This is a genomic window from Acinetobacter sp. GQ146, assembly GCF_059758585.1.
Genome location: NZ_JCAXDV010000006.1, coordinates 1 through 115,343, shown reverse-complemented (window position 1 = coordinate 115,343; position 115,343 = coordinate 1). Strand labels below are relative to the sequence as shown.

Sequence of the window (115,343 nt, the reverse complement as noted above, 5' to 3'; positions counted from 1 at the left end):
CTGCATCAGCACTCGCGCCGGCCGATACTGAATTTCTTGTTCCGAGCTTCGGGTGTGCTGCCATTCGACAATCGCCAAAATATCGGCATACTTGACCGTCACGCCATCTTCAAATCTTAATAAATTTTCTAATAAGACTTTTAATGACTTGGGGAGTCGGGATAGATCGCCCAATTGCTGCTGGGCGCGTGCAAGACTAAAAATTTGATAGGTATTTGAACCGACTGAAAAAGGCTGCAATGCATTAAAACTATTTATCTGACTATACTTTGCCATAGGTGCTTCCTCCGGCTTGCATGGCTATTTTTTATTCCATTCTACTTTTAATAATGTAGGTGAAAATGCAGCATTTAATGTTGTGGATTAGTAATTTTAGCCAGTCTGATTTTTAATGTGTCAACCTTAAACACTGCTGAGTATTCAGCCACAGCTGATCTGCCAACCGCTGTTCTTCTATCTGTAAACTTTGTGCCAAACCTTGTAATACATAAGGCAAGTTGGCTGGGGTATTGCGCGTGCGCGCTTGGCTAGAGACTTGGCAACAGAGCGGTGTCATATCGGGACAGTCGGTTTCTAACACCAGATGCTCGGCACCAATGGCTTTAACCACCCGATGCAGTTTTTTGGCATTCGGATTGGTGATTTGCCCTGTGACTCCAATTTTAAAACCGAGTTTAATGAAGGCCTTGGCTTCTTCTACCCCGCCACTAAAGGCATGAGCAATGCCTCCCAACTGGAATTTTTGTTTTTTTAAAATCGTCAGGCTTTCAGCATGGGCTTTACGAATATGCAGCAAAACCGGTTTCTGATACTGGCTGGCAAGTTGCAGTTGTGCTTGAAAATAATCCTGCTGTTTGGCAAAAATTTCAGGCTGTTTATGCTCAGCTAAAAAGGTATCTAAACCAATTTCCCCCACTGCCACACACGTCTGCTGTTGTAGCAACTGTTCAAGCTGGTCTAAGTGCTCAGCTTGATGTTGTTCAATATAATAAGGATGCAAACCAGGAGCCAAATAAGCCCGTGGTGCCTGAGACAACTGATTCAGCCATTGCTGGGTATGTACTAACTCGGGAAAGCGGGATGCAACAAAACCAATCAGCACCAAGGCCTCAACCCCTGCCGCTTTTGCCTGATGCGCCAACTGCTCCCGATCGGCATCGAAATCCGGCACATCAAAATGGGTATGTGTATCAAACAAAGGGAGCAGCATATCAAGTCCTGTTAGCGGCTTGCTTCACTTGCCGCACTGGCATGAACTTCAGTCGCAGCCGCAGGTAAATACGCTTGCTTCAGAACGCCTTGAAGCTGGTCATAAGGAATGGTGAGACGTGGCAAACCGACCACATAAGGACCGATCTCATATTCACCATACTGCAAAATCAAACCTTGCGGACTTAAATAATAATTATCGGTCAATTTAAACTTCCAAGCTTGCTCATACTCTGCAACATCATTGGCCAGTTTAGATTCGATTACCCAAGCCTTAAAGGCTTCATGTGCCTGTTTTTCTAAAGCTGCCCGCTGATTTGCAACCAGAATTTCATCCAGCTTGACCAGTTTTTTCTGTTCTAAATCAAAATTGTAATATTGCTGTGCCGAGGCACCATGTGCACCGCCTAAATAGCTACTGCTATTTAATACCACCGTCACCAATGGCCCTTTGGCATTCAAAATGGTGGGCTTAACCATGACACTAATTTTATGGTTTGAACTTAGCGCCTTGATTTCCTGATCGAGCTTGAGCAAGGCCAAGCTATAGGGTTGTAATTGTTGCTCAAGCTGTTGTTTCACGGTCAAGCCTGCTTGAACACTGGCTTGCGATGCCGCAGCGGTGTTTGCCATGGAAGCCGCCTGCTCGGCAGGTAATTCTGGCGAAACGGCAAGAATCTGCTCCACCTGTTTTAAAATTTCGGCATCCATATAAGCATCAATAAACGGTTGATTACTGCTTAAACGTTCAATGATCAGTTCAGGGCAATTTTTACCATCACACTCAGGCAAGTTGAGTTGTAATTTTTCTGAATCCCCAATTAGCTGAAGCGCCTGTTCTTGTGCTACTGCCGCAGATGCAGCCGTTTCCACATTTTCCGACTCCGCTTTCTTGGGTTGACACGCCGTAAGCATCACCGCTGTTGCCAATAGACTCAGTGTCCAGAGTGTTTTATTTTTTGTCATCTGATTCAAACCTATCCTCTTTTCAATTGAGCTTGCATGCGCCTTACATAGCAGCATTTTGCCTAAAACATCGCTTGATAGATATCGGCTTTTAACACCTGTTGTGTTTGTGCTTTGTTCAGGTAAATATCCAATTGTTTCGCATCTTGTGCAATTTGCTGACTACGGTAATGCAAACCAATGCCCTCACTGTCAAAAAACCAATCTGCCTGCCCCCAATACAGTTTTTTCGGGGCTTGCTGTCGCACTTCGGCAGTTTGTTGTTGCCACCATTGCTGATAGGCTTTTTGAACCAAATCATTCATATAAAGTTGCTGCTTTGGCTCGACAATGTCAAGTAGGCTAAGCCCTTGCTGTTTTTTACGGTCAGCCACGGCAAAGTAGTAACGCTCATTTACTTTAACTTCTTCTTGCTTACTGTCTACGCCCAGTTGTAACAGCACATATTGGTTGCGTTGATAGGCAATGCGAGTATAAAGCGCCAATTGATAAGCGGGATTTTTCGAATACTTGGCCTGCCATGCATCTGACTGTTTCACATAAGCATTGACTGCCTGTTGCAGGCTCATGTCCTGCTTTAAGCCAATCTGATCTTGAATCACCATCGCTTGATTTTTGGCGATCCACGCATTTAACCACTCATCCTGAGTTTTCAGGGTTTGAATGTCGATATCAATACAATTCTTGGTTTCGCAGAAAGGTAATGCGATTTTGGCTGGTTGCTGCTGAATATGTAAATACGGCAAAACTTCAGCTTGATCGCTGTTAAAAATGGAGGCAGGCGAGTTCTGCTCCTCATCTTGCGACTTTGAAGAAGTGTCACAGCCAGACAAGCTCATACCGATGCAGAGTAAAACTGAAAGATGAATAATGTTGTTGTTTTTCATTGCCGCCACACATTGGGTTGCCTCAATGCAACCTTGCTCTGAAAATAGATCATTCCCAAGTAAAAACAGCCTCCGAAAGAGACTGTTTTTACACTTCACTTAGTGTTCACGCGTATTACGGAACACGATGTCTGGATAGCGCTCTTGCATAAGCTGTAAGTTCACACGGCTCGGTGCAAGATAGGTTAAATGCCCACCACCATCGACCGACAACTGGTCATGTGCCTTTTTCTTAAATTCATTGAATTTCTTGTCATCATCACAAGAAACCCAACGTACGGTATGGATGCTCACTGGCTCATAAATACAGTCGACTTTGTATTCTTCTTTCAAACGGTACGCCACCACTTCAAACTGAAGCACACCGACCGCACCGACAATCAAGTCATTGCTGTTTTGCGGCATGAAGACTTGGGTTGCGCCTTCTTCAGACAACTCTTTCAGACCTTTTTGTAGCTGCTTAGATTTAAGCGGATCTTTCAAACGTACACGGCGGAACATTTCCGGTGCGAAGTGCGGAATTCCTGTGAATTGCAGCTTTTCACCTGAAGTAAAGGTATCGCCAATTTGAATGGTGCCGTGGTTATGTAAACCAATAATATCGCCCGGCCATGCTTCTTCAAGATGCTGACGATCCCCTGCAAGGAAGGTTAAGGCATCACTAATCCGGATATCTTTGTCAATCCGGACGTGTTTCATTTTCAAGCCTTTTTCATACTTACCAGAACAGATACGCATGAAGGCAATACGGTCACGGTGTTTCGGATCCATATTGGCCTGAATCTTAAACACAAAGCCTGTGAAGCCTTCTTCTGTCGCTTCGACTTTACGGTCTTGAGTCGGATGTGCCTTCGGTTCAGGGGCATAATTGCTAAAGGCATCTAGCACATGATCGACACCAAAGTTACCAAGAGCCGTACCAAACAGCACTGGCGTTTGGCGACCCGCCAAAAACTCTTCGCGGTCTAAAGGCTCATTGGCCATTTGTACCAGTTCTAAAGACTCTTCAAATGCCGCCCAAGCCAACTCACCGACTTTTTCGCGCAGATCGGCATGATCATAACCCTCTCGGATTTCAATCTCGGTAATGGTTGAGCCAAAACCGGCTTTATACACATAGAATTTTTCTTCGATCAGGTTAAACACCCCAGCGAAGTCACGACCTGAACCCAGCGGCCAGGTAATGGGTACACATTTAATTTTTAGAACGTTTTCAATTTCATCCAAAAGCTCGAGCGGCTCACGGATTTCACGGTCCATTTTGTTCACGAAAGAAATAATCGGTGTGTCACGCATACGACAGACTTCCATCAATTTGATGGTTCGGTCCTCGACCCCTTTTGCACCGTCAATCACCATGAGTGCAGAGTCAACCGCGGTTAAGGTCCGATAGGTATCTTCCGAGAAATCTTCGTGTCCTGGGGTATCCAGGAGGTTGATCATCTTGTCTTTATATGGAAACTGCATCACAGAGGTGGTAATGGAAATACCACGTTCTTTTTCCATTTCCATCCAGTCCGAGGTCGCCGCACGGTCTGATTTACGGCTTTTTACCATCCCCGCAACCTGAATGGCTTTACCCCATAACAGCAGTTTTTCTGTCATGGTGGTTTTACCCGCATCGGGGTGGGAAATAATCGCAAAAGTTCGGCGAGCCGCGACTTCTTTCAATAATTGATCTTTGAACATTGGGGAAATCTGCAATTTGTACACAGCGGCTTTCACGCAATTTGCGCGTGGCAGGTCACTGTCAGGTGAGACAAAAATAGGCTCAATTGTAGCGTAAGAATCGTTTTTCTTCTATTGCTTTCATGCTGAATGGTTTGGCCTGCAATTAGACCAAACCCAAACCCGTATTTAAGGTGCTTCTGTATTGGCTGCAGGATTGCATAACACAATCGAGTTTTCTTTCAGTTTTTCCAGCACAATAGAAGTGGTGATGTCATTAATCTGAAATTGATGTGAGGAAATTTTACTGATCAATTGCGACATCTCATCTAAGTTTTTGACCGCCACTTTGAGTAAAAAATCTGAGGTGCCTGTGAGCTTATAGGCATCGCGAATGCGCGGTTCATCCAAAATAAACTCGAGGAACTTATCAAAACCCGCATCGTAATGATTACGAATACTGACTTCGATCATGCCTGTAATCGGAGATGGATCGGCTTTTAAGGCAATTTGCGCATAATAACCAGTGATAATTTTTTTCTGTTCCAGTGTGGCACGACGACGTGAACATTGCGATGCTGAAAGACCGATCAGCTCTGCCAGCTCCTGATTGGTTAAACGACCATTTTGCTGTAATTGCTGAATAATTTTACGATCGTAATCGTCCAGTTCTTCGCTCATCATCTATCCCAGAATATTGTTATCAAACTGCTGAAAAAACGCGTTTTTCGCTGCAAACTACTTTATAGAAACAGGGAGAGAAAAACAAATCCAATCTGTTTGGCGCTACTCTCCCTAAAACAGTGCTTAAGAAGCCACGTAACGATCTTTACGATGATTCATAGCAATAATCATGTTCAAGACCACGGCCCCCATAATCGAAATCAGTAACAGGTGAAGATCGACGAAGAATGCTGAGGCAATCAAAATACTGATATCGACAAACATCTGGAATTTCCCCACAGAAATACCGTATTTCTCGTTCAAGAACATCGCCAATAAATTAATCCCGCCCATACTCGATTTATGCCGAAATAAAATTAGGAAGCTCACACCCAGAATAATATTGGCAATCAACGAGGCATACACGGGATGGATATTTTTCAGGCTAAAAAATTCCGGGTTGAATTCGGCAAAAACCGAGACCAAGCCAATCGCAGCCATGGTTTTCAACACCACTTGCAACCCCATTTTCTTATACGCCAAATAAAAAAATGGAATATTGATACCAAAGAACAGGGTGCCAAAGGACAGATGAAACACGTAATGCAGTAACAACGCTAAACCTGCGGTACCACCGGTCATAATACCGCCCTGTTGGATGATATTGATTGCAAAAGACAGCAAAAAGGTGCCAATAAATAAAGCCACGACATCTTCGACTTTAGAATGGGACATAGGCGCTGGGAGAGATGCCAAAACGGCAGAATTTGATAAAGGTTGGTTGTCCATAAATAAATCCAAGACATACAATACGCAAATATAATGCAAATTTTATACCATAATGAAATATTTAAGCATTTATCAGTCATTTCGGCATTAATATTTCATTCAATCCCGTGATTTACGCACCTTTCAGCGGTCTTTAAACCTAGAAGCAACCGTTGTTAGCCACGATCTTTCTATACCGCAATTAAGCACAAAACATGCATTAAATTAATTTTATTGCACATAATGGTGCATTAATTATTTTTATGCACAATTTTGTTGCAAATTTTAATAATTATGGATTATACAATGCGAATAAAGCTTGTTAATTTAATTGTTAGACCGACATGGATCATGCGGCATAAATTCGAGTCATTTCATGATGTTTAGCTGATAACTAAATATGAGTATTTGAAATTATTGAAGATTTTATTGCTGAGTACTGAGAATACCTGAATATCGCCATCTGCATTTCCCACCATATGGGCAGGAATTCACAGCACAAACGGGCTTAGAGATGGCTTAAAATTACATAATTCATAATTAAATTATGTATTGCATAATGAAATTGAATTTAGTAAGCTGTTCTCAAGCCAAAGTATGCTGAAATGCACCATTATGGAGCAAAATCAGCATACATAAACAGATGAAGGCATCAGGGAAGCCAACAATAATCAACGGACATTACTGTAATCACATACATTACAGACCATACATTGATTCATGACGACTCCCTCATGTCTACGCAGTAATCACGGATGTGGAACAGGACGTTTTTTGAATTTGCCGAGCATTGGATTGCACGGCGTGAATTGAATCCGCATGAAGCATGTTTTGAAATGCGCTCATGCCGTCCTTGACATCAAAAACACCCTGAACATTGGACTCGTCATTTCACGACAAGAGGGAAATAAGATGGATATTTTAGAAAACCCATTAGAATTATGCGGATTTGCATTTATTGAGTTTGTATCAAAGGAAAATGATCTTGATCCAATTTTTGAAACCATTGGATTCAGCAAAGTCGCAAAACATAAATCCAAAAATGCATACTTATGGCGTCAAGGAAATATCAATATTATTTTGAATTATCAACCTGAATCCTACGCCTCTTTCTTTTACAAAGAGCATGGTCCTTCGGCTTGTGCAATGGGCTTTAAAACCCGTGATGCTGCCAAAGCATTTAAAAAAGCCCTTGAATTGGGCGCAGAACCGATTTATAGCCAAGTCGGGCCAATGGAATTGAACATTCCTGCGATTAAAGGCATTGGCGGTATGCCAATTTTCCTTGTGGATCGTGACATTTATGAAAATGACTTTGAGTTTATTGAAGGGGTTGAAACTCACCCGAAAGGCACAGGTTTAAATGAAATTGATCACCTGACCCATAATGTCTACAAAGGACGTATGGAGTACTGGGCAAATTTCTATGAGAAAATCTTCAACTTCCAAGAAATTCGCTACTTCGATATTAAGGGTGAATACACGGGTTTAACCTCGAAGGCACTCACTGCACCAGATGGCAAAATCCGTATTCCATTAAATGAAGACTCGGACAAAGGCAACGGTCAAATTGCCGAATTCCTTGCCGACTTTAATGGTGAAGGCATTCAGCATATTGCCTTTATTACCGATGATTTAATTGGCACGTGGGACAAACTCAAAGCCCTTGGCATGAAATTCATGACCCCACCACCAAATACCTACTACGAAATGCTGCCAGAACGTTTACCAAATCATGGGGAACCGACTGAAGAATTACAGCGCCGTGGTATTTTACTGGATGGCTCAACCCAAAATGGTGAGAAGAAACTGCTGTTGCAAATTTTCTCGGAAAATATGCTGGGGCCCGTCTTCTTCGAGTTTATTCAACGTAAAGCAGATGATGGTTTTGGCGAAGGTAACTTTAAAGCCCTATTTGAATCGATTGAGCGCGATCAAATCCGTCGTGGTGTGTTACAAGTTTAATTGCCAGACCGCACGTCTAACGCCTGAAGGTGAACCCATTTAAGCCTTCAGCGCGGCAAGAAAAAAGGCGACTAGAAATAGTCGCCTTTTTTCACTTCAGCTGCATATTCTTATGGACACCAACTTTCACAAAAAAATGAATAGAGAGTCCTATCTAATTTGGGCACTTCAAATGGGCTCTAACAACTCAATTTCGTAGAGTCGCCATTATGTTAAATGGGGGATATCTATTATTATCTTAAGAATAGATCAAATCTGTTCTGCTAATTTAGCCGTCTGTAATATATCAATTAGTTCTTTAAGCCCAGGAGGCATTTGCTTTCTTCCTGAATAGTAAATATAGAATGGTTCACCGTAAAAAATCCATTCAGGGAGAACGATTTGTAGACTCCCATCCTCGATAAATTTTTTAATTCTATCCTCCAAACAATACATAATACCTCGCCCACTAAGGGCAAATTCGATGCCTAAAGTGGTTTCATTCACACAGACTTGTCCCGGAACATTGACGGAGTACACCTGATTATTTTTTTCGAACTCCCAGTGATAAATAGTACCTGCTCCAGTTCGTAATTGAATACAGTTATGCTGTTTGAGATCTTCAGGATGTTCTAATTTCTTATAACGTTTTAGATACTTTGGAGATGCAAATGCAACCCATCTTAAATGATTACTCACTCGAACTGCGATAAGATCTTTTGGAATCGTCCCACCATAGCGAAAACCAGCATCAAAACCAGCTTCAACAATATCAATTAGACGATCATCAACAGCGATTTCTACTTGCATCTCTGGATATTTTTCTAAAAAGAGTGGTAAATATTGAGCAATTAAAAGTCTTGCACCATCACTGAGTACATTTAAACGTAGTCTGCCGCTTGGTCTCTCCCTATGTTGATCTAATTCAGTTAATGCAGCCTCTATTTCCTCAAAACCGATCGTAAGCCGCTTAATCAACGTATTACCTGCATCTGTAATCGAAACAGTACGTGTAGTTCTATTAAGTAATCGAACACCTAAACGATTTTCTAAATTACGGATGGAATGGCTTATTGCTGATGTTGTAAGCCCAAGTTCCATTGCAGCTTTAGAAAAACTTTTATGATTTGCGACTGATAAAAAAACATTAAGGTCATTTAAATCAGTTCTAGATAATTTTGTAGTGGGTGAAATTCTCATAAGACATCTCTTTTTATTGAATTCAATTCAATAAAAGATGGAAATACATTAAATAATTGACAGTATTATTTAATGTATATTTTAAAAAATCAATTGTGCAACTATCTAGGACTGTGATCTTAATGTTTCATATTGCTATGGGAATTGCCTATTGCTATTTATTACATCGCTTCATTTGGAGAGCACCAATCAAGCGTTTGCTTAAGATTGGTTTGACATTACTTTTACTTTTTATTTCACAATACCATCTATTGCTTAAGATGCTATTCGGAAATATGTTTTCTCCAGAAATGCCAAGATGGGCAATCCTTTTAGCTGCTGGTTCATTTTGTTATTTCATCATTTTATTTCTATTCGTAGTTTTGTTAGATCTCAATTTACTCATCCAAGCAATTATAAAGAATCAGTTTTTTTCTAGAATTGATCACAGAATTCGTTATTCAGTTTTACCGATGTGTGTTTTCGTATTAACGGTAATAGGTGTGTATCAAGCAGTTCAAATTCCTCAAGTTAAACAGCTAGAGTTGCCTCTTTCTGGCCTTTCTAAACAATATGATGGACTGCGAGTCGTTCAATTGACGGATTTACATCTTGGTATCTTATTCGATGATCACTGGGCATCTGCTGTGACCAATGCAACGAATGCATTACATCCAGATATCATTTTGATTAGTGGCGATTTAATTGATGGTACGGTAGTAAATAGAATAAAAGACATCGCTCCATTAAAAAAGCTAAAGGCTCCTTTAGGTGTCTATACCAGTCTGGGTAATCATGAATATTATTTTGATGCTCAAGCTTGGGAAAAACACTTTACTCAGCTCGGTATGACGGTCTTATCAAATGAATCTAGAATTATTGGAAACAGGATCTTTAATCTTGCAGCAGTCACAGATGAAGTTGCTCCTGAGTATGGACTGTCGGGTCCCCATATAGATTCAGCTTTGGAACACATAGATAAACAATTACCCGTCGTTCTATTAAAACACCAACCCATCAATGCAGCATATTCGGCTCAACAAGGTGTGCAACTGCAACTCTCTGGTCATACACATGGCGGAATGATCAAAGGTCTGGACTATCTCCTTGGTTTTTTTAATCAGGGCTTTATTTCAGGATTATTCCAAGTTGAGTCAATGAATCTTTATGTCAGTAATGGAACTGGTCTGTGGAATGGATTTCCGATTCGCTTAGGAGTACCCGCTGAGATCACTTTATTCACACTAAGGTCAGTACCCTAAAGCTGAGTAAAAGATGAGAAATAGTATATGAATTATCCAGAAATTCATGGAAATCTTGTCGCAATCTAGCTGGCATTCTGCTTCTCGAGAGGCATTTAAAAAATCTATTCCACAATCGCTAAATCATGACTCAATATAGATACAGATAATTTTTATGAATATGAATGATGTCCAAAATACCGTGATCAATCCTGATGACAAAATGGTAAAAGCACCTTTTGGCGTGCTCGCTGCCATTATTACACTTGGTCTTGGTGGTCTATTTATTGGAACAGGTGAGTTTGTATCGATGAGTTTATTACCCGATCTTGCAGATTCAAACCATATTACGATTCCTAAAGCAGGCAGTTTTATCACTGCATATGCATTAGGGGTCGTAATAGGTGCTCCTTTGATTGCTATTTTGACAGCTAAGTGGCCTAAAAAGCAGTTATTAATCGCATTAATTTGTTTATTTGTCTTCGGATATTTTGCGAGTGCTTTTGCGTGGAACTACACCTCATTATTAATTGCACGATTTATTGGTGGCCTTCCTCATGGAGCTTACTATGGCGTTGCATGTTTATTCGCAGCATCTATGGTTCCAGTGAATAAAAAGGCTCAGGCAGCGGGATATGTCATGGTTGGTTTAGCTGCTGCAAATGTTATTGGTGTCCCTATTGCCACATGGGTCGGCCAGCACTTTGGTTGGCGATTTACCTTCGGATTTTTAGCTTTAGGCGGAATCATCACTATGGGTTTGTTTTATCTGTTGTTGCCTCAAATTGCTAAAGACAGTCAAGCCAGTGTGAGTAATGAATTAAGTGGGCTAAAAAAACCTCTGGTTTGGCTGACATTACTCACAGCCGCGATTGGTTTTGGAGGGATGTTCGCAGTGTATAGTTATATCACGCCAACACTGACTGAAGTTACGGGCTTTACTACTCAGCAAGTTCCAATGATTCTCGCTTTATGGGGCATGGGTATGGTGATCGGAAACCTACTTGGCGGTTGGCTTGCAGACAGGAGTTTAAACAAAGCTATTTTTATGATTATGATCTGGAATGTCATTTTCTTAGCACTTTTTGCTGTTTTAGCTGAATACAAAGTTGCAACTTTACTCGTTTTATTTCTCATTGGAGGCGGGTTTGCACTAGTCCCAGCACTACAAGTCAAACTTATGCATGTTGCAGGTAAGGCACAAACATTAGCTGCTGCGCTTAATCACAGCGCATTTAATATATCAAATGCTATTGGTGCGAGTTTAGGAGGTCTATCGATTGCCGCTGGATTCGGCTGGGCTTCCACTGGTTGGGTTGCCAGTATTCTTGCTCTAATCGGGATTTTATTGATGTTATTTTGTTTATATGTTGAAAGAAAGCGGTTCAACTAATAAATATTTTGAGAGGGATTATCTCTGCCAGAAATCGAAATAAATATAAAGTTAAAATATGGTTTAATCTTAAGCTTTCCTAAAATTAACATAATGCACGCTATACGTAATGCTTTAAGTTTTTCTTTAAGCATCAATACCTTAGTCAAATCCGCTCTAGGGTTCAGCACACTAGAACGGCTTTTTCATGATTCTTCACGTTCCACGCCTATTCTTTAATCAAAGTTCCACGGTTATATGTAGTCTCATTTAACTCTAAAACAGAAAGAAAATGTCCAAATGAAATAAGAATAGACGCCCAAGGAGTTATTGATTTTACACTTCAGCCTCAAATACACGCGGTAAACTTAGATAAAAGTCCGCGTGTTATTTAGCGAGCTTGAATATATTGATTGATTAATGCCACTTCTTGCTGCAACTGTTTGACTTTCTCGCTGCCTTCATTCAACGGCAAGAAGGTTTCGCTATCAATCGCCACCACTGAAAATTCGATCTGCCCTTGTGTGTTAAATACAGGCAAACCTACAGCATTAATTCCAACCAACAAATCGCCTTTCGCTAACGCCATGCCAACATGACGAATCTGCTGTTTTAACTTTACAAACTCCTCCCAATGCGCAGGTTTTAACGCCAAGCCCAATGTCGCAGCTTTATCCCATTCCTGCTGCATTAGCGGGCGAATAATCGTTTCGGGTAAATACGAGGCAAATACACGGCCAGAAGCCGAGTTCACCAAAGGCATAATCGAGCCGACTTTGGTCACAATCGCAATAGGATGATTGGATTCTATCGACTGCACCACCAAAGGTCCGCGGGGTGACCATTTACTGATTTGAATGCTGCAACCAATCTTGGCCTGCAAGGCATAAATCATCGACTGCACCAATTGCAGAGCATCGGTATGCTGAATGCAGTTTAAACCCAAACGCCAAGCCTGATCGCCCAGTGCATATTGTCCGTCATCTAACTGCTTGGCGTAATTCATCCGAATCAGACTGACCAGATAGCGATGCACTTTAGCAGGATGCATCGCCAGTTTATGCGAGAGATCCTTCAGAATAATCGGTTGATTATGTTCGACCAGTGCATTTAACACTGCCAAACCGACTTCAAGCGATTGCACGCCACCCGATAACTTTTCTTCAACCATTGATGTGCTCTTTAAAGGTCATTTTTTCAATCATTTGTTTAATTTTGTCGAACCACACAGGGACAAATTGGTCGGTGACATCATGCCTGAGATTTAGGAAAAACTGAAATCATCTTTTAATTTAATCCAGCAAAGTTTCATTCTTGGGTTTTACCGCATTCGAAGCGAAAAAAAAACTGCACTCGGTCAAAATGCAGTTAAGGGTAAAACCTAAAATGACATGCTTAAATGACATGCATCAATCACGCGCCTAATTCTTCCTCATGTAAAAAGTGGGTATGATGCGGTGCACGTTTGGTTTTGCTCCATTCATCCAGCATTTCCAGTTTCATTTCTTCGGTAATACGTGCGATTTTTTCATCGGCATGGGCATCGTTATAGGTCAGTTCCAAACGGTGACCATTGGGATCAAAGAAATAAATCGAATGGAAAATACCGTGATTGGTCACGCCCAGAACTTTCACACCATGCGCTTCTAAATGGGCTTTCGCGGCCATTAATGCATTTAAATCTTCTACTTCAAACGCAATATGCTGCACCCATGCTGGGGTGTTTTCATCGCGTCCCATCTCGGGCTGAGTCGGTAATTCAAAAAATGCCAACACATTGCCCTGACCTGCATCTAAAAATAAGTGCATATAAGGATCAAAGGCTTTGGTCGATGGCACATGATCTTCCGCAAATGCCAAAATAAAATCCATGTTCAACATGGTTTTGTACCATTGCACCGTTTCTTTGGCATCTTTACAACGGTACGCCACGTGATGAATTTTTTTAATTGCAAAACTCATAATCAAACTCCTTTTCTGTTTTATTCCCAATCAGCTTGTTGTTCTGGTGCAGCCTGCTGGAAGGCATCGAGCTGCATACAATGCATATAAATCGATTGGATTTTTGGATATTCCGTTAAATCAATCTGGAAACGCTTGGCGTTATATACTTGAGGAATCAGGCAGCAATCGGCAAAGCTCGGTGAATTACCGAAACAGTACTGCCCATTGGAATGCTGTAATTGCTGCTCCAGACTGTGAAAACCAAGCTTAATCCAGTGCTGATACCATGCAGTTCGTTCCGTATTTCCCACGGCCAGCGAGTGTTCCAAATACTGCAACACTCTTAAATTATTCAGAGGATGAATCTCGCAAGCAATTTGCAGAGCAAAAGCACGCACCCGCGCGCGTTGCAGCACATCTTTCGGTAATAAGGCCGTTTCAGGATAGGCTTCTTCGAGATATTCCAAAATACTGAGTGATTGGGTCAGCACATGCTCTTGATCAAGCAGTGTCGGCACCAACTCACTCGGATTTAACGCAGCATAATCTGCGGAATGTTGTTCACCGCCCTGCTTGAGCAAATGCACCGCCTGAGTCTCGAATGGTAAGCCCTTTAAATGCAGTGCAATGCGCACCCGAAAGGCTGCCGAACTACGGAAATAGCTATACAGTTTCATGCTGTGCCTGCGCTGTTTCGGCAAAGTCAAAACTCAAGGCAGGTAAAATGGTATTGCGTACTTCACCAAATCCAACCCGAATACCGTTTTTCTCGGCATGTCCTTTCATAATGACGGTATCACCATCTAGCAAGAATCCACGCTGCTCGCCATTAGCTAAAGTTAAGGGTGCAGTGGTGTTCCACGTCAGTTCTAACAAACTGCCGAAAGAATCTTTGCTCGAACCTGAAATGGTGCCCGAACCCATTAAATCACCGACATTGACATTACAGCCAGCAATGGTGTGATGCGTCAGCTGCTGGGCCATTGACCAGTACATATATTTAAAGTTGGTCTGACAAACCACATCGGCTGTCGCACTTTGTGCGGCTTGAATTTCCACCGAAAGCTGAATGTCATAGCTGCTTTCTGAACTTTCTTGTAAATAAGCCAATGGACGTGGCTCTTGTACTGGACCTTGCACTTTAAATGGCTGTAAAGCTTGCATGGTCACAACCCACGGCGAAATAGCGCTGGCAAAGGTTTTGGCATTAAACGGACCCAAAGGCACGTATTCCCATTGCTGAATATCACGCGCTGACCAGTCATTGAGGAGCACCATGCCAAAAATATGGGCTTCCGCATCATCAATATGAATAGGCTGACCTAAACGGCTCGGCTTACCCACAATAAAAGCGGTTTCCAGCTCAAAATCCAGTTTACGTGTCGCAGAAAAAATCGGACGACTTTGCTCAGGCAGTTTAATTTGCCCAGATGGTCGAACCACATCTGTGCCACTTACGACGACAGAGCTGGCACGCCCGTTATAGCCAACAGGTAATTCACTCCAGTTCGGCAATAAGGCATTTTTAGGATCACGGAACATGCAGCCGACATTGGTGGCGTGTTCTTTAGAAGAATAGAAATCGGTATAGCCAGAGATCTGAACCGGCAAATGCATGATGGCATCTTGCTGTTTATACAGCACCTGCTGCTGAAGGGGTTGATCCTGCTGTAATACAGGGTTTTCAATCGCCAACAGATGTTGCAATTGCTGACGCACTTTATGCCAGTTTGACTGACCGGACTCAATGAACTTATTCAAACTGGGTTGATTGAAATAGTGTTCATGCTCACTTAAACGCAACAGACCCGCTTGTTCTAATGCCGCGAGGTCTAAAATCCACTCTCCTATCGCCACGCCAACGCGACGTTCACCCTCTGGTGTACGACTAAAAATGCCGTAGGGTAAATTATGAATTGTGAAATCTGAATCTGCGGGAACGGGAATAAAACAGCTCAATTGTGCGTTCATCGTGATGCCATCCTTGTTATTTTCTCGACTTAATCAACAGAACTGTCGCCAAAAATATGAAAATATATATTTAAAATCAAAAATTTATTAAAAATATATCGTCAAATAAACCAACAACAGTTTGTCTCACTAGATTTCATCATACTGAATTTAAAAAATTACGCAATATATAATTTAATTACTTTATTCATAATTTATAAACTTATTCGTACAAAGAATATTCTGATCCAGCTAATCCAACTGCTGTTTTAAGCAGCAGTTTGAACTAGAAAAGCCTGTTCAACACGCTACAATATTTGCCCATCTTTGGTGCATTTCTGCGAAAAAAGGATGAAAACGTAGAAAACACCGCATGCAACACCACGGCTAAATTTTTAATTTTTAAAGAGAATTAAAAATAATTAGACGTTTCACTTGTATATTATTTTTTAATCAATTTATGATATTCGTAATTTATTAGGAAATAATTACGCGACAAGGATGAGAACAATCATATGTCACACAATGAACACGGCCAGCTTAAGCACGGTTTATCCAACCGTCACATCCAGCTGATTGCCCTAGGCGGTGCAATCGGTACTGGGTTATTCCTCGGTATTGCTCAATCCATTAAACTTGCAGGACCTTCAGTGATTCTGGGTTATGCGATTGCAGGTTTAATTGCCTTTTTTATGATGCGTCAACTCGGTGAAATGGTGGTACAAGAGCCGGTGAGCGGTTCTTTTAGTTATTTTGCCAATAAATATTGGGGCCGCTTTGCTGGCTTCATGTCTGGTTGGAATTATTGGGTACTGAATGTTTTGGTCTGTATGGCCGAACTCAGTGCAGTCGGTTTATACGTCCAATACTGGTGGCCTGAAATTCCGACCTGGATGTCGGCACTCGGCTTCTTTATTCTGATTAATGTCATTAACTTACTCCACGTGAAACTCTTTGGTGAAATGGAGTTTTGGTTTTCAATTATCAAAATTGCCGCCATTGTTGCCATGATTGGCTTTGGTTCGTATTTATTGGCGACAGGCAGTGCAGGTTCTCAAGCAGCAATTAGCAACCTGTGGGCCTTGGGTGGATTTTTTCCAAATGGTGTCAGTGGCTTAGTCATGGCAATGGCTGCAATTGTATTTGCCTTTGGTGGGATTGAACTGTTCGGCATTACCGCGGCAGAAGCACGTGATCCGCAACAAACTTTACCGAAAGCGGTTAACCAGATTATCTACCGTATTCTGATTTTCTATATCTTAACCTTGGCGGTGTTGTTAGCCCTGTTCCCATGGAATCAAATGGCACAAGGCGGTAGCCCGTTTGTAATGGTCTTTGCCTCGCTAGACAGCCATGGTGTTGCCACTGCTTTAAACTTTGTGATTTTGACTGCCGCAGTATCGGTTTATAACGGGACCAGCTATTGTAGTAGCCGTATGTTGCTAGGCTTGGCTGAACAAGGCAATGCCCCACAATTCTTAAAGAAAATTAATAAACGCGGTATTCCCGTCAATGCTGTTCTAATTTCAGCTTTGGTGACGGCACTGTGTGTGCTATTGAACTACGTGTTCCCTGAGAAAGCCTTTGGTTTACTGATGATGTTGGTGGTGGCTGCAATTGTGATTAACTGGGTGGTCATTTCCATCACGCATTTAAAATACCGTCAAAGCATGCAACAGCAACAAAAAACCAGCTTATTCCCAAGTTTGGCCTATCCATTTACCAACTATCTGTGCATTGCATTCATGTTGGGTATTTTGGTAATTATGAGCCTGACCCCAGATATGCGTGTTGCCGTGTATATGATTCCTGCTTGGATTGGCTGCCTGAGTTTGGCGTATTTCATCAAGCAACGTAAACATAAAACTGAAGATGCCGCGTTCATCCTCAATCCTGATAGTTCTTTTAAATAAGACTATTGAATAATCCGTAAATTCCCCCATCTAAGACCAGACTCGCCTAGCATGAATCTGGTCTTGCAAATCTCATGCAAATCGGCTTAAGTTATCACCATTGATGACTGGTCGAAGTGAAGCGCGAACAGTTTGACCCTAGCTGCAACAAACAAGGATTTTTTAATGTTTCAACATATCCCTCCTTATGCAGGCGACCCAATTTTGTCGCTTATGGAACAGTTCAATACCGATCCACGTGAAGGTAAAGTAAATTTAAGTATTGGTCTTTACTACAACGAAGACAGTATTGTGCCTCAGCTTGAAACAATCATGGAAGCGCAAAAGCGTCTTGAGCCACAACAAAGCAAAACCAAATTGTATTTGCCAATGGAAGGTTTCAAACCTTACCGCGATGCGATTCAAGCCTTGTTGTTCGGTGAAAATAGCCCAGCAGTGCAAAGCGGTCGTGCTGTGACCATCCAAACTTTAGGTGGTTCTGGTGCACTGAAAGTCGGTGCAGACTTCTTAAAAAATTACTTCCCGAATTCTGAAGTTTGGGTGAGCCAACCAACTTGGGACAACCACGTTGCGATCTTTAATGGCGCGGGCTTAAAAACGCATTTCTACCCTTACTTCGACGCGGAAACACGCGGTGTAGACTTTGATGGCATGTTGTCTTGCTTACAACAATTGCCTGAGCAAAGCGTTGTATTGTTACACCCTTGCTGCCACAACCCAACGGGTGCCGATTTAACACCTGCACAATGGGATCAAGTGATTGAAGTATTAAAAGCACGTAATCTTATTCCTTTCTTAGACATCGCTTACCAAGGTTTTGGCGAAGGCATGGAACAAGATGCTTATGCGATTCGTGCTTTAGATCAAGCGGGTCTGAACTTCATTGTCAGCAACTCATTCTCTAAGATTTTCTCACTTTATGGTGAGCGCGTTGGCGGTTTGACTTTTGTATGTGACGATGCAGCTTCTGCACAATGTACCTTCGGTCAGCTTAAAGCGACTGTACGTCGTATCTACTCAAGCCCACCAACAACAGGTGCATGGTTGGTTGACCAAGTTTTAAATGACGCTGCGTTAAATCAACAATGGCAAAATGAAGTTAAAGAAATGCGTGAACGTATTATTAAAATGCGCCGTATTTTGAAAGATGAACTCAGCAAAGCACTTCCAGACTATGACTTCAACTACTTGGTTGAACAAAAAGGCATGTTTAGCTACACCGGCTTAACTGGCGAACAAGTGGATACTTTACGTGAAGACTATGCAATTTACTTAGTGCGTAGCGGTCGTATCTGTGTTGCGGGCTTAAACATGAACAATGTTTATGTGGTTGCCAAAGCTATGGCTGAAGTTTTAGCGAAAGCACCTGCTCAAGCTTAATCTTGAGTACAAAAAACCAAGATTGTTTAGATAAACAGTCTTGGTTTTTTTATATTTTACTTACCAATTGCATTCATTCTGCCGTTTTGAAGAAGATCAAATTTGAAAAAAATAGAATATTGAGTCGCTTTGACCAAATGAATGAGGTCTGAGGGTCATTGTACAGCCCTTTTTATAAATTCATGATATTCATAATATGGGCTATAAAACTAAGAAAAAAATACCTTCTCTTTTTAAAATGACCAGAATAAAGGCTGATTTTAAGGTGGATGATGGCTCTATAATATTTTCAAAAAACAGGTTCAATTGAGTCAACAACGTTCGCTGCTCTCAAAGCAAGATAGAGCTAACTATTAAATCGTATTAATAAATCAATAACCTCTAAAAATCAGACCAATACGCTGAGTTTCCCCCCCGACACCCCTTTGAACCATTCAATTGCTCTAAATTAGGTAACTCAATAACCTGAATGATTTCTTGTGAATAGCGTCCATCATCACAATGCTGTGCCAAATATGCTGCCTGATCAACCAAGCGCTCTGCTGCCGCAAAAATCTCACGTGAATGACGCCAGCCCAATTGACAGTATTCAGCAGCAGCCCAGACCAATTTTACTTCCGCCTGAGCCAGCTCTTTATACGTACAATGAAAGCCTGAATGCTGCTTAAGACTTCCTATTCGGCTCCACAAATCAGGTCGCATAACTTGGGAAAATGGCAGAATCGCTGTGCTCAATGATAGCTGTGCGCGATGATGACTATTGATGATATTCAATGCCTGTTGATACACCATTTGCAATTTTTTTGGTTTACTCTTTTCACTGTATAGCTGATCCGAGTAAGCCAGCCATGTTTGTGCTTTTTCAAGCTGATATTTTTCTTGTAGATCCGTACTTTCTGCGAGTGCTTCACGTATTTTCGACTGGGTTTGTTGATGTGAAGAGATATATGCTGATTGATTCATCTCTGCTTCAGCATATAGGACTGGGCTAATCAGCCCAGCCAGCAGCAACACTTTTAGTCCCGAAAATCTCATGATTTAGGCTCCAAAGCTTTATTCACGCTTGCCTTATTCTTATTAAAAAGATTCTCATCAAATTTGAAGCGGAATCGGAAATAAGCCCCGTCCATGGTGGTATCACCATCCGTTAAATCTTTATCTTCATAGCCTACAAAGTTATATCCGCCAGAAACCCATAAATTCGCCGCCAATAAATAACCGACCTCAACGCCTGCCATCAATTTAGTCCCATCAGAAACACTGTTCCACATTACACCAGCGTTCACACCAGCATCCCAACGTTCATTAATGTCATACATAAAACGTGTATTCAGCATTTGTGTCATTCCACTGCTTTGCAACAGGTCGTAAGTTTCATCTAAATACTTCACTGCATACTGCCCCGATACATGCACTGAGCGTGTCGGATGATAATTGAGATGATGCGACATAATGTAAGCATTCCGCTCATAAGGATCACTTAACGTGGTCTCATTATTCTCATAGCGGTATTCAATTTTACTCAGTGAATCAAATTTATTGGTGTCTAAATCACGATAAGCGGCACCGATTTGGAAACGGTTAATTATACGATCACCCGAATCAGCCGATTTATTATCAGTTAAATTTAAAACGTTTTTAGCAAGGAATGTAACTTCATCTGAATACTTATAAGCCGTGCCCAAAGTATTTAAATAACTGTCGCTTTGATTTGACCAACGACCTTCAATACGTGCCACATTTTTCCAACGGGGATTAGACAAATGCTCAAAGCCCAAAGTTGCCGCAGTTGATTCCAGTGAATCTTTATTTTCACCTTCAAAGACTTTCACTTTCTCGAAGCTGGTATTGAAGAATACACCTTCTTTCAACTGCCAACGATTACGTACACCCATTGCAGCTTCAGCTTCACGTGCACTCAATCCATCCCGTATACGATATTCACTAAAAACAGAACCATCACGCATATATTTGCTGTCTAAACCAAACACCGTGGTATTTCGTTTTTGTGTATCGTTCAGCTCATATAAACCGCCAATACTAGAAATAAACTCATGTCGTGCATAAGCATGAACATTTTTATACACCTGTGCATCGCCACCGAGTGCAAAAACACGGCGATCACTATCGGCAACATCTTGTTCATATTCAATAAAAGCACTTGAACCATCAAATGGTAATGCTGTTTTTAATTTGGCGCGAACAGTCGTTCCATCATAAGGCGTTTCAATATTTTGCGTGGACTGACTTGCTGCTTGCAGTGACTCATTATAATAACGCACACCTAGTTCTAAACTAAGAATACGGTTAATCGCTTTTTCAATCGAAGCACTTATACCATTGCGTACACCGGCATTAGCGATATCTTCCGTACGAACCGCTTCTATACGTAAGATACCAAACTGATCCAAACGTGCATTTAATTTCACAGCACTTTCTTTACGTCCAGAGCTAATTGAAGATGCGGCATTACGGAAACCTACATCCGCTTGTTGATGATAGGCGCGTATATCAAGATTGTCTTTTTTATAATCTAGTTCAATACGTGCAGCTGAACCATCCCCTGATGTATTTGTAGCATTCGAGGCATTCACATCCGTCAATTGATCTAAAGTCATTAAATCATGATCTGAATAAGCATATTCTGCGATCAGTTTAGTTTGCTCATTCCAGCGAATAACGGTATTCGCACTGGCTATTTTTTCCTGATCTATCGGATCATCATTTTGAATATAAGAACCACCGACTGTGACTTTTTCATTCAGTGTGTAACGACCATTAACCCCAGCAACCGTATATTCTTTACCACCTTGATCTGTTTCAAGTGTAATTCGTAAATACACAGGGTTTAGATTTTCATCAATGCTGCTTAATGGCGAGGTTAAATAAATGCTATTGGTGTAAGTATCAACTTCATAATCACTAAAACGTGTCAAAGTCTGTTGTGAAATTATCAAACCCGGATTATTTCGATCTCGAACAATAACTTCAACTTTTTCACTATTTTCAACAATGTCATTGCTGTCCATACCCAATGCATACGGACCAGAAACGCCCATCGCACGTAGCTCATTGACCACTTGCGTGGTGTTGGTACGAGCTACAAAACTAGCAACCTGAAAACGATCACCTTCAAGTACCGACTTCAAGCCTGTTAAAGATCGACTATATTGCCCTAATGACAGCCCTTCATCATTTTCAGTGCGAGTGACATAATCGCCATACATCGCATAAGAACGCCCTTTGTCTACACGAACATAGAGCTTACTGGTCGATTGTGCATCAAAACCTTTGGCCGATGCATCTCCATAGACTGGGTAATATTCATCTGGTCGAATATCACGAAATAAACGCTGATTGTGTTCTTTGCTAGAGTCATATGCCATGGTTAATAAATAATCACCACGGACTTTACCTTTTAAAAATAATGCAGCACGACCACGAATTGCTGTTTCACCATCACCAGAGCTCGATAAATCATTTAGCTCTTCCTCAAAACCATCTTGTGTAGAAGTTTGAGACAAGTTTTTAGGATCAAACTTATTCAGTGCAAATGAACCTTCGAGAATACCTGCCACCAACATAGGGCGAAGTTCTGCCAAAAAGCGAATTGGCAATGTTTGCTCGTAAATTCCACTACGAATCTTTAATAAACCTGAGCCAGCTTCTAACGGTGCTAGAATTGGAACAACCAATGCCCCACCTTCTGCGAAAACCTGAACACCAGGTTTATCTGGATCTAAATCTTTTAATTGAATGCTACCAATCGAAGATTCAAGGGTAATCGGTGTTCGTGTTGCCACTGGCGTTCCATACTGATCTTGTATTTTCAGTACCACCTGATAAATATCTTTGCCATTGGCATAAACAGTTTGCTCTACAGGTTGTGCAAGTAATTGACTCATGGCATCGGGTGCAATCACTGTGACATACTGTTGGTCACGTAAATTACCAAAATTATCGTACTGACGTACTTCAATTTTATTTTGACCAGAATGTAACGGCACACCAATAAAATCTAAACCGGCAGCACCAAAATCTGGATAAGCTGCTTTTTTACCAATTCGCTTTTCAGAGATTTGCTCATTATTCACATACAAACGAATATCCGTACCTAAAGCGCCTTTGACTTGAATGGTTGCCTGTGGCGTAGGTAAAACTTGCTGTTCTTTTAAATTTAATATGGCCAGCTGATTGGATTCAGAGCGTTGTAATTCCTGCTCCAAATCAAGAATCACAGGAGTTTTTACGGGTTCTATCTGAACCGTTTTTACATCTTTAATCTGCTCTTTTTTATATTCAATATTACAATTGGCAGAAGCTCCGGCTGCACTAATGCAACCACTCGCAGGCTGTCCCTGTACATCAGTTACGCTATTACTTAAAGGGTCAACCGTTAAATCTTGACGTAACGTTTGCTCTAAAGCATCAAGTTGTGCATCAATTTTACTGCGTCGTTCTTCAATTTGAGTCGCCAAGGCCTGACTACATGCTCCTACATTATCTGTAATCGCAAAATCGGCACGATGTAACTCACCCCGTTTTAGATCAACAAAACGACTGGCTGGATCGCCTGCCTGACGGTTATTAATCACCACCAATTCAGCATTATTCGGTAAGGTCGTATCGTCTACTTTTAGTACATGGGTAATTGGTTTAATACCATAAAAATTGTATTTCCCTTCCCGATCAGTCACCACAAAACTGCCGTCTTCCATGTAAATACGAACACCAGGAACACCCAGCTCTCCAGCATCTTGTACGCCATTGCGATTGCAGTCACTAAACACTTTACCGACAATGAAACCATCTGGACTAAAGACACCCGGGGTAACATTAACCGCTGCCTGTGCTTCATTGGAGACCGTATTTTTATTGTCCTGTGCATAAACACGGTTAATTCCATCACCACTTAATGCATTCGGACCAATATAAACGCGGTATTGAATAGTCGCCTGCTGTTTAGGCGTTAAGCTGCCCAAACCTAAAGTCAGGTAAGGGCCTTTGCCCCCCTGTGGGTCAACCGTTTTTTGACCATTGACTCGGGTAGTCCCTGAAACATAAATAAAACCACGCGGCAAAGTGTCTTTCATATTAACGTCATACAGGGTTGAATCACCCAGATTCGCCACTGTTACTTGATAATCTTTAAAGTCCCCAATTTCTGCAGTCTTGCTACCTATCACTTCTTTTTTGACCACCAATTTTTCGGTGCTTGGGGTAACAATTTCTACGGGGTCAACCGGAATATCAATATTTAACGCAGCTTCACCCGTTTTTAAGGTAAAGGTTCCACCATATGACCATGAAGTATCGACCAAACGACTCTGAAAATTGTGATAAATGGTCTTATCGCTGGTAAATTTATATTGCGTTCCACCCGGAATGGTTGAAGTATCAACATGAATACTATATGTACCATTTTCCACATAGGGATAAACAAACTCACCCGCACTATTGGTAATCTGTTGCGCTGGAATCGCTACTTTCTCGCCTGTTGTTATATCGATTTTATAGGCAACATTCTCAGCCGGATTTCCATTTGCATCCAATAAAACAACTCTGGCACCAGCAACGGGTAAATTGGTTTTAGCATCAAATACGACACCATAAGGGTCCATTAATACGGGGGTTTCAACATCACGAATACTGTTTGTAGAGTTACCGTTTTCATCTAAACAGTCGGTTAAACTTACTACAATCTGATCACGCTTAATGGTTTGTAAAATTTGATCATTTTGTTTTGCGGTTGCAGACTCCTGTGTCGGCAATGAAAAACGGAATATTCCTGTATTGATGCCGGTTTCAACTCCCTGCACATATTCCATGTCACCTGTTTGGCTAGATTGAACTTTAATCTTAACCTTATCCACGCCACTCCGTGTGGCATTACACATGGCACTATTTGCAGAAATATACAGTGGCTGATTCAAACTACCTGTTGCCAAAATCTTCGAGTAATCTTGGCTGTTCGTACTGATCGATGAACGACCGCCTACTGTAGTAATGGCTTCATTCGAAACCGTTTTTTTAAGATTAGACAATAAGCCTTGATCAACACTAAAAACGTTGGTAATCGAAGTCTGACTGATATTTGAGTTCATAGTCACGACCAATTCCACAGTTTCACTAGAATTGGCTGCCAAAGCTTGTGGGTATGCCACCACCAAAGTATCAATCAATGACTTATCTGAAGGCATTTGCTGAGTAAATTTATCCTGACCCAATGGATATAAAACCATGGCTTTGGCATTACTCGGCTTTGCAGATTTAAAGGTGGTATTGGCTGGTAACTCATCCAATAAGATTACGGCATTAAGGGTTTCACCATCGACTTCAATCGACTTAGTTCCTGACTGGCGTATTGAGGTATTTTTAACATTTAAACGATAAGTTAAATCGTAGGACTGTCCCGCCTGCGGTTCAAAATTGCTTCGATCTACCGATTTAGTCGCAGTGAGTTGCGGTAAAAAGCTGATTAATGAATTTACAGCATCAGCAATTGCGGTTGGGTCTTGAACAACATAGGCACGAATAGGCAAATTGATTTGCTGACTATCCGTTAAGGTGATTGAAGTATCAGCAACAACCCATAAATCGACGTTCTGACCACTTTCTAATGTCAAATGATCAGTCACCAACAGATCAGAACTATCAAATTCTCCATTTTGGTTACTGTCGACATAAATTTTAATATTCGACAATTCAGGCACCGAGCTCCGATTAAGCGCAATGTCTGATTGTGTATTACTATGATTCGTTAGCGTATTCAACCAAATTACTTTTGAACCTGCATTCACCTCTTGACGTACAGGTGAAGTCAAGCTGATAACATATTTGGGAATAATGGTGACTTGAACTGTATTGGATACCGACTGACCAATTAAGCCATCGGTTTGCACAAAACTTGCATAAGCCGTATTGGTGATATGTTGCCCAGCAGCTGGTGCCACAGCATAAGCCTGATTCACCAAGGCCATAGCGGTAGCTAAGCTTGAAAAAATGAGCTTGATCTTATGATTCTGTAGCGGCTGAACTCGTTTAATCACGAAAATACCCCAATACCGAGCAAAAGCAGGTTAAAGGGATAGGCATAAATGTATGCCTATCCACATCTTTAGTTATTGATGTTATGTCTTAATTATTGACCATCGACCTTAACGCTAAACTTCATCATCACAGACTCTGACGGCGCCAAAGCAAATTTCGAAGACTTCAAGTTATTTGCCGTATTGGTCACAGTTCCTTTTGAAACTGGTTCTAAAGCAGCTGCTGGTGATGAACCTAAAGTGGTATAGCTTGGCACCGCATCGGTAATTTCAACATCTGTTACCGCTTGGTTACCTTCATTCACCGCTTTGATTTGGTAAATAATACAAGCACCAGGTTTGGCCTGAAGTGTCGTAGTACCAAAGCTACCGTCTGGCATACCATCACATGCCGCATCAAGTGCCTGTAATTTTTCCAAGCGCACCTGACCAATGTTCACTGTAGTTTTGTCTGTTACAGTGACTGCTGTTGGAGCCGCAGTACCATTGAGTTCACCTGTTGGTGTAACCGTAATGATCGACAAATCTGCTTGACCAGCAGTTGCATTACTTGGCGCTTCAACTTTCACCAAGATATTGATACTTTCTTTTGGAGAAAGACCATTTTCACCATTTGTCGCAGTTAACCATGCATTTAAGTTCGTATCTGTAACTAACTCACTCGCATCTGCAATACCATCATTGTTTTTGTCAACATATACAGAGGTTACAAAACCTGTATTCGATGGGTCATGAGTAATCGCAAATGGAAGTGTACTACCACCCGAAACACCTTCTACAACGTTACCGTTGTTGGTTAAAGTGTGTTTATAAACGATGGTACCACCTGGAGCCACCTGACCTTGTTGATCAGCCAAGAATGAAAGTCCACGCACAGCTTCTACTGTCAAATGATCTTTCATCTTGTCAGTTAAGCCTGTTGCAGGAGAATTAATCGTGAAGATAATATCTTGACTATCAGTAGGAGTAGCATCCGCTGAAGGCGTCACTTTGGCACAGAAATAAGCCGTTGCATTTGGCTGAATCGCACCTGTGTTGGTCACTTTAGTTGAAGAACACACACCAGTAGAGTCAGCAACAAAATATTCAACCGTCCAACCTGATGGTAATGGTTGATCTGTACCAAAGTTATAGTTGTCTGCAGTTGAACCACCATTGGTCACAGCTATCGGGAATGTTCCTGCAACACCAGGTTTGGTCGTCACATCTGTAACAATTGTAGTACTACTATATGGACCTTCACCTTCAGCAGTATTGACAGTATTTGCATCTGTATCTTTACCTGAGTGTAAATCCACTTTAGAAGCTGTAATATCGGTAATACGTAAAGTAATCTTATCGGATAGAGTGCCATGCACAGGTGTAATGGTTAAGATTGTATCCAATGCGATAAATGGCGTTGGTCCTGTATAACCATTTGGCAAAGTAATACGTGCAGAAATTTCAAGATGTGCTCCTGAAGCCAATGGACCACTATCCACACTTGCGTCACCATTAGTATCTGTTAATGGTGTATTACCATCTGACTTTAACAATTCAACGATAGAACCCGCTGGTAGCTTAGATTTATCGACTTTAATGTTATATGTCTCAGTCACATTACCTAAATTATGAATCCAGATATCTTCAGTTAAACTTGAAGCACCAAATAAGATAGGTGAACCTTGAACAGCAGTGGTAGAGATTAAGTCATCTTTAGAACCAGAGACTTCAGCATCTGAGTAAGGGTCTAATGCTAAATCATTGATCGTACCAATATAAGTCGACTGAACTGTGACATCATACGGGTTAGTAGGTTGAGGACTTTCTGTACCTGGACCATCTGGATCAAATGTTGCAATGTTGGTAATTTTACCCGCTGGTGCACTTGCGTTGACTGTTACTTGGAATGTCAATTTTCCTGTGCTGTTACGTGGTACTGATGCCAATACCAACTGCACTTTACCATTGGTAAATTCGTACTTCGCTGCTGTTTCGTCACCAGTAGCATCTGTCAATGCCGCTGTTTGACCACTCCAACGCGCAGATCCCGCAACGTATGTCACACCTGCTGGCAAGATATCTTCAATGGTTAAATTGGTTGCGTCAGCATTACCTGTGTTTTTATAGGTCAACTCATAAGTCACCGTATCACCACGAGTTACAGCTGTCACATTGGCAGACTTCGTGACTTGAATCACCGCGCCACTCACGATTTTCACTGTATCAGTGTTAACTTTGATATCACTTGAACCGATGAACGTACTTTCTGCTGATAAAGTCAATTTACCCAAGTCATTTGCCTGAGCTGTTGATGCCGTTGTACCCACAACCACTAAACCAGCAGACTCACCAGCATTTAAGGTAATAACCTGCCCCATTAAATTGGTGTTGTTATCAGGCACACCGTCTTTGTTCGCATCTAAATAAATCGCAATATTTGAGAAATCAAATGCATCACCAGCGATGTTTGCCAAACTTAATGTGAACTTATCTGTTCCATTACCAGTGTTGGTCAAGACGTGTGATAGAGTCACCACACCGTTCGGGTTTGCCGTCGCGCTACGATCCTGCTCAAGTGTAAAACTACCCACTTGTAAAACAGTTGTTTTGACTTCATTCGAGGTCACAGTACGTGTTGTAGATGTTCCATCTACATACGATGCCGTTGCAATGTTACTAATGTTTGTTCCAGCTGCTGGCGCGGCTGCGTGTGCGCCCGTAGAGAAAAAAGCAAAGCCCCCTAAAATGGTCGCAATCGACACATAAAGACTATTTCGCTTTGTTGATTTTAAATTGATAGACATGAAAGTCCCCCGACTCCATCGAAATGATGTATGTAAAATTTAGAATTAATCGTTTGAAGTATTTACTTTGGTTTGAGCACTTACTGTGACCGCTTTCTTCGCTGGTAATTCCGCAATTTGCCATTGCAATGCGCGATATTCTTTTAACGGTACGTTAACAAGCTTCCCATCGACTTTTTTCTTTAAAGGCATTGCTGAAAAATTAATCCCATCTGTGCTCGCAAGTGCACCAGAAGGAAGACTACTGCCTAAATATTGGGTATCTGCTGGAATCGGCAAGGTTGCTTTTAAGCTTTTGATACTATGTGTCGTGTTATTGGTATAGGTTGCACGATACTCAATAATATCCTGAGGCTTGATAGAGTCTGCAGCTTTAAATTGTGCAGTCCCTTTATTATCTACAACTTTTTTAAATGCTTTTAACTGAATTGAAACAGGTTCATTCGCTGTGGTTGACGCTGCACTCACATGAGCAGCTCCCCCAGCAAGCACTAAACTAATCATCAATTTTTTCAGCATCATTTTTTTGTTTAACATGATTTTATCCACTGCATACCAATGCGTATATTTGAGACACTAATCACACTTATTGAAATTAATGCTACAAAGCTCATGGCAATATTAAACAAAAAACAAACGACTCACCATACATTTTGATAAAAAAATGTTAACTAGTTCACTATTAAATTATTTTATAATTTAAATAAATTTACAATAGTACAAATAAGATATTGTTTATTATTAATTTTCATTAAATTGGTTAGTTTACACAAATATACATTCACGCAAATAATGTTGATTTTTCGGCTACCTATAAACATTGAAATTGCGACTACGCCGAAGTTACCAACAGCAAACTACTGAAATTAAGACTAAAATTTAAACCCTAAAAATAAAAAAGGGTCGAATCAATGACTTGATTCAACCCTTTTGACATTGGTTGTAGTCTAATTTGGAATTTGAACGCAGAAGCCAACTTTCCCGTTTTGCTTCGGAGCGAGTACACCCGGAATCGTCCAACGCATTTGCCCTGAGGTCTGTTGTGTCTGACATCCTGTCGCTGAACAGGACATGCTTTGGTAGCTTGTACCAATTGGCACGCTATCTTTCAGTACAATATCGACTAGGTTCTTATTTGAATTATTGGTATAGGTAATTTGATATTCCAAATAATCTCCTTTTGCGGCCTGATTACTGACCGTAAATGGCGTTGTATCGGTACTAGACGCAAGACAAGAAGATGTTCTACGTACCAGCTTGGACAAGTTCAACCCAGCCGTCCCAATGGTCGTAATGTCATTCACACTATTACTTTCTTTCACAGTAGCAGCACTATAAGTGCCTTTCCCGTTGACCTTAAAGCTCGCAATAAACCGATCACCACCTTGCGCTGTGGTTGGTGAAACCACTCGCTGAATCAAACAGACTTTTTCATTGGCTTTGATGGTGCGACTCGACAGTAAACTCTCACCTTGATCTAACTGTGCATTACAGTTGCTATCCACGTAAACCAAACTTTGCCAAGGCTGATTATTAGCAGGTTGCTGTTCTTTGCTTTCTGCTAGATTTTGCACACTCATGACACTTTTAGCCGTTAGCTCATGTGGATAATCCACTACCTCCCCTGCCACAATAGTTTTTTGACCATTTTGAGTTAACACCAACTGCAACTCAGCATCCCCAAAGAAGAAGTTTTCATAACTTGTAACATTAGCTACTCTTGAAATAGTAAATTTATCATTTCCATCGTTGTTTTCAGTAGGATTAATTACTATTCCCGCTTTCGCCTTACTTACAGAGTCATAACCACTTACGTTTCGCTGCACCAAACAAACATTGCTACGCCCAGAGAAGACATCCTGTAAAGTCTGTATTCTAAAATCACCATTAGCATTGGTTGTTGTGGATGCCAAAACTTCCTGAGTTGAACAGTCTTGGAGTTCAACTACACTGCCAGCAATACCTAGTTCACCAACATCTACGCTTCCGTTATATGCCTTTGAAATATCCGAAGATGTACCACTGTTATCATTAAACACTCGCCCAGAGAATACATAGCCTGCTTTTTTGCTGTTGGTCACGCGGCAAACAAATTTGGATGCAAATTTAACATTGGCTGCGGGAATAGTTTGAGTTAGTCCACTTAAACTTCCTAAATTACCCGAAGTATTACCTGAAACAGCGGCATTGCTATCAATACATTCCACACTCTTAAGTGAATATAATGTTGAAGCTGATTCAGCAAAACTAATGGCGGTGTTTGGTGTTGCATACGCCAATAATGAACCTTGCTCAACAGGCGAAGTGCTGGTCTTTAATCTTACTGATTGCGCAGTACCAATAACCGTTGTGACCACCTCACCACTGGTAATGATTTCAGCATTACTATTAGTCAAGTTTGAAAAAGAGTTGAAGTTGAAACTATCCGTGCCATTTTCAGATACTTTATTCATTTCAAAAGTCGGTTTTAAACATGCATTGACTTCATCTAAACCAATACCAATATCATCCCCAGGAATGCCATAGCTCTGGAACTGAGTACGTAAAGCCGAAATACTCGTCACAGTCGTTGGCAGTGTAAGAGTAAAATTAATACTGCTTGGGGCTGGAAAAATGAGAATTGAAGGGTAATCCGATTGGTCAACTTGCGCACCATTCAAGGCATTAAAAGAGGCTGTCGAATTAGAGCTTTTACCAGGTGTGGTTAATACTGCATACACAACACCATTCACCAATATTCGCATATTCGCTGCTGTCGTACTACTTCGCGGATTACCAAAGGACCAACTCAAACGCCCTTTCACCTGTAAAGCCCCATTTGATCCTGTACCATACACCACAGCATTCGGAAGAATTGTTGGACTACTTCCTGCCGTTTTCAGAGCATAATCAATGTTTACCACGTTATTATCATCATAATACCCATCATAATACGTATTAATAAGATTAACTGCTTGACTCGGTAAACACATATTTTGCGAACTACCCGTAGTTATAGGTGTATTCTGTGTAATTGTCATATTTGCAGTTGCGCTATTGTTTGCAGAATTTCGATCAAAGAGACTGGTAGAAATAGATGCCGTATTGGCTACAGAACCTGCTTTGTGCGCCATTCCTGTTATAGTGAACTCTAAATAATTTGTACCTTTCCCATTTGCAGGAAGAGTTAACCCTGTTGCTCTCAGATCATTTTTATTCTCTAAAGTAGCCATATTCGTATCGGTTGGACACACTGCCGTACCATGAACAGTACAAGTCCAACTTAAACCGGAAATAAGATTGGGTACTGTATCTGTCAAAATCGCATCTGTTACAGAAGCCTCCCCATTATTCCAAGCCTTAATTGTATACTTAACAACATCACCAGCTTTGTAAGTCGTCTTGTCCGATGTTTTCGAAACTTCTAGGTCGGCAGAGGCAAGCACAGTATCTTGGTCTGCTGTTGTACATACACCTGTAGTGGAGTTAAATGAACGAGTAATACCGTTTGCATTTAAGGTTGTACAACTAACACCAGTGGATGAACCAAGTGTTGGCAGTTCAACTGTCGCGGTATTGGTGACTGTACTGCCTGCGGCCGCATCCACACGTGCAGTGACTAAAATTTCATAGAATTGACCAGCAGCCAAAGCCCCAGTATCAATGGAACCCAAACTGCTTAGAGCTGGTGCGGTAGTGCATTTATTACTCGTAGCAGTGCTACAAGTCACCGATGTTGCTGTAAGGCCCGTCCCAACCACATCCTTTAACAATGTTCCCGTGTAAGTATCTGGACCATTATTGCTTACACGTACGGTATAAGTTGTCGTTCCACCTGAATACACTTGAGTCGTACTATTGGTTTTTGAAACAACTAAGTCTCCAACCATTGAATCAATACTTGCCGCACTAAATACAAAAGCATCACTTGTCCCATTAAGCCATTCTGTTTCATTACCTGTATAGTCTGTAGCCAAATAAACTTCGAAGCTAAGCGATGTAATAGCTTGCGTGGTATCAACTTGAATACTCCCACTTGCTCCACCATTAGGTCCCGTTAAATCATGTGAAGCGTTATTACTACCTCCTGTTGTAGGACCATACCTTGTCGCAGTATTCACAATCTCTGTAGCATTCCTAACTGCTAAATTTTGTCCTGATAGAACCCTAATTGATACTCCAGTAGGTGGATTCGACAACTTTAAATTAGTCGTTATTCCATAGTTTACTGATCTTGGAAACAAATATCCTATGGTATAGCTAGCCGACCCCCCTAATCCTGAAACATTAATCACAGGATTTTTTACTGGGCGACTAAAATCAACTTTCAAAATACCAAAATAATGCCCTAAACCACTTGTTTGTATATTCTTCGTATTCAGCTTATATGCATCAACCGCCAGCCTAGTTCCATAATTTTGATTAACATCTATACCAGTACCAATATTAAATCTACTTGACGAAAAATCACTATTTGTCGGTGCACCTTGCGCCACTAGTGGAATAAAAACTCGATTATTACCATTAGAAGTATCATTACTACCAAAAACCATTCCATTGTTATATTGTTGTGTCAAAAAACTGTACGTTACTGTTGTCTTAGGGAAATACGCATTAGTAAAAGTATTCGCTGTAGGATTATCAGGATTAAACTGGTACGTATTGGCTTGAGATGAGGTTGTTGGGCCTGTAGTACTGGTATTACCACTTGCTGCTGATATCTCTAAAGTTGGAATGGCTGCATTTGCTGTATTTAGCACCGAAAAAAAACCTAAACTGGCTAACAACACCATACGGTACTTCATAGACTTAGTTCCCCACATACTTCACTCCAAACTCCAAGCTATGACTTTCATTGCTTTTGATTGCTGCAACTGACCCTTTAATGGCACCTGTTTGCCCGAGTGCAGGCGCACTAAGCGAGCCAGACTCACAGCTTGTACACATTGGTGCTTTACTCATCACCATCGCTTCAGGCGTGTAATCATAAAAATTAAATCGACCAATGGCCGAAGCTCCCAAATTTTTCACGGTTAATTGATACAAAACGCATTGCCCCGAACCACCTGCATTACGTGTAATCGGCAATAGATTTGAGGTATACGCACTATCCGCTACGCCATCACAGTTATTATCTTTGGCTTGTAATTTAGTTAAACGTACAGGTGCGGTGGTAATGGTGGTGATATCGGTCGCTGTATCCAGCACAGTACCAGCACTATTTTTTAGGCTAATGATCGATGTATTCACTACACCGACAGTGTTATACGCGGTATTTTCAACTTTATTAAAGATACGAATCGGTGCTTTACTGCTGAGAATAGCAGCATTCACAACAGATAAATTCTGAATCATCGGGTCAGACGCATCTAACTGCCCATCATTATTGGCATCGTAATAAAGAGTCGTGGTAAAACCTGTACGATCATTGGCAACGCTTAAATTATCCGTTGCGGACAATACAGACATTCCCCACGGCTTTAAAATATGGCTATAAACAATACTACCGCCTGGTGCAATCTGCCCACGTAAATCAGGCTCTAAACTCACTCCACCCTGACTCGCATTAGAGTTAATCGTAATAGCATTTTGGATCACGTCATAACCATTATTTGGCGCTGAGCTAGGTAAACTAGAAGATGTCACTTTAAAATAAATTGGAATTGGTTGAGCTGTGGTTTTGGCATCCGCCCGAATTTCCACGACAGCACAATATAGCTGAGACTCACCATCATTGAGTAATCGGGTTGAAGTAATTTCCGCTCCAAGTGCTGAACAGTTTGTCGTCGATGTAGCAAAATAACGAACCGAACGAATATCTGTAGGTAATGCGACTGTTGCAAAATTATTATCAGCATCAGCACTAAAACTATAGGAAGTTGCTTGACCAGTATGACGAACTGCTAATGGAAACACCACCGTTTGATTGTTCACCCCAGCCAAAGTTTTCCACGGCAAATTACCATTTGACACATTGCCATTTCCCGCACCATTGGCTGTGGTTTCAGGACTATTCACCAAATCCACAATGCGAGCAGCAACACCCTGAACCAAAGAGGTTTTATCGAGCACAGTATCTGTTTTGCTGCTGTCAGAAATCGACTGAGCTTTAGGGACAATGCTATAGGTCGTATCGGCTGTATCGACATAATCTGTTGGGAACCTTACTTTAACGACTATAGGTAGATTTGCACCTGCTGCCAAAGTTCCTGTATCCACAATACCGTCATTATTCGTATCAAATAGTGGGGTCACCCCATCTGCACGATAAAACTCCAACACACTACCTACGGGTAAATTATGACTGTTAAAACTTAAATTAAACCGATCCGCTGCGGTTCCTGTATTCCAAACGTAGTTTTCAAAAAGAACCGTACCACCACTTACCCTTAATTTTTCTAGTAAATCACTACCACTTGCATTACTTGCATCAGCATTAATCACCACCCCATACATCGGCTTAATGGTTAATACTGCGGTGTTCGACTGCGTAATTCTGTTTGCTGTGGTAGAAAGACCATCATGGTCATAGTTCATATTGGCCAAGTTAGAAATCTCACCTGGCGCTGTACTTGCTACACGAACACGAAACTCAATATAACCCTGCGCATTGGCTGGAACATTGGTGATTTGTGCGCGAATCGTTTTACCATCCGCATCCAAATAATAGTTGATTCCTGTCGGATCATCATTATTTGATGCAGCATTGAGTGCCAACCCATTCCAGTTCTCACCACCAGCTACATACGTCAACTGTGTGGTATCTAGCAGGTCGCTGATATTCACCACACCACTGGTATTGCCATTATTGAAATAGGTTAAACGGACTGTTGCGATATCTCCATACACTACAGTTGTTTTATCAAACCGTTTGGTTAGGCTCAATACAGCTTGTGAAGTAATATATCCCGTATCTTTATTAGTACGCCACATAGAAGGTTGCTGAACAGAGGTTGCTTTCAACTCCAATTGACTCGAACTATTTAAGCTTGCATCAGATTGAATACTTGCCTTTACAATCAATGAAACAGACTCACCAGCATATAGAGCATATTGACCAATCGGCGAATCACTGTCTGGAATACCATTACGATCTGCATCAAGATAAACCCCGATATTCTCGTAATTAAAACCTCCACCAGTTATAGGGCTTACAGACAGGTTATAGCTATCTTTTTCATTGCCTATATTACTAAGGACATGATGATAGTAGACCGTCTGACCAGGACGAACATATTCAGTCCGATCACTGTTTAAAACAAATTCATATCGAGGAATCACTGTGGTTTGAACCAAATTGGAACGAGCCACTTGAACCACAGTTGAGCCTTCTTCTTTGTATTCACCCACCGCCATGTTACTGATGACCAGCGCATCAGCAAAAACCCAAGTCGATGCTGTTGCCCCCAATAAGCTCAGCATGGCAATACGCATATTTCGAATCATTTTCTTTTCTGCAAACATTTTCCGAGCCTATGCTTAAGGATTAACACGAATAACAAAGTAGAAATTGGCTTCTTGATTTGGATCTAAACTACTCACCAAAGCAGAAACTTTGTCACCAGAAGATAAATTTGTCCCCATCGGAACAATCATAGGCATGCCTACAAGGCTGGTATAGGCAGGAACAACATCATTAAACTGCACATTTTTCACCACCGAACTACCATCATTTTTAAGCGTCAGCTTATACACCACACATTGATTCGGCTTGACCGAAACCAATTGGGTGGAATAGCTCAAAGATGCTAAATTAGTGGTTGTACAGCTACTATTCGCTGCTTGTGTTTTAACTAACTGTAAATGCCCCGTTGCAACCGTAGTGACATCAGTGTTTTTTAAGTTATCTAAATGGATGCCATTAAAGTCAGACACTTCAACCACAATATCTGCCTGACTCATTACTCCTTCCGTTGCCGAAGGTGCCGCCTGAACTTTAAGTAACAGTTGAATGTCTGCCTGAGCCACTAAACCCGAACTGCCCAAAAGCTGATTTAAACTGGTGGTTGCACTAATAATTTGGTCTGCACTATCAATCTGACCATTTTTATTTGCATCATAATAAAGGGTATAGACAAAGCCATCATTTTTAAGGGGTACAACTTTCAAATTCACTTGAGAACCTGCATTTGCCCCTTCTGCCATATTGCCCAAATTCTGTAAAGTATGACTATAAACAATCGTGCCACCCACGCTTACCTGACCCTGCTGATCATTGGTCAAAGTGAGTAGGCGTGCCACATTACTTTCAACTTGGTTCTTAATCGAGTCTGCTTGCTGATTAACCGGTGATTGAATCGCAAACCAAATCGGTACTGTAAAATTCTGTTGGCTGGCGTCAACCTCAATCACTGCGCAATAAGCCTTGCTTGCCCCTGCGGCTAAAACTCCCGTATTGGTAATTTGCTTACCAAGCGTTTGACAACTGGCATCACCTTCATAAAATTTGACGCTAAAACCTGTTTTAGCAGTAAACGCAATATTGGTCACATCAATCGCACTAAAGGATGCATACAAATTATAGTTATTGGCCAGGGTAGAATTATTCTTTGCCACCAAAGGAAAAACCGCTTTACCCGAAGCCACTTTAACCGTGCGTAAAGGTTGACCGGCGTTATCCACGATCCCCACGCCTAAACCCGACTGATCTGCGTTATATAAATCGCTACTGCTCGATACTGCCGTTAAAGCTGTAATTTGGTTACGAATCGGGTCAGAGACTGTACTTGAAGCAATCGATGTTGCAACTACATCCAGATGGATATTACTAACGCTACTAGTGCACCCTGTCGAGGCGGATACTCCGACCTGAATATGTTTAACCGCTGCATTTGAAATCGAACCGGTGTCGACTTTGCCGTCACCATTGGTGTCCGTGAGTAAAGTTTTTCCGTCCTGCGTATAAAAATTAACTTTGGCACAGCTCGGTAGATTGCTTGAGCTATAACTTAAATTATAGGTATCTGTGGTATTTCCAACGTTCCAAACATAGTTATTAAAGAAAACTTCTTGTCCAGGTTTCAAACTGGCTTGAATCACCAAGTTATCGGGACTGCTATTCGGGTTCCCCACGTTCGTTGCGGAACTGGATGTATTATTTAAAACCACCCCATAGACAACGGCCAAGTTGTAGATCACAGTATTGGAAAAACTGCTTAGTTTTACCGTGGTGTTATCCGCGTCATATTGTACAAATCCTGCCGTGTTGGGAATTTTATTGACCGCACCTTGTTTCACTTTGGCTTTAAAGGTCAACGTGCCGGATGTAAGCGGTGCAACAGCGGCAATGCTGGCTTCTAGACTCTTTGCATCTGGTTTGAGTTGATAAGCAATTCCGGTATTGGCCGATGCTTCGGTATCATTTGCATCAGTTAATGCTGTGCTATTTTGATTCCAGATCGCTGAACCCGCAACATACTCTAAAGAATCATCTAAGACATCTTGCAATACCACTCGTCGTGTTGCTGTACCGGTATTTCGATAGGTTAAAGTATAGGTAATTTCATCACCGATATTACCTTCACTTGCACTTTGAGCTTTGATCAGAGAAATCACTGCATCATCGACGACGCGAATCGTATCTGTGACTTGTGCAGAAAGCGTAGTATTTTGCTGGCTCACAGCTTTGAGATCTAAACTACTGAGCTGATTAAAAGTTACATTGGTAGGAATGCTACCCACAATTACAACCGCTAAAGATTGTCCTGCATTCAGCTCAATTGAACCATTCAGTAGATCTTCAGTATTATCTGGTAAACCATTTTGATCGCGGTCGGCATAGACCTTGACATTGCTTAAGTCAAAGTTATCGCTACTGCTTTGCACTAACGTAAGTAAATATTGATCAGACGTATTACCTGTATTGGTCAGAACATGCGGAAGGTTCACCGCTCCACCAACCACCCCATATTGGTTTTGATTTTGAACTAAAGTCAGTGCATAGGTTTTTTGGACCTCCAATGCGACAGGATTGGAGTTGACCAATAAGAGATTACCCATCTCATCGGTATAATCCCCTGATGCAACGTTAGAAATATAGCTTCCAGGTTGAGGGTAAGCATGGCAAATACCAACCAATAATAGTGCCGCACTCCCCAACAGCGCTTGGTATATTTTTGTTGTCATCCCCTGCATATAGCAAATACTCACAAAATTTACAATTAATGATAATTAGGTCACACTATTATACATAAATGTATCATTTGTTGATTATTTTGCACACGCCTTTACACATTTTTTATCGCTATTCTTCTGCAAACGGCTATGTTACGCACCTAACCGTTAAATCCACGCCTTATGAGATCTTTTACATCAATGGCAAAAGAGGAACATCTGTGAAAAAGACAATGCTTATCCATGCAAAATAGACAATCGAAGCCCAAACAAAACTATATTTTGAATAGCCGCCTATGTCGCATCAACACAAGAGCACAAAGCCTCCGATCTATTAGAAAACCCTAAAAAAAATCAATAAAATCTAGATTTAACTCACTTAAATATGTTGCGTGAGATATTCTAAAATCTCAATCGGATTAATTAACCGAGAACAATGTTTGGGACATTTAAGACACTTAATATGATCCACATTAAATTTCTGTTGTTCCGCAACTAAATGACAAAATGCATCCACATACCAAATTTTATTTTCTTGGTAGACATGAAGGATATCAATATCGCGTATAGTCATTTTACCTTGTGCATTCTGATATAAAATTTCAACTGTTTTACATGGTGCACACAAACATTCAGACTCATTATTTACAGAAGGCTCAGTCTCTGTATAAACACTAGTTGACTGATCTATATCAAAATTAGACTTTAACTTTCGCCCCACCAAGATTAAAGCACCAAACGAAAGAACCATCAGCACTACAGCAGTTACTTCCACCTTCAAACTACGCCCCTCTATTGATTTAAGATTCTTTATCTATTTTGAATAATTAGCAAGAAGGCAGAGTATAACAAACCCTTATTTATTGATTGATTCAAAATTGATATTAATTTTTAGATAATATAAAAAATAGATTTATATATTTAATGCCTATCTACACACCACAGATGTAGTTTTTTAAAAATATGTTCAGTTAATTTTATAAATAAAAATTTATTAACAACTCTAAATCAGATAAAACATTAAATTAAATATACATTTAAAAATAATATTCTATTAATTTAAAATAACAGTGTAATTACTTATTAATTTTAAGGGAATTTATTATTATAAAATCTACATCCATTCATTTTTCAAAAAAATTAGCATTAGAATTTCAAATATTACACACCTTTTCATTTGGCTAATAAAAAAGCCCCCAAGTCTTAATATGCTTGAGGGCTTTTTAATATATGGTCCCGAGGGTCGGACTCGAACCGACACGTCATCTCTTTGACACATAAGCACTTTTTGTAGTGTAGCATAGGCTCAGGTACTCATCTAGGTACTTATTCTCAAAAATGAGTACCCAAAGTAATACCCTCAAACTACACAGTTAAGCTGCTTCTGCGAAGCCCTCAGCTAGCAATTCTGCTTGTTCAAGAACAGTCTCTGTAGCCAGCAATGCCATATCAGGCGGATAGCCATACTTTTTCAAAAGTCGCTTCACAATGACTCTTAGCTTCGCTCGTGCAGCTTCTTTAATGGTCCAATCCAAAGTGACATTCTCACGAATAGACCTAGTGAGCACCACAGCAAGTTCTCTTAGGATCTCTTTCTGCATTAGTTCTCTTGCACTATCATTTTCAGCGACAGCAGAATAGAAGGCATATTCGTATTCAGTGAGGTTTAACTCTTGAGCCAACTTATCAGACTCTTGAATGGCTTTAGCCAACTTGATGAGCTCATCAATCACTTGTGCTGCTGTCAGGACTTTGTTTTGATAACCCTTAATAGCTGAGCTCAACATATCCATGAGCTTCTTGCCCTGAGTAACACTGCGATGTCCGCGCATCTTAATTTCATCACCCAGTAACTTCTTTAAAGTTTCTAAAGCAATGTTCTTATGCTGATAGCCTTTCATTTCTTGCATGAACTCATCTGAAAGAATTGAAATGTCAGGCTTTTGAATACCTGCTGCATCAAAGATGTCAACGACTTGCTCTGTTACCAATGCTTCATCTATGGTTTGTTTTACCTTGGCTTCAAGCTCTGAATTACTTAAACCAGTTATTTTGCCTGTACCATCACCAAACTTAGCTAAACGCGCTTTCACTGCTTGGAAGAATGCCACGATATGTGCAGCCTCCATTGCTGATGGGTGTGGTGTTGCCAATGCAAATGCCTGAGACATAGCAGCTACAGCATTTAAAAAACGTGTTCTTCCCTGCCCTTGATCCACACCTAGAATGTGATCTTCAGCTTCCAAAATTATGCTGAGCTTCCTAGAAGTCGTTGCAGTGAAGTATTCTCTATAGTCATAGCCATGCATGATTCCATCAAGTACTTCTAGCTTTTCTTGCAAGATGGCCGCTGCTTCATCTTGGATGAGAGCAGGATCACCTTTACCACCAGCTTCTGAATAAAAGGACAGTGCTTCTTTAAGGTCAGAAGCAATTCCCAAGTAGTCAACGACTAAACCACCAATCTTGTCTTTATACACTCGGTTTACTCGTGCAATGGCTTGCATGAGGTTATGACCTTTCATCGGTTTATCAATATAAAGCGTATGCATACTTGGCGCATCAAAACCAGTCAGCCACATATCACGAACAATGACGAGCTTCAGCTTGTCATTATCATCTTTCATTCGATTTGCTAGAGTTTGGCGTTGCTGCTTGGTCGTGTGATGCTTTGCAATATCCTCGCCATCTGAGGCAGCAGAAGTCATTACGACTTTAATTACGCCATCGTTTAAATCATCGCTATGCCACTCGGGTTTAAGTTTTACTATCTCATTATAGAGATCAACAGCTATACGGCGGGACATGCTAACGATCATGCCTTTACCTTGGTTTGCATTGGCGACAAGACGCTGCTCAAAGTGTTCTACAATGTCTTTTGCAATTGCTCTAATACGTTCTTTGCTACCAATGAGACCTTCTACTCGCGCCCATTTTGCACGTTCTTTTTGAGTCTGGTTTAAATCATCTTCGCTAAATTGCTCATCAAACTGCTCAATGAGTTCTTTACCTTCATCACTGATCGCAATTTTTGCCAAACGGCTTTCATAGAAAATTCGGACAGTTGCACCATCTTCTACTGCCTGAGAAATGTCATAGATGTCTACATAGTTTCCAAAGACTGCTGGCGTATTTACATCTGTCTTTTCAATTGGTGTTCCTGTGAAACCAAGGTAAGTCGCATTCGGTAAAGCATCTCGCATGTACTTTGCAAAACCATACACAGTACGCTTGCCAACCACTTTGCCATTAGCATCTTTTACATCAACTTCTTTGGCATTAAAGCCATACTGAGAGCGATGTGCCTCATCTGCAATTACTACGATGTTAGTCCGATTTGATAGTTCTTCATAAATACTTCCACCATCATCAGGTTGGAATTTTTGAATGGTCGTGAAAATTACACCGCCCGAACCTACTTTCAGTAATTCTTTAAGCTCTTCTCGTGAGTCGGCTTGTTTCGGGGTTTGTCTGAGAAGTTGGCTTGATGCTGCAAAAGTACCAAAGAGTTGATCATCTAGATCATTACGATCTGTGATGACTACGACAGTTGGATTATCAAGTGCAAGGACGATCTTACCCGTATAGAACACCATCGACAGAGATTTACCCGAACCTTGGGTGTGCCAGACAACACCTGCTTTTTTGTCCCCTACAGCTTGCTGCTGTACCAGTTCGAGCTTATTTCTCCCCTGATGTAGCATCGCAGCTTCTGCTGATTTCGAGTCCGAATTAACTGCAGACGCACGAATGGTGGAGAGAACTGCTGCATTCACTGCATAGTACTGATGGTAAGCAGCTAGCTTTTTCACAGAGCTAATAGATTTAATCCCATTATGATCCACCTTCTCCATTGCCTCATAGACAATGAAATGTCTGATCATGTCGAGCAATGTAACTGGATTAAGTAATCCCTGAATTAATACTTCAAGTTGAGCTTGGGTTTTCTTTGCTTTGGTTTGACCATTGGTAGTCTTCCAAGCCATATAACGACTTAGATCAGCAGAGATTGTTCCTGCTTTCGCCTCTAAACCATCTGAAATAATATTGAAAGCATTATAGGTAAAGAGTGATTGAATTTGGCTCTTATAGGTTTGAATTTGCTTGTAAGCCCCTTCAACTGTTGCATTCTCATCGGCAGCATTCTTCAATTCAATAACAACCAAGGGCAAGCCATTCACATAAAGAATGACATCTGGACGGCGTTCCCAGCGATCCTCACGAATGGTTACCTGATTAACCACAAGGAACTCATTGTTCATAGGCTCGTTAAAGTCTATAAGCCATGCAAGTTCACCTTGAGTATTACCCTCTTTAGTAATCTCAAGGTTAATTCCTTCAGTAAGTAATCGATGAAAACTTTGATTATTCGCTTGAAGTTCTGGAGACTGGATATTCGTCACTTGTTTGAGTGCTTCGATTCTTTTCTCTTCACTCAATTGAGGGTTCAAGCGTTGTAGGGCTTCTAATACCTTTGCTTCTAAGATGACTTGCTTATAACTTCTTAAAGGATTACTCCCCTTTGATTCAATCTCGGGTCCATAAACATAGGTATAACCTAATCCTTCAAGTCGTTCTATTGCCATCAGCTCTATGTCTGATTCAGTCATCTTAGACACAAAAACCCTCACATTATAATTTTTGAAAAGTTGTAGGCTAAATATAACAAAAAAGTAGATAAATTTCGCAATTTTAGCTATTTATAACAATTAGATAAATTGAGTCTTAAACTTAGTCTTACTTAGTAATAAGGATAAAAATGATGAGTTCGCATGTAATTATAATTGGGGAAGATGAGAAACGTCCTTTAATAGAAATTTCAGCTCTAGGTTCTACACAGGAAAAAGAATATAAGAAAATTCCTTATTTAGATGCCCTTTCAAATATCGCTTCTGTTGCCGCACAAGCAGCGCCTGCTTTAATGACAGCAGCAGAAGTGGCTAATAAGCATATTATGGAAGTGGTGATTCATGGTGATTTAGCCAAAGCTGCTGATGGAAATGGTCTAAGAGCATTCTCTAGAGCGACCAATGGACAATTTACAGAGCATGCTCGTCTGTATCATGCTGATTCATTATCAAATTTAGTAAATGCTGCTGCTGTTTGGCAAATTGCTTCTGTAGTAGTTGCACAAAAGCATTTGGCTGACATTAATAAAAAATTAGAAGATCTGCAGGATGGGGTAAATCGCATCACAGACTTCCAGCAAACCGAACGGAAAACTAGAATTCAAGCGATCTTTGACAGTTTAAAAGAAAAGACTGAATTGCTTATCCATGTGAAACAAGAACAGCAACATAACATTATTAACGCTTCTATTTTGTCTAAATATGATGATGACCTTAAACAGATCTATTTGCACCTTAAAGCTGATTTTGAGAAATATGGATTACAAAAAGTTGAACATAAGGAAATGTTTGGAACTGCTGATCTTAAAACAGGTATAGAGAAAAAGATAAATGAAGTAAATGAACTAGCAGAATTGGCATTTCTATGTCTGAGTTTGCGAATGATTTGTTGCCATATCATGGATTATTTGGGAGATATGGATTCAGTTAAAGAATTAATTCAGCAACGTATTTTACAAGAATTAGATAAATTAATGCTGCTAAGTAATCTTGTAAAAGAAAGTATGACTAATGAAATTAATGCCATGAATTCTTGGGTTAATAAAGCTCAAAAAAAAGTTAATGATAATAAGGGGAAAATTGCATCTACAGCATTAACTGCTGGTTTTATACCTCTACTACCTCTAGGAAGTGTAATTGCAGGATCAGCATTTGCTGCTGGCGCTAAACTCGATCAAAAATCAAAAGATCAACCTGGTATTTTAGATGTAAGAAAAAAAGAGTTATTACAAAGAGTTGATAAATTTACAGTGAACTTTACTGAAAAAAGTATGTTTACTAAGAGAATAGCTAAACAGGGTATTCAAGCACTCATGGAACAAGAGCCACCTACTACACTGGCATTCCAAAGGTTAGATGAACAATACCTCTTATGCTTAAATACAGGGGAAAAAATTGCAGTATAGAATAGGATAAGGTTGGGCTAATAAAGGTGAAGCGCTTAGGCTTCACCTTTTCTACTATACAGTTGATGCTCGTACTTCACCCGAACTTCCCCACTCATAAGTTTAGGAAGTAGCGTATTTCTGAGTTGTTCAAGCGTTTGGATTTGTCTATCATTTTCCCAACACTTGTGGAAAATTGGTTTGACTTGATTAAGCGCGCTATCTTGCAACTCTTTTGGTGGCAATTGTATTCGAAATTTACGAAAGTCTTTTAAGACAATTCGAGGGATTACAGCTCCCGTTACTATGTTTTGCATCAATTCATGGGTTGAATCCAACTTTAAGAACAAAGTCAAAAGCATCGGATCATATAGCCCATTAGGTCTAAGCATTGCAATTGATGATAAAAGAACGACGTCTAGGTCTTTTTCTAAAAGAAAAACATGCTTGAGATAACTACCATCTTTAGCTATAAGAATATCACCTTTTAAAGCCTTACAATCAGTTTGAACGAGAGCTTCATAATCCTCTTTAGAGATTTTACGACATGTAGACTGATTGATGCCCCAATCATACATATCCTTTACTGAAGCCATTGGATAACCCATCTCAACTGATGCAGGACTACTATGAGAACCATCAGTAATACGAGTGCAGACATCAGCTAAAGTAACCTCATCCCAATCCTCTTTCGCTTCCTCAATAAACCACTGACGAAACAGTGTTTCAGCCATAGCTTCTAAAGTCTTGTTCTGACAATGCAGTAAGTCAATTTTGTCATCTAAGGATGAAAGGACAGAAGCGATGGCTTTTTGTTCAGGAAGAGAAAATGAGGGTATTTCCATTGTCAACAGTGCATTGATTTGCATGTTTGGCTGAGTTGAAGTACCCCCAGAAATATTTTCAATGAAACTCTGATAACTAGATGTTCTAAAGTTATAGTAAATAAACTTGCTATCAAAACGCTGAGTATCAACTCTTAATCTTATCAAACCATTATTGAAAACAGCGGGTACGTCACTGCTAATGAATTGATTTACTCCAACTGTATTTCCTGTTCGAGCAACGATTATGTCACCCGCTTTCAGTTGAAATTTTTCATAATTTTTAGCTTCAACTTCTGTATATCCCCAATTTTCAAATGGTTTAGATTGAGAGACATCTTGAATTCGCAAGCATCTGATAGGTGTGGGGTAATCAACAATCGGTGCTCTTTTAATTGCATCTAACCCAGTATTTGACGATAGCAATGTTTCTGCCAAAGTTATGAATTCAATGCTCATACCACCACCTTTGCCAAGTTGTCAGCAATGGCTTGATTGAGCTTAGCTTCTTCAGCAAGCTGTGCATCAAACTCCGCCTTCAGACTTGTAAAGCGTTCCTTAAAGTCAAACTCATCCTCATCATCCGCCAAACCCACATAACGCCCTGGTGTCAGTACATAGTCCAGCTCTGCTACTTTCTCTAGTGGTACAGAAGCACAGAAGCCCGCTACATCTTCATACTCACCACCTTTGTTGCGCCAGTTGTGGTAAGTATCGGTAATCAGCTTAAGATCTTCATCAGACAGGACTTTAGAACGGCGGTTAATCAAGTGACCAAGGTTACGAGCATCAATGAACAGAATCTCATTACTACGGTCTTGATATTGGCTTGAGTTGGCACGGTCACGGCGCATAAACCATAAAGCAGCAGGAATCTGAGTATTCAGGAATAGCTTGGCAGGTAAATTCACAATACAGTCGATCACATTGGCTTCTGAAACCAAGGCTTTACGAATCTCACCTTCACCACTGGTTTTAGAGGTAAGCGCACCTTTTGCTAACACTACCCCTGCTTGTCCCTTTGGTGACATGTGATAAAGGAAATGCTGCATCCAAGCAAAGTTAGCATTACCTGCTGGTGGTGTACCTAAAGACCAACGAGCATCACCTACAAGCTGTTCACCACTCCAGTCCGACACGTTAAACGGTGGGTTCGCGATGATGTAATCTGCTTTCAGGTCTTTATGCGCATCATTCAGGAATGAACCTTCAGAGTTCCACTTTACATGCTCAGAGTTAATCCCACGAATCGCCAAGTTCATCTTAGCGAGTCGCCATGTGGTCTGGTTGCTCTCTTGACCATAAATGGAGATGTCATCAATCAGACCTTGGTGTGCAGTCACGAAGTTTTCTGACTGAACAAACATACCACCTGAACCACAGCAAGGATCGAAGACACGTCCTTTGTATGGCTCTAACATTTGAACCAGTAAACCAACAATAGATTTAGGGGTATAGAACTGCCCACCTTGTTTACCTTCAGCTAAAGCAAACTCACCAAGGAAGTACTCGAACACATGCCCTAGAACGTCGGCAGAGCGAGACTTTGCATCACCAAGAGCAATCTTACCAATTAAGTCTATCAGTTGACCTAGACTCGTAGGATCAAGATTCTGACGCGCATAAACTTTAGGAAGTACACCTTTAAGTTGTGGATTATCATCCTCAATGTCTTCCATTGCTTTATCAACAGTAACACCAATTGTAGTTTTTTTTGCTTCTCCTAATAAATAAGACCAACGTGCTGTCTCTGGTACAAAGAACACGTTATACGCCGTGTATTCATCACGGTCTTCTGGATCTGCACCTTCAAACTCTCCTTCACCCGAAACCAGTAAATTATAATGAGCTTCAAATGAATCAGAGATGTATTTGAGGAAGATTAAACCAAGGACTACATGCTTGTACTCCGCTGCATCAATGTTCTTACGAAGTTTGTCTGCTGCTTTCCATAACACGACTTCTAAAGGTTCTTGTTTGGTTTGCTTGGGAGCACGAGCCATGGTAAATCCTAATCGTTTGTATATGCTTTAATTTAGTTTGCCAAATATTAACAAATGTAAGTGAGTAAGTAAGCACTTACTGGACATTACTTGTCGTAGACCTCAAAGATGCCAAACTGGTCATAGTACTTAAAGCTGGTTGGATCAGCTTTATATTGGGCTGCAATGCTATCAGATCTTGGCTTACGCTCTGGTTTTGGCGGTTTAGGCAATGTCACCAAGGGCAAATGCTTACTGCTACTACCAAATACTAGAACTAAATCACTAAAACCCGATTTCTTGCTTTGATCATCTGCTAGATCAACTCTGACCATTCGATGACGCACACCACTTAATCGTCTAACACGCAGTTCAGCCTTTGGATCCTTTTTTGCCTCTAGATAAGCCAAGGCTTTCTTAAATTGAACCTTTACTTCCGCCAGTATGTCTAATTGCTGCCGAATTGATAAAGGTGGTTCAACATCTTTCAAGGCTTGCTCTTGACACTCTGCCCAGTATTTCCCATTCTTCTTCATACCTTCAACCGTAAATTTATCAGATGACTTGCAATTTGGTTCTATGAAAAGTTGGAGTTCATCAACTCTTTGGTAGACATCAAAACCAAATTCATCCTTGCTTTTATAATCTTCACGATATGCTATTTGTTTGTTCTGAGGGATATACCGATTAATGATCTGTGCTAGATTATCAAATGCCAGTCTAGGAAAAACCATAATCAACTTGCACCCATATTTAAATCGGATTCTTTGCGGCTCTCGTTCATAGTATCCAATTTTGGAGGCTGGCTTAAGTTTCCTAGATTCTGGAGAATACCAATACAGTCCAGATAGGATATTCTGATTATCTGCTTCGATGCATATCTCTTCTGCGATCTTCTTTAAGTCATCGTAGTCCATACTACCCCCTTATAAAATGAGGGACGCATTTTAGGTGATTATTCACGTATAAGCCTACTCTTACCCAGACTTAATCCATTCGTCTGTTCAAACTTAGAACCACGCAATGACTACTATGAAGATTATTATCCTATCGGATCAATCCACCTAAAGAGTTTAAGGTGAGATATATATTTGGCGGGGGTAGGTAGATGTAAGTCTTAGACAGCCCTATTTTGTAATACTTAACTTCACTCCGTTCGTTAAGTATTACAAAATAGGGCAAAGCATTGTATGAAATAGAGAATAAATCATGTCAACAGACAAGTCTATAGAATTAAAGATTAAACGCTTATAAATCAATCACTTGATTTAATTTATATACATTTACTATCTTTTTAAGCTCTCTCCATACTCACCTAGTTACATGTAGTTGTACACCCAACCCCATAGATATTTCCAGATAGGATAATTCACATCTTTTTCTAGATAGGATATTTGATGCCTATTCAGCCTTCGAAGTAGTTTAGCCCCTGAACTTCAAGCAGAGTTTCATTTAAGCATACCGATTGAATACAAGGACTGAGCAGCGTTATACCCCCTCATAATCCAGATAGGATATGTATAAGCTATCGGCTAGATACAGTCGATTGAATCACTATGAGCAGCTTTAGTATATCGGCAAGGTACTTGAATCAAACACCCCAGTAATAAGCCCTACATAGCTTTCAGGGATGCCAATTTGATTTAGGATTTCGGTGGTATATCGGAATTACGAAATGGGCACTTAGACTATCGGTTTTCTTTTTTTACGTCCTAGCCTTTTAGTACTATTAGTTCTTCTAGCTAGTGTGCGCGTTGCGCACTGGAACGAAGCCTTAAAAGCACTCTTTAGCACTATTAGGGGAATAAAAGGGATTTTAGACCTGTCAAGAGCACTGTCAAGCAAAATAGTTTTCAAGTGTATGATAAGAATACAATTTCTTTAAATTTGTCTAACTTTTCTACTTTTGGCTAGAGCTACAGAAATGTAGCCCTAGCTAATTGAAAGCCCTGTTATGCAAACAGATTAGTTGTCATTTTCTTTGGTATGGGTACATCTTCAACATCGTCATCAAAGATGCTTCTTGTGCGCTTCTTTTCATTGGTTTGAGTGCTAGGTTCACTGCCCTCACTAACAAGTACTCCCTGAGCTTTAGGCTCATGTGGGGTCTGTGAAAGGTGATTAGAGACCACCTCTGTAACCTTGGCTTCACTTGGGGCAGGAATAGCTCCAGACTTGCTAGAGTTGGCTTCTATTAGCTCAGCCTGAATGCTTGGTAATGCTTCTGGCTTACTCACAATCACAAGTGCTAATTCCTCTGGAATGTCTTGTGCAACAACGTCCTTATCACCAGCCTCAAAACCCTGGCTTTCAGCATAAGCTAAAAGTGCATTAATGATGTCTTCTTGGGTAAAGGTAAGGACTGCTTTGGTTTGAATGTTCATGCTTAAACTTCCTGTAAATTGAACTCATTTGAATGGGAACTCTCTTTTGATGTTCTCCATTCAAGTGCGCGAAGCGCACATTCAGAGCTCTTATCTATCTAAAAAGTTAACTCTCCAACATAAGAATCCTTTTCCAGACTTGACCCTCGGGGGGGGTATTCCGCTCTATGGTTTTGAACAGCGTAAATACTACCCTCGTACTAACTTAAGTAATTTCCCATAACCCGAATGGCTTTACCTGAGCAGATGCATGTTCATACAAACGGAGTGGCGTATGAACTTCATTTGATCGGGTAAATAAAATGACTTCGCTAAACGGTAAACAGTCGCTACACCACATCCAACAGCTTTGGCTAAGGCATTCAAATCAGCTAAAGCTCTTTCGTCACCCTGATCTTTTGTGGAAGCATAACGGTAAATACGTGTATTCATTTTCTATCATTTATACTTGGTTTATTAAGTACAATGTTAATACTTCTGTTTAATTTAAAATGCTATTCGCTTTTTTATCATTCAGGTATAGTGTTTTTGTGGTACTAAAACTTCACTAAAACTAAATATAGGAATAAATAGAATGGGATTATTTGATAACTTATTTTCATCAAACAGTAGTTCTTCTGATTCAGGTAAAAGAGATGCTATTGATTATGGTAGAGAAAAAAATGGTGGAGGCCATGACCATAGAACAAATAAAGGAAAAGATAGAACACCATCACAGCAAGAAGGTGATAAAGCTAAACGAAAACCATAAAAAGTAAGTCAATTACCACTGCCCATGTCGTCATCCCTTGGGCATGGTAAGTGCTGAGCTTCGCATAGGTGTCACACAGACACCTATCAGTGAAAACAGGTCTCATATAGACACCTTTTCTTTAAACCACAAAAGAAAAGCCCCCTTTTACAAGGAGGCTTTACACGATGAAACTCTTAACCTTTATCGTGTTCATATTTCTAGTACTGATCTGTAGTTCAGCATACTAAGACTAGGTTAGGGCAGTTGGAGCTGCTCTAACTCCATAAACTTATACCAATTCAAAGCACGCACGTAAATGGATGTGCAGGATTACCCGGCTAATTTCATTTCATTCACATAGATGGTTTTGATCAACACTAATAAAACAAAACCCACCATTAAAAGGTGGGTTTTGAAACATCATCGTAAGATGAAGTCAGCGATCTGCAAAAGATTAGCTAAATGGCTAATCACCTGCAGGACAACAAACAAGAACGTAATCATCTGTCGCACCCCTTAATTTCTGTGAGGCGAGAACGAATCGATTTTGCTAGACTTCTATAGCTTTGTAAGAATTAGTTGTACAAAAGACTATTTTGACTTTAAATAGCAATAGGATCATCTCATCGTTCACCTCTGGACTGATGACAAGTTTTGAACATCATGTAGCTCAAATTTTCGACGAGGAGAACTACAGTTCAAAACATCCAATAAAGCCACGCTCTAATACAGCGTGGTTTTTTCTTTAGAAGCAGTCAAAGATCACGACCTAAAGTTCCAACTAAAGTAACCGTATTAATGCCACGCATCTGCTGACTAAATCCTATATGTTTCCACGTTTTACTTTATAAGAGTTATGCTTAAATGGCTACCTCTTTACCCAACAAGTGCGTTAAATGTTGTCGTGCAGCTTCATCAATCCGCTGTTTATATACTTATCCACGCCATTTTCAGCCATAACATCACCTCGCTATCTTCAAGACCATGAGGTGTAAATTACATAAAAAAACCACCTGCATTGAGGTGGAGTTTATGAAGATACTGGAAATAAGAAAAACCTTTTGGTTTGTATAGGACGCTCTACACAAGATCAGTCCAAGATAACTTTAACCAGATGGCCCAATAAGCCGCACTTCTTCTCAGGCTGTTTCACTATTGCTTGTCCAGTGTTGCATTGTGTTTCAATTGGATTCTCACCGTAAATTACTTGGTTACAGTCATCTACGAAGCTTCACCAAGTTGATGAGCAGCATAGAAAATTCTTACATTGGCATCGTACAGCCCACCAACTATAAACAGCATCAAGAGAACTCCTTAGGCCTTAACGGACCTAAGGAGTTAAACACCTCATTTCAAGAAGTAAAAATTCGTGTACTTGGCCCCAACACTTTTTATGATCTTCTTTTCATCTATTAGCCAATTTAGCCTTTCTCGAACTTTCCCTGAATTCATTACACCCGAAAACTGATCATTTAGTTCTGTTGTGCTACGCCCCATTCGACCACCAGAAGCTATGAATGCAATAATCTCATCAAACTCTTTTTCAAGTTGCCGCTGCGCTATTGGGTATTTAAGCTCATACACAGATATAGAGTCTATCAACTTATTCAATTCACCAAAGACAGGATCAAGTAAAGCTAGCAAGGTTGTTTTAGACATCATAAATTTTCTCATGAAAAATTTAGGACTCGAAATTAACTAACTCGAATAAACTTGTCAAGCTATTGAAATTAAAAGATAAAGTAAGTAATTACTCACTTACTTACTTCCCACTAAAATCAAATTTGGTAGTCCAAATTTACCTATTGTAAAATACTTTCACTTTAGATAATCAACATGGAAGTTGAGCCCTATGAACACTTCAAACGAAGACGTGATAATACGCAAATCAGTAGCAGCAGCAATTGAAATCATTGCACAAAACACCCCTCTCAGAGAGACATCAGTAAAATCTACATATGTAGTCACCCCAGAACATCACAGGCACATAAATACAGTTGTCAAAGTCACGGGGAAAACTAAACAGGACTTGTATACCTCTGCAATGGATTACTTTTTAAAACATAAACTATTTTTGGATGATATTCCTCTCGAACAAGTTAAGGCCCTTGCAGCTCTTTAAAAACAAAGGCTCTCCAAATGGAGAGCCTTCTTATTTATGCGATCACACGTTTAAACTCTATAACATTCTCACCATTTACATAGGTATAAGGAGATACAAATCCATTGGCTTCTATATCTATCAAATACTGACTCCACCATTCCATCATGCGTTTTCTCTCATATAAGTACTCTGCGACATGCGTGTAAGCACTCACCACATTATTACGTTCTTGATGACTCATTTGCTTCTCAATGGCATCACGCTGAAATAAACCACACTCACCTAGTGCAGAACGTGCCATGGCTCTAAACCCATGAAAGCAGAGTTCTTTCTGCGTGTCATAGCCCATACGCCGTAGTGCATAATTAAAAGTATTCTCACTAAGAAACGGCGCATGCTCATAAGCACTTGGAAATACAAGTTCAGAACTACAACTTAATTCTTTTACCTTAAGTAAAATTTCTACTACTGGTTCAGACAAAGGGATGATATGGGGCTCTCTCATCTTGGCACCACGGTCTGAATGTTTTACCCCACTTACAAGGTCTCGCTTAGCAGGTAGAACCCATTGCCTCTTCACCAAGTCTATTTCACCCCATCGTGCAAATCTCAACTCAGATGAGCGTATGAAGATATGTAAGCTTAGCTCCAAGCACAGCTTAGTCATCACATAGCCTGTATCAGCTCTAATCCTTTGAATTAACTCAGGCAGTCGTTGAAGTGGCAATGCTGGTCTATGATTTGTAGGGGCTGATAAATCGAGGCTCTCCATTTCTCTTGCATGGTTTACCTCTATGTAACCATACTGAACTGCATAACTAAAAATGAGTACAAGGTCAGCTCTAATCCTTTGAGCATTATCAGCACTCTTCTCATAGATATGGTTTAAAACCAAACGCAGGTCTTTAGGTCTAATCTCATCTATGCAGCGTGAACCTAACATTGGAAACAGATGGTTTTCAAGTTTACGAATGCGCTTATGCTTGGTGTGTTCTTCTAATGGTTTCCGCTTAGCGTACTGTTCAAGCCATGCTCTTGATATTACTTCTAATGAGTTAACTGCTCTGGAGGCATGCTCTCCTCGACCAAAAACTTCATCGAGTTCTTTACCTTCAGCTATAGCTCTCTTGTACTCTACTCGCCTCTCTCGAGCGAATGCTAAAGTGATTTCAGGAAAAGTGCCTAGCTTTAATTTGTGAACTTTACCGAAGTTGTCTTTTATTCGAAGCATCCAAGTTTTTGTACCTGAAGAGCGTATAACCAAGTAGAGACCATCACCATCAAATAGGTTGTATTCTTTTTCTATTGGTTTCGCTTTTTCAACTTGTGAAGCTGTTAGGGGTTTAATTGTTCTAGCCATGAGATTCCATAATGAGTACCCAAACCAAATTCAGGTACTCATTCGGGTACTCATTTTCCGAAGTGACCACCTAAAAAGTGGCTTATGTAATCTCAAAGATGCAGACTAGAATTTCATGCAAGCATTTGTTTTTATGCAATAAAAAACCCCTTGAGTCTGTATATGCTCAAGGGGTTTCCTTTTCATCTGGTCCCGAGGGTCGGACTCGAACCGACACGTCATCTCTGACAGCGGATTTTGAGTCCGCCGCGTCTACCAATTTCACCACCTCGGGTAGGTGTTGATGCGTATATTAACCTGTTTAAAAAACTTGTCAACGCCAAACCCTCACACTTGGTTACTTTTGCAACAGTAATGGTTTTTTAGATTCTTATTTAACCAATTTCGACTAAAAAAATAAAAAAAGCATATACTACAGGCAGTTTTTTTAGCGAAATGTGTCATGCAACTTTCTGACTTCAATTTTGATCTCCCTGATGAGCTGATTGCTCGATACCCTTTAGATACCCGCAGTGCATCCCGCTTGCTGCATTTAGATGCACAAGGTCAGTATCACGATCATCAATTTACCGATATTCTAGATTTACTCGATGCTGGTGATTTGCTGATCTTGAATGATACCAAAGTCATGAAAGCGCGACTAAAAGGGAAACGTGCCACAGGCGGAGCTGTTGAAGTTCTGGTTGAGCGTCTGCAAGATACCCATATCGCACATTGCCATATTAAAGCCAGCAATTCACCGAAAGCGGGTGCAGATCTATTTATTGGTGCAGAAGAAATTAAAGTCACAGTTCAAGGTCGCCATGAGAATCTGTTTATTGTTGAATTTTCTCAACCGATTCTAGATGTCTTGGATCGCTGCGGTCAGTTACCGATTCCCCCGTATTTCAACCGTGAAGCGGAAGCGATTGATACTGAACGTTATCAAACGGTATTTAATGATCCAACCAAGCTTGCGAGCGTTGCAGCACCAACAGCCAGCTTGCACTTTGATCAAGCTTTACTGGAAAAACTTGAAGCCAAAGGCATCAGCAAAGCTTTTGTGACCCTTCACGTGGGTGCGGGAACATTCCTGCCTGTGCGTACCGATGATATTGCCAACCATATCATGCACAGTGAATGGTGTGATGTCCCTGCCCATACGGTTGAACTGATTCGTCAAACCAAAGCGCGTGGCAATAAAGTGATTGCAGTCGGCACCACCGCAACCCGTGCCGTGGAAAGTGCAGCACAAGCACATGGTGGAGAACTGGCGGCTTGGGTGGGCGACACACAAATTTTTATTTATCCGGGTTATGACTTTAAAGTGGTCGACCGTTTAATTACCAACTTCCATCTGCCAGAATCAACCTTGTTAATGTTGGTTTCTGCACTGTCTAATCGCGACAATATTCTGAATGCCTATCAACATGCAGTTGCTGCACAATATCGCTTTTTCAGCTACGGCGATGCAATGTTGATTGACCGCTTTACAGGATAATCACGCCAAGGATCGTTTTCCCTTATGCCGCTCGAGACTGTGCAACATTCCATTCATATCCGCCGAAAAAAAAACAAGGCGGTGTTTCACAATATCGCACGGCTTTGGGATGTGGGACGGCAAGCCCAGAGCCATCAACAAATTCTTGATGGCTTACATCCTTGGAATGCACCGATCACCTTAAAATTTGATAATGCACTGCCCATTTTACTTGGGATGACAGGTGCCGTCTTAAGCTTCGCTATTCTGATAGAACCCACTAGTCTGTGGGCTCAAAGTTGTTTGTTTTTCGGCATACTGATGCTGTTTTGGGCCTTTATCTGTTATGAAAATGATGACCCAATTGAAGAAGTCATCGACTATCTAGAACAGCAAACCATTGCACAAAAATATCAGTTGGCTTACCACCGCCAACCGCAACATATATCGATTCCCTTAAACCCAGTCTTATTTATTGCACACTTAAAACGTTTATTTCCCTTGTTTGATCAAGGTTCAGTGGCCAATGATTTTCCTATCTATGCCAGTACAGTGTGGATGGATGAGCAGCATAAAGTGCATCAGGTTTTAGTTTTTCAATATCATTTTGTCAATGAAATCCGAATGAAAGACAAAGATGGCAATCAAGTTAAAGTTCAAGAAGTTCATCGTGATTTATGGGGCGTTTTTGTCTTTGACATTGAAATGCCTGGATTAGCGATTACCACTGCGAGTAAATCCTTTGGCTACCCCTATTCATTTGCTTGGCATACCAGTGATATTCAGACCAACCAACGATTGAAAATATATGGGTGCGATCAGATGCAACTGGCGAAAATGCTGACGCCTGCAACCGTTCTACGCATCGCGGATTTTTTCCAGTATCGTTCTGGCGACCTTCTGTTCCATCCTGAAAGTAATGTCCTGTGCTATCTTGGACCGCATGATTTGTTTAAAATTTCCAGCAAAGCGGAAAATATTCAAGATATTTCCAGTTTGCGTGGTCACTTACGCACGTTTAAACTACCTCATCTAGAACAGTTAAAATCTGATTTATTACAGTTTTTAAAATAACATTCATAACACTACATAGACACTTAGGGGCACAGCATGGGGCTTTTTATTTTTCTGTTGCTGATTATCTTGGCGATTGTGGCGACCATTTGGATTCGTAACAATATTGTCCGTCATTACAATGCCACCATTCGTGCGTGGTCTGATGTGGCCAGTTATGAGCGCCAAAAAATCAAAATTTTAGATGCCCTCACCCCATTGGTTGAACAATATTCTAGCTTTGAAAAAGGCACACTGGAAAAAGTGACTGAACTGCGCCAGAACATTCTAAATCTAAATCTGAATAATGCCGATGTCTCTCAGTTACAACACATTGAAAACCTGAATAAAGAGCTGATGCGCAGTCTCAATGTGGTGGTCGAAAACTATCCCGAACTAAAAGCCAATGAAATTTATCTCAAAATGATGAATGAAATTGAAGAACAGAATGAAAATGTCGGTGCCGCGATTACCATTTTTAATCGCAATGTCGAATTATTTAACAACCATATTCAAGTTTTCCCCAACAATATCGTCAATACCATGACCATAGGTAAAAAAGCTATTCGTCCATTCCGCGACCATATCGCGATGCAAAATTTTGATTATCGTCCAAATTTTTAAGACTGAAACGAAAAAGCCCGATCACAGCGTCTATCTGTAATCGGGCTAAAATAGCGGACCATTAAGACAAATAACGAACCTGATTACGCCCTTCGGTTTTGGCTTGATACAACAATTGATCTGCTGACTGTAAAAAGCTCGAAACATTTAAATACTGCTGAGTCGCACCATGGGTATTGACCCCGATACTCACCGTCACATCCGCCAACTGATCTGAGGCTACACTTGGAATCGTCAAATGCGGAACCGCTTTACGGAAACGTTCAGCCAACATGACCGCATCCTCCAAAGTGGTTTCCGGCAAAATCACCACAAACTCTTCCCCACCAAACCGTGCCACAAAGTCATAGGCACGACTGAACATGGTCTTCAAGAGTTGAGCCACAGCAATTAAGCACTGATCGCCCTGCAAATGCCCATGCACATCGTTATATTGCTTAAAGTGGTCAATATCAATAAACAATACCGACAATGGCCGCTGGTTACGCTGGGCACGCTTAAACTCATGCTCGATACGTTCATTCAGTGCTTTACGATTAGCTACTTGAGTCAAGGCATCTTGCAATAATAATTCCTGATTCTTTTTATTCAGTTCCTCAAGCTCGAGTTCCATGTGCTTGCGTTCAGAAATATCAAACATGAAGCCAATAATGGCAATGGTTCGGCCTTGCTCGCGGATAACATGCACCACATCGCGGATCCAGACATACCCACCATCTTGAGTTAAGGCACGATAATCCGCTTCATGATCTGTGCCTTCATCAGACAAATGAATACACATCCCCACCGTTTTTTCTCGGTCATCGGGATGCATCCGATCTATCCAATCCTGTGCCGATTTCCAGCTGTCTTGCGGCCATCCCAGCAATGTTTCAATTTGCGGTCCAATATAACTAAATTCTTTGGTCTCCCAATTTATTTGCCATGGTATTGCATTGGTCGTTTCAAGCAGTGTTTTATAAAACTCCCACTCTTTAAGCTCACTCATACCCCCACCCCTAGGAACACATTTTCAGTATAAAAAAGCAGTAAATACTAAAGTTATGCTTATTTTAATCACTATTTGTGGGTAAAAAAGAAACAAAACATTACCAAACAAGATTTTATGTGACACAAATCACAACAGCTCTAAATTTTTTATTTTTTGTTGCACATCTGATTTAACAGATCAATACATCACAAAACTGGCGTTTAGTCGCAGAATCAAGGAAAATAGCCCTCTTTTTAGCTCGAACAATCAGCGAACTGTTTTTTCGCCTTGATTTGGAATTTGTATGAAGTTTGAAAAACTAGCGCAGTCAGGGCGTGCTCGCCGTGGCCGCTTAACGCTGGAACATGGCGTGGTAGAGACACCGGTGTTTATGCCTGTCGGGACCTATGGCACTGTAAAAGGCATGTTGCCGCGAGATGTCGAAGACATCCAAGCACAAATTATTTTAGGCAATACCTTTCACCTTTATTTGCGTCCGGGTCTAGACGTGATTGAAGCGCATGGTGGCTTACATGAGTTCATGAAATGGGATAAACCTATTTTAACCGACTCAGGCGGCTTTCAAGTTTTTAGTCTAGGTGCAATGCGCAAGATTAAAGAAGAAGGCGTGACCTTCCGCTCACCGATTGATGGCTCTAAAGTGTTCTTGTCTCCTGAAATTTCAATGGAGATTCAAAAGACCCTAAATTCAGACATCGTCATGATTTTTGATGAGTGTACCCCTTATCCTGCAACCCATGAAGAAGCGCAAAAATCATTACAGCTTTCTTTACGTTGGGCAAAGCGTTGTAAAACCCATCACCATGATGAGTTAAAAAATAACAATGCCTTGTTTGGTATTATTCAAGGCGGTATGTATGAAGACCTCCGCGAAGAATCTTTAACTGGCTTGCTCGACATTGGTTTTGACGGTTATGCCATTGGCGGTTTATCCGTGGGTGAGCCGAAAGAAGAGATGATCAAAGTCCTAGATTATCTACCTGTAAAAATGCCTGCGGATAAACCACGCTACCTCATGGGCGTCGGTAAACCGGAAGACATCGTTGAAGGGATCCGTCGTGGCGTGGATATGTTTGACTGCGTGATGCCAACCCGTAATGCACGTAATGGACATTATTTTGTCACTGATGGTCTAGTCCGTATCCGTAACAGTAAGTACCGTCATGACCAGCAACCGCTTGATCCGCATTGTGATTGCTACACGTGCAAAAACTTCACGCGTGCCTACTTATTCCATTTAGAAAAATGTGGCGAGATGTTGGGCTCAATGCTCGGTACCATTCATAACCTGCGTTACTACCAACGCTTCACTCAAGATATTCGAAATGCCCTTGATAACGGGACTTTTGATGCCTTTGTGGAAGACTTTTACCAACGTCGTGGTCTAGAAGTACCACCTTGTCCGCAAGATTAATTCTTTCAGCATTTGCGCTGAAGAAAAAGACAAGGTAAATTGCTGATCAAGTCTTTTTTATTATCAAATTGATACCAATTTTATTGTTTAGGAAATTGAAATGAGCCTTTTTATTTCTACTGCTCACGCGGCAGGTGAAGCTGCACAACAACCTAGCCTGATGGCTAACTTACTCATGATTGCGGTATTCGTCGCAATTTTCTACTTCCTCATTTGGCGTCCACAATCGAAGCGTGCTAAAGAGCATCGTTCTTTAGTCGAAAGCTTAGGTGTAGGCAGTGAAGTTGTCTTTGCTGGCGGCTTAATGGGTAAAATTACTAAAATTGAAGGTGATTTTGCAGTGGTTGAGTTAAACCGCGGTGTAGAAGTAAAAATTCAACGCGCAAGTGTGATTTCAGTTCTTCCTGAAGGCACATTAAATAACCTTTAATCAAAAAATAGTCGTGCACCTCGCACGACTTTTTCATTTTAAGAAGAAAACAAATGCGTTACCCAGCATGGAAATATCTACTGATTCTTGTTGTTCTTGTTATCAGTACATTATATGCCCTGCCAAGTTTGTATCCTGATGAACCTGCTGTTCAAATTTCAGGTGCCAAAGCTGGTACTCAAATTGACCAAAGCATCATACAAAAAGCAGAGCAAATTTTAAAAAGCGAAAATATTGCAACGCATGACAACAGCTTTACCAATAATGCCGCATTACTTCGTCTTGATTCATCTGAAGCTCAGTTAAAGGCCAAAGATGCATTACGCCGTGGTCTGGGCGACAATTACGTTGTCGCATTAAACCTTGCGCCAACCACACCGGAGTGGTTGCAAAAAATTGGTGCAAAACCAATGAAGCTTGGTTTGGACTTACGTGGCGGTGTTCACTTCCTACTTGAAGTGGATATGGACAAAGCCATTAGTCAGCGTATGGAAACCTCTGCAACCGATCTACGTCGCCAATTGCGTGATAATAAATTGAAATTCAATAGTCTTTCATTGAATAACAATACCATCACCCTGCAATTTGCCAACAACACAGACCGTGATGCAGTGATGGATTTCTTGCGTAGCAATAATACTGAATTTGCTCAGCAAGCTGTTGCAACGGATACTGGCGCCAGCTTGCGCCTGACCTATACCGATGCGCGCAAACAGGAAATTCAATCCTATGCGGTCAATCAGAACTTAACCACGCTACGTAACCGTATTAATGAGTTAGGTGTTGCAGAAGCCTTGGTACAAACCCAAGGGAATAACCGTATTGTGGTTGAACTCCCAGGTGTACAGGATACGGCTGAAGCAAAACGTGTTCTAGGACGTACTGCAAACCTCGAATTCCGTCTTGTATCTGACCAAAATGACCAATATATCGATCCGTATACGGGTAAATCCAATGGTCAACCACTCCCTCCTGATACAGAGGTATTTGCTTACCAGTCATTAGACAGTGGTCGTGAATTACTCTTGAACCGTAACCGTATTCTTACCGGTGAACGTGTTCAAAATGCCTCTTCTGGCTTTAGCCAAGACACAGGTGGTGCTGAAGTTAATATTACCCTCGACAGTGCGGGCGGTAAGTTAATGGCGGATGCAACGCGTAATGCTGTTGGCAAACGTATGGCCGTGTTGTTTATTGAAAATAAACAGAAGATCAACTACGTCACTGACCCGAAAACTGGCGCACAAACTGAAGTTCGTACACCATATGCAGAGTCTGTGGTCATTAATGCTGCGACCATTCAGGCGGTACTGGGCTCTCAATTCCGTATCACGGGTCTAGATTCGCCACAAGAAGCGGCTGAATTGGCATTGATGTTACGTGCAGGTGCCTTGGCTGCACCAATGTACTTTGTGGAAGAACGTGTCGTTGGTCCGAGTCTGGGTCAAGAAAACATTGACAAAGGCGTGTTATCAACACAAATCGGCTTCTTACTCGTGGCAATCTGGATGGTGGTGTTCTTCCGTCTGTTCGGCTTAATCGCGAATTTCGCCCTAGTATTCAACTTGGCCATGATTTTAACCGTCATGTCTTGGATTGGAGCTTCCCTGACCTTGCCGGGTATTGCGGGTATCGTCATCACCATTGGTATGGCGGTCGATGCCAACGTTCTGATCTGTGAGCGAATACGGGAGGAAATCAAATGGGGGGCTTCTCCGAAGCAAGCCATTATTGCAGGTTATGACCGAGCCTATAACACCATTTTAGACTCGAACTTGACCACCTTCTTGGTTGCTTTCATTCTCTTTGCTATCGGTACAGGTCCAATTAAAGGCTTTGCTGTAACCTTGATGATCGGTATTATCTGCTCGATGTTTACTGCCATTACAGTTACACGTGCAATTGTCCAGCTCATTTATGGCAAAAAACGCGACTTGAAAAAGTTGAGCATTTAAGGAGATCAATGATGACTGACATGACTCAACCTAATTCAAAACAATATGGTCGCCCAGATGATGAAAAAGTAATTCACTTTATGAAAATTGCCAAACCAGCGGCAATTTTCTCCATCATTCTGACCATTGCCAGTATTTTCTTTATTGTGACCCGTGGTCTGAACTTAGGCTTGGACTTTACAGGTGGTATTTCTGCCGAGTTGAACTATGCGCAGCCAGCCAATCAGGCCGCTGTGGTACAAGCTTTGGAACAAGCAGGTTTCCAAGATGCTGTTGTGCAGACGCTAGGCAGTAACAAAGACCTTCTGGTGCGTATGCCTCCGCAAGAACTGGCGGTAGACGACCTGAATAATGCCATCACCAAAGCGGCTCAGCTGCCGAATAATACCGTAACGGTACACAAGGTCGATGTGGTGGGTGGACAGGTCGGAAACGAGCTGTATGTGCGTTCTGCGGGTGCTGTAGCGCTTGCCCTCATCCTGATGCTGATTTACGTCACCATTCGCTTTGAGTTCAAGCTGGCGATGGGTGCGGTACTGTCGTTATTCCACGACGTGGTGGTAACCATTGGTATTTTCGCCATGATGCAGTGGCCATTTGACTTAACCGTGTTGGCAGCTGTATTGGCACTGATCGGTTTCTCACTCAACGATAACATCGTAGTATCCGACCGTATTCGTGAAAACTTCCGTAAGATTCGCGGTGCAGAGCCACTGGAAATCGTCAATATTGCCTTGACTGAAACCTTGCGTCGTACCATCCATACCTCTATGACCCTATTACTGGTCGTCGTCGCAATGATGATTTTAGGTGGTGATGGACTGAAGTGGTTCTCAATTGCCATGTTCATTGGTGTATTTGTCGGGACATATTCTTCAATTTATATTGGTACTGCATTTGCACTATGGCGTGGTCTCAACCGCCAAGACTTTATTGTGCAAGTCAAACCTGAGTTTGATGAGGAAGAAATTCCTTAATCCCTAAACAATAGACTCAAGCCAAAGCTCATCCTCGGATGGGCTTTTTTAATGCTGCCTGATTTGAATCTGTGGCCACTGAAAACCCCTACAACTCGGTTCTGCCCGCCAAGCCACGGTTAACATCAGGTGTCCTAAATCATAATTCTGATAAGCAAAATGACCAATCGCTGGATGCTGGCACATTCCCCCCAACTGGTTTGGATGTAACTGTGTATTCAACTCATTTAAACTTAAACGAATCCCGAGTCCTGATGCTTTTAATACCGCTTCTTTGGTGGTCCAGACTTTGAACCAATATTCTGCGGAATAATCAGAAGCAGCCCACGCCTTGAGCTCATCGGCATGAAAGGCATGCTGTGCCAGTGCCTCAAAACGTACCGCTCGATCTAAATCTTCAACATCCACCCCAATATGCTCGAGATTGCTACTATACGCCAAGGCATAGTGCTTTCGGCTATGGCTGTGATTAAAGGCAAGCTCAGGGTGAGCACTCAGATAAGGCTTCCCAAATTCAGTCTTGGCAAAATCAGCATTTTCAATCTCGCCTTGTACATGCTGCGCCAACAACTGATTGCGAAACTGGTAGATGGCCTGTTTCTGTTGTTGCATTTTCTCTTTTCGATCTAAATGTTCAGGCAACTGAACCAGTTGTTCCAAACGGCTCACCTCGATCCGAATCCATTTCGCCACAGTAGACCTCTCCCCTTGCTTTGTTGCCCATTCTAAAATAGTTCAAGTGATAAACCCAAAAGAAAAAGCCCAAAGCTAACTTTGGGCTGATCTATTCTTGCAGTCAGTTTCAGCTTAACGCTTAAATTTCTTCTCTGCTTTTTTGAACTTCTGAACATAACGACGTTTACGTGCAGCAGTACGTTCATCCACTTGTGACTTACGCCCTTCAAATGGGTTTTCAGAAGTTTTAAACTCAATACGCACAGGCGTACCTTCCAGTTTGTAGACACGACGGAAGACATTCTCAAGATAACGACGGTAATCCGCAGGGGTTTTATCCACTTTGTTTCCGTGAATTACGATCGTTGGTGGATTTTGTCCACCCATATGCGCATAACGCATTTTAATACGACGACCGCCCACCATTGGTGGTTGATGTGCTTCCACAGCATCGCTCAAAATTTGCGTGATTTTGGCAGGTGAAACTTTCAAATGTGAAGATTCATAAGCACGGTGGATTGATGGGTACATTTCCCCTACACCCGTACCATGCAGTGCAGAAATTAAGTGGATTTTTGCCCAAGGAATAAAATCAAAACGACGTTCAACATCTAGCTTACATTGCTTACGATCATACTCAGACATGTTGTCCCATTTGTTGATCGCAATCACCATGGCACGCCCTGCTTCTAAGGCATAACCAATCAAGTGTAAATCTTGCTCTACAATACCTTCACGAGCATCCACCACAACCACAACCACATGTGCATCTTTCATCGCTTGCAAGGTTTTTACAATCGAGAATTTCTCGATCATTTCATCGACCTTACCTTTACGACGTACACCCGCAGTATCAATCAGCGTATATTGACGACCATCACGCTCGAAAGGGATATAAATCGAGTCACGCGTCGTACCTGGCTGGTCAAATGCCACCACACGCTCTTCACCCAATAAACGGTTCACAAGCGTTGATTTACCCACGTTAGGACGACCAATAATGGCGAGACGTAAGCCTGTGTTTTTGTCATGCTCTTCTGGATTTTCATCTTCAGGCACATCTGCCAACACATCTTCCAGCATTTGCTGCACGCCACGACCATGACTTGCAGCCACTTGCAATGGCTCGCCCATGCCAAGTTTATAGAACTCTACCAGAGCAGCCTCGGCATGCACGCCATCCACTTTGTTGGCAACAAGGAAGACTTTTTTACCTAAAGTACGCAGTTCACGTGCAATTTGTTCGTCAGAAGCCAATAAGCCTGCACGTGCATCCACGACAAATACAATGATATCAGCCTCATGAATCGCAGTTTTAGACTGCTCTGCCATGTAGGAGTCAATACCACCTTCATTTTCGCCGATACCACCAGTGTCGACCACAATGAAGGATTTATTTTGATAAACAGCATCGCCATATTTACGGTCGCGCGTCAGACCAGCGAAGTCAGCCACCAAAGCATCACGGCTTTTGGTAATCTGGTTAAATAGGGTTGATTTTCCGACGTTCGGACGACCAATGAGCGCAATTACGGGTTTCATAGTTTAACCTTTATTCAAGATCAGCCAGTAGGACTGGTCTGAACATCAGAAAAATGGAAGAATTTAAAAAATGCTAAATAAAACACGGGGCATTGAACTTTCTCAAATACCCCGTGTTTAAAAAAATACGGATTTGGCTTAGTTTAACATAAGGCAGACAAAAATTAACGGTTCTGCCAAACGCTAAATGTACCCTTACGTGTCGCTACAGTAAGTTGACCTTCGATAACACGTAATGTACGCACTGCACCACTGGTTTTGGCACGACCAATCAATTGTCCAGAATTTGGATCTATCAGATGGAGTACACCATCCAAATCACCAACCACTAGGTCTTGACCAAACATGACTGGATTGCTCAGCTCCCGATTTAAAAGCTGTTCATTTTGCCAGAGTTGTTGACCTGTGCTCAGATCATAAGCAGCGAGTTTACCATCGACTTGAGCAACAAACACTTTATTGTCTGCCACTTCAGGACGTTTAGTACTGCTCGCATCTTCACTCCAAATCACTTGTTGTGAAGCTAAATCTGTCGCAGTCACTTGCCCTTGGAAGCTGGTGGTCACTAAAAGCTGACCAGCAACCACAGGATCACCATCTACGTCATTTAAGCGCTGAATATCTGAACGTCCATCGCTGACCGCTACACGGCGTTGCATGCGCGGTACACCGCTTAGAATATCTAAAGCATAGACATAGGCGTTGGCAGAAGACACCAATACGGTACGACCATCAATCGCAACAGGAGTCGATGTGCCACGCAGACTAAACTGGACATTCGGTAAATCGTAGCTCCAGACTTGCTGACCCGTCTCTAGGTCATGCGCATAGACCGTACCATCATTGCCGACCGTCACGACACGCCCTGACTGCACCAATGAAGGTGCTAGAATCGCTCCGGTTAACTGTGCAGTCCACTTTTGCTCGCCTGTTGCTTCGTCCAGCGCAAACAATTGACCTTTATGATTACCAACAATCACCATGCCATCTTTGGCTTCAACACCAGAGCTTAGACCCTGTTTGGAGACTTTTTTGCTCCAAACTTTGTCCTTACCGCGATAAGCAGTCACTTCACCTTTCGGATCCGCAATAAAAATCACACCATTATCAATATCGAGTTGTAAACGCAGTGGATCGGCATCTGACGTCGATGAAACACTTTGTGAAAAGACGGCTGCCAGACTTTTCGATTGTTCAAGTTTAGGTAATGGACTTGGTTTTGCATCTTCAACTTTAATCTTGTTACTTGAGCAACCCACTAAGGCAAGCGTCAAAATTGTTAGTGCAAACGGTATTTTATATTTTCTATCCATTAAGACTCATCCACTTGTGTTTCTAGAATTGGGCGTTCGATTTCAGGATCATCCACTAAAATGCCAACACTTTCGAGTTTAATTTGTAAAATTTGACGCTCTTGTTTACGCTCAACCAATGCATCCCATGCACTTTGATACGCTTTTTTTGCATTTTCTACATCATTCTTCGCCACGTAAACATCGCCACGCGCTTCATCTGCTGTTGCTTTAAAAGCCGGATCGGTCACTAGGGATAAAGACTTCAGGGCATCATCAAATTTATTCTGGGCTAACTGAGCATAGCCCAAACGCAGCTTGATAAGTTGCGTTAAGCCTTCGTCTTTCACTTTAGAGTTTTCCACCTTTTTCAAGGCTTTCTCAGCACCCGCATAATCGCCATTGTCATAAGCCAATTTCGCCATCACAAATTGGGTCTGAATTGCCTGCGTAGAATCAGGATCATCTTTGACAATTTTATCTGCGGCTTCGGTCAACTCAGTCATCGCATTCGGATTGCCTTGCACACTACGCGCATCATCCATTAATTGCTGGACTTTTGCCGTTTGCATTTGCGACTCTGCCAAATTTTTCTTTTGCCAATATTCCCAACCGAAAAAGGCAATCAACGCAATTAAAATCCCACTAATCATGGCAGAACCATATTTTTTCGTGAATGATTTTAAACTCTCAAGTTGTTCTTCTTCACTTAATGATGCGCTCATCAGACTACCCTTTTCCTGAATGTTATTTGACTCTTATTTTGAAGAAAATTTTTCGATGAAGAATGGTACCACATCGGCAATCGCAACTTCTGACTGCTCTGCAGTAGCCAGTGTTTTAACCGCAAACTGCTGTGCATCCCACTCACGCTCACCCAAGATCAAGGCATACACTGCACCCGATTGATCCGCCTTTTTCATTTGGCTTTTCATTGAACCTTGAGAGCCCACTTTTAAACGTAATGGACTTTGCGCTGCTTCTAATTGGTTACGGATTTTTTCTGCCAAAACCAAAGCTTTACCTTGAGAGGCTGGATCTGCCACCAAGAAAATTTCGCAATCGCGCACTGGAGCCGCCTCTTCCACTTGTTCAAGTAGAAGTAATAAACGTTCCATGCCCATAGCAAAACCAACCGCTGGCACAGACTGATCGGCCTTGCCTTTCAATTGTCCAACCAAACCATCATAACGACCGCCTGCACAGACTGTCCCTTGCGAACCTAAATGGGTCGTGGTCCACTCAAAGACGGTTTTGTTGTAGTAATCTAGACCACGCACCAATTTCTGGTTAATCACAAACTCCACACCTGCATCAGTAAGATACTGTTGTAATTGGGCAAAATGCTGCATAGTGTCTTCTTTCATGAAGTCATGCAGTTTTGGCGCATTTTCCAGAATCTGTTGGGTACGTGCATCTTTTGAATCGAGGATACGCAACGGATTAGTGGTTAAACGACGTTGAGAATCTTCATCCAACTCATCTTTATGTGCCGTTAAAAACTCAACCAAAGCAGCGCGATATTCAGCACGTTCATCCGTTTCCCCCAAAGTATTGAGTTCCAAACGTACTTTATCGGCAACCTCCATGCGTTTCCATAGACGTGCCGTCATCAGAATCAATTCAGCATCAATATCAGGGGTTGCCACACCAAAGGTTTCCACACCAAATTGGTGGAATTGGCGATAACGGCCTTTTTGCGGCTTTTCATAGCGGAACATTGGCCCAATATACCAGACACGTGGGGTCGCGCCGCGCAGCAAATTATGCTCAAGCATGGCACGCACACAGCCCGCAGTACCTTCAGGACGCAACGTTAACGACTCAGGTGGATTGCCTTTGTCGAAGAAAGTGTACATTTCTTTTTCGACAATATCGGTCGCATCACCAATAGCGCGTTTAAAAAGACCCGTCTGTTCAACCATCGGCAAACGGATTTGTTGATAGCCATAGGCATCCATTAACGATGCTAAATGTTGCTCTAGACGTCTCCACGCTGGTGTTTGCGTTGGAAGAATGTCATTAAAACCTTTAATTGCGACAATTGAACTCATGATGAACTACGAATGATCTCTTTAGATTTAGCTTCTTCAAGCTCTTGAACACGTTGACGAACCATTGTTTCGATTTCATCAACCAACTGTTTGGTATCAATTAAATGGCTTTTTTCGCCATTACGATACACAAGTGAACGTGGACTAGCCCCTACCACGCCAATATCGGCCTCTTTGGCTTCGCCTGGACCATTGACTTTACAGCCAATGACGGATACGTCCATTGGGGTGCGAATGTCTTCCAAACGTTCTTCGAGGTCTTGCATGACTTTAATCACGTTAAATTCTTGACGTGAACAACTCGGGCAGGCAATAAAATTAATGCCATTTGAGCGCAAACCCAATGATTTTAAAATATCAAAACCGATTTTGACTTCTTCTTCTGGTTCTGCCGCCAAGGAAATACGCATGGTATCGCCAATGCCCTCCATCAACAGACCACCCAAAGCAATCGCCGATTTTACGGAACCGGTACGGTAAATCCCTGCTTCGGTCACCCCTAAGTGTAAGGGGTTATCAATTTGTTGAGACAGTAAACGGTAAGCATCCATGGTTAAAAACACATTTGAAGCTTTTACCGATACCTTAAACTCATGGAAGTTTAAACGGTCTAAAATATCAATATGGCGCATTGCAGATTCAAGTAGTGCTTGACCTGTCGGTTCACCATATTTTTTTTGAATATCTTTTTCTAAAGAACCCGCATTTACCCCAATCCGCATAGAAATATCATGATGACGTGCCGCTGCAACCACTTCACGAATTTTGGCTTCAGAACCGATATTGCCCGGATTAATGCGTAAACAATCCGCCCCCATATCTGCCACTTTCAATGCGATTTTATAATCGAAATGAATATCTGCAACCAATGGCACTTGAACGCGCTTACGGATTTCACCGAAGGCTTCCGCAGCTTCCATCGATGGCACAGAAACCCGCATAATGTCAGCACCAGCATCTGCACAGCGTTGAATCTGCGCGACTGTAGCATCAACATCACAGGTTTCCGTATTGGTCATACTTTGAATACTGATCGGGGCGTCGCCTCCGACGTAAACAGAACCCACACGAATTTTGCGGGTAGGACGGCGTTTAATCGGGTTTACAATCATGATTATTTACTCTGGCACCATTAACGCGATAAACGGAATTCAGCTTTCCCGTTGGCGGTATATGGTGACAATGAAATCTGTTCATTGTTCAAGCTTAATGACACGGCTGATGCATCATCCAAACGGATTTGGAATGGAGATTCACCATTTAAAGTTAAAGTGTTGGCTTGACGACCTGTAGCCAAAACTTTCCCAGTAGAGTCAACAATATGCACGGAAGTCGGTCGACTGAAATTCAACACCAATTGATCACCGGATGCCGCATTAGCGCCTTCGACTGACAATACTTCAACGTCAGACTTGCCACTGTCTGCAGCATTATTGCTAGAGCTGCTTGATGAATTCCAACTCTGAATGCTGCCTACAATTGCAGCCAAAATCAATAAGATAATGATCGCAATAATTGAACGCTTTAACCACTTACGATTACGCTCACTTTTCGAACCCGGTAATTTCCCCATAATTTTAATAGGAGAATTATCCAGCGCATGATTTGGCACCATACCAGTATCGTTGGCATAGATTTCATCAAAGCGTTGAATAAGCGATGTAGCATCAACATTCAGATATTTGGCATAAGTCCGATAATAACCTTTAATAAAGGTCGCTTCAGGTAATGACTTATACTCATCGTGCTCTAATGCAGTTAAAGTTTTTACAGGAATTTTTAAATCTGCAGCAACTTGACTTAATTCACGCTTTTGGGCAATACGTTTTTGGCGCAAGTATTCTCCAGGACGCTGGACATTTCCTAATGCATTAGGTACTACGCTTGAACCATTCGATTGCGGTGAATTAGGATTTACTTCCATACGGCCTCAGTACTGTACTGTAATTGCAAATAACGTTTGTATTCTTGGCTATCTGGGAACAACGCACGCAGTTGATTGATCAACACTTGCATTCCCATCTTGTCGCCATTGGCACGCGCAATACGGATACCAACCCATAAGGCTCGCGCACTTTGATTTTTCTGCCCAACCAGACGAACAAACTGTTCATACAACTGGGTTGCTGCAGGAATTTGTTGTCTGGAATAAAAAATTTCCGACAACTCTAGCATTGAAACATAAGAATTCGGATTCACCTGTAAAGCCTGTTTAAAGGCTTTCTCCGCATTTGCGGTATCGCCCAGCTTTAAGTAAATACGACCCAAATTTTCCAATGCCTTAAAGCGCTGATCATAACCAAGTGTCGACCCAGCAATGCTCAACTGCTCAATCGCTTCATTATAACGTTCTACGACATATAAATACGTACCATAGTTGTTACGAGCTTGTGCATTTTTCGGATCTGCAGAAATCGCACGCTTAAAATGCGATTCTGCTTTTTCCATATTCGCAGGGCTACCCTCTTGCTGCAACAGCACACCCATCATCATATTGGCAGTGGAGTCTCGTGGCTCCATTTCCAATGCTTGATCTAGTGCCCGTTTTGCAGCATCCAGATCGCCCTTACGAATATATTCGGCTGCCAATTGAGTACGCACTTCTACTGCTTTCTCTGGGTCTTTTTTAAACCCTGGTGCTGACGAAGTGGTTGTTGTAATACACCCGACCAGCGACATTGAAAGACAAAACATTGTAATACATGCAAGTTTATTCGTGGGTTTACTCAATTGACCGCCCCTTTGTTATCCTTTTGAGCGCAAAATCTCATTCCGCTCAGCTACTTTCTTCTTCCACTGTTCTGCACGACGTGTTCGGTCAGCCACTTGACCGACCAACTGACCGCATGCAGCATCAATGTCATCACCACGTGTCTGACGAATCGTACACACAAATCCTGCATCAGACAAAGTTTTTTGGAAAGAAATAATGCGGTTACGGCTAGAACGTCCGTATGGCGCATGCGGGAACGGATTAAATGGAATTAAATTAATTTTACTTGGTAAATTCTTTAACAATTTCAATAACTGCTGTGCATGTTCTGGCTGGTCATTCACACCATCCAACATCACATATTCAATCGTGACATGACGTCGAGCACTTTCATTTCCATCTTTGGCCAAATATCGCTGACATGCAGCAATCAGTTGTTCTAATGGATATTTTTTATTAATAGGCACCAATTCATTACGTAACTCATCATTCGGCGCATGTAAAGAAATCGCCAATGCCACATCAATATCTTGTGCCAATTGATCAATTTTCGGCACTACACCTGATGTAGACAAAGTCACACGGCGCTTAGACATACCATATGCAAAGTCGTCGAGCATTAACTGCATTGAACTTAACACGGCATCATAGTTGAGCAAGGGCTCGCCCATACCCATCATCACTACATTGGTGACGGTACGCTCGCGTTCTGCGACGGGAACCTCTTCCATATAAGAGTAGTTCGCCATCCACAACTGACCAATAATTTCTGCAGGGCTTAAGTCACGCTGGAAACCTTGCTTACCTGTTGAACAGAAAGAGCAGTCTAAGGCACAACCCACTTGTGAAGAAATACACAAGGTTTTACGCGCCCCAGTTTTATCTTCAGCAGGAATTAATACGGTTTCAACCAATGAACCGGCACCATCCCCCACACGGAACACCCACTTACGGGTTCCATCTTTAGAATAATTACGATGCACAACTTCTGGCGCTTTAATTTCACAAACGCGCTCTAATTTTTCACGCAACTTGCCTGAAATGTTGGTCATTTCAGCAAAATCAGTCACGAAATATTGATGAATCCACTTCATCACCTGTCCTGCGCGGAACTTCTTTTCACCCATGGCTTCAAAGAATTGTTCCAGCTCAGCACGTGACATGCCCAGTAAATTTACTTTTTCCACAGAAGATTGTTGTGTTGGAGTGGACAAAGATTGTTGCGATTCATCAGAAGTTGCAGATGAAACGACCACTTCAGTACTCATGTGTAATTACCTAAACCATGTCGAAGATAGAAGAGATTGCTCAATATTCAAGCAAATAATTTTGAAGAGAATAAAAAAACCAGATAAGCAGTATAACACTTATCTGGTTTGAAGTGTCTCGATTAACGAGTGCGTGGGCAAACTTCAGTTTGAGCGAAGAAGTAGTTCACTTCGCGATCAGCAGATGCAACTGAGTCAGAACCGTGAGCAGCGTTTTCGTCGATGCTTACAGCGAAATCAGCACGGATTGTACCAGGAGCAGCTTCTTTAGGGTTAGTCGCGCCTAAGATTTCACGGTGAGCAAGAACTGCATTTTCACCTTCAAGAACAGATACAACAACTGGACCAGAAGTCATGAACGCAACTAAGTCAGCAAAGAAACCACGTTCTTTGTGTTCTGCGTAGAAACCTTCTGCTTCAGCTTGAGAAAGGTGTTTCATTTTAGTCGCAACGATTTTAAGACCAGCTTTTTCGAAACGAGCAAAGATGTCACCAATGTGGTTTTTAGCTACTGCATCTGGTTTAACGATAGATAAAGTACGTTCAATAGCCATGATCGGCTCCTTAAGTCAAATTAGACGTGAAAATTTTGCCGCATTATACCGAATAATGAGCAATTATCAGCTTTTGAAATGTAAAAAAACTGGATTTTTTCGATGTGCCGTTCGAAAAGCGCTAGATTAGCTGGCTTCGTCGATCCAAGCCATTTGAATGGCTTCAAGTAGACCTTCAGTTGACTTCGTAGGATCATCAGAAAAATCAGGTAATGCACAGACCCATGCATGTAAATCGGTAAAGCGAATCCACTGTGGGTCCACATCTGGATGTGCTTCATACAATTCAATGGCAATATCCATGGTATCGGTCCAACGTAAACCCATGACTGTTCCTAAATCTCGACAATGTTCGTGCTACTTTAACAAATTTTAGCCCTACTGAAAAATCAGCAGCCCATTTAGTTATAAAACAATCTGAAACATGGGGGCACAGGCAATAATCACGGCCGCCACACTAGCCCCAATCACTGCCCCTACAGCAACATCACTCGGATAGTGCAAACCCAAAACCATCCGAGACAAAGCCACCAACACCGTAAAAGGCAACATCAAAACCAATAATGCAGGCTGAATAGAACCGATCACGACGGTGGCCATGACCGCATGCAATGTGTGCCCTGAAGGAAAACTAAAATGATCTAAAGGACGCTCACACAAGCGAATGACCTGATGTACCTGATAAGGTCGCGGACGCACTGTTTTTATCTTTAAAATCTTATAGATAGCTGTACCCAATAGCGAACCCAAAATGAGATAGAGCATTTGTAGACTATAAGATAAACCTTGTAATAACCACAGGCTCATCAACATCAGGTACCAAAAAATACCATCACCTAACCGGCTTACCTGTTTAAAAAAATACGCCACTCGTTCTGAATGGGAAAAATGATTCAGATATAAACAACCTTTCAAGTCGAGATCGAGTATTTTTATTTTTGCATTCTTAAAATTCATATTTTCTCTCCTCAGCTTTGCTAAAGTGCTTTAGGCGATCATTTGTGTTTCCTTTGCCACGTGATAAAGAGCTTGCTCGAGTTGAGAAACAGGCAATTGCCATCCCATTTCTAATACTGTATTTCGAGCATGTTGTCCCATTGCATTTAATGTTTGCGTACTCGGTAAATTCTGCATATGGCGTGCAAAAGCATCGACATCATTTAAGGGGCTGAGCCACCCTGTAAGTTCATGTTCAACATGTGCATGTGCACAGGCGTAATTATACGCCACAACTGGTAGACCACTGGCCATTGCTTCTAAAACAACGTTACCAAAGGTTTCAACCTGACTGGCAAAAACAAAAACATCCGCACTGGCATATACACTAGCAAGATTCTTACCAGTCAAACTACCCGTAAAGATGACTCCATGTGGCTGCCCCAGACTTTCTAGACGTTGACGATCTGGTCCATCGCCTGTAATCACCAGTTTGTAGTGCTTCTTGCCGTGTTGCCGCATACATATATAGTTACGAATCAGCACATCAATTTCTTTTTCCGGGGATAGTCTACCGACATACAGCATCACCACCGTTTGACTATCCGCACCCCAATTGCACCGATATGCATCGGAGCGAAAGACTGATGAAAACTGCTGAGTGTCCACCCCTCGCCCTACGACGACTAAAGGACACTTCACGCCGAACTGTTTTAGGGCGCGCTCAGTATCTTTGCTGGGCACACAGGTCAGTTGCGTATTGTTATGAAACCAGCGTAGATAGTGCTGGATTGGCTTCACCAGAAAAGCCAAATCAAAGAACCGGCTGAAGTCCTGAAATGGGGAGTGAAAGCCACTGGAAATCGGAATTGCCTTACTCTTGGCAGCATGCAGTGCCGTTAAACCCAGAGGACCTTCTGTGACGATATGCACCACATTGGGCATGAATTCTTCTAGCGCATTGGCCACTTTAATAAATTGCGGGCGACCAAACTGCAAATTCGAATATTTAGGAATATTTTGGGCAGCAACGAGACATTCTTTATTTGGAACAAACTCATAACAGATTTGTGTCTGGCTCGGGCGAATCAGTAAAATTTTATGCCCTTGCCGCTGCAACCCCTTACACAATTGCATTAACGATAAAGCCACCCCATTCACTTCTGGTGGCCATGTTTCAGTGACAATTGCAATTTTTAACCGTGGGCGAACCAGATCTCTTAAAACACTTATTTCTTCTACGCTGTTTTTGTTTTTGTGTAATTTAAAATAAAACTTAAAACTGTCTGGAAAATCTTGTTGTTTTAGCAGGCCCACAGTGGATATGTTAGACATATGACACCTATTGCTTAATTTTGTATTAGCATAGATGTCGAGTTTGACAGTTTGATGATAAATTCATGACAGATTCAATATAGACCACCAGCATATTGTAAAGATTATCTAGTCATCTCTTCTCTTTTCAGCACCCAATCTTGGTTATCTCGCTCAACCTGATAAGTTGGTAAGTTCATCAAACCAATCCATGCAAATAATTTTTCCAACCGCTCCACTTTTTCAGGGTTAAACTGCTGTGTCTCTCGTTCTTGTAAGCGCTTTAATTCCTGATAGGTAGATAAACCTAAAGTCACATCTACAAATGCGTCTTTCGGAATTTTAGTGGTATATATTGGTCTGGTGGGAAGCTCCACCCGATGCTAAAGCTGACCATCTAGCTCAAACTCCCTTTGAGCTGAATAATGATATCCAATATTCGCCGAGGATATATTTTTAACAATTCGCACTTCTTCCTCATATGCCCATTCTTGCATTTTATAGAGAAAACCATGCTTCAGAAGATTTTCATTTACCTACCAATTTAACAGGCTCGAATTACCTATGGAGAGTAAATGATCAATATTGGCGGCATTAACACCTTTGGGCACTGTTTTTAAATATCTAACTTCGCCTTTCTGGGCTGGAATTACATATTGATCAATATTTTCAAAGCCAGCTTTTTCAGTATCAATCCCGATGACCATTCCTTTGTAGCTATCGGCATAATGCGACCACATCAGTGGATTCAAAGCCGTTCTGGTTAGACTCAAAATACAATATTTTCTCGAAAAACGATTACGGAATGCATTGATTGCAACGGGTAAAGAAACATCTAAATCATAAAGCCCCAAACCAGTCCCTTCAAATGGATCATTAAAATCCTCTAAATGAGAAAACCCCAACGTACTTGTTTCTAAAATCTTCAATCCCGCTTCAAAACTAACATATTTATATAAAATCATTTTTATTATCCAATAAAAAACCCTCGCTTTCGCAAGGGTTTTATAGCATAAAAATCAGCTAGATCAGAAAATTAGTTCTTCTCTTTATCTACGATTTTGTTTGCTTGAATCCAAGGCATCATCGCACGTAATTTAGCACCCGTTACCTCAATACCGTGTGCAGCATTTTGACGACGACGCGCAGTCATTGATGGGTAGTTCAATGCACCTTCGTTGATGAACATCTTCGCGTATTCACCAGATTGAATACGTTTCAGTGCATTACGCATTGCTTCACGTGACTGTTCGTTGATGACTTCAACACCAGTTACATACTCACCATATTCAGCGTTGTTAGACACTGAGTAGTTCATGTCCGCAATACCGCCTTCAAACATCAAGTCAACGATTAACTTAAGTTCGTGTAAGCATTCGAAGTAAGCCATTTCTGGTGCATAACCAGCTTCAACCAAAGTTTCGAAGCCCATTTTAACCAATTCAACAGCACCACCACAAAGAACTGCTTGCTCACCAAATAAGTCAGTTTCAGTTTCTTCGCGGAAAGAAGTTTCGATGATACCGGTACGACCACCACCTACGCCAGAAGCATAAGAAAGTGCAAGATTACGAGCATTACCAGAAGCATCTTGATGGATCGCGATTAAGTCAGGTACACCTGAACCACGTTGGTATTCTGAACGTACTGTGTGACCTGGTGCTTTTGGCGCAACCATGATGACATCTAAGTCTTTACGTGGAACAACTTGGTTATAAAGAACAGAGAAACCATGCGCAAATGCTAAAGTTGCACCTTCTTTGATGTTTGGTTCAATCACATCACGATAAAGTTGAGCTTGGAACTCATCTGGAGTCAAGATCATCACGACATCAGCTTGAGCAACAGCAGCTGGAACTTCAGAAACTTTAAGACCTGAATTTTCAGCTTTTTTCCAAGATGCTGAACCAGCACGTAAACCTACAGTGACATCTACACCAGAATCTTTCAAGTTAAGCGCATGTGCATGGCCTTGTGAACCGTAGCCAATGATCGCTACTTTCTTAGATTGGATGATAGATAAGTCACAGTCTTTATCGTAAAAAATTTGCATTGTTGTCTCCGCTAGAATGCTATCTTTATGGATCACTTATTCACCTGTTGCCGAGCATCCTCTCTATGGGCGTTACTCAAAGTTATTTGTGAATAAGTGAGTCTTTCAATTTTGAATTAAATCGTTAAAACTTTTTCACCACGGGCAATACCCGATACACCTGAACGCACAACTTCTAAAATTGTGTTTTCCGCCAAGGCATCAATAAAGCCGTCGATCTTTTCCGTCGTACCCGCAATTTGAATGGTGTACGTGGTTGGTGTCACATCAACAATCTGCGCACGGAAAATATCCGCTGTACGCTTAATTTCAGCGCGTGCTGAACCAAGAGATTTAACTTTAATCAGCATCAGCTCACGCTCAATGTGTGCGCCTTCTGATAAGTCCACCACTTTTACCACTTCAACCAATTTATTCAATTGCTTGGTGATTTGCTCAATTTTATGATCATCACCATAGGTGGTCAGCGTCAAACGCGACAAAGTTGGATCTTCTGTTGGGGCAACATTTAAGGTTTCGATGTTGTAGCCACGTTGCGAGAATAATCCGACTAAGCGAGAAAGCGCACCAGCTTCGTTTTCAACGAGTACAGAAATAATGTGTCTCATGAAGTACGCTCCCCTTTACCTAACCACATATCTTTCATCGACTGACCCGCAATCAACATTGGGTAAACGTGTTCAGTACGATCTACCATGACATTAATGAATACACATTTGTCGTTAATTGCCATCGCTTCTGCAAGTTTCGATTCAAGCTCATCGGCATGGTCAATTTGAATACCCACGTGACCGTAAGCTTCCATCAATTTAGCAAAATCAGGCAATGACTCTACATAAGAACTTGAGTGACGTCCTTCATAGTTCATGTCTTGCCATTGTTTTACCATACCCAAAGCACGGTTATTCAAGCAGAGAATTTTTACATTTAAGCCATATTGCTTACAGGTAGAAAGTTCTTGAATACACATCTGAATGGAGGCTTCACCAGTAATACACACCACTTGCTGATCTGGGAATGCAAGCTTCGCTGCCATTGCATATGGCAAACCTACACCCATGGTGCCTAAGCCACCCGAGTTGATCCATTGGCGTGGACGAGTGTATTTATAGTAAAGCGCACCAAACATTTGATGCTGACCGACATCCGAAGTAATGATGGCTTGGCTATTGGTGATTTTATCTAAAGCTTCAACCACCTGTTGCGGCTTCATTGAACCATCAGTTGGTTTGTCATAGTTCAAACCATGCACTTTGCGCCATTCATTGATTTGTGACCACCAAGCCGCAATCGCTTCAGGATTTGGCTTTGACACATTCATTTGCTTCAACTGCACCAGCATTTCTTGTAAAACTGGCTCTACCGCACCCACAATTGGAATATGCGCAATAATGGTTTTTGAAATCGTCGCAGGGTCGATATCAATATGAATTACTTTCGCATTTGGACAGAACTTTGCAGGATTATTGGTGACACGGTCATCAAAACGCGCGCCAACACACAAGATCACATCCGCATTGTGCATAGTCATATTGGCTTCATAGGTACCATGCATGCCCAACATACCGATGAACTGTTCATCGTTTCCAGGGAAAGCACCTAAGCCCATCAAGGTATTGGTTACTGGATAGCCCAACAAATGTGCCAATTCAGTTAAAAGTGCTGATGCATTACCCTGCACAACCCCGCCACCCGTATAAATAACAGGGCGTTTGGCATTGATCAATTCATCAATCGCTTTACGAATTTGACCTGAGTGACCACGGTGTGGTGGTTGATAAGAACGCATCTTCACTTTTTCAGGATATTCGTAAGCAAACTTCTCTGCAGGATTCGTCGCATCCTTTGGAATATCAACAACCACTGGACCTGGTCGACCAGAAGCCGCGATATAGAAGGCTTTTTTGATAATTGCAGGAATTTCACTGGCATGACGCACTTGGAAACTATGTTTCACGATAGGACGAGAAATACCCACCATGTCTGTTTCTTGGAATGCATCTTCCCCAATTAAATGTGACGCAACCTGACCAGACAAAATCACCATTGGGATTGAGTCCATATAAGCAGTTGCAATTGGAGTAACGGTATTGGTTGCGCCTGGACCTGAAGTGACCAGTACTACACCTGTTTTACCTGTAACGCGTGAATAAGCATCTGCCATATGACCAGCAGCTTGTTCATGACGTACGAGATAATGATTGATTTTGTCTTGTTGAAAAAGCGCATCGTAAATGTGTAAAACTGCGCCGCCTGGGTATCCAAAAACATGTTCAACGCCTTCGTCCGCTAATGCGCGAACAAGCATTTCACCACCAGATAAAAGTTCCAACGTGATTCACCCTAATCTTTTATCACCGCTTGATGGGAGACATCAGCAGTGTTCATTCATTAATTGTCTGCACTGTTATAGCACACATATTTCATAGTTTTCATGGCAATAGGAAAAAAATCCGATCCGTTTGCTGTTTGAGCAATATGGGATCTAAAACATGTTGGGATAAACATATTTTTATTTGCTTTGTTCACCATCTCGGCTAGAGATGACGCCCATTGCATGACATGACACTTCTTCGAAGGGTGATCGAAAGAAGGCATATAAAACTAAAGACAGCATTTTTCTTGTTTAAACTCGTATTGTCAAGTTGAAAAATCAGCTTTTTTTTGATTACACACAGACCGTATATTTTTTATTCTAAAATTATACTTTTGCTGACCAGTTCAAGCATTCAGAAAAATTTGAGCAACGGTAATAAAAAATCTACTATCCCTCTAATTTTACGAAAATAAATCCATTTAAATCTTGGCCATTTTTCTCAAGAATTGCTTGTTCTCAATAAAAATCGACCTATACTATTTAGCACAATCAATATTCAGCACTTCCCTCGTAAAACACAGGATGATGCTGTTTTTTTCAACACCACTTTCCCTGCATAGAAATAAAATAGGATGATGCGTATGTCTCTTTCATTCCATTCGCTGAGCGGTGCAACCCTTGCCTGCGCATTATTATTTTCCAGCACATCGCTCTGGGCCAAAGATTATTACAAGTGGGTCGATGCCAAGGGCTCAACGCATTACACCACGACCCCACCACCCAAAAGCGCACAAAAAAAAGGCAAAGTACAAACTTATGGGTGGAACAATTCAGCCCCTAGTACGAGTCGTGGCAGTAACCCTGCTGTAGAAACACAAGCCAATAATTCAACCATGCCCGTGAATACTACCGCGACAGCTAAACCAGCAGCGAACATGGCTAACGACACGACGAAGACAACGACCAACATGACTCCTCCTCCCGCTGAGGGCAAAGCAATTCCTGCCCCTAAACTGGATGGAAAAAATTACAGTCCTGAATAAAATCAGCTTTTACGAAATAGTTTAATTTTTCTTACTGTTCAGCCGCTGCAAAATTCACATTTAGGTGCATTTTGCGCTATGCTGTGCAGCAAACTTTTAACCGTTGTTCCTTAATACGTTTATGACTACTCATATTGACCCTGAATATCAAGCTAGTGCGATTGAACCCACTGTCCAACAAGACTGGGAAAATCGTAAAGTCTTTAAAGTTGCCGACACTGTAGAAGGTCCTCGTCGTTACATTCTGTCGATGTTCCCTTACCCAAGTGGCAAGCTGCATATGGGTCATGTGCGTAACTACACCATTGGCGACGTGATCAGCCGTTTTCACCGTTTAAAAGGTGAAACTGTATTACAACCAATGGGTTGGGATGCTTTTGGTCTCCCTGCGGAAAATGCCGCGATTGCACATCAAGTTGCGCCAGCCAAATGGACCTTTGAAAATATCGCCTATATGCGTGATCAATTGAAAAAGCTCGGTCTTTCAATTGACTGGGATCGTGAATTTGCAACCTGCACCCCTGAGTATTACCACTGGGAACAATGGTTATTTGTACAGCTTTATAAGAAAGGCTTGATCTATCGTAAGCTTTCAACCGTAAACTGGGACCCTGTCGATCAAACCGTTTTAGCCAACGAACAGGTTGAAAATGGTCGTGGCTGGCGTTCAGGTGCATTGGTGGAAAAACGCGATATTCCAATGTACTACTTCCGCATCACTGATTATGCGCAAGAACTCCTCGATGACCTAGACTCACTCAAAGACGGCTGGCCACAACAAGTTTTAACCATGCAACGCAACTGGATTGGTCGCTCGACTGGGATGGAAATTACCTTCCCTTCAGCAAATCCTGAGATTTATGCAGATGGCTTAACGGTTTATACCACACGTGCCGATACCTTAATGGGTGTGACCTATGTTGCCGTGGCAGCAGAGCATCCAATGGCACTGAAAGCCGCAGAAAATAATCCTGAGCTTGCTGCATTTATTGAAGAATGCCGTATGGGTTCAGTTGCTGAAGCTGACTTGGCAACAGCCGAGAAAAAAGGCATGGCAACGGGTCTATTTGTTAAGCATCCAGTGACTGGCGAACAAGTACCAGTTTGGATTGCTAACTACGTACTCATGTCTTACGGTTCTGGCGCTGTGATGGCCGTGCCTGCGCATGACGAACGTGATTTTGAGTTTGCCAACAAGTTCAACCTACCAATTAAGCAAGTCATTGATGCCAGAGGTGCTGACGATGCAGATTACTCTGCAACTGAATGGCAAGAATGGTATGGTTCTAAAGAAGGTAAACTGGTTAATTCTGGCGAGTTTGATGGTTTAGAATTCCAAGCAGCATTTGATGCCTTCCTTGCAAAATTAGAACCGCAAGGCCTAGCAAATTCTAAAGTTCAATTCCGTTTACGTGACTGGGGTGTTTCTCGTCAACGCTATTGGGGTTGTCCAATTCCAATGATCAACTGTGACACTTGTGGTCAGGTTACTGTTCCAGAAGATCAATTGCCTGTGGTCTTACCAACGGATGTGGTTCCGGACGGTTCAGGTAACCCACTCAACAAGATGCCTGAGTTCTATGAAACTAAGTGTCCTTGCTGTGGTGGCGATGCACGTCGTGAAACTGACACCTTAGATACCTTTGTCGAGTCTTCTTGGTACTATGCTCGTTACGCCTCTCCAGACTTTACTGGCGGTATGGTGAAGCCTGAAGCAGCACAATCTTGGTTGCCAGTGAACCAATACATTGGTGGTGTAGAACATGCGATTCTGCATTTACTTTATGCGCGTTTCTTCCATAAATTGATGCGTGATGAAGGTGTGGTACAAGGCAACGAACCATTTACCAACTTGCTCACGCAAGGCATGGTTTTGGCAGACACCTTCTACCGTGAAGCTGAAAATGGCAAGAAAACTTGGTTTAACCCAGCGGATATTGAATTAGAACGTGACGAGAAAGGTCGTATTCTTTCTGCGAAATATTCAGGTGATGGTCAAGAAGTGGTGATCGGTGGACAAGAAAAAATGTCCAAGTCGAAAAACAACGGCATTGACCCACAAGCGATTATTGATCAATACGGTGCAGATACCGCACGTGTCTTTATGATGTTTGCTGCACCGCCAGATCAATCACTAGAATGGTCTGATGCAGGGGTTGAAGGTGCCAACCGTTTCTTGAAACGTGTCTGGCGTTTAGCGACAGGCTTCCTTGAAAAGGGCAATCAAGCCACTGCCATCGATAAAGCCAATTTATCGAAAGATGCGCAAGATTTACGTCGTAAAACCCATGAAACGATTCAAAAAGTCGGTGACGATATTGAACGTCGTCATGCATTCAACACAGCCATTGCCGCATTGATGGAATTGCTCAATGCCAGCAACAAGTTTGAAGCCAAAGATGACAATGATGTTGCCGTTGCACGTGAAGCGATTACGACGTTGTTGACATTACTTGCACCATTTGCACCACATTTGAGTCAGACGTTATTGACGCAGTTTGGTATTGAACTAACGCAAAGCTTGTTCCCTGTGGTGGATGAGTCAGCATTAACGCGTAATACGCAAACTATTGTCGTTCAAGTGAATGGTAAATTACGTGGCAAATTAGAAGTATCGGTTGATGCATCGAAAGATGAACTTTTGGCTCTAGCTAAGGCGTTACCAGAAGTACAACAATTCTTAACAGGTCCAACCAAGAAAGAAATTGTCGTACCGAATAAATTAGTGAACTTGGTGGTTTAACTCAATCTCCCCTAACCCCTCTTTCGTAACGAGGGGAACGCCTTCCTTTGCAAAGGGAGGTTGGGAGGGATGTCTAACTAAACCTAAACAAAGCCCGTTTTCATTTAACGGGCTTTGCTACTAAAATCATAGATGTTTGAAATCAATTGGTATTACACTGCAAAGTCGCGGCATTGACAGAGGAAAACACATGCATTTAGGCAAGCGTTTCGCAACTATTATTCTAACTTGCGGTCTAGGTGCAGGTTTAGTGGGCTGTGGTTTTCACTTAAAAGGCACACAACCTTCGGCAACCCCTGTGGCCTATGCCCAAATGAGCTTGTCTTTACCCAAAGATACTGAAGAATTAGAAGAAAAATTATCCATTTATTTAGGTACAGCCGGTGTGCAACTCAGCAATAACCCGAATGCCTACCGCTTACATGTATATAGTTACACTCCTGTACGCCAAGAATTACGTGGTAAATTAATTGAAACCTTATTGCGTTTGAACGTGACTTTCCGCATTGAAGATGCACAAGGTAATCCTGTGACTGAAATGCGTACCGTGACCGCTTCTCGTAGCTATCAATATAACTTGGCGACGGTCAACACCGATGACCAAGAAGAGAAATTCTTAAAACAAGTGCTGGTTGATGATGTAGCACAACAGATTGTGCGTCAGATTTCATCCAATCGTTTACCGAAAGTGACGAATACCACAACTCAGCCTTAATTGTAATTGCTATATGAAACTCGACTATTTGCAGGCCCTGAAACGCATTCCAGAAGCACGTGGTGCATGGGTTCTGCATGGTCAAGAACCCTTACTGGAACAAAACCTGCTCGATGCCTTTCGCAAGAGCTGGCAAGAACAGAATATTGAACGTCAGCGCTACGACCTATCCAATGTCAGTGACTGGAAAACTGTCTTTAATGCCCTCAACAGCTTGTCGTTATTTTCTACCCAGCTCGCAATTGAAGTGCATGGCAATATCAAGCCAGATGCCAATGGCATCAAACTGTTGACCCAATATCTGCAACACAATGAACAGAATTTATTGTTAATTGTAATGCCGAAACAAGACAGCAGTAGTTTAAAGTCCGGTTTCTTTAAAGTCATTGATGCCAATGGCGTCAATGTGTCGCTGACGGCACATTATCCGCAAGATCGACAACGGATTTTAGCAGTTGAAGCAGAAAAGCTGGGCATTCAACTGGCGAATAATGCATGGCAGTGGCTAGAACAGCATCATGAACATAACTTGTTGGCGGCTAAAAATAGTTTGATGCGCGTGCGGGATACCTTTCCCGATTTGGCCCAAATTGGCATCGAGCAACTGCTCAGCTGTTTACAAGACCAGTCCCGTTATAGCACCTTTGATTTAAGCGATGCCTTACTGGAAGGCAACTTTGCGCAAGCGGTCAAGATTTACCAATATTTACTGGCTTCGGGTGAACCGATGAGTCTGTTGCTCTGGAGCATCAGCAAAGAAATGCGCCTGTTGATGCAGCTGTTTGAACAACCGCAAAATGCATTGCAGTTGGGAATTTGGAAAACCAAAGTCAGTCTGTATCAACAGGCTTTACGCCGACTACATCCTAAACAATTCTTAAGCTGGCCTGCGCTTTTGTTGCGAATCGATGCATCGATCAAAGGCTTAAGTAAAGAAAACCCTGAACATCTGATCTTACAAGCCATCAGCATGCTTTGTGGTAAAAATTTATTTTTAAATTAAAAACCTAAAGCTCTGTCAAACTGATGCATCTAGCTAAAGAAGCGTGCAAACCAGCTTTTACCTTTTTTCTGCTCCTGAGCACGTAAATAGTGCAACATATTGTCACGCACTGCATCCACATAATCCTGATCATCATGCTGAATATGGTTAATTAACCATTTAGACAATAAACGATGTAAATCGTGTTCAACCGATTCCCCTTGAGCAAAGCGCTGGCGACAATCATTCAAACGTTTGACAAATAACTCATGAATGCCTCGATGCGAGGGTAAATATTGATAATTGACTTGCTTGAGCAAATTTTCTTCAAAACTAAAATGCGATTGGGTATAGTCAATCAAATCATCTAACACATCGCTAATTTGGTTGCGCTGCCCACTTATGCGGATCTGATCCAGCGTATTAATATATTCCAGAATTTGTCGATGCTGATTGTCAATCACCTCAATTCCAATATTAAATTTTTCACTCCACTCCATGATTTCCCTCACATTATTTTCATTAAGTTATTTTTTATTACAGCAACCCATTTAGGTTTTATCTTTAACCAAAAAACCCATACTTTTTTTATGGAATTAAATATTATCTGCTTTTTAGTTCTAAATCTATAGGAAAATAAAGTGTAAATTTTCGGTGAGGAGCATTCATATAAGCTGGCGATACAACATAAAAATCTTATCGTTTAAAGCAGCCTATAAGCATTGATCATGCATCATTTAAGAATCGGGACGAAAAAAGCGGACAGATTCCGCAAAATCTAGTAAAGAATAGTTATCATTTGCAAATTCTGTAAAAAATCCACGATTTATCCGTATTTCACTTTTATACTAGCCGTGATTATTTTTTACTCCCTGACCTGCTATGCCAAAAATAAAATTCTTTAAAATGATGATCGCACTGCTGTGTATTGCCCTGCTTGCCTTTTTGGCTTGGAATTACTTCAAACCCAAACAAGAACAACCGCAATACATTACCGAGGCGGTCAGCCGTGGCGATTTAGAAAATACGGTTTTGGCAACAGGTACACTAGATGCCACCAAGCTGATCAGCGTAGGGGCACAGGTATCCGGTCAGGTACAAAAAATGTATGTGCAATTGGGCGATGAAGTAAAACAAGGTCAGCTGATTGCGCAAATTGACTCTACCACTCAGGGAAATAGCCTGAAAACTGCTGAAGCCAATATTAAGAATTTAGCGGCGCAACGTTTGCAGCAAGAAGCCAACCTAAATGAAGCACAATTGGCCTATAAGCGTCAGCAACAAATGTTTGCCCAAGATGCCACCTCGAAAGCTGAACTTGAATCTGCTGAAGCCACTTTTAAAACTGCCATTGCGCAGGTGAAAGCGATTGATGCACAAATTGAGTCTGCCAAAGTCACCAAGTCGACTGCACAAACCAACATTGGCTATACCCGTATTGTGGCACCGACTGATGGCACTGTGGTGGCCATTGTGACCGAAGAAGGACAAACGGTGAACGCTAACCAAAGTACGCCCACCATTGTCAAAATTGCCAAACTGCAAAATATGACTATTAAAGCGCAGGTCAGTGAAGCTGACATTATGAAAGTCGAAAAAGGCCAACAAGTCTATTTCACCACCTTAGGCGATGACAGCAAACGTTATGCCAGCCTGCGCCAGATTGAACCTGCACCCGACTCGATCAGCAATGAAAGCAGTACCACTTCAAGCTCGTCGAATACTGCTGTTTACTACAATGCTTTATTTGATGTGCCTAACCAGGATGGCAAACTGCGTATCGATATGACCGCACAGGTGTATATCGTGCTCGATGCTGCAGAAAATGCCTTGTTGGTGCCTTCTACGGCAATTTCTAATCGTTCTGCGAAAATGAAGCAAAACACCACAGCTCAAGCCGTGGCTTCGTCTGCAGACAACAAATCCGATGCAGCACCGACACAAGCTCCCAAACTTGAACGTTTAAAGCTGAATGCAGCGCAACAACAATTGCTGAAAGACGGTAAAGCCAGCTTAAGTGTGGTGCGTGTATTACAGGCCGATGGTTCTGCCCAGCCCAAACAAGTTTTGATTGGTATTAATAACCGTGTACATGCACAAGTCTTGGCGGGTTTAAAAGAAGGTGATCAAGTGGTGATTGCTGACAGCTCCGAAACCTCAGCAGCCAGCGCCAATAGCGGTAATCGTCGTCGTAACGGCCCACCAATGGGAATGTAAGCATGACAAAAAAAGCCTTGCTTGAAGTCAGCAACTTGGTCCGAGAGTTCCCTGCTGGCGAAAGCACTGTTCAAATTCTCAAAGGCATTGACCTGACCATTTATGAAGGTGAACTGGTGGCCATTGTGGGTCAATCTGGTTCAGGTAAATCCACCCTCATGAATATTCTGGGCTGCCTAGACCGCCCAACTTCAGGCAGTTATCGGGTCAAAGGCCAAGAAACAGGACAGCTAGAACCAGATCAGTTGGCAGAGTTACGCCGCGAATATTTCGGCTTTATTTTCCAGCGTTATCATTTACTCGGTGATTTAACCGCGGAAGGCAATGTTGAAGTCCCTGCAATTTATGCAGGCACAACGCCCTATGCACGTAAACAACGGGCCACCGCCCTCCTCACCGAATTAGGATTGGGCAATAAAACCCAGAACCGCCCGAACCAACTCTCGGGTGGTCAGCAACAGCGGGTTTCGATTGCCCGCGCCCTGATGAATGGTGGTGATGTGATTCTTGCCGATGAACCGACGGGTGCATTGGACTCACATAGTGGTATCGAAGTGATGCGGATTTTACGCGAACTGAATGCCGCAGGTCATACCATTATTTTGGTCACGCATGATATGCAGGTGGCCAAGAATGCCAGCCGTATCATTGAAATCAGTGATGGCGAGATTATCGCCGACCGTGTCAACCAGCCCGAATATGACACCGAACTGCATCAAGATCCTGATGCTGAAACGGCCATTTCAGCGCAACAAGAAAAAAATAAAAGTGTTTCCGCATGGCGCTCCCTGCTGGACCGTTTAGGTGAGGCCTTTCGCATGGCTTTACTCTCGATGAATGCCCACCGCATGCGAACCTTTCTGACCATGCTGGGGATTATTATCGGGATTGCCTCGGTGGTGACTGTGGTGGCCTTAGGGAATGGTTCGCAAAAACAGATTCTCAGTAATATTAGCAGCTTGGGCACCAATACCATTACCGTGTTTCAGGGTCGTGGTTTTGGTGATAACTCCAAAACTGCCAGCTTTAAAACACTGGTGCCAAGTGATGCAGAAGCTCTCGCCACTCAACCTTATGTCAGTGCCGTCAGCCCGATGGTGAGTTCTTCTCAAACGCTGCGCTATCAACAAAATGAAGCCAGCGGCACCATCAATGGCGTCGGTGGCGATTATTTCACGGTCAAAGGCCTCAGCTTTAAAGATGGGCAAACTTTCGATCAACGTAGTGTTCGTGACCGCACCCAAGATGTCGTGATTGACACCAATACGCAAAAGCAGTTTTTTAGTGATGCCGCGAATCCAATTGGACAAGTCATCTTGCTCGGTAGCGTACCCGCACGGATTATTGGCGTGGTAGAGCCGCAAAACAGTGCCATGGGATCGGATGACACGCTAAATGTCTATATGCCTTACACCACCGTCATGAGCCGTATGCTGGGGCAAAGTAATGTCCGCAATATCATTGTGCAAATCAATGACCAATACTCCACCAGTGCCGCTGAAAATGCGATTGTGAATCTGCTGACCCAACGTCATGGTCAGCAAGATGTATTTACCATGAACAGTGACAGCATCCGTCAAACCATTGAAAAAACCACCAGCACCATGACCCTGCTCGTCTCAGCAATTGCCGTCATTTCCTTGGTGGTTGGTGGTATTGGGGTGATGAACATTATGCTGGTTTCCGTGACCGAACGGACGCAGGAAATTGGCGTGCGTATGGCGGTGGGTGCACGTCAAAGCGATATTCTGCAACAATTCTTGATTGAAGCGATTCTCGTCTGCTTAATTGGCGGGGTATTGGGTGTATTGCTCTCGCTCGGCTTAGGTCAAATTATCCAGAAATTTGCAGGTGGAAATTTTGGCATTGCCTACTCCACGACTTCAATTATTGCCGCCTTTGTCTGCTCGACCTTGATTGGGGTGGTTTTTGGCTTCTTACCCGCCAAAAATGCCGCCAAGCTCGACCCTGTTGCCGCCCTTGCCCGAGAATAAGGACACATTATGCACTTTTCATTTACTCGTTTGTGTACGGCAATGCTGCTGAGCAGTTCTTTGCTGGGGTGTGCCGCAGTGGTAAAAACCCCCTATCAAGCACCTACCGTACAAACTCCTGCCCAGTTTCAATATGATCGGGCAACCGCTCAGCAACGCCAGCAAGCCATTTATGCCGACCAATGGTGGACATTGTTTGGTGATACCCAACTGAATCAACTGATTGATGCCGTACTGGCAAAAAACAGCGATTTGGCTGTTGCAGGTATGACCCTGAAACAAGCTCGATTACAGGCTGATTTGAGCGAAAATCAGCAAAAACCTCGGGTGAGCTCCACAGTTTCTACAGGACATCAATTCGAGCTGAATTCGGGAGATGATCAATCTAGCGGCTTATCTTTGGGTGCTGGACTCAGTTATGAATTGGATTTATTTGGCAAGTTAGCACGTCAGACGGAAGCCAAAAAATGGGAAGCCTTGGCAACTGAGCAGGATTTGCAAGCCACCGCTCAAAGTTTGATTGGCACAACTGCAAAACTGTACTGGCAACTGGCGTATTATAATGAAAGCCGCAGTACCTCACAGCAAAGTCTAGCCACCTCACAAAAGCTGTATGATTTGGTCAAGGCTCAATATCAAGCTGGCTCAGTATCTGGTTTGGAGCTGACTCAAGCAGAGCAGTCGGTACAAAGCCAAAAAGCTAGCCTCAGTCAAATTCAGCAAAGTCTGGTGGAAACCCGTACTGCGATCGCGGTACTACTGCATATGCCAGTGCAACAACTGAATATTCAAGAGCCGCAACGTTTACCACAGCTGACCTTACCGAGCATCGCAGCAGGTTTACCGGCCGAGATTCTGTCGCGTCGTCCAGATTTAAAAGCCTCAGAATTACGCCTGCGTGAAAGTTTAGCCACTAAAGATGCGACCACGGCGAGCTACTACCCTTCGATTAGCTTGACGGGGAATTTAAGCAGTAGTAGCACCTCTTTAACCCAGTTGCTGCGTAATCCAGCCCTGACTTTGGGTGCCAGTGTCAGCCTACCCTTTTTGCAATATAACGATATGAAAAAGGATATTGCAATAAGCCAGCTGGATTATGAAAAAGCCATTGTGCAATATCGTCAAAGCCTCTATCAAGCCTTTGCCGATGTGGAAAATGCCTTATCTGCACGGAGTGAACTGGATCAGCAAGTGAAGCTACAACAGCGGAATCTTGAATTGGCTGAAAAAGCGGAACGCCTGACTGATGTGCGTTATCGTTATGGTGCCGTCGCCTTAAAAAATTTACTGGATCAACAGGAAACTACACGCAGTGCACGTCTAACTTTGGTGAATACCAAACAGAGTCAATACAATGCTTATGTCACGTTGTTGCAAGCTTTGGGCGGCAGCCCGATTCCGCAACTGTCTGAATAAAAATCCAATTAAACTCATAAAAAACGGCACTTCAAGTGCCGTTTTTTTAACCCCATATAGGATTAGTCATCACCCATCAAGTCAGGGCTCATACCTACGGTATTGAAGCCTGCATCGACGTACATGATTTCGCCTGTAATCCCGTTTGCCCATGGTGAGCAAAGGAATAACGCCGCATTACCCACATCTTCAATGGTCACATTACGTTTTAATGGCGAAATTTTTTCATTCGCATCTAACATTTTACGGAATGATTTAATGCCTGAAGCCGCTAAAGTACGGATTGGACCTGCTGAAATCGCATTGACACGAATCCCCTCAGCACCCAAGCTCGAAGCCAAGTAACGTACGCCTGCTTCTAAAGAAGCCTTCGCCATACCCATCACGTTGTAGTTCGGCATCACACGCTCAGAACCTTGGTAAGTCAAGGTCAATAAACAACCTTGGCGAGCCAATAGCAATGGTTTTGCAGCACGCGCCATAGCAATAAAGCTGTAGGCACTGATGTCATGTGCAATGCGGAAACCTTCACGATCAGTGACATCGGTAAAGTCGCCATCTAAAGTATGCGCTGGTGCAAAACCAATCGAGTGCACCACACCATCCAAACCATCCCAGTGTTTTGCTAATTCTACGAAAGCTTGGTCAATTTCTGCATCCACAGCAACATCACAAGGAAACACCAATGTTGAGCCAAATTGCGCAGCAAATTCGTCTACACGTTTTTTGAGTTTCTCATTTGGGTAGGTGAATGCCAATTCTGCACCTTCACGATGCAATGCTTGAGCAATACCAAATGCAATCGACAACTTACTTGCAATACCCGCAATCAGAAAGCGTTTTCCCGCTAGTAGTCCTTGTGACATGTGACTCTCACTTAAAATAATTTAGATGAATAATGCCAACTCTGGCCGCAGAACAAAATTGCAAAATGCGCCTTTTTTTCAGCAAATCACAGATTCATAACAAATCACCCTGCAAAAGCAGGGTGAAAGCAAACTCAGCAAGATTAAAGGAATCAAACTGCAATCAATCATCACCTTGAATCAGGCTCAATAAACGCAAAAATGAATAGTACATCCAGACCAAAGTGGCCAATAACGCAATTGCAGATAACCATTCCATCGACTTTGGTGCATGCTGTGCAGCACTGCTTTCAATCAAGTCGAAATCCAAAATCAGGTTCAAAGAGGCAATCACCGCTACAAAAGCCGCAAAACCGATACCGAGCCAGTTGCTTTCAAAGATATAAGGCACACTCGAACCAAAGGCCAAACGCATCACCAGTTGCACCACAAAGACAATCGCAATCGCGATGGTGGCAGACAACACCACCGATTTAAACTTTTCTGTCGCACGCACAATCTGTAAACGATACAAGCTAAACATCACCAAGGTCGTCACAAAAGTAGCCAATAATGCCTGTAAAGGCACGCCTGGGAATTTCAATTGAAAGATGACCGAGACCCCACCTAAAAAGGCACCTTCAAATAGTGCATAAGGAATGGCAAGGGTTTTGGCGGTATTCGGTTTAAAGGTGGTAATGAGTGCGAGAATGAAGCCACCAATTGCACCCACGATGGCAGCGCTATAGGCAATTGAAATATTCAAGCTCATAAAACTGTAGAAGAAAATACCTAAACCGACCACCGCAGCAATCACCGTCAGTAAGACGGACTTTTGAATCGCGCCTTGAACTGTCATTGGTTGGCTATAGTCGGCATACACCTCTACACGATTGAGTATGGGATTATTACTTTGCATGATTTAACCCTTTGTTATAATTTAAAATCAATAAAAACATAAATTTGTACTGCGCTTTATACCTAGTTAAAGCGGTACACCCTCTAATTTAATGTAGAAAATATAACCTAAAAATATGACAAGCTAAAATAAAAAAATGGGGCGTTCTACCCCATTTTTTATCAGCTCATTTTAGTCTTTATTCATAATGAAAAAATATTCACGGTAATATTTCAGTTCCGCAATTGAGTCACGAATATCATCCATAGCCAAATGCGAAGCATTTTTCTTTAAGCCACTCATAATTTCTGGACGCCAACGTTTCGCCAACTCTTTCACGGAAGAAACATCCAGATTGCGATAATGGAAGTATTGTTCCAATTCAGGCATTAAACGATGCAAGAAACGACGATCCTGACAAATCGAATTCCCGCACATTGGTGAACTCTTTGGATTCACCCATTTTTTCAGGAATTCAATGGTCTGCTGTTCAGCATCTTTCGCAGTCAATTTACTACGGCGCACACGTTCAATCAGACCTGACTGACCATGTTGACGCGTATTCCATTCATCCATCGCATTCAGGATTAAGTCAGATTGATGCACAGCCAATACCGGACCTTCCGCCAAAATATTTAAATGGTCATCCGTCACAATCGTTGCAACTTCAATAATTTGGTCGTTGTCAGTATCCAGACCTGTCATTTCAAGGTCAATCCAGATCAAGCGAGTGTCAGGCGTGCTGCTCATAAATGTGCAATCTTATTGGCTATAAAAACATTTATAGTAGCAAATTAATGCCTTGAATGCTGTAACTCATCCCCCGCTTCATGCTATTTTTGCCATCTTCAATTCATGGTTTTTTAGGATATGAATGGCTTTAATTCGTAAACGTCGCTTAACTGAACAACAGCAGCGTCGTATTCAGAAACAGCAAAAAACACGTCAAGAAGAAATTGACACCTCAAATGATCTAGAAGGCTTGGTGGTTCAACACTACGGTCGTCAACTTGAGGTGCAAGCCTTGTCAGTGCCTGACATGCATCCTGAAAAGCCGACGGTAGCCGAGGGTGAGCCTGAACCATTTTGGAAACCGATTGAATTGGGCAGTATCTGGCGCTGCCATACCCGCACCAACCTTGATCTTCTGGTCACGGGAGATCGGGTCAAATGGCAAGCCGATCCGAACACTGGACTCGGCATTATTACCGCCATTCATCCACGTCGTTCCTTATTGACCCGTCCTGACCGCTATCACAAAGTTAAACCCGTGGCGGCCAATATCAGCTTAATTGTGATTGTGTTTTCCCCGTTACCTGAGCCTGCACCGACCTTGATTGACCGCTATTTGGTGGCCTGTGCCGATGCCGATATTCAGGCCTTATTGGTATTGAATAAAACGGATTTACTCAAAGAAAATGATCCGATTCTGGACATGCTGAAAGAATATCAAGATTTGGGTTATGAAGTGATGCAGTGCCAGTCTTTAGGCGATGCCGATGTGAGTGCCTTAGCGCAACGTCTAGAAGGTGAAACCGTTGCTTTTGTCGGACAGTCGGGGGTAGGAAAAAGCTCACTGATTAATGCAATTGTTCCCGATGCCGCGCAGAAGACCAACATCATTTCTGAAAACTCGGCATTAGGTCAGCATACCACCACCTCAACTCGCTTAATTCCGTTTGGTCAGGGTGCTTCCCTGATTGACTCACCGGGCATTCGTGAATTTGGTTTATGGCATCTCACCACTGAAAAAGTGCAGCAAGGTTTCCCCGAAATTCAAAATCGTTTGGGCTATTGCCAATTCCGTAACTGCACCCATAAGCATGAGAAGCAATGTGCACTGCGCTTGGCAGCTCAGGAGGGTGAAATTTTACCGCGTCGTTTAGACAGTTTTTTACGTTTAATGGATGAAATTGCTGAAGCGCAGCAAAAAAATTAGGCTTTCTGTCTGCTCTACCCTTGAAGCGGTGATTTTGATCACCATATTTATCAGCTATACTCTAGGCAATTTTTGAATTGTAATTTAGGTGACTTGTGGAACGTTGGTTAGAATTTATGGGGAATCACCCCTTTTTATTTGGCACACTGGGGGCATTAGTGGTGTTGTTCTTCGTTCTAGAAGGTCAGCGCAATGGTCGCAAAATCTCTCCACAATCTTTGGGTATTTTAGTAAAAGCTAAAAATGCCATGTTGATTGATTTACGTGATGCCAAAGACTTTCGTGAAGGTCATATTAGTGGCAGCCGCAACATTCCTTATAGCCAAATTGCAAGTCATGTCGAAGAGTTAAAAGCGGCAGAACGGCCACTGGTGTTTATTTGCAACCTTGGTCAAGTCGCAGGTTCAGCTTTGCAACAAGTCAGTCATGCTGATAGCTACCGTTTAGATGGCGGCATTAGTAACTGGAAAGCGCAAGGCTTACCTTTGGTAAAAAGTAAATAATCGCTTAAGGAGACTCTAATGGCTGAAGTAACGATCTATTCTACAACTGTATGCCCTTACTGCGTGCGCGCAAAACAACTTCTTGAGCGTAAAGGCGTTGCATATAAAGAAATTAATTTATCCAATGAAGCGCCTGAAGTACGTGTTGAGCTGATGCAACGCACCAACCACCGTACTGTTCCACAAATTTTTATTGGTGAACAATTTATTGGTGGGTTTGACCAACTCTATGCTTTAGAGCGTGAGGGTAAACTTGACGGATTATTGGCTTAACCATAAAGCATATTTCAAATTTATATTAAGGATTGAAGAATGAGCGAAGAACAACAAGTTCAACCACAATTGGCACTCGAACGTATTTACACTAAAGACATTTCTTTTGAAGTTCCAGGTGCGCAAGTATTCACGAAAGAATGGCAGCCAGAACTGAATATCAACCTTTCTTCTTCTGCAGAAAAGATTGATCCAACTCATTTTGAAGTGTCTTTAAAAGTTGTTGTTCAAGCAAATAACGCAGGCGATACCGCATTTATCGTTGATGTGACTCAAGCCGGTATTTTCTTAGTAGATAGCGTTGAAGAAGAGCGTCTTCCATACATTTTAGGTGCATACTGCCCGAATATCCTGTTCCCATTCCTACGTGAAGCGGTGAACGATATGGTGACTAAAGGCAGCTTCCCGCAATTATTGTTAACACCAATCAACTTTGATGCTGAGTTCGAAGCAAATATGCAACGCGCTCAAGCAGCTATGGCTGAAGGTCAAGCTTAAGGGTTGGCATTTTCTGCTAGATAATGGCAGGGTGATTAAAAGGCTGAATTTTAAATTCAGCCTTTTTTATTGCGCGACGTTCATCATTCTAAACGTCAAATTAATGCGTGCAGCAGCCACTTTTTTGCTCGGTGGTAAACGATGCAACCAATAGCTTTGGGTTTGCCCTTTCATCACCAATAAACTGCCATGCGCCAACACCAGCTCAACTTTATCTTGCGTCCGTTTATGCTTAAAAGCAAACTTGCGCTCAGCCCCCAAACTCAAAGAAGCAATTGCAGCATACTGTTTCAGTTCCCGTTCAGCATCGCTGTGCCATGCCATGCCCTCTTCCCCTGAATGATACAAATTCAGCAAACAAGCATTAAATTTCTCACCCGTTTTCGCTTCGACCAAGGCTTTTAAGGCCAATAGTTCAGGCGTCCAAGGCAATGCCTGTTTGGTGGTTTTGGAGTAGGTATAATCAAAAGCCTGATCGGCATACCAAGCCACTTTGCGTTTGGTGACAATGGTCTTGCCAAAAATCACCGCCAGATCATTTTGCCAAGCAATGCTTTCTAATAGTCGCTGAAAATAATGATCTGCCAAAACACGATCCATAATTTGACCGTAATACTGCACATAGCCGTCATAAGGCAACAAGTTCAGACTGGAATCAAAATCAACAGGAAATAAGGACATTTAAACCTCTTCCAAATGGGCAGGGCTTTGCGCACTTTCCCAAGCCATCATCGCCATTTTACGGGTGCTGCCCCAGTGATAATTCCCCAAAACCCCTGAAGCCTGAATCACCCGATGACACGGAATTAAAAAAGCCACGGGATTATGCGCCACCGCACTCCCTACGGCACGCGCGGCTTTAGGCTGACCCACATGGCAGGCCACATTGCCATAACTGACCAATTGTCCCTGTGGAATAGTTAATAAACTTTCCCAGACTTTTAACTGAAATTCAGATCCCTTTAAATGCAACTTAATCTGCTGTAGCGATTCAGGTTGCCTTTGAAACAGGGCTAAGGCTTTTTGTTGCAGCTCATCCAGCTGCTGTTGATAGTGCGCCTGCGGGAATTGTGCATGCAGTTCATATAAGGCGTGTTCATCTTGTTGTACAAAAGACAACGCACACACCCCTTTGCTTGTAGAGGCCACCAAAACCCGACCAAACAGTGTTTCAGCAAAACTATAAGAAATGGTCAGCCCAGCTCCACCATGTTTATATTCTGCAGGGCTCATGCCTTCAATCTGAATAAAAAGATCATGCAGTCGGCTACTACTAGATAAACCCGTCTCTACACTGGTGTGTAAGATCGAAACTGACTGTGATGAGCGCAACAAAGATTTGGCATGTTCCAGACTCAAATATTGCAGAAATTTTTTCGGACTGGTGCCCGCCCATTCTGTAAATAGCCGTTGAAAGTGTGCGGGACTCAAATGCACATGTGCAGCAATCTGCTCTAAACTCGGCTGCTGCTTAAAATGCTGTTGTATATAAGCTATCGCCTGCGCAATCCGCTGATAGTGTTGAGATGCAGACATCGCCCTTCATCCTCTGTAATTCTGATTTCACTGTAGCAAGTCTTTCCGCTGCTGCACATCCGAATCATGCTCAATTCTAATAGCGACCTTAACGTATCAGACATAAAAAAACTGTACCGATGAAGGTACAGTTTTAGCAGCGAATAGCCGTGCTGATTCTAAATCAACATCAGTGGTGCATATAAGTCTTATGCCCTTGGTCACGCAACTCGGCAATTTTCTTGCCTTGCTTTTTCGCTTCGTCTAATTTGCCTGCTTGTACCAATGCTTTGGTTTTGTCAATTTCTACAATAATCTGGTCAAACAAAGCCGTCGAACTTGGTGCTTTTTCAGCCATATGTGCAGTCAATTTATATTGCTTGGCATGTACTGCGGCACTACGCATATTGTTCAAAGCACTGGTTGCCGCTTGTGGGGTTGAAGCTTGATTAAAGGCTTTAAAATTTTTCCCCAAGGTACCCATGTCATCATGCAAACTTGCAGCCATAACACTATTGCTCAAGACCAAAGATGAAACCATTACGACGGTGGCTAAAGTTTTTTTAATCATGATGATGTCCTATCAAAAACTGTGGCTAAGATTATTTCGTGAGCAGCAAATACGCTAAATGTTGAAATATGCACTCAGGATTGCTGCTGTTTAGCATACATAAAAAATGCAACGAATTCGTTGCATTTTGCAAAAATAAATCCAGAGATTCTATGCTTTAACATGCTGTAAAGCATCGTGCATAGCTTCCACCAGCTGTTGGGCAATTTCTTGTTTCGACGCCTTTTCTAAATCACGTTTGTCCATGTGATAGTGATTGGCAAAAAACACGGTCATGGCATTTTCATCCGATGCAAAACCAATGTCAGCACGTGACACATCATTACATGCAATCATATCCAGTTTTTTTGCCACCAGCTTGCCGGCTGCATATTCCTCAACATTGCGTGTTTCTGCTGCAAAGCCCACCATAAATGGACGCTTTTGTTGCTGCGCGATGGTCGCCACAATATCTGGGTTTTTCACCAAGGCGATATCCAATTCATCCCCTGATTTTTTAATTTTGTGTTCCGCCACTTCTGCCACGCGATAATCCGCCACCGCAGCTGTGGCAATAAAAATATCACAGCCTTCTTCCAACATTTGCATACTGGTATTTAACATCTGAATGGCGGAAGACACATTAATACGACGTACGCCATTCGGTGTATCCAAACTGACGGGACCTGCAATCAAGGTAACTTTGGCACCCGCAGCATAACAGGCCGCGGCAAGGGCAAAGCCCATTTTCCCGGTACTGTGATTGGAAATATAGCGCACTGGGTCAATCGCTTCACGGGTTGGACCGGCGGTAATCACCACATGTTTACTGGCCAATAGTCCAAATTTTTCCGCAATGGCACGTTGCGCTTTATGGAAATATTCTGTCACCTGATAAGCCAAATCTTCAGGTTCAGGCATACGCCCTAAACCAACATCACCACAGGCTTGTGAACCCGCTTCCGGCATAATCACATGCACCCCATCTTCAATCAGGGTATTTAAATTACGCTGTGTGGCTTTAGCGGCCCACATTTGCTGATTCATGGCCGGTGCCACCCAAACTGGGGCTTTGGTTGCCAGATATAAGGTACTGAGCAAATCATCTGCCAGCCCTGCCGCAAACTTGGCTAAGGTATCGCAACTGGCAGGAGCAACCAACAACAAGTCCGCCCAACGCGCCAATTCAATATGTCCCATGCCTGCTTCTGCTTCAGGATCAAGTAATTCCGTATGCACAGGATTGCCTGACAAGGCCTGAAAGGTCAATGGGGTAATGAAGGCTTGCGCCCCTTGAGTCATCACCACACGTACATTAAATCCCTGATCCTTGAGACGACGAACTAAAATGGCACTTTTATAGGCTGCAATACCGCCTGTTACCGCCAAAATGATGTTTTTATTTGGAATTACACTTAAATCAAAGCTCACAAACAGTATACCTTTCTGTTGCAGTGGCGCTCACAATAGCATTAAATAACCGCATACCCAAGTGATTGACTGGGTGCTAACTTGATAATAAACACTAAAAAGTTCAACAAAAATGAATCTATCGATTAAACATTGGCCTGAACAGGAACGTCCACGCGAACGCCTGTTACAGCAAGGCGCAAACAGCCTCTCTGATGCAGAATTATTGGCGATTTTTCTACGTTCGGGCTCTCAACAGCATTCCGCCGTGGAACTGGCAAGACTGCTGATTGGTCATTTTGGCGGGCTGGCGCCCATTTTGAATGCGGAACTGGAACAACTCAGCCAGTTTCATGGCATTGGGGCCAGCAAATATTCACAGCTCATGGCGGTCAAAGAACTGGGACGGCGTTACGTGGCACAGCAATTACAGCAACAAAGCCTCGCGCTGCAAAACTCCAGTCAGCTTTTAGATTATCTACGCTTTGAATTATTAGGGGAAACGCAGGAAGTATTTGCAGTGCTGTGTTTGGATAGCCAACTCCGTAAACTGAACTTTAAAAAGTTATTCTTTGGTTCACTCAACTACTGTTCCGTGTCACTGAATCAATTACTGCGTTATGCGCTGCAACAGCAAGCCAGTTCAATTGTAATTGCGCATAATCATCCCTTCGGGCAAGCCCGCCCTTCCGCGGCCGATATTGCCTTAACCCAGCAGATTCAGCAGGCTTGTCAACTGCTAGAAATCCAGCTAATTGACCATTGTATTATCGCAGCCACGGGCTGTTTTTCCTTTGCTGAACAGGGCTTGATCAAGTCTGCTCCAAGCGATTGAGCAGATATTGACAAAAGCCAGATGACAGAACAAGATCAACAAAAAATATACGATGAAAAATACCACATGATTGTGCGAGAACAGCCCGACGTCTTTAAAATTCTGTTTTCTTGGCGCGGTACCATCCTCCCCAAAGTCCTGCCACCTTTGGGCGTGGTTATGCTCATTTCCGCCATTGTCGGCGGTCTATCTCATATAGGTTATTTTCACTTCCCCGAATTGCCTTTGGTCGGCTTTACCCTGATTGGTGTGGTGCTGTCGATTTTCCTCGGTTTTAAAAATACTGCTTGCTATGACCGTTGGTGGGAAGCCCGTAAACTGTGGGGCATGTTGATTGCCAATGCCCGGCACTTTGACCGCAACTGCCGGATCCTCACTCAGGCACGACGCGAACGGGTGATTCAGCATGTGATTGTGTTTGCCAATGTATTGCGTGATCGCCTTCGCCATCAAACTGAAAATCCCACCGAGCTGACTGAAACCACAGGCTTAAGCCCACAAGCCTTGGCACAGCTCTATCAACAGGCCAATGCACCGCAGTACACGCTCAGTTTAATTCAGTGGGAACTGATGCAGGCCTTAAAAGAAGGTGAAATTTCCGATATTATTTATGCGCAAATGAATGAACATGTGGCCGAAATGAGTTTAGTGCAAACGGGCTGTGATCGCATCGCCACCACGCCACTGCCTTTTGCCTATTCGGTTTTACTTAACCGGACCGTTTATTTTTTCTGTTTTATGCTGCCTTTTAGTTTAGGGGCAACACTCGGTTTAGCCACACCACTCTTGGTTGGTATTTTGGCCTATACCTTCTTGGGTTTAGATGCCTTGAGTTCAGAAATTGAAGAGCCCTTCGGCACGCAAAGTAATGACTTACCTTTAGATGCTATGGTGCGTACCATTGAAATTGAATTGCTCGGCACCTTAGGTAAACCAACCCCGCCACCGATTCAGGCTCGTGACCACAATTTGCTTTAAGCCATCCCATCCAGCCCGTAGCAGCGAGCGTTTTTCTTTCTGGAATAACGCTCGGGCGACATCCCTAATTAAACAAAACTTTCCCAAATCCCAACTTGTCCCGCCTTGACCACAGGAATATGCCCCAGTTTAATCCAAGGCATGTTTTCACCATGATAATCACTACCCACGGATACTTTTAAACCGTGTTCTGCAATCATGCGATCGACCATCTGCCGTGTTGCAGGAGGATCAATCTGCGGTGGCAACTCCACGGCATCGCCACCCGATTGCGCAAACAATTCAATTAAATAACGCACATTGGTTGCAGACAAATCATAACGCGTGGGATGGGCCAATACCGCAAACCCCTGACTGGCATGAATCGCTTGAATGGTTTCTTGCAGCCCGAGTCCATCAAACTTCACATAGGCTTTTTTGCCTTCTTTAATATATTTATCGAACGCTTGCTGTACCCGGCTCACAATGCCTTTTTCAACCAAGGTTTTGGCAATATGGGTTCGGGTAATCCGGTCAGCTTCGCCTTCCACTTTAGCCAAGACATCGGCATAAATATCCTGACCAATCAATGGCGTCAATAAACTGCAAATCTGCTCGGCACGTTGGGCACGGATCTGTTTTTGTTGTTGCAAGACCGCCAATAACGGCGCAGGCTGCTGCATGTTTAATGCCACAATATGCACACTGTAGCTTTTTTTGGTGGCGGGACGTGACCATTGACTGGAAATCTCGACGCCTGAAATCAACTTGATGTCATAGCCTTGTGCAATTTGCTCAGCAACAACTAAACCGTCCATCGTATCGTGATCGGTCAATGCCAGCGTATGGATGCCTTTTTCATGCGCGGCATGCACCAACTGCTCTGGTGACAAAGTTCCATCAGAAATATTACTGTGTGTATGTAAATCTACGCCAAGCATCACTTATACTAAGCCACTTTATTAAACAGATTCAGATACTCTAACATGAAAGCACTTTTAGACTTTGTGCCACTCATTATTTTCTTTTATTTATATAAGACGGTAGATCCAAAAGACACTCAGCATCCTTTACTGCAATTGATTGGTTCAGCAGGTGGTGTCGACAATAATAATATCTTGGTGGCAACCACAGGCTTAATTCTTTCCATGCTGGTGGTTTATGGTGCGCTGTTCATCATGCAAAAATTCCGTTTGGATAAGCAACAATGGATTGTGTTGTTTATGACGGTGATTTTTGGCGGCATCACCCTGATGTTGAGTGATGATTTTTATATTCGTTTAAAAGCCGCTATTTTGAACATGGTATTTGCTGGTGCCTTCCTCTTATCGCCTTATTTTAGTAAGGATCGTACCCCGCTAATTAAACGTTTATTTGCCCCGATTTTTAATTTGGGTGAACAAGGCTGGAAGCGACTGAACTATGCCTGGGCAGCCATGTTTGCGGTGATGTCGGGTTTACATGTCTTTTTCGCCTTCTTATTTATGAACGGAAAATATTGGGGCGAATTTACCGCTTTTGGTGACATGCTGGTGATGTTTTCCTTTATCATTATCCAGTTTATTGTATTACGTAAATACTTTAAGTCTTCTGAAGATTAATATTCGATTAACGCACAGAGAATCATCATGCCATTATTTGTTGTGACCTGTACCGATCAAGAAGGTACCGTAGAAAAACGTCTTGCAGTACGCCCTCAACATCTAGAACGTTTAGAAAAATTAGATGCCGAAGGTCGCCTGATTGTGGCTGGTGCCATGCCTAAAGATCCAAGTAATCCTCAAGCCGGCTTTTACGGCAGTACCATTATTGTCGACTTCGATAGCCGTGAAGCACTTGATGCATGGCTACAAGATGAGCCTTTCTTAAAAGAAGGTGTCTATGCTCAAATTGAAGTTAAACCGTTTAACAAAGCGTTTCCTAAAGGATAAAATTCATGCGCGCTGTTGTTCCTAGTTTACTGGGTCTTACTTTACTGTGTTCTGCTGCTTGGGCAGTCGAACCTGCAACAACTTCTCCTGCTCCTGCTGTAGCGCCTGCTGCACCTGCTCCAACAGCGCCACCCACTCTTCCTGCGGACAAACCCCGTGTCATTCCTGCCGTGGCAACCGTGAATCCAACTGGACAACCACAAGATGCTCAACCCCTGACCGCAGAACAAATTGCCAAGAATAAAGCCTTACAAGACTTAAAAATCAAGGCCTTAATCAAAGACCAATCCATGCGTTTACAACAGTTGGAAAAGGCCAATTTAGAAGCCCTGACGCAAAATCAAGAATTGCAGTTAAAAAATGACAATTTAGGGGTGCAGGTTCAGGTGTTACAAAGTGAACGCAGTGCCCAAATGTTTATCTATGGTGCGGTGACCCTTGCCGTGGGGGTACTACTCGGCTTCTTAATTGCCAGTTATGTCCATACCAAACGTCGTCGCCAATGGTAATTTGTTTCGATTTCACTTAAAGGTTGTTGCTTTTGTCTCACGCTATACAGACGGCTGATCTCGATTGGCATCATGTGGATGGTATTGATGTGCCAGTATCTAAACAATTTGGCGATGTTTATTTTTCCAAAGATAATGGGTTACTCGAAACACGTCATGTCTTTTTAGACGGGAATGATCTTGCCCCGCGTTTGGCAAATTTACAGCCTTATGAATATTTTGCTGTGGGTGAAACGGGCTTTGGCACAGGCTTAAATATATTGGCACTCTGGCAGATGTGGCAACACTGCCGTCCCGATAATCATAGCCATCTGCATGCCATCAGTGTAGAAAAGTTTCCACTGTCCAAGTCGGATTTAATTCGTGCACTGAATGCTTGGCCTGAGCTAAAACCGTTGGCAGATCAACTGATTCAACACTATCCTTTGCCGCTCGCAGGCTGCCATCGCCTTAATTTCCCTGAAGAACGCTTTAGCCTCGATCTTTGGCTAGGGGATGCACACGATGTTTTTCCCGTCATGGAAAAAATTCATCCCATTAATGCTTGGTTTTTAGATGGCTTTGCGCCTTCCTGTAATCCCGACATGTGGCAAGAACAGGTCTTGAATCATATCGTGCGACTGTCGGACTATGGCACGACCTTTGCCTCATTTAGTGTCGCAGGCGTGCTTAAACGTGGACTTAAGCAACACGGCATCCAGATTACTCGCCCACGCGGGTTTGGGCATAAACGGGAAATGCTCAAAGCCTGCTGGATGGCACCTGAACCCGATCAGCAAAGCCAATTATCAGAGCAGGTAGTGATACCCTCTGTGGGTTCTAACAACCACAAACAGCGTCAGATTGCGGTGATTGGTGCGGGCATTGCAGGTTTAAGCTGTGCCTGGACATTTGCTCAGCGTGGACACTCGGTAAGCCTCTATGACCAAACGGCGCCACTGGCAGGCGGGTCAGGCAATCCCCTAGCTTTACTCAATCCCAAATTGTGCCCGATTGAGCAAAGCCATGAACACTTGATGACCTTGGCTTGGCAACATGCACTTCGCCACTATGCTCAGTTTCAGGCTTTCCGCCCGATTCAAGTCAATCAAATGGCCTTAAAAAATGCCGAAGATTTATTGGGTTTAGCCAATGAATATCCTGAACAGGTACTTGGTCGTTCAAGTGCTGAAGACAGCCTACTCGAAACCCAATTTCCAAGCTTAAATCTCTTGCAAGCAGGTGTGGTCTCTCCACATGCTCTACGCGATCAGATTCTGCAACATCCTCTCATTCAATTTCAGCAAGCTACGGTTAAAAATTTCGTAACCGATCACACCGTACAAGTGTTCGATATCCAAGATCAGTGTTTAGGTGATTTTGATCATGTGATTGTGTGCTGTGCACGACAAAGCCAAGCCTTCTTTGAACAGTATCCGCTCCTCAAACCAATTCGCGGTCAGGTCAGTTGGCTCAATAATCCAACCCAACCCTTAGCGAGCGAGCAAGCCTATAGCTATGGTGGCTATTGCATGCAGCTTGACCCGGATCACTTGATTCTTGGTGCATCTTTTTATCCGAATCGGGAGGATGCTGAAGTTTTGGCTGAAGACCATGTGCATAACTTTAATCTTATCCACAGTGTCTTCCCAAATTATGCACAATCCCTGCCACCAACCTCAACTTGGCAAGGCCGAGCTTCTGTAAGAGCACAAACTCAGGATTATTTCCCCGTGTTGGGACGTTTGGACGAATCTAGTGAAATTTACAGTTTGGCAGGCTTGGGATCGAAAGGTTTCCTGTTTGCACCACTGTGCAGTGAAATTTTGGCAGCCCAAATTCTGTCAGAGGTGTGCCCTGTTCCCCGTCAACTGTTACAAAAACTGCATATTCAGCGTTTTATGAAAAAACCTAAAGCGAAAAAGCCTTATTTTAAAGCTCAGCCCCATGTGTAGACTAAAATTTGATCTGATTGTTTGAGAATACTGCTGTTCTTCTTCATTTACGAAAAAAGCGCCAGAAGGCGCTTTTTTTTTGATCAGGTTCCTTGTACTAAAGGCAACCCCGCATCACGTGCTGCTCGGGTACCTCCCATTAATATAACGTATTCACGAGAAGCATCAAAACCATCTAGCAATTCCGCAGCACGAGGTGCTTTACTACCACCGCCACACAGAATATAAATCGGCTGATCCGCAGACACCTGAGTCAAACAGTCTGCTGACAAGCCCGTAATTGGCTGATTAACAGCACCCTTTACATGGGCTTCAGCATAAGCACTTGCGTCACGGACATCCCAGATGATGGCATCTTCTGGGAACTCAAATGTTGTAATTTCTTGTTTACGGATCATTGCGCACTCCTTTGATGTAAACAACACTTGGCAAATGAAGAAAACATCCCTAGCATCTCAGATATTCTTTCCATTTGTAAAGGTCTATTCTATGCCATCTTTCGATATTGTTTCAGAATTAGAGATTTTTGAAGTAAATCATGCGGTTCAAAACACGCAAAAAGAAATTGCCACACGTTTTGACTTCCGCGGGCAAGATGTTTCAATTGAACTTAATGAAAAATCTAAAGAAATTAAAATCAGTACCGAAAGCGACTTCCAATGTGAACAAGTGTATAACATGCTGGAAAATCATTTCTATAAGCGAAAAGTGGATGTACAAGCACTTGACCCACAAAAAGCAACCGCTTCAGGAAAAAATGTGGTTCAAGTCATCAAGTTGAAAGACGGTCTTGACTCTGATACTGCGAAAAAAATTAATAAAGCCATTAAAGAAAGCGGCATTAAAGTGCAATCATCTATTCAAGGTGACAAAATTCGTGTAACCGATAAAAAGCGCGATACATTACAGCAAGTAATGAATTTCCTGCGTGAACAACAATTTGGACTTCCATTGCAATTTAATAACTTTAAAGACTAATGTGAAGCCATCAAACCTCTAGAGGCAAGATATGACCCAAGGCAATCGTTTATCCAAACTAGTAAAAGCCACTTCTAAATTTCCACAAGGGATTCGGAGTACTCTTTGGAGTAAAGCCTTTGGTCGTATTGTGCCGATGGTCGGTACAGCCAACATTCGTTATCTAGCAGTCGATCAGCACCATGTGGTGGTGCGTATTGAAAATCAACGCAATATGCAAAACCATATTAAAGGGGTACATGCGGCGGCGATGGCGTTATTGGCTGAGACTGCGACAGGATTTTTAACCGGTTTACATGTACCAGATAATCGTATTTTGTTGATTAAGAGCTTACATGTCGACTATTTAAAAGTGGCTCAAGGTGGACTTACTGCCACGGCCAGTTTAAGCCCAGAACAGCAAAAGTTTATTGCCGAGCGGGAAAAAGGCGAATTGCTGATACCGGTCACCGTGATTGACGATGCGGGCAACGAACCGATTCAATGCCAAATGCTTTGGGCTTGGCTACCTAAAGGCAAATCGGTTTAAGACTAGATGCAAAAAAAACCAGCAGAATGCTGGTTTTTTATTGAAATTTAAGCCGATTGAGTATTCATAAACTTCTGTTTCACTTCTTCTGGAATCTGACGCTTGTTGCCTTTGACATCGACCGCAACAAAGGTAAATACCCCTTCCGTCACCCGTTTGGCTTCACGGGAACTGTCATGGCTGTCCCAGACTTCAATTTGCATTTGAATCGAAGTATTGCCGACTTTTAAAATTTTGGTATAGCAACTAATCACATCCCCAACTTTGACTGGAACCAGAAAAGTCATTTGATTAATTGAAATTGTTGCACAGCGCCCTTTACTAAAGCGTTCTGCGTGGATTGCTCCTGCCAAGTCCATTTGTGACACAATCCAGCCACCAAAAACATCACCACTCCAGTTGGTATCTGCTGGCATCGCGATGGTTTGAAGCGACAACGTCCCTTCTGGTTTTACATGAATATCTGACACGGTTTCTCCAAGCCTATTATGCTTTGACTAGGCATTAGACATTTAAATGTTGATCCAGCCACTGTTGTAGTTCACTCGATCTTAGCGCACCGCTTATTCTAGCAATTTCATTGGTTTTATTCATCAACACCAGTGTTGGAATACTACGCACATGGAATGCACTGCTCAAACGAGGAGACTCTTCAGTATTAATTTTGGCAAAAATCACACGAGGGTTCTGTTTTGCCACGGCTGAGAAATGAGGAGCCATCATTTTACACGGTCCACACCACTCTGCCCATAAATCAATCAAAATAGGTAAATCACTGTGCGTGATAAACTGACTAAAATTTTGCTCATTCAAATCAATCGGTGCTAAGGGAATCAGAGGCTGATGGCACTGACCACAGCTCGGCTGTGCTTCTATTTTTTCTTCAGGGACCCGATTTTTCGCTAAACAAGAGGGGCATACAATAATCATGAGCTGACTCCAATGTGTTGGTGTAAGAATTCTAATTGGGTCGAAATGGCTTTTTCAAACCATGGATGATGATAAATATCAAAATGTTTCATATCCCATTCATAATATTGTACAAATGGGGCTATATTGGTTGCCGCTTCGCGACTCGATGCAATCGGCATCAAACTGTCTTCTTTAGCCGCAATAAATAACACAGGGACATTAATCTTACGGACTTCTTGAATAGGGCGATAGCGAATTAAATTAAAGAACACCCGTGCTGGAATTTCACCACTCCAGTAACAATCCGGATGTACAATCGATGAATATCCCGCATAACAGTCTTCTGTCGGCATAAAGCTTAAATCATGCAAACTGACCACAGGCATGGTTTTCGCACTCATCCCTACCTTCGCGCCCATATAATCCTGACTAGAAATTTTTAATGCTTTAGACAATTGTGGAATCGGATAAAGCTTTGCTAACTCTCCCCCATCCACCATGGGAACTTGTACCATCACCGCTTGAATATTCTTTAATTCACTGGCAAGACTCAGCACATATCCCCCGCTCAGACCAGTGCCCCAAAGAATCATGCGACGCGGATCAATCGATTTCCTTTCTTGCACATGTGCAATCATGGTCTTCCAATCTTCTAACTGAGATTTAATCGAAACCAGTTCACGCGGGCGCCCCGTGCTCCCACCCCAGTAGCGATAGTCAAATAACACCACGGCATAACCCGCCTGAGCAAACTGCTTCGCATATTGCACCAATTTGAATTGTCGTAATCCAGCCAAACCATGTGCCATTAAAATGACTGCAGGCTTGGGTACAGTTTTAGGCCGATAAAAATCAGCCGCCAGTACCTCTTGACCACTTTTGACATATAAAGGTTCGACCGTATAAGCGTGCATACGCGCTCCAGTACGTTATTTTATGGTTGTAATCGTTTATAAAAATTTCAATGGATTAAACTGTCGATTCAGCTTAATGCTATCATAAAGCATATCGTGTTTAATTGGATGATGGAGTGACACAATGAGTGAAAATGTAGGCTTCGCAGGTCAAATTGGCCCTGAACATGTTGAACAGGTTGTCGAGAAAGGCTTTAAATCAATTATCAATAACCGCCCAGACATGGAAGGCGGACCTGAGCAACCCACCAGTGCTCAAATTGAAGAAGCGGCTCGCGAAGCTGGACTCGATTATGTTTACCAACCTGTCGTTGCTGGTCAAATCACCGAGTTAGATGTGCGCACCTTTGCCAATCACTATAATGAATTACCTAAGCCAGTATTAATGTTCTGCCGCACGGGTAACCGCTCGAATAATTTATATCAATTAGCAAAACAAATGGATTTGCTAGATGACTAAGCGATTCATGGCTGCTTGCCTGTTCGGAAGCAGCTTAATTTTTAATACCGCTCTCATTGCTCAAAAAGCACCCAACCCTCAAGTTCTGAATGAAAATCTTACGGTTTCAGGCCAGCTTGACAGTAAAACATTTCGGCTTTTGCTTCAGCAAGGATTTAAATCTGTAATAGTCAATCGACCTGATCAAGAGCAAGGTAATACTATTAGCGTGAGTCAATTACGGAGTATTGCTGAGCAAGCACATGTCAGTGTGATTTATCAGCCGATTGAAACAGCTCAAGTTAGCCAAACAGATATTATAGAATTTGCCAAATATTATAACGAGTTACCCAAACCAATTTTAATGATCTGTAAGAGCGGATACCGTTCTAGTGAACTCTTTCTTCAGGCCAAAAAACAAGGATTATTACGTGACTAAACTGATGACGATTCTGATTTGCACTTTTCTGTTGGCTGCATGTAGCTCGATGGATATACGCCCTACAGTGGGTGTGAGTGTAGGAACGGCAATCTAATTTAAAGGTTAATTCAGAAATACCGAAATAAGAAAAAAACAGCGCCGAAGCGCTGTTTTTTTATTTAACGAATTGTATATTCTTTTTTAGTTATTTGACCTGTTGGAGCAACAACGGTAAGAACTAAACTATCACTCGAATCACATTCTTTTAAACGGTAAGAATAATTCACTTGGCTACTATTTACGAAAGTTGATGGTGACAATAAGTTAAACACTGATGGCACCGTAGCATTACCACTCCAAAGTTCAACAGAACAAGACTTTTGATTGTCTTTTGTATTATCTTCAGCTTTTACTGCTACTGTTGTACCTGTAGGCATTGGAACAGATTGAGCACTATTACCAAATAACTTAAAGGTAAAATTAGCTTTGTCTACAATATTTTCATTTGTAATCGTAGGAACATCATTACTAAAAGCAAATACAAGTTGCTGGCGAATAACCGCAGCTAAGTCAGTACTACATGTACCTAAGATATTTGGTTGGACAAATGTACTTGGTGCACATGTATTACCGATCGCTCCGCGCTTATAAAGAAACTCACCTAAAGCTGCTTCAAAAATAGTATTTTCATTATCATCACGGAAAAAATCACCAATATTACTCGTTAATTCATCTACACCAGCGGTATATAAATTATCAGAATTCTTATCAATGTAAGATTTATCACCTTCAACATAAGCTAAAACAGTCACACGATTGTCAGCAGGTCGTGGATTTTGAGTTTGTAATACAACACTACATTCGCCATCCTTCGTTGAACAGTTCGGAGTAATACTCCCGCCCTCAGTAACGAAGCTTACAACAGTTCCATCTGGCACCTTATTACCTACTCGATCACGCAAACGAGCGACAATCGTAGCCTTATCACCATCAATATCCCATTGTAACGCATTCTTAGAAACTGACAGACTTAGGCCATTTTGAGTCACTCGTCCAGTTGCAACAGAGACTCCTTTTGTTAATGCCGTTACACTCGTATCACTCACTAAAGTTGCCTTAATTTCTACAGGTCCAGGTAGGCTACCAGGGAATAAATCGATAACGATTTTACCTTCATCATTTGATTTAATGATTTTCTGCGATCTATTATATAAAGCAATAAAACTCAAATCGGATGGTGCATAAATTAACTCAACCAACACCTCTTGATCTTTGGCTGGTAAATTATTTGAAAAAACAGTGAATTCCACTTTACCGGATGCGCTCGAACCACTATTAGCGGCGCCTAATTTCACCTCACCGGAACTATAAACAAGTGAATTAGCTTTAATCGGATTAATAGTGATATTTTTGGTCGCTATCGTCGCACCATTATTAGCAGAAATAGTAAGTGTTTGAGTGCCAGCACATAACTGACCACCTGCTGATATTGAATTATAAGTTGTTTCAACTAAACCTTGATTTGAACTAACTGTACTATTTGTAAATGTTCCACAATCTGCCTTGAAATTTACCTGAACATTATTCTGTGCCTCACCAGTTAAACCATCGACAGTACTTAAGCTGATTTTAACTGAACCACCTGCATCAATATTAGAATTATCAACTGTTAAATTTTCAAACTTAGTTTTGAGTGCTTCTACAGAAACATACGTATCACTACTACTAGTAATGTTATCACCAAGTTCTGCCTTAGCTGCAATTTTAAAAACACCTGTTTTTGTTTCATCAGTTGGTTTAATACCAATCTTGGCTATCCCTTCAGCATTTGACAAAACTGTTGCATTTGAAGTTTCAAAAGTTATATTGTCACCGGAAAAAGTGACTAATGCGCCACTAACAGGTTGACCATTCTGATCAGTAACTTTAACACTTGCACTTGCACCAAGAATCGTTAAAACAGTAGTTGTTTGATTATTACTATCTAGTAACTCAACATTTGTAATATTTAATTTAGCTACTACAGGGGTTTCAATACCATTATCAGTGTTTGAACCATTACCGTTATTGTTTTCCTGTTGATTAAAATAACCATCACTGCCCCCTCCTCCACAACTTGCCAGCAAAATACACAGCGAAATCGTAGACAGTTTTAAAGTCATCTGTTTGTTATTCATTCAGAACCCCCGAATACTATATTGTTTAAAAGTAGTAATTAAAATTTTTTAATTTGCAGTATGTAACCATATAAGTAGCTTTATGTAAACAAAGTCATACCAAATGTTCAAACATGTTATTTTGAAAAAGGATTTCTTAAATAATACCAACTATGTACGACATCATTATTATTGGTGCAGGCACAGCAGGACAAGCCGCATATAAAGAAGCAATCAAACATACCTCAAATATTCTAATTATTAATGCCGGATATTGGGATACAACCTGTGCGCGTGTCGGCTGTATGCCCAGTAAAGTACTGATCAGTGCTGCAAACCAATTACATGATGCTCAATGTCTTAACAAGGTCGGCATACATGCTCAATTAGATGTGGATACCCGCCACGTCATGTCACATGTCAGACAATTAAGAGATCGTTTTACTGCGGCCACGTTAAAAGATGTTGTTCGCTGGGAAGCCACACATAAAATAACAGGTCATGCCCATTTTATTAATGCAACAACGATTGAAGTCAATCAACAACACTATCAAGCAAAAAGCTTCGTACTGGCTGTAGGTTCTAACCCCAGTATAAATCCGGAGTGGAAAAAGGAGCTTGGCTCAAAACTGATCACTTCAGATGAAATTTTCGAATTAGAACATTTGCCGCGCTCTATTGCAGTCATAGGGAGCGGTGTGATTGCCTTAGAATTGGCTCAAGCCTTACAACGACTTCAGGTCCAAACCACTATTTTTGCCCGCAGCAGAAAAGTAGGAACGCTAACAAGCCCAAATCTACAACAACAGGCACAAGATATTTTAAGTCAGGAACTAGACATCAAGTTTGAGGTATTGCCTCATCAAGTGCGAAATACCCTTACAGACGTGCAATTAACCTATCAACAGCATGATCAAGAACACCAACTGATGGTGGAATATTTACTGGTCGCTACGGGTCGTCATAGCTTATTAGAGTCTTTGGCATTAGACCAGATTAACTCTGAATTTATTGACCTTAAGCACTTACCAATAGATCCAGAAACCAAACAATTAGGTTCATATCCTATATTTATAGCAGGCGATGCTCACACTACGACTCCGATTCAACATGAAGCTGCCCATGATGGTCGTCAAGCTGTGCGCAACTGTTTAAAGCCTGAACTTAAGTATACTCAACCATTAACACCAATCGGTATTGTTTTTTGCGAACCAGAAATGGCCATAGTAGGACAAAGTTTTAAACAACTACAAAATAAGAATATGCCCTTTGTTGTCGGAACAGCATCCTTTGAGCGTCAAGGTCGTGCCATTGTTCTGGGTAAAAATCAGGGTGCTATCGAGGTTTACATCCATGCTGAAACACAACAGCTATTAGGTGCTGAGCTCTTTATCCCTTCCGCTGAACACTTGGCCCATCTCTTGGCTTGGATGATTGCTGAAGGAACTGATCTCGACCAACTCCTCAAAAAGCCTTTTTACCATCCCACTCTAGAAGAAGGCTTACGTACTGCCTTAAAACATGCTCGACGGCAGCTCAATGCTAATCTGTAGTGGATTCCGCATCCTGTTTTAACAAAAGTGTAACCCGCTGAGTATGTGCAATTAAATGTACAATCCAACGCTGTGCCGCAAGTAAATCTAAGGTTTGAGCAGCCGTCAGCTGATGGTTAACAGAGGCATGCATAATTTTTTGTCTTAAAAAGACTTGTTGCTCATTACTTGATTGCTCCAAATCAACCAATTCGTTGACCAAATCGACAGGGAATTTAGCGAATGGCTCAGTCTGCAAATATGCAATTTGCTTTTCTAAATGCTCGGCCAAAGCCAGCGGTAACTCTTGTAAAATCTGCTGTTTCTTTAATAAATCGATCTGCGTCACTTCTTTTAAATCATTCCGTAAAACTCTGGTGTATACCATCAAGCGCAGTAAGAGAATTAAATGCTGTTGATCCGCCGAAGATTGTGGCACCGACATCTCATTTAAATACGATTCAACGGTTTTTAAGGTGCTATCTAATTCATTGGTATTAATCATCGGTGTGACAATCTCACCACGAATAAATTTAATAAAAAGATGATAAATATCAGCGATGGAATGCAGGAGTACTCGTTCAGTAGCAGCAATCGCCAGCGCGGGGACACTATAAAGAGAATCGTCCAGATAACGTGTTAAAGAGACCTCATGTTCAGGTAACAGTTTGACCAATATCTGCTCAAACGTATGAATAAAAGGCATAAAAATTAAAGCGCCAAGTAAACTAAAACAAGTATGAAATGCCGCAACTATCAAAACTTGATCAATCGAATGGATCAATGGGACATGTTGATAAAGCCATAAAAATCCAGGGGACAACAGGGTAAACGCAAAGACCGCTGTCACCACGTTAAAAATCACATGCACCGCTGCTGTACGCTTCGCACTGGTGGTCGCCCCAATCGCAGCTAAAATTGCCGTTACGACTGTACCAATATTTTGACCAATCACCAGAGTTAAGGTTTGTTCTAGATTAATCGCTTGACTGGCTAAGGCTGCTAAAGTTGCGGTAATTGCGGCACTAGATGATTGCAATAAAATTGTCATCGTGAAACCAATCAGTACCAAAAATAGACGACTGAATAGGCTTTCTGCAGACCACTGACTTAAATCGACTGTAGCAGCAACACCGGCCATCGCTTGCTGTAAGATATCAATCCCAAAAAATAATAATCCAAATCCAGCGATGCTCATCCCCAATAACGCCAGTCGATCCTTGGCTAATAATTTCAGGAGTGCACCGAATGCTATTAACGGTAAAGCAAGTTTCGCGATCGAAAATTTTAAGCCCAATAAAGCCACCATCCAGCCTGTACTGGTTGTACCAATATTGGCTCCGATAATCACTCCAATCGCATGACTAAATGTTAAAACCCCTGCACTGACAAAACCAATCGTTGCCAAGGTCGTAGCCGTAGAGGACTGCACCACCATTGTTATCGTCATGCCAGAAAACATCGATTTTAACGGTGCATCAGTAAAGCGAATCAGCCATTGTCTTAAAGCCTCTCCTGCAAGTGCTTTCAGACTGTCCGTCATTAAATTCATGCCAAGCAAGAATAAGCCAATGCCACCAAAAAGTTGTAATAGGGTATTGAGCACGATTTACCTCTATTTATAATTGTAATAATGAATGTACTTATCATACTTATAATTCAGCACAAATTAGCACTTATCTATTTATTTTTAATTCTTCTTAATTTGATTATTTTTCCGCAC

General features: G+C 42.0%; 99 protein-coding genes and 1 tRNA gene (1 of these 100 running past the window's edge). 37 read left to right on the top strand and 63 right to left on the bottom strand.

All coding sequences use genetic code 11. The features are described from left to right. The 7 genes from acnA to AC6CHI_RS11280 form a co-directional block, all read right to left on the bottom strand. Window positions 1–276: the 5' portion of an aconitate hydratase AcnA gene (acnA, locus tag AC6CHI_RS11310; RefSeq protein WP_458892966.1), read on the bottom strand. It extends 2,481 nt beyond the left edge of the window; the window shows 276 of its 2,757 coding nt (coding positions 1–276); the start codon lies at window positions 274–276; its stop codon lies beyond the left edge, outside the window. A gap of 112 nt (window positions 277–388) precedes the next feature. After that, the gene (locus AC6CHI_RS11305) at window positions 389–1,210 is read right to left on the bottom strand and encodes a TatD family hydrolase (protein WP_498121348.1); all 822 of its coding nucleotides are present in this window, start codon (window positions 1,208–1,210) and stop codon (window positions 389–391) included. A gap of 11 nt (window positions 1,211–1,221) precedes the next feature. Beyond that, entirely contained in the window at window positions 1,222–2,175 is a 954-nt protein-coding gene (locus tag AC6CHI_RS11300) for an RsiV family protein (protein ID WP_498121347.1), read from the bottom strand. Window positions 2,176–2,237: 62 nt separating this feature from the next. After that, window positions 2,238–3,062 (bottom strand): hypothetical protein, encoded by an 825-nt coding sequence (locus AC6CHI_RS11295; protein WP_458892969.1) that lies wholly within the window; start codon window positions 3,060–3,062, stop codon window positions 2,238–2,240. A gap of 99 nt (window positions 3,063–3,161) precedes the next feature. Then, window positions 3,162–4,751: a peptide chain release factor 3 gene (locus AC6CHI_RS11290; protein WP_458892970.1), complete on the bottom strand. Its 1,590-nt coding sequence runs from the start codon at window positions 4,749–4,751 to the stop codon at window positions 3,162–3,164. Between the two features lie 168 nt (window positions 4,752–4,919). Next, window positions 4,920–5,411, bottom strand: a complete 492-nt coding sequence (locus tag AC6CHI_RS11285; protein WP_498121346.1) for an Lrp/AsnC family transcriptional regulator — start codon at window positions 5,409–5,411, stop codon at window positions 4,920–4,922. 126 nt (window positions 5,412–5,537) lie between these two features. After that, on the bottom strand, window positions 5,538–6,182 hold the full coding sequence (locus AC6CHI_RS11280) for a YitT family protein (protein ID WP_498121345.1): 645 nt from the start codon (window positions 6,180–6,182) through the stop codon (window positions 5,538–5,540). Window positions 6,183–7,073: 891 nt separating this feature from the next. On the opposite strand from AC6CHI_RS11280, the gene hppD reads away from it, so the two are divergent. After that, the gene (gene hppD / locus AC6CHI_RS11275; protein WP_498121344.1) at window positions 7,074–8,126 is read left to right on the top strand and encodes a 4-hydroxyphenylpyruvate dioxygenase; all 1,053 of its coding nucleotides are present in this window, start codon (window positions 7,074–7,076) and stop codon (window positions 8,124–8,126) included. A 249-nt stretch (window positions 8,127–8,375) separates the two neighbouring features. Here the strand turns inward: hppD and AC6CHI_RS11270 are convergent, their stop codons facing one another. Continuing rightward, on the bottom strand, window positions 8,376–9,305 hold the full coding sequence (locus tag AC6CHI_RS11270) for a LysR family transcriptional regulator (protein ID WP_498121343.1): 930 nt from the start codon (window positions 9,303–9,305) through the stop codon (window positions 8,376–8,378). 122 nt (window positions 9,306–9,427) lie between these two features. Here AC6CHI_RS11270 and AC6CHI_RS11265 point away from each other — a divergent pair, with 122 nt between their 5' ends. Together AC6CHI_RS11265 and AC6CHI_RS11260 are read left to right on the top strand one after the other, a co-directional pair. Then, window positions 9,428–10,546 (top strand): metallophosphoesterase, encoded by a 1,119-nt coding sequence (locus AC6CHI_RS11265; RefSeq protein ID WP_498121342.1) that lies wholly within the window; start codon window positions 9,428–9,430, stop codon window positions 10,544–10,546. Window positions 10,547–10,700: 154 nt separating this feature from the next. Then, window positions 10,701–11,918 (top strand): MFS transporter, encoded by a 1,218-nt coding sequence (locus tag AC6CHI_RS11260; RefSeq protein ID WP_498121341.1) that lies wholly within the window; start codon window positions 10,701–10,703, stop codon window positions 11,916–11,918. Between the two features lie 370 nt (window positions 11,919–12,288). Here the strand turns inward: AC6CHI_RS11260 and AC6CHI_RS11255 are convergent, their stop codons facing one another. The 4 genes from AC6CHI_RS11255 to fahA all read right to left on the bottom strand — a co-directional run bounded on the left by AC6CHI_RS11255 (window position 12,289) and on the right by fahA (window position 15,812). Next, window positions 12,289–13,068: an IclR family transcriptional regulator gene (locus AC6CHI_RS11255; RefSeq protein WP_498121340.1), complete on the bottom strand. Its 780-nt coding sequence runs from the start codon at window positions 13,066–13,068 to the stop codon at window positions 12,289–12,291. Window positions 13,069–13,310: 242 nt separating this feature from the next. Next, on the bottom strand, window positions 13,311–13,859 hold the full coding sequence (locus AC6CHI_RS11250) for a VOC family protein (RefSeq protein ID WP_498121339.1): 549 nt from the start codon (window positions 13,857–13,859) through the stop codon (window positions 13,311–13,313). Window positions 13,860–13,879: 20 nt separating this feature from the next. Continuing rightward, window positions 13,880–14,518, bottom strand: coding sequence for a maleylacetoacetate isomerase (gene maiA / locus AC6CHI_RS11245; protein ID WP_498121338.1), 639 nt, complete (start codon window positions 14,516–14,518; stop codon window positions 13,880–13,882). Then, entirely contained in the window at window positions 14,505–15,812 is a 1,308-nt protein-coding gene (gene fahA / locus AC6CHI_RS11240; protein WP_498121337.1) for a fumarylacetoacetase, read from the bottom strand. The genes maiA and fahA overlap by 14 nt, the downstream gene beginning before the upstream one ends. 494 nt (window positions 15,813–16,306) lie before the next feature. Here fahA and AC6CHI_RS11235 point away from each other — a divergent pair, with 494 nt between their 5' ends. Continuing rightward, window positions 16,307–17,704 carry an amino acid permease gene (locus tag AC6CHI_RS11235; RefSeq protein ID WP_498121335.1) on the top strand — a complete coding sequence of 466 codons (1,398 nt, stop codon included), beginning with the start codon at window positions 16,307–16,309 and terminating at the stop codon, window positions 17,702–17,704. A 165-nt stretch (window positions 17,705–17,869) separates the two neighbouring features. Next, window positions 17,870–19,084, top strand: coding sequence for an amino acid aminotransferase (locus tag AC6CHI_RS11230; protein WP_498121333.1), 1,215 nt, complete (start codon window positions 17,870–17,872; stop codon window positions 19,082–19,084). Between the two features lie 381 nt (window positions 19,085–19,465). On the opposite strand, the gene AC6CHI_RS11225 is transcribed toward AC6CHI_RS11230, so the two are convergent. The 9 genes from AC6CHI_RS11225 to AC6CHI_RS11185 all read right to left on the bottom strand — a co-directional run bounded on the left by AC6CHI_RS11225 (window position 19,466) and on the right by AC6CHI_RS11185 (window position 43,621). Then, on the bottom strand, window positions 19,466–20,119 hold the full coding sequence (locus tag AC6CHI_RS11225; protein WP_498121332.1) for a hypothetical protein: 654 nt from the start codon (window positions 20,117–20,119) through the stop codon (window positions 19,466–19,468). Next, entirely contained in the window at window positions 20,116–26,133 is a 6,018-nt protein-coding gene (locus AC6CHI_RS11220) for an SdrD B-like domain-containing protein (protein ID WP_498121331.1), read from the bottom strand. Before AC6CHI_RS11220 ends, AC6CHI_RS11225 begins: the two co-directional genes overlap by 4 nt. A 92-nt stretch (window positions 26,134–26,225) precedes the next feature. After that, window positions 26,226–28,919 carry a beta strand repeat-containing protein gene (locus tag AC6CHI_RS11215; protein WP_498121330.1) on the bottom strand — a complete coding sequence of 898 codons (2,694 nt, stop codon included), beginning with the start codon at window positions 28,917–28,919 and terminating at the stop codon, window positions 26,226–26,228. Between the two features lie 45 nt (window positions 28,920–28,964). Continuing rightward, on the bottom strand, window positions 28,965–29,456 hold the full coding sequence (locus AC6CHI_RS11210) for a hypothetical protein (RefSeq protein WP_498121328.1): 492 nt from the start codon (window positions 29,454–29,456) through the stop codon (window positions 28,965–28,967). Between the two features lie 410 nt (window positions 29,457–29,866). Continuing rightward, window positions 29,867–33,019: a prealbumin-like fold domain-containing protein gene (locus AC6CHI_RS11205; protein ID WP_498121327.1), complete on the bottom strand. Its 3,153-nt coding sequence runs from the start codon at window positions 33,017–33,019 to the stop codon at window positions 29,867–29,869. Between the two features lie 688 nt (window positions 33,020–33,707). Continuing rightward, complete coding sequence (locus AC6CHI_RS11200) at window positions 33,708–36,362, bottom strand: COG1470 family protein (RefSeq protein ID WP_498121326.1); 2,655 nt, start codon at window positions 36,360–36,362, stop codon at window positions 33,708–33,710. Window positions 36,363–36,377: 15 nt separating this feature from the next. Beyond that, window positions 36,378–39,023 (bottom strand): isopeptide-forming domain-containing fimbrial protein, encoded by a 2,646-nt coding sequence (locus AC6CHI_RS11195; protein ID WP_498121325.1) that lies wholly within the window; start codon window positions 39,021–39,023, stop codon window positions 36,378–36,380. A 367-nt stretch (window positions 39,024–39,390) separates the two neighbouring features. Further along, window positions 39,391–39,786 (bottom strand): WYL domain-containing protein, encoded by a 396-nt coding sequence (locus AC6CHI_RS11190; RefSeq protein WP_498121414.1) that lies wholly within the window; start codon window positions 39,784–39,786, stop codon window positions 39,391–39,393. Between the two features lie 598 nt (window positions 39,787–40,384). Beyond that, entirely contained in the window at window positions 40,385–43,621 is a 3,237-nt protein-coding gene (locus tag AC6CHI_RS11185) for a type I restriction endonuclease subunit R (protein WP_498121324.1), read from the bottom strand. 152 nt (window positions 43,622–43,773) lie between these two features. On the opposite strand from AC6CHI_RS11185, the gene AC6CHI_RS11180 reads away from it, so the two are divergent. Continuing rightward, window positions 43,774–45,045: a hypothetical protein gene (locus tag AC6CHI_RS11180; RefSeq protein ID WP_498121323.1), complete on the top strand. Its 1,272-nt coding sequence runs from the start codon at window positions 43,774–43,776 to the stop codon at window positions 45,043–45,045. A gap of 35 nt (window positions 45,046–45,080) precedes the next feature. Here AC6CHI_RS11180 and AC6CHI_RS11175 read toward each other — a convergent pair whose 3' ends face one another. From AC6CHI_RS11175 to AC6CHI_RS11155, 5 genes are all read right to left on the bottom strand, one after another. Next, complete coding sequence (locus AC6CHI_RS11175; RefSeq protein ID WP_498121322.1) at window positions 45,081–46,307, bottom strand: restriction endonuclease subunit S; 1,227 nt, start codon at window positions 46,305–46,307, stop codon at window positions 45,081–45,083. Beyond that, complete coding sequence (locus AC6CHI_RS11170) at window positions 46,304–47,851, bottom strand: type I restriction-modification system subunit M (protein WP_498121321.1); 1,548 nt, start codon at window positions 47,849–47,851, stop codon at window positions 46,304–46,306. The genes AC6CHI_RS11175 and AC6CHI_RS11170 overlap by 4 nt, the downstream gene beginning before the upstream one ends. A gap of 86 nt (window positions 47,852–47,937) precedes the next feature. After that, window positions 47,938–48,747: a hypothetical protein gene (locus AC6CHI_RS11165; protein ID WP_498121319.1), complete on the bottom strand. Its 810-nt coding sequence runs from the start codon at window positions 48,745–48,747 to the stop codon at window positions 47,938–47,940. Window positions 48,748–49,782: 1,035 nt separating this feature from the next. Then, window positions 49,783–50,214 (bottom strand): hypothetical protein, encoded by a 432-nt coding sequence (locus AC6CHI_RS11160; protein ID WP_498121318.1) that lies wholly within the window; start codon window positions 50,212–50,214, stop codon window positions 49,783–49,785. Window positions 50,215–50,448: 234 nt separating this feature from the next. Continuing rightward, complete coding sequence (locus AC6CHI_RS11155) at window positions 50,449–50,646, bottom strand: hypothetical protein (protein ID WP_498121316.1); 198 nt, start codon at window positions 50,644–50,646, stop codon at window positions 50,449–50,451. Window positions 50,647–50,788: 142 nt separating this feature from the next. Here AC6CHI_RS11155 and AC6CHI_RS11150 point away from each other — a divergent pair, with 142 nt between their 5' ends. Then, the gene (locus AC6CHI_RS11150) at window positions 50,789–50,965 is read left to right on the top strand and encodes a hypothetical protein (RefSeq protein WP_498121314.1); all 177 of its coding nucleotides are present in this window, start codon (window positions 50,789–50,791) and stop codon (window positions 50,963–50,965) included. Between the two features lie 1,329 nt (window positions 50,966–52,294). Here AC6CHI_RS11150 and AC6CHI_RS11145 read toward each other — a convergent pair. Further along, on the bottom strand, window positions 52,295–52,609 hold the full coding sequence (locus AC6CHI_RS11145; RefSeq protein ID WP_498121313.1) for a hypothetical protein: 315 nt from the start codon (window positions 52,607–52,609) through the stop codon (window positions 52,295–52,297). A gap of 190 nt (window positions 52,610–52,799) precedes the next feature. Between AC6CHI_RS11145 and AC6CHI_RS11140 the strand changes: the two genes are divergently transcribed. Continuing rightward, window positions 52,800–53,069: a hypothetical protein gene (locus tag AC6CHI_RS11140; RefSeq protein WP_498121312.1), complete on the top strand. Its 270-nt coding sequence runs from the start codon at window positions 52,800–52,802 to the stop codon at window positions 53,067–53,069. Between the two features lie 34 nt (window positions 53,070–53,103). On the opposite strand, the gene AC6CHI_RS11135 is transcribed toward AC6CHI_RS11140, so the two are convergent. Beyond that, window positions 53,104–54,411 (bottom strand): tyrosine-type recombinase/integrase, encoded by a 1,308-nt coding sequence (locus tag AC6CHI_RS11135; RefSeq protein ID WP_498121310.1) that lies wholly within the window; start codon window positions 54,409–54,411, stop codon window positions 53,104–53,106. Between the two features lie 187 nt (window positions 54,412–54,598). After that, window positions 54,599–54,685: transfer RNA gene (locus AC6CHI_RS11130), tRNA-Leu, on the bottom strand. A 168-nt stretch (window positions 54,686–54,853) separates the two neighbouring features. Between AC6CHI_RS11130 and queA the strand changes: the two genes are divergently transcribed. From queA to AC6CHI_RS11115, 3 genes are read left to right on the top strand one after another with little or no spacing between them, the layout of a single operon-like run. Further along, the gene (gene queA, locus AC6CHI_RS11125) at window positions 54,854–55,891 is read left to right on the top strand and encodes a tRNA preQ1(34) S-adenosylmethionine ribosyltransferase-isomerase QueA (protein ID WP_498121308.1); all 1,038 of its coding nucleotides are present in this window, start codon (window positions 54,854–54,856) and stop codon (window positions 55,889–55,891) included. 24 nt (window positions 55,892–55,915) lie between these two features. Further along, window positions 55,916–56,944 carry a hypothetical protein gene (locus AC6CHI_RS11120; RefSeq protein ID WP_498121306.1) on the top strand — a complete coding sequence of 343 codons (1,029 nt, stop codon included), beginning with the start codon at window positions 55,916–55,918 and terminating at the stop codon, window positions 56,942–56,944. A 36-nt stretch (window positions 56,945–56,980) separates the two neighbouring features. Continuing rightward, window positions 56,981–57,547: a LemA family protein gene (locus AC6CHI_RS11115; protein WP_458892986.1), complete on the top strand. Its 567-nt coding sequence runs from the start codon at window positions 56,981–56,983 to the stop codon at window positions 57,545–57,547. A 61-nt stretch (window positions 57,548–57,608) separates the two neighbouring features. Here AC6CHI_RS11115 and AC6CHI_RS11110 read toward each other — a convergent pair whose 3' ends face one another. After that, a complete protein-coding gene (locus AC6CHI_RS11110) occupies window positions 57,609–58,535 on the bottom strand; it encodes a sensor domain-containing diguanylate cyclase (protein ID WP_498121304.1) in 927 nt (308 codons plus the stop codon). A 286-nt stretch (window positions 58,536–58,821) separates the two neighbouring features. Between AC6CHI_RS11110 and tgt the strand changes: the two genes are divergently transcribed. The 4 genes from tgt to secF all read left to right on the top strand — a co-directional run bounded on the left by tgt (window position 58,822) and on the right by secF (window position 63,314). Continuing rightward, complete coding sequence (gene tgt, locus AC6CHI_RS11105; protein ID WP_458892988.1) at window positions 58,822–59,952, top strand: tRNA guanosine(34) transglycosylase Tgt; 1,131 nt, start codon at window positions 58,822–58,824, stop codon at window positions 59,950–59,952. A 100-nt stretch (window positions 59,953–60,052) separates the two neighbouring features. Next, a complete protein-coding gene (gene yajC, locus AC6CHI_RS11100) occupies window positions 60,053–60,382 on the top strand; it encodes a preprotein translocase subunit YajC (RefSeq protein ID WP_100242021.1) in 330 nt (109 codons plus the stop codon). A 53-nt stretch (window positions 60,383–60,435) separates the two neighbouring features. Then, on the top strand, window positions 60,436–62,337 hold the full coding sequence (gene secD / locus AC6CHI_RS11095) for a protein translocase subunit SecD (RefSeq protein WP_498121303.1): 1,902 nt from the start codon (window positions 60,436–60,438) through the stop codon (window positions 62,335–62,337). 8 nt (window positions 62,338–62,345) lie between these two features. Then, window positions 62,346–63,314: a protein translocase subunit SecF gene (gene secF / locus AC6CHI_RS11090; RefSeq protein WP_458892990.1), complete on the top strand. Its 969-nt coding sequence runs from the start codon at window positions 62,346–62,348 to the stop codon at window positions 63,312–63,314. A gap of 48 nt (window positions 63,315–63,362) precedes the next feature. Here the strand turns inward: secF and AC6CHI_RS11085 are convergent, their stop codons facing one another. The 18 genes from AC6CHI_RS11085 to AC6CHI_RS11000 form a co-directional block, all read right to left on the bottom strand. Further along, on the bottom strand, window positions 63,363–64,007 hold the full coding sequence (locus AC6CHI_RS11085) for a 4'-phosphopantetheinyl transferase family protein (protein WP_498121301.1): 645 nt from the start codon (window positions 64,005–64,007) through the stop codon (window positions 63,363–63,365). 114 nt (window positions 64,008–64,121) lie between these two features. Then, complete coding sequence (der, locus tag AC6CHI_RS11080) at window positions 64,122–65,531, bottom strand: ribosome biogenesis GTPase Der (RefSeq protein ID WP_458892992.1); 1,410 nt, start codon at window positions 65,529–65,531, stop codon at window positions 64,122–64,124. A 164-nt stretch (window positions 65,532–65,695) separates the two neighbouring features. Then, complete coding sequence (gene bamB, locus AC6CHI_RS11075) at window positions 65,696–66,844, bottom strand: outer membrane protein assembly factor BamB (protein WP_498121299.1); 1,149 nt, start codon at window positions 66,842–66,844, stop codon at window positions 65,696–65,698. Beyond that, window positions 66,844–67,548 (bottom strand): YfgM family protein, encoded by a 705-nt coding sequence (locus AC6CHI_RS11070; RefSeq protein WP_498121298.1) that lies wholly within the window; start codon window positions 67,546–67,548, stop codon window positions 66,844–66,846. Before AC6CHI_RS11070 ends, bamB begins: the two co-directional genes overlap by 1 nt. A 33-nt stretch (window positions 67,549–67,581) precedes the next feature. Next, window positions 67,582–68,877, bottom strand: coding sequence for a histidine--tRNA ligase (gene hisS / locus AC6CHI_RS11065; protein WP_498121296.1), 1,296 nt, complete (start codon window positions 68,875–68,877; stop codon window positions 67,582–67,584). After that, window positions 68,874–69,989 carry a flavodoxin-dependent (E)-4-hydroxy-3-methylbut-2-enyl-diphosphate synthase gene (ispG, locus tag AC6CHI_RS11060; protein WP_161934347.1) on the bottom strand — a complete coding sequence of 372 codons (1,116 nt, stop codon included), beginning with the start codon at window positions 69,987–69,989 and terminating at the stop codon, window positions 68,874–68,876. Before ispG ends, hisS begins: the two co-directional genes overlap by 4 nt. 20 nt (window positions 69,990–70,009) lie before the next feature. Continuing rightward, complete coding sequence (locus AC6CHI_RS11055) at window positions 70,010–70,801, bottom strand: helix-turn-helix domain-containing protein (protein WP_498121294.1); 792 nt, start codon at window positions 70,799–70,801, stop codon at window positions 70,010–70,012. Next, the gene (gene pilW / locus AC6CHI_RS11050; protein ID WP_498121412.1) at window positions 70,792–71,556 is read right to left on the bottom strand and encodes a type IV pilus biogenesis/stability protein PilW; all 765 of its coding nucleotides are present in this window, start codon (window positions 71,554–71,556) and stop codon (window positions 70,792–70,794) included. The genes AC6CHI_RS11055 and pilW overlap by 10 nt, the downstream gene beginning before the upstream one ends. A gap of 66 nt (window positions 71,557–71,622) precedes the next feature. Next, window positions 71,623–72,858, bottom strand: coding sequence for a dual-specificity RNA methyltransferase RlmN (gene rlmN / locus AC6CHI_RS11045; RefSeq protein ID WP_498121293.1), 1,236 nt, complete (start codon window positions 72,856–72,858; stop codon window positions 71,623–71,625). A 122-nt stretch (window positions 72,859–72,980) separates the two neighbouring features. After that, window positions 72,981–73,412 (bottom strand): nucleoside-diphosphate kinase, encoded by a 432-nt coding sequence (gene ndk / locus AC6CHI_RS11040; RefSeq protein WP_016166212.1) that lies wholly within the window; start codon window positions 73,410–73,412, stop codon window positions 72,981–72,983. Window positions 73,413–73,538: 126 nt separating this feature from the next. Then, complete coding sequence (gene iscX, locus AC6CHI_RS11035; protein WP_116760462.1) at window positions 73,539–73,739, bottom strand: Fe-S cluster assembly protein IscX; 201 nt, start codon at window positions 73,737–73,739, stop codon at window positions 73,539–73,541. A 78-nt stretch (window positions 73,740–73,817) separates the two neighbouring features. Next, entirely contained in the window at window positions 73,818–74,369 is a 552-nt protein-coding gene (locus AC6CHI_RS11030; RefSeq protein WP_498121292.1) for a phosphatase PAP2 family protein, read from the bottom strand. A 30-nt stretch (window positions 74,370–74,399) separates the two neighbouring features. After that, the gene (locus AC6CHI_RS11025) at window positions 74,400–75,683 is read right to left on the bottom strand and encodes a glycosyltransferase family 4 protein (RefSeq protein WP_498121290.1); all 1,284 of its coding nucleotides are present in this window, start codon (window positions 75,681–75,683) and stop codon (window positions 74,400–74,402) included. 104 nt (window positions 75,684–75,787) lie between these two features. Then, window positions 75,788–76,039 (bottom strand): hypothetical protein, encoded by a 252-nt coding sequence (locus AC6CHI_RS11020; RefSeq protein ID WP_498121288.1) that lies wholly within the window; start codon window positions 76,037–76,039, stop codon window positions 75,788–75,790. A 159-nt stretch (window positions 76,040–76,198) separates the two neighbouring features. After that, the gene (locus AC6CHI_RS11015; RefSeq protein WP_498121287.1) at window positions 76,199–76,627 is read right to left on the bottom strand and encodes a DUF2971 domain-containing protein; all 429 of its coding nucleotides are present in this window, start codon (window positions 76,625–76,627) and stop codon (window positions 76,199–76,201) included. Between the two features lie 71 nt (window positions 76,628–76,698). Beyond that, entirely contained in the window at window positions 76,699–77,715 is a 1,017-nt protein-coding gene (gene ilvC, locus AC6CHI_RS11010; protein ID WP_458893001.1) for a ketol-acid reductoisomerase, read from the bottom strand. Between the two features lie 116 nt (window positions 77,716–77,831). Further along, window positions 77,832–78,323 (bottom strand): acetolactate synthase small subunit, encoded by a 492-nt coding sequence (gene ilvN / locus AC6CHI_RS11005; RefSeq protein WP_004697653.1) that lies wholly within the window; start codon window positions 78,321–78,323, stop codon window positions 77,832–77,834. Continuing rightward, window positions 78,320–80,047 (bottom strand): acetolactate synthase 3 large subunit, encoded by a 1,728-nt coding sequence (locus tag AC6CHI_RS11000; protein WP_458893002.1) that lies wholly within the window; start codon window positions 80,045–80,047, stop codon window positions 78,320–78,322. Before AC6CHI_RS11000 ends, ilvN begins: the two co-directional genes overlap by 4 nt. A 626-nt stretch (window positions 80,048–80,673) precedes the next feature. On the opposite strand from AC6CHI_RS11000, the gene AC6CHI_RS10995 reads away from it, so the two are divergent. The 4 genes from AC6CHI_RS10995 (at window position 80,674) to holA (ending at window position 85,536) form a co-directional block, all read left to right on the top strand. After that, entirely contained in the window at window positions 80,674–81,075 is a 402-nt protein-coding gene (locus AC6CHI_RS10995; protein ID WP_498121285.1) for a DUF4124 domain-containing protein, read from the top strand. 121 nt (window positions 81,076–81,196) lie between these two features. Continuing rightward, window positions 81,197–83,818, top strand: coding sequence for a leucine--tRNA ligase (leuS, locus tag AC6CHI_RS10990; RefSeq protein ID WP_498121284.1), 2,622 nt, complete (start codon window positions 81,197–81,199; stop codon window positions 83,816–83,818). A gap of 190 nt (window positions 83,819–84,008) precedes the next feature. Next, window positions 84,009–84,533: an LPS-assembly lipoprotein LptE gene (locus AC6CHI_RS10985; RefSeq protein ID WP_458893005.1), complete on the top strand. Its 525-nt coding sequence runs from the start codon at window positions 84,009–84,011 to the stop codon at window positions 84,531–84,533. 13 nt (window positions 84,534–84,546) lie between these two features. After that, window positions 84,547–85,536, top strand: a complete 990-nt coding sequence (gene holA / locus AC6CHI_RS10980; protein WP_458893006.1) for a DNA polymerase III subunit delta — start codon at window positions 84,547–84,549, stop codon at window positions 85,534–85,536. Window positions 85,537–85,565: 29 nt separating this feature from the next. On the opposite strand, the gene AC6CHI_RS10975 is transcribed toward holA, so the two are convergent. Further along, the gene (locus AC6CHI_RS10975) at window positions 85,566–86,015 is read right to left on the bottom strand and encodes a bacteriohemerythrin (RefSeq protein WP_458893007.1); all 450 of its coding nucleotides are present in this window, start codon (window positions 86,013–86,015) and stop codon (window positions 85,566–85,568) included. A 382-nt stretch (window positions 86,016–86,397) separates the two neighbouring features. Here AC6CHI_RS10975 and AC6CHI_RS10970 point away from each other — a divergent pair, with 382 nt between their 5' ends. From AC6CHI_RS10970 to AC6CHI_RS10960, 3 genes are read left to right on the top strand one after another with little or no spacing between them, the layout of a single operon-like run. Then, window positions 86,398–87,732, top strand: a complete 1,335-nt coding sequence (locus AC6CHI_RS10970; RefSeq protein WP_498121282.1) for a MacA family efflux pump subunit — start codon at window positions 86,398–86,400, stop codon at window positions 87,730–87,732. A 2-nt stretch (window positions 87,733–87,734) separates the two neighbouring features. Beyond that, window positions 87,735–89,726 carry a MacB family efflux pump subunit gene (locus tag AC6CHI_RS10965; RefSeq protein ID WP_498121280.1) on the top strand — a complete coding sequence of 664 codons (1,992 nt, stop codon included), beginning with the start codon at window positions 87,735–87,737 and terminating at the stop codon, window positions 89,724–89,726. 9 nt (window positions 89,727–89,735) lie between these two features. After that, complete coding sequence (locus AC6CHI_RS10960) at window positions 89,736–91,142, top strand: efflux transporter outer membrane subunit (protein WP_498121278.1); 1,407 nt, start codon at window positions 89,736–89,738, stop codon at window positions 91,140–91,142. Window positions 91,143–91,204: 62 nt separating this feature from the next. On the opposite strand, the gene AC6CHI_RS10955 is transcribed toward AC6CHI_RS10960, so the two are convergent. The 3 genes from AC6CHI_RS10955 to orn all read right to left on the bottom strand — a co-directional run bounded on the left by AC6CHI_RS10955 (window position 91,205) and on the right by orn (window position 93,635). After that, on the bottom strand, window positions 91,205–92,008 hold the full coding sequence (locus AC6CHI_RS10955) for an enoyl-ACP reductase FabI (protein ID WP_458893011.1): 804 nt from the start codon (window positions 92,006–92,008) through the stop codon (window positions 91,205–91,207). A 163-nt stretch (window positions 92,009–92,171) separates the two neighbouring features. Beyond that, entirely contained in the window at window positions 92,172–92,906 is a 735-nt protein-coding gene (locus AC6CHI_RS10950; protein WP_458893012.1) for a Bax inhibitor-1/YccA family protein, read from the bottom strand. A 171-nt stretch (window positions 92,907–93,077) separates the two neighbouring features. Then, complete coding sequence (orn, locus tag AC6CHI_RS10945) at window positions 93,078–93,635, bottom strand: oligoribonuclease (protein WP_142767768.1); 558 nt, start codon at window positions 93,633–93,635, stop codon at window positions 93,078–93,080. Window positions 93,636–93,759: 124 nt separating this feature from the next. Here orn and rsgA point away from each other — a divergent pair, with 124 nt between their 5' ends. The 4 genes from rsgA (at window position 93,760) to secB (ending at window position 96,098) form a co-directional block, all read left to right on the top strand. Next, entirely contained in the window at window positions 93,760–94,824 is a 1,065-nt protein-coding gene (rsgA, locus tag AC6CHI_RS10940; protein ID WP_498121276.1) for a small ribosomal subunit biogenesis GTPase RsgA, read from the top strand. A gap of 95 nt (window positions 94,825–94,919) precedes the next feature. Beyond that, window positions 94,920–95,327 (top strand): rhodanese-like domain-containing protein, encoded by a 408-nt coding sequence (locus AC6CHI_RS10935; RefSeq protein WP_458893014.1) that lies wholly within the window; start codon window positions 94,920–94,922, stop codon window positions 95,325–95,327. Window positions 95,328–95,345: 18 nt separating this feature from the next. Beyond that, window positions 95,346–95,600, top strand: coding sequence for a glutaredoxin 3 (grxC, locus tag AC6CHI_RS10930; RefSeq protein ID WP_458893015.1), 255 nt, complete (start codon window positions 95,346–95,348; stop codon window positions 95,598–95,600). Window positions 95,601–95,639: 39 nt separating this feature from the next. Continuing rightward, window positions 95,640–96,098: a protein-export chaperone SecB gene (gene secB / locus AC6CHI_RS10925; RefSeq protein WP_458893016.1), complete on the top strand. Its 459-nt coding sequence runs from the start codon at window positions 95,640–95,642 to the stop codon at window positions 96,096–96,098. Between the two features lie 66 nt (window positions 96,099–96,164). Here the strand turns inward: secB and AC6CHI_RS10920 are convergent, their stop codons facing one another. The 4 genes from AC6CHI_RS10920 to coaBC form a co-directional block, all read right to left on the bottom strand. Next, window positions 96,165–96,779: an alpha-ketoglutarate-dependent dioxygenase AlkB family protein gene (locus tag AC6CHI_RS10920; protein WP_498121274.1), complete on the bottom strand. Its 615-nt coding sequence runs from the start codon at window positions 96,777–96,779 to the stop codon at window positions 96,165–96,167. Beyond that, on the bottom strand, window positions 96,780–97,634 hold the full coding sequence (locus tag AC6CHI_RS10915) for a methylated-DNA--[protein]-cysteine S-methyltransferase (RefSeq protein ID WP_498121273.1): 855 nt from the start codon (window positions 97,632–97,634) through the stop codon (window positions 96,780–96,782). A gap of 169 nt (window positions 97,635–97,803) precedes the next feature. Beyond that, on the bottom strand, window positions 97,804–98,184 hold the full coding sequence (locus AC6CHI_RS10910) for a cytochrome b562 (RefSeq protein ID WP_458893019.1): 381 nt from the start codon (window positions 98,182–98,184) through the stop codon (window positions 97,804–97,806). Window positions 98,185–98,334: 150 nt separating this feature from the next. Continuing rightward, window positions 98,335–99,594, bottom strand: coding sequence for a bifunctional phosphopantothenoylcysteine decarboxylase/phosphopantothenate--cysteine ligase CoaBC (coaBC, locus tag AC6CHI_RS10905; RefSeq protein WP_498121272.1), 1,260 nt, complete (start codon window positions 99,592–99,594; stop codon window positions 98,335–98,337). A 112-nt stretch (window positions 99,595–99,706) separates the two neighbouring features. Here coaBC and radC point away from each other — a divergent pair, with 112 nt between their 5' ends. Together radC and AC6CHI_RS10895 are read left to right on the top strand one after the other, a co-directional pair. Then, window positions 99,707–100,408: a RadC family protein gene (gene radC, locus AC6CHI_RS10900; RefSeq protein WP_498121271.1), complete on the top strand. Its 702-nt coding sequence runs from the start codon at window positions 99,707–99,709 to the stop codon at window positions 100,406–100,408. Window positions 100,409–100,474: 66 nt separating this feature from the next. Then, window positions 100,475–101,386 (top strand): bestrophin family protein, encoded by a 912-nt coding sequence (locus tag AC6CHI_RS10895; protein ID WP_498121410.1) that lies wholly within the window; start codon window positions 100,475–100,477, stop codon window positions 101,384–101,386. A 68-nt stretch (window positions 101,387–101,454) separates the two neighbouring features. Here the strand turns inward: AC6CHI_RS10895 and AC6CHI_RS10890 are convergent, their stop codons facing one another. Next, entirely contained in the window at window positions 101,455–102,306 is an 852-nt protein-coding gene (locus AC6CHI_RS10890; RefSeq protein WP_498121270.1) for a PHP domain-containing protein, read from the bottom strand. Between the two features lie 45 nt (window positions 102,307–102,351). Here AC6CHI_RS10890 and AC6CHI_RS10885 point away from each other — a divergent pair, with 45 nt between their 5' ends. The 4 genes from AC6CHI_RS10885 to mnmC are packed head-to-tail and all read left to right on the top strand — an operon-like array spanning window position 102,352 to window position 105,739. Next, window positions 102,352–102,966, top strand: coding sequence for an inner membrane-spanning protein YciB (locus AC6CHI_RS10885; RefSeq protein WP_100241982.1), 615 nt, complete (start codon window positions 102,352–102,354; stop codon window positions 102,964–102,966). A 27-nt stretch (window positions 102,967–102,993) separates the two neighbouring features. Then, window positions 102,994–103,296, top strand: a complete 303-nt coding sequence (locus AC6CHI_RS10880; RefSeq protein ID WP_458893023.1) for a YciI family protein — start codon at window positions 102,994–102,996, stop codon at window positions 103,294–103,296. 5 nt (window positions 103,297–103,301) lie between these two features. Next, window positions 103,302–103,805 (top strand): SH3 domain-containing protein, encoded by a 504-nt coding sequence (locus AC6CHI_RS10875; RefSeq protein WP_498121268.1) that lies wholly within the window; start codon window positions 103,302–103,304, stop codon window positions 103,803–103,805. Between the two features lie 32 nt (window positions 103,806–103,837). Next, a complete protein-coding gene (gene mnmC / locus AC6CHI_RS10870; protein WP_498121266.1) occupies window positions 103,838–105,739 on the top strand; it encodes a bifunctional tRNA (5-methylaminomethyl-2-thiouridine)(34)-methyltransferase MnmC2/FAD-dependent 5-carboxymethylaminomethyl-2-thiouridine(34) oxidoreductase MnmC1 in 1,902 nt (633 codons plus the stop codon). 83 nt (window positions 105,740–105,822) lie between these two features. Here the strand turns inward: mnmC and AC6CHI_RS10865 are convergent, their stop codons facing one another. Next, window positions 105,823–106,137 (bottom strand): rhodanese-like domain-containing protein, encoded by a 315-nt coding sequence (locus tag AC6CHI_RS10865; protein ID WP_458893026.1) that lies wholly within the window; start codon window positions 106,135–106,137, stop codon window positions 105,823–105,825. A gap of 91 nt (window positions 106,138–106,228) precedes the next feature. On the opposite strand from AC6CHI_RS10865, the gene AC6CHI_RS10860 reads away from it, so the two are divergent. Both AC6CHI_RS10860 and AC6CHI_RS10855 read left to right on the top strand, forming a co-directional pair. Continuing rightward, on the top strand, window positions 106,229–106,717 hold the full coding sequence (locus AC6CHI_RS10860) for a YajQ family cyclic di-GMP-binding protein (RefSeq protein WP_100241977.1): 489 nt from the start codon (window positions 106,229–106,231) through the stop codon (window positions 106,715–106,717). Between the two features lie 31 nt (window positions 106,718–106,748). Continuing rightward, entirely contained in the window at window positions 106,749–107,246 is a 498-nt protein-coding gene (locus AC6CHI_RS10855; protein ID WP_498121263.1) for a DUF4442 domain-containing protein, read from the top strand. Between the two features lie 47 nt (window positions 107,247–107,293). Here the strand turns inward: AC6CHI_RS10855 and AC6CHI_RS10850 are convergent, their stop codons facing one another. The 3 genes from AC6CHI_RS10850 to AC6CHI_RS10840 form a co-directional block, all read right to left on the bottom strand. Continuing rightward, window positions 107,294–107,662 carry an acyl-CoA thioesterase gene (locus AC6CHI_RS10850; RefSeq protein WP_413773013.1) on the bottom strand — a complete coding sequence of 123 codons (369 nt, stop codon included), beginning with the start codon at window positions 107,660–107,662 and terminating at the stop codon, window positions 107,294–107,296. Window positions 107,663–107,750: 88 nt separating this feature from the next. Then, on the bottom strand, window positions 107,751–108,176 hold the full coding sequence (gene trxC / locus AC6CHI_RS10845; RefSeq protein WP_116760538.1) for a thioredoxin TrxC: 426 nt from the start codon (window positions 108,174–108,176) through the stop codon (window positions 107,751–107,753). Then, a complete protein-coding gene (locus AC6CHI_RS10840) occupies window positions 108,173–109,072 on the bottom strand; it encodes an alpha/beta hydrolase (RefSeq protein WP_498121261.1) in 900 nt (299 codons plus the stop codon). Before AC6CHI_RS10840 ends, trxC begins: the two co-directional genes overlap by 4 nt. 124 nt (window positions 109,073–109,196) lie before the next feature. Between AC6CHI_RS10840 and AC6CHI_RS10835 the strand changes: the two genes are divergently transcribed. Then, the gene (locus AC6CHI_RS10835; RefSeq protein ID WP_458893030.1) at window positions 109,197–109,532 is read left to right on the top strand and encodes a protein tyrosine phosphatase family protein; all 336 of its coding nucleotides are present in this window, start codon (window positions 109,197–109,199) and stop codon (window positions 109,530–109,532) included. Beyond that, window positions 109,525–109,950 carry a protein tyrosine phosphatase family protein gene (locus tag AC6CHI_RS10830; protein ID WP_498121259.1) on the top strand — a complete coding sequence of 142 codons (426 nt, stop codon included), beginning with the start codon at window positions 109,525–109,527 and terminating at the stop codon, window positions 109,948–109,950. The genes AC6CHI_RS10835 and AC6CHI_RS10830 overlap by 8 nt, the downstream gene beginning before the upstream one ends. Window positions 109,951–110,111: 161 nt before the next feature. Here AC6CHI_RS10830 and AC6CHI_RS10825 read toward each other — a convergent pair whose 3' ends face one another. Further along, window positions 110,112–112,109 (bottom strand): Ig-like domain-containing protein, encoded by a 1,998-nt coding sequence (locus AC6CHI_RS10825; RefSeq protein WP_498121257.1) that lies wholly within the window; start codon window positions 112,107–112,109, stop codon window positions 110,112–110,114. A 152-nt stretch (window positions 112,110–112,261) separates the two neighbouring features. Here AC6CHI_RS10825 and AC6CHI_RS10820 point away from each other — a divergent pair, with 152 nt between their 5' ends. Further along, the gene (locus AC6CHI_RS10820) at window positions 112,262–113,641 is read left to right on the top strand and encodes a dihydrolipoyl dehydrogenase (protein ID WP_498121256.1); all 1,380 of its coding nucleotides are present in this window, start codon (window positions 112,262–112,264) and stop codon (window positions 113,639–113,641) included. Here the strand turns inward: AC6CHI_RS10820 and AC6CHI_RS10815 are convergent. Further along, window positions 113,631–115,226: a Na/Pi cotransporter family protein gene (locus tag AC6CHI_RS10815; protein WP_498121255.1), complete on the bottom strand. Its 1,596-nt coding sequence runs from the start codon at window positions 115,224–115,226 to the stop codon at window positions 113,631–113,633. The genes AC6CHI_RS10820 and AC6CHI_RS10815 overlap by 11 nt on opposite strands. Between the last annotated feature and the right edge of the window lie 117 nt (window positions 115,227–115,343).

What these genes read in the sequence shown, in the direction of transcription:
- AC6CHI_RS11305 (WP_498121348.1), bottom strand. Translation starts at nt 1,210, where the DNA reads ATGCTGCTCCCTTTGTTTGATACACATACCCATTTTGATGTGCCGGAT.
- AC6CHI_RS11300 (WP_498121347.1), bottom strand. Translation starts at nt 2,175, where the DNA reads ATGACAAAAAATAAAACACTCTGGACACTGAGTCTATTGGCAACAGCG.
- AC6CHI_RS11295 (WP_458892969.1), bottom strand. Translation starts at nt 3,062, where the DNA reads ATGAAAAACAACAACATTATTCATCTTTCAGTTTTACTCTGCATCGGT.
- AC6CHI_RS11290 (WP_458892970.1), bottom strand. Translation starts at nt 4,751, where the DNA reads ATGTTCAAAGATCAATTATTGAAAGAAGTCGCGGCTCGCCGAACTTTT.
- AC6CHI_RS11285 (WP_498121346.1), bottom strand. Translation starts at nt 5,411, where the DNA reads ATGAGCGAAGAACTGGACGATTACGATCGTAAAATTATTCAGCAATTA.
- AC6CHI_RS11280 (WP_498121345.1), bottom strand. Translation starts at nt 6,182, where the DNA reads ATGGACAACCAACCTTTATCAAATTCTGCCGTTTTGGCATCTCTCCCA.
- hppD (WP_498121344.1), top strand. Translation starts at nt 7,074, where the DNA reads ATGGATATTTTAGAAAACCCATTAGAATTATGCGGATTTGCATTTATT.
- AC6CHI_RS11270 (WP_498121343.1), bottom strand. Translation starts at nt 9,305, where the DNA reads ATGAGAATTTCACCCACTACAAAATTATCTAGAACTGATTTAAATGAC.
- AC6CHI_RS11265 (WP_498121342.1), top strand. Translation starts at nt 9,428, where the DNA reads ATGTTTCATATTGCTATGGGAATTGCCTATTGCTATTTATTACATCGC.
- AC6CHI_RS11260 (WP_498121341.1), top strand. Translation starts at nt 10,701, where the DNA reads ATGAATATGAATGATGTCCAAAATACCGTGATCAATCCTGATGACAAA.
- AC6CHI_RS11255 (WP_498121340.1), bottom strand. Translation starts at nt 13,068, where the DNA reads ATGGTTGAAGAAAAGTTATCGGGTGGCGTGCAATCGCTTGAAGTCGGT.
- AC6CHI_RS11250 (WP_498121339.1), bottom strand. Translation starts at nt 13,859, where the DNA reads ATGAGTTTTGCAATTAAAAAAATTCATCACGTGGCGTACCGTTGTAAA.
- maiA (WP_498121338.1), bottom strand. Translation starts at nt 14,518, where the DNA reads ATGAAACTGTATAGCTATTTCCGTAGTTCGGCAGCCTTTCGGGTGCGC.
- fahA (WP_498121337.1), bottom strand. Translation starts at nt 15,812, where the DNA reads ATGAACGCACAATTGAGCTGTTTTATTCCCGTTCCCGCAGATTCAGAT.
- AC6CHI_RS11235 (WP_498121335.1), top strand. Translation starts at nt 16,307, where the DNA reads ATGTCACACAATGAACACGGCCAGCTTAAGCACGGTTTATCCAACCGT.
- AC6CHI_RS11230 (WP_498121333.1), top strand. Translation starts at nt 17,870, where the DNA reads ATGTTTCAACATATCCCTCCTTATGCAGGCGACCCAATTTTGTCGCTT.
- AC6CHI_RS11225 (WP_498121332.1), bottom strand. Translation starts at nt 20,119, where the DNA reads ATGAGATTTTCGGGACTAAAAGTGTTGCTGCTGGCTGGGCTGATTAGC.
- AC6CHI_RS11215 (WP_498121330.1), bottom strand. Translation starts at nt 28,919, where the DNA reads ATGTCTATCAATTTAAAATCAACAAAGCGAAATAGTCTTTATGTGTCG.
- AC6CHI_RS11210 (WP_498121328.1), bottom strand. Translation starts at nt 29,456, where the DNA reads ATGTTAAACAAAAAAATGATGCTGAAAAAATTGATGATTAGTTTAGTG.
- AC6CHI_RS11200 (WP_498121326.1), bottom strand. Translation starts at nt 36,362, where the DNA reads ATGTTTGCAGAAAAGAAAATGATTCGAAATATGCGTATTGCCATGCTG.
- AC6CHI_RS11195 (WP_498121325.1), bottom strand. Translation starts at nt 39,023, where the DNA reads ATGACAACAAAAATATACCAAGCGCTGTTGGGGAGTGCGGCACTATTA.
- AC6CHI_RS11185 (WP_498121324.1), bottom strand. Translation starts at nt 43,621, where the DNA reads ATGACTGAATCAGACATAGAGCTGATGGCAATAGAACGACTTGAAGGA.
- AC6CHI_RS11180 (WP_498121323.1), top strand. Translation starts at nt 43,774, where the DNA reads ATGAGTTCGCATGTAATTATAATTGGGGAAGATGAGAAACGTCCTTTA.
- AC6CHI_RS11175 (WP_498121322.1), bottom strand. Translation starts at nt 46,307, where the DNA reads ATGAGCATTGAATTCATAACTTTGGCAGAAACATTGCTATCGTCAAAT.
- AC6CHI_RS11170 (WP_498121321.1), bottom strand. Translation starts at nt 47,851, where the DNA reads ATGGCTCGTGCTCCCAAGCAAACCAAACAAGAACCTTTAGAAGTCGTG.
- AC6CHI_RS11165 (WP_498121319.1), bottom strand. Translation starts at nt 48,747, where the DNA reads ATGGACTACGATGACTTAAAGAAGATCGCAGAAGAGATATGCATCGAA.
- AC6CHI_RS11160 (WP_498121318.1), bottom strand. Translation starts at nt 50,214, where the DNA reads ATGAACATTCAAACCAAAGCAGTCCTTACCTTTACCCAAGAAGACATC.
- AC6CHI_RS11155 (WP_498121316.1), bottom strand. Translation starts at nt 50,646, where the DNA reads ATGAATACACGTATTTACCGTTATGCTTCCACAAAAGATCAGGGTGAC.
- AC6CHI_RS11150 (WP_498121314.1), top strand. Translation starts at nt 50,789, where the DNA reads ATGGGATTATTTGATAACTTATTTTCATCAAACAGTAGTTCTTCTGAT.
- AC6CHI_RS11145 (WP_498121313.1), bottom strand. Translation starts at nt 52,609, where the DNA reads ATGATGTCTAAAACAACCTTGCTAGCTTTACTTGATCCTGTCTTTGGT.
- AC6CHI_RS11140 (WP_498121312.1), top strand. Translation starts at nt 52,800, where the DNA reads ATGAACACTTCAAACGAAGACGTGATAATACGCAAATCAGTAGCAGCA.
- AC6CHI_RS11135 (WP_498121310.1), bottom strand. Translation starts at nt 54,411, where the DNA reads ATGGCTAGAACAATTAAACCCCTAACAGCTTCACAAGTTGAAAAAGCG.
- queA (WP_498121308.1), top strand. Translation starts at nt 54,854, where the DNA reads ATGCAACTTTCTGACTTCAATTTTGATCTCCCTGATGAGCTGATTGCT.
- AC6CHI_RS11120 (WP_498121306.1), top strand. Translation starts at nt 55,916, where the DNA reads ATGCCGCTCGAGACTGTGCAACATTCCATTCATATCCGCCGAAAAAAA.
- AC6CHI_RS11115 (WP_458892986.1), top strand. Translation starts at nt 56,981, where the DNA reads ATGGGGCTTTTTATTTTTCTGTTGCTGATTATCTTGGCGATTGTGGCG.
- AC6CHI_RS11110 (WP_498121304.1), bottom strand. Translation starts at nt 58,535, where the DNA reads ATGAGTGAGCTTAAAGAGTGGGAGTTTTATAAAACACTGCTTGAAACG.
- tgt (WP_458892988.1), top strand. Translation starts at nt 58,822, where the DNA reads ATGAAGTTTGAAAAACTAGCGCAGTCAGGGCGTGCTCGCCGTGGCCGC.
- yajC (WP_100242021.1), top strand. Translation starts at nt 60,053, where the DNA reads ATGAGCCTTTTTATTTCTACTGCTCACGCGGCAGGTGAAGCTGCACAA.
- secD (WP_498121303.1), top strand. Translation starts at nt 60,436, where the DNA reads ATGCGTTACCCAGCATGGAAATATCTACTGATTCTTGTTGTTCTTGTT.
- secF (WP_458892990.1), top strand. Translation starts at nt 62,346, where the DNA reads ATGATGACTGACATGACTCAACCTAATTCAAAACAATATGGTCGCCCA.
- der (WP_458892992.1), bottom strand. Translation starts at nt 65,531, where the DNA reads ATGAAACCCGTAATTGCGCTCATTGGTCGTCCGAACGTCGGAAAATCA.
- bamB (WP_498121299.1), bottom strand. Translation starts at nt 66,844, where the DNA reads ATGGATAGAAAATATAAAATACCGTTTGCACTAACAATTTTGACGCTT.
- AC6CHI_RS11070 (WP_498121298.1), bottom strand. Translation starts at nt 67,548, where the DNA reads ATGAGCGCATCATTAAGTGAAGAAGAACAACTTGAGAGTTTAAAATCA.
- hisS (WP_498121296.1), bottom strand. Translation starts at nt 68,877, where the DNA reads ATGAGTTCAATTGTCGCAATTAAAGGTTTTAATGACATTCTTCCAACG.
- ispG (WP_161934347.1), bottom strand. Translation starts at nt 69,989, where the DNA reads ATGATTGTAAACCCGATTAAACGCCGTCCTACCCGCAAAATTCGTGTG.
- AC6CHI_RS11055 (WP_498121294.1), bottom strand. Translation starts at nt 70,801, where the DNA reads ATGGAAGTAAATCCTAATTCACCGCAATCGAATGGTTCAAGCGTAGTA.
- pilW (WP_498121412.1), bottom strand. Translation starts at nt 71,556, where the DNA reads ATGTCGCTGGTCGGGTGTATTACAACAACCACTTCGTCAGCACCAGGG.
- rlmN (WP_498121293.1), bottom strand. Translation starts at nt 72,858, where the DNA reads ATGAGTACTGAAGTGGTCGTTTCATCTGCAACTTCTGATGAATCGCAA.
- ndk (WP_016166212.1), bottom strand. Translation starts at nt 73,412, where the DNA reads ATGGCTATTGAACGTACTTTATCTATCGTTAAACCAGATGCAGTAGCT.
- iscX (WP_116760462.1), bottom strand. Translation starts at nt 73,739, where the DNA reads ATGGGTTTACGTTGGACCGATACCATGGATATTGCCATTGAATTGTAT.
- AC6CHI_RS11030 (WP_498121292.1), bottom strand. Translation starts at nt 74,369, where the DNA reads ATGAATTTTAAGAATGCAAAAATAAAAATACTCGATCTCGACTTGAAA.
- AC6CHI_RS11025 (WP_498121290.1), bottom strand. Translation starts at nt 75,683, where the DNA reads ATGTCTAACATATCCACTGTGGGCCTGCTAAAACAACAAGATTTTCCA.
- AC6CHI_RS11015 (WP_498121287.1), bottom strand. Translation starts at nt 76,627, where the DNA reads ATGATTTTATATAAATATGTTAGTTTTGAAGCGGGATTGAAGATTTTA.
- ilvC (WP_458893001.1), bottom strand. Translation starts at nt 77,715, where the DNA reads ATGCAAATTTTTTACGATAAAGACTGTGACTTATCTATCATCCAATCT.
- ilvN (WP_004697653.1), bottom strand. Translation starts at nt 78,323, where the DNA reads ATGAGACACATTATTTCTGTACTCGTTGAAAACGAAGCTGGTGCGCTT.
- AC6CHI_RS10995 (WP_498121285.1), top strand. Translation starts at nt 80,674, where the DNA reads ATGTCTCTTTCATTCCATTCGCTGAGCGGTGCAACCCTTGCCTGCGCA.
- leuS (WP_498121284.1), top strand. Translation starts at nt 81,197, where the DNA reads ATGACTACTCATATTGACCCTGAATATCAAGCTAGTGCGATTGAACCC.
- AC6CHI_RS10985 (WP_458893005.1), top strand. Translation starts at nt 84,009, where the DNA reads ATGCATTTAGGCAAGCGTTTCGCAACTATTATTCTAACTTGCGGTCTA.
- holA (WP_458893006.1), top strand. Translation starts at nt 84,547, where the DNA reads ATGAAACTCGACTATTTGCAGGCCCTGAAACGCATTCCAGAAGCACGT.
- AC6CHI_RS10975 (WP_458893007.1), bottom strand. Translation starts at nt 86,015, where the DNA reads ATGGAGTGGAGTGAAAAATTTAATATTGGAATTGAGGTGATTGACAAT.
- AC6CHI_RS10970 (WP_498121282.1), top strand. Translation starts at nt 86,398, where the DNA reads ATGCCAAAAATAAAATTCTTTAAAATGATGATCGCACTGCTGTGTATT.
- AC6CHI_RS10965 (WP_498121280.1), top strand. Translation starts at nt 87,735, where the DNA reads ATGACAAAAAAAGCCTTGCTTGAAGTCAGCAACTTGGTCCGAGAGTTC.
- AC6CHI_RS10960 (WP_498121278.1), top strand. Translation starts at nt 89,736, where the DNA reads ATGCACTTTTCATTTACTCGTTTGTGTACGGCAATGCTGCTGAGCAGT.
- AC6CHI_RS10955 (WP_458893011.1), bottom strand. Translation starts at nt 92,008, where the DNA reads ATGTCACAAGGACTACTAGCGGGAAAACGCTTTCTGATTGCGGGTATT.
- AC6CHI_RS10950 (WP_458893012.1), bottom strand. Translation starts at nt 92,906, where the DNA reads ATGCAAAGTAATAATCCCATACTCAATCGTGTAGAGGTGTATGCCGAC.
- orn (WP_142767768.1), bottom strand. Translation starts at nt 93,635, where the DNA reads ATGAGCAGCACGCCTGACACTCGCTTGATCTGGATTGACCTTGAAATG.
- rsgA (WP_498121276.1), top strand. Translation starts at nt 93,760, where the DNA reads ATGGCTTTAATTCGTAAACGTCGCTTAACTGAACAACAGCAGCGTCGT.
- grxC (WP_458893015.1), top strand. Translation starts at nt 95,346, where the DNA reads ATGGCTGAAGTAACGATCTATTCTACAACTGTATGCCCTTACTGCGTG.
- secB (WP_458893016.1), top strand. Translation starts at nt 95,640, where the DNA reads ATGAGCGAAGAACAACAAGTTCAACCACAATTGGCACTCGAACGTATT.
- AC6CHI_RS10920 (WP_498121274.1), bottom strand. Translation starts at nt 96,779, where the DNA reads ATGTCCTTATTTCCTGTTGATTTTGATTCCAGTCTGAACTTGTTGCCT.
- AC6CHI_RS10915 (WP_498121273.1), bottom strand. Translation starts at nt 97,634, where the DNA reads ATGTCTGCATCTCAACACTATCAGCGGATTGCGCAGGCGATAGCTTAT.
- AC6CHI_RS10910 (WP_458893019.1), bottom strand. Translation starts at nt 98,184, where the DNA reads ATGATTAAAAAAACTTTAGCCACCGTCGTAATGGTTTCATCTTTGGTC.
- radC (WP_498121271.1), top strand. Translation starts at nt 99,707, where the DNA reads ATGAATCTATCGATTAAACATTGGCCTGAACAGGAACGTCCACGCGAA.
- AC6CHI_RS10895 (WP_498121410.1), top strand. Translation starts at nt 100,475, where the DNA reads ATGATTGTGCGAGAACAGCCCGACGTCTTTAAAATTCTGTTTTCTTGG.
- AC6CHI_RS10890 (WP_498121270.1), bottom strand. Translation starts at nt 102,306, where the DNA reads ATGCTTGGCGTAGATTTACATACACACAGTAATATTTCTGATGGAACT.
- AC6CHI_RS10885 (WP_100241982.1), top strand. Translation starts at nt 102,352, where the DNA reads ATGAAAGCACTTTTAGACTTTGTGCCACTCATTATTTTCTTTTATTTA.
- AC6CHI_RS10880 (WP_458893023.1), top strand. Translation starts at nt 102,994, where the DNA reads ATGCCATTATTTGTTGTGACCTGTACCGATCAAGAAGGTACCGTAGAA.
- AC6CHI_RS10875 (WP_498121268.1), top strand. Translation starts at nt 103,302, where the DNA reads ATGCGCGCTGTTGTTCCTAGTTTACTGGGTCTTACTTTACTGTGTTCT.
- AC6CHI_RS10865 (WP_458893026.1), bottom strand. Translation starts at nt 106,137, where the DNA reads ATGATCCGTAAACAAGAAATTACAACATTTGAGTTCCCAGAAGATGCC.
- AC6CHI_RS10860 (WP_100241977.1), top strand. Translation starts at nt 106,229, where the DNA reads ATGCCATCTTTCGATATTGTTTCAGAATTAGAGATTTTTGAAGTAAAT.
- AC6CHI_RS10855 (WP_498121263.1), top strand. Translation starts at nt 106,749, where the DNA reads ATGACCCAAGGCAATCGTTTATCCAAACTAGTAAAAGCCACTTCTAAA.
- AC6CHI_RS10850 (WP_413773013.1), bottom strand. Translation starts at nt 107,662, where the DNA reads ATGCCAGCAGATACCAACTGGAGTGGTGATGTTTTTGGTGGCTGGATT.
- trxC (WP_116760538.1), bottom strand. Translation starts at nt 108,176, where the DNA reads ATGATTATTGTATGCCCCTCTTGTTTAGCGAAAAATCGGGTCCCTGAA.
- AC6CHI_RS10840 (WP_498121261.1), bottom strand. Translation starts at nt 109,072, where the DNA reads ATGCACGCTTATACGGTCGAACCTTTATATGTCAAAAGTGGTCAAGAG.
- AC6CHI_RS10835 (WP_458893030.1), top strand. Translation starts at nt 109,197, where the DNA reads ATGAGTGAAAATGTAGGCTTCGCAGGTCAAATTGGCCCTGAACATGTT.
- AC6CHI_RS10830 (WP_498121259.1), top strand. Translation starts at nt 109,525, where the DNA reads ATGACTAAGCGATTCATGGCTGCTTGCCTGTTCGGAAGCAGCTTAATT.
- AC6CHI_RS10825 (WP_498121257.1), bottom strand. Translation starts at nt 112,109, where the DNA reads ATGAATAACAAACAGATGACTTTAAAACTGTCTACGATTTCGCTGTGT.
- AC6CHI_RS10820 (WP_498121256.1), top strand. Translation starts at nt 112,262, where the DNA reads ATGTACGACATCATTATTATTGGTGCAGGCACAGCAGGACAAGCCGCA.